This window comes from Martinezella sp. CNPSo 3795, assembly GCF_057784475.1.
Map to the genome: position 1 here is coordinate 57,672 of NZ_JBXSOQ010000002.1, position 115,343 is coordinate 173,014.

Annotated in this window: 87 protein-coding genes and 6 pseudogenes (2 of these 93 cut by a window edge); 47 read left to right on the top strand and 46 right to left on the bottom strand. The window is 59.4% G+C overall.

Annotated features, from left to right (window positions below):
- Window positions 1-496 carry the 5' portion of a sensor histidine kinase gene (locus AC13QY_RS05200; RefSeq protein ID WP_488492786.1) on the bottom strand. The gene continues 539 nt to the left of window position 1, outside the view, so only the first 496 of its 1,035 coding nucleotides appear in the window; it begins with the start codon at window positions 494-496; the stop codon falls past the left edge of the window.
- Between the two features lie 6 nt (window positions 497-502).
- Window positions 503-1,942 (bottom strand): DUF7125 family protein, encoded by a 1,440-nt coding sequence (locus AC13QY_RS05205; protein WP_488492787.1) that lies wholly within the window; start codon window positions 1,940-1,942, stop codon window positions 503-505.
- Between the two features lie 393 nt (window positions 1,943-2,335).
- On the opposite strand from AC13QY_RS05205, the gene AC13QY_RS05210 reads away from it, so the two are divergent.
- Entirely contained in the window at window positions 2,336-2,632 is a 297-nt protein-coding gene (locus AC13QY_RS05210; protein ID WP_113420254.1) for a PRC-barrel domain-containing protein, read from the top strand.
- Between the two features lie 177 nt (window positions 2,633-2,809).
- Here AC13QY_RS05210 and AC13QY_RS05215 read toward each other — a convergent pair whose 3' ends face one another.
- The 9 genes from AC13QY_RS05215 to AC13QY_RS05255 form a co-directional block, all read right to left on the bottom strand.
- Complete coding sequence (locus AC13QY_RS05215) at window positions 2,810-3,013, bottom strand: hypothetical protein (protein WP_152094378.1); 204 nt, start codon at window positions 3,011-3,013, stop codon at window positions 2,810-2,812.
- Between the two features lie 568 nt (window positions 3,014-3,581).
- Entirely contained in the window at window positions 3,582-4,523 is a 942-nt protein-coding gene (locus AC13QY_RS05220; RefSeq protein ID WP_488492788.1) for a LysR substrate-binding domain-containing protein, read from the bottom strand.
- Between the two features lie 72 nt (window positions 4,524-4,595).
- Entirely contained in the window at window positions 4,596-5,984 is a 1,389-nt protein-coding gene (gene argH, locus AC13QY_RS05225) for an argininosuccinate lyase (RefSeq protein WP_488492789.1), read from the bottom strand.
- A 48-nt stretch (window positions 5,985-6,032) separates the two neighbouring features.
- Window positions 6,033-7,394: an MmgE/PrpD family protein gene (locus AC13QY_RS05230; protein WP_488492790.1), complete on the bottom strand. Its 1,362-nt coding sequence runs from the start codon at window positions 7,392-7,394 to the stop codon at window positions 6,033-6,035.
- A complete protein-coding gene (locus tag AC13QY_RS05235) occupies window positions 7,384-8,283 on the bottom strand; it encodes a polysaccharide deacetylase family protein (RefSeq protein WP_488492791.1) in 900 nt (299 codons plus the stop codon). The genes AC13QY_RS05230 and AC13QY_RS05235 overlap by 11 nt, the downstream gene beginning before the upstream one ends.
- A complete protein-coding gene (locus AC13QY_RS05240) occupies window positions 8,280-9,152 on the bottom strand; it encodes a polysaccharide deacetylase family protein (RefSeq protein WP_488492792.1) in 873 nt (290 codons plus the stop codon). Before AC13QY_RS05240 ends, AC13QY_RS05235 begins: the two co-directional genes overlap by 4 nt.
- A 129-nt stretch (window positions 9,153-9,281) precedes the next feature.
- Window positions 9,282-10,112 (bottom strand): ABC transporter substrate-binding protein, encoded by an 831-nt coding sequence (locus tag AC13QY_RS05245; RefSeq protein WP_488492793.1) that lies wholly within the window; start codon window positions 10,110-10,112, stop codon window positions 9,282-9,284.
- Between the two features lie 39 nt (window positions 10,113-10,151).
- Entirely contained in the window at window positions 10,152-10,913 is a 762-nt protein-coding gene (locus AC13QY_RS05250; protein ID WP_488492794.1) for an amino acid ABC transporter ATP-binding protein, read from the bottom strand.
- Window positions 10,913-11,797: an amino acid ABC transporter permease gene (locus tag AC13QY_RS05255; RefSeq protein WP_488492795.1), complete on the bottom strand. Its 885-nt coding sequence runs from the start codon at window positions 11,795-11,797 to the stop codon at window positions 10,913-10,915. Before AC13QY_RS05255 ends, AC13QY_RS05250 begins: the two co-directional genes overlap by 1 nt.
- A 482-nt stretch (window positions 11,798-12,279) precedes the next feature.
- Here AC13QY_RS05255 and AC13QY_RS05260 point away from each other — a divergent pair, with 482 nt between their 5' ends.
- Window positions 12,280-13,071: an SDR family NAD(P)-dependent oxidoreductase gene (locus AC13QY_RS05260; RefSeq protein ID WP_488492796.1), complete on the top strand. Its 792-nt coding sequence runs from the start codon at window positions 12,280-12,282 to the stop codon at window positions 13,069-13,071.
- A gap of 952 nt (window positions 13,072-14,023) precedes the next feature.
- On the opposite strand, the gene AC13QY_RS05265 is transcribed toward AC13QY_RS05260, so the two are convergent.
- Entirely contained in the window at window positions 14,024-14,317 is a 294-nt protein-coding gene (locus AC13QY_RS05265; RefSeq protein WP_488492797.1) for a hypothetical protein, read from the bottom strand.
- A gap of 486 nt (window positions 14,318-14,803) precedes the next feature.
- Here AC13QY_RS05265 and AC13QY_RS05270 point away from each other — a divergent pair, with 486 nt between their 5' ends.
- Window positions 14,804-23,296, top strand: coding sequence for a glycoside hydrolase family 94 protein (locus AC13QY_RS05270; protein ID WP_488492798.1), 8,493 nt, complete (start codon window positions 14,804-14,806; stop codon window positions 23,294-23,296).
- Between the two features lie 778 nt (window positions 23,297-24,074).
- On the opposite strand, the gene AC13QY_RS05275 is transcribed toward AC13QY_RS05270, so the two are convergent.
- From AC13QY_RS05275 to tssH, 10 genes are all read right to left on the bottom strand, one after another.
- Entirely contained in the window at window positions 24,075-24,530 is a 456-nt protein-coding gene (locus AC13QY_RS05275) for an Imm30 family immunity protein (RefSeq protein ID WP_488492799.1), read from the bottom strand.
- Window positions 24,531-24,936: 406 nt separating this feature from the next.
- Window positions 24,937-25,377, bottom strand: a complete 441-nt coding sequence (locus AC13QY_RS05280) for a tetratricopeptide repeat protein (protein WP_488492800.1) — start codon at window positions 25,375-25,377, stop codon at window positions 24,937-24,939.
- Window positions 25,370-25,822 (bottom strand): hypothetical protein, encoded by a 453-nt coding sequence (locus tag AC13QY_RS05285; protein ID WP_488492801.1) that lies wholly within the window; start codon window positions 25,820-25,822, stop codon window positions 25,370-25,372. Before AC13QY_RS05285 ends, AC13QY_RS05280 begins: the two co-directional genes overlap by 8 nt.
- Window positions 25,823-26,003: 181 nt before the next feature.
- Window positions 26,004-26,648, bottom strand: coding sequence for a hypothetical protein (locus AC13QY_RS05290; RefSeq protein ID WP_488492802.1), 645 nt, complete (start codon window positions 26,646-26,648; stop codon window positions 26,004-26,006).
- Between the two features lies 1 nt (window position 26,649).
- Window positions 26,650-28,317 (bottom strand): DUF4150 domain-containing protein, encoded by a 1,668-nt coding sequence (locus tag AC13QY_RS05295; protein ID WP_488492803.1) that lies wholly within the window; start codon window positions 28,315-28,317, stop codon window positions 26,650-26,652.
- Window positions 28,317-29,384 carry a DUF2169 family type VI secretion system accessory protein gene (locus AC13QY_RS05300; RefSeq protein ID WP_488492804.1) on the bottom strand — a complete coding sequence of 356 codons (1,068 nt, stop codon included), beginning with the start codon at window positions 29,382-29,384 and terminating at the stop codon, window positions 28,317-28,319. Before AC13QY_RS05300 ends, AC13QY_RS05295 begins: the two co-directional genes overlap by 1 nt.
- A 6-nt stretch (window positions 29,385-29,390) precedes the next feature.
- The gene (tssI, locus tag AC13QY_RS05305; RefSeq protein WP_488492805.1) at window positions 29,391-31,715 is read right to left on the bottom strand and encodes a type VI secretion system tip protein TssI/VgrG; all 2,325 of its coding nucleotides are present in this window, start codon (window positions 31,713-31,715) and stop codon (window positions 29,391-29,393) included.
- A 6-nt stretch (window positions 31,716-31,721) separates the two neighbouring features.
- Complete coding sequence (locus tag AC13QY_RS05310) at window positions 31,722-32,270, bottom strand: hypothetical protein (RefSeq protein WP_113352219.1); 549 nt, start codon at window positions 32,268-32,270, stop codon at window positions 31,722-31,724.
- 115 nt (window positions 32,271-32,385) lie between these two features.
- Window positions 32,386-32,862 carry an Hcp family type VI secretion system effector gene (locus AC13QY_RS05315; RefSeq protein WP_069613675.1) on the bottom strand — a complete coding sequence of 159 codons (477 nt, stop codon included), beginning with the start codon at window positions 32,860-32,862 and terminating at the stop codon, window positions 32,386-32,388.
- A gap of 65 nt (window positions 32,863-32,927) precedes the next feature.
- Window positions 32,928-35,675, bottom strand: a complete 2,748-nt coding sequence (gene tssH, locus AC13QY_RS05320; protein WP_488492806.1) for a type VI secretion system ATPase TssH — start codon at window positions 35,673-35,675, stop codon at window positions 32,928-32,930.
- A 230-nt stretch (window positions 35,676-35,905) separates the two neighbouring features.
- Here tssH and tssA point away from each other — a divergent pair, with 230 nt between their 5' ends.
- From tssA to AC13QY_RS05390, 14 genes are all read left to right on the top strand, one after another.
- A complete protein-coding gene (tssA, locus tag AC13QY_RS05325; RefSeq protein WP_113331839.1) occupies window positions 35,906-36,946 on the top strand; it encodes a type VI secretion system protein TssA in 1,041 nt (346 codons plus the stop codon).
- Between the two features lie 104 nt (window positions 36,947-37,050).
- On the top strand, window positions 37,051-37,563 hold the full coding sequence (gene tssB / locus AC13QY_RS05330) for a type VI secretion system contractile sheath small subunit (protein WP_069613678.1): 513 nt from the start codon (window positions 37,051-37,053) through the stop codon (window positions 37,561-37,563).
- A 109-nt stretch (window positions 37,564-37,672) separates the two neighbouring features.
- Entirely contained in the window at window positions 37,673-39,151 is a 1,479-nt protein-coding gene (gene tssC, locus AC13QY_RS05335) for a type VI secretion system contractile sheath large subunit (protein WP_095437909.1), read from the top strand.
- A 47-nt stretch (window positions 39,152-39,198) separates the two neighbouring features.
- Window positions 39,199-40,599 (top strand): type VI secretion system contractile sheath large subunit, encoded by a 1,401-nt coding sequence (gene tssC, locus AC13QY_RS05340; protein WP_488492807.1) that lies wholly within the window; start codon window positions 39,199-39,201, stop codon window positions 40,597-40,599.
- Complete coding sequence (locus AC13QY_RS05345) at window positions 40,596-41,420, top strand: type VI secretion system accessory protein TagJ (RefSeq protein ID WP_488492808.1); 825 nt, start codon at window positions 40,596-40,598, stop codon at window positions 41,418-41,420. The genes tssC (AC13QY_RS05340) and AC13QY_RS05345 overlap by 4 nt, the downstream gene beginning before the upstream one ends.
- Window positions 41,413-41,922, top strand: a complete 510-nt coding sequence (gene tssE, locus AC13QY_RS05350) for a type VI secretion system baseplate subunit TssE (protein ID WP_113331836.1) — start codon at window positions 41,413-41,415, stop codon at window positions 41,920-41,922. Before AC13QY_RS05345 ends, tssE begins: the two co-directional genes overlap by 8 nt.
- Window positions 41,915-43,696, top strand: a complete 1,782-nt coding sequence (tssF, locus tag AC13QY_RS05355; RefSeq protein WP_488492809.1) for a type VI secretion system baseplate subunit TssF — start codon at window positions 41,915-41,917, stop codon at window positions 43,694-43,696. The genes tssE and tssF overlap by 8 nt, the downstream gene beginning before the upstream one ends.
- Before the next feature lie 21 nt (window positions 43,697-43,717).
- Window positions 43,718-44,743 (top strand): type VI secretion system baseplate subunit TssG, encoded by a 1,026-nt coding sequence (gene tssG / locus AC13QY_RS05360; RefSeq protein ID WP_488492810.1) that lies wholly within the window; start codon window positions 43,718-43,720, stop codon window positions 44,741-44,743.
- Entirely contained in the window at window positions 44,733-45,926 is a 1,194-nt protein-coding gene (locus AC13QY_RS05365; protein ID WP_488492811.1) for an FHA domain-containing protein, read from the top strand. The genes tssG and AC13QY_RS05365 overlap by 11 nt, the downstream gene beginning before the upstream one ends.
- Window positions 45,923-47,263, top strand: coding sequence for a type VI secretion system baseplate subunit TssK (gene tssK / locus AC13QY_RS05370; protein WP_488492812.1), 1,341 nt, complete (start codon window positions 45,923-45,925; stop codon window positions 47,261-47,263). Before AC13QY_RS05365 ends, tssK begins: the two co-directional genes overlap by 4 nt.
- A complete protein-coding gene (tssL, locus tag AC13QY_RS05375) occupies window positions 47,260-48,783 on the top strand; it encodes a type VI secretion system protein TssL, long form (protein ID WP_488492813.1) in 1,524 nt (507 codons plus the stop codon). Before tssK ends, tssL begins: the two co-directional genes overlap by 4 nt.
- Window positions 48,780-52,262 (top strand): type VI secretion system membrane subunit TssM, encoded by a 3,483-nt coding sequence (tssM, locus tag AC13QY_RS05380; protein ID WP_488492814.1) that lies wholly within the window; start codon window positions 48,780-48,782, stop codon window positions 52,260-52,262. The genes tssL and tssM overlap by 4 nt, the downstream gene beginning before the upstream one ends.
- Window positions 52,263-52,272: 10 nt before the next feature.
- Window positions 52,273-53,655 carry a type VI secretion system-associated protein TagF gene (gene tagF, locus AC13QY_RS05385; protein ID WP_488492815.1) on the top strand — a complete coding sequence of 461 codons (1,383 nt, stop codon included), beginning with the start codon at window positions 52,273-52,275 and terminating at the stop codon, window positions 53,653-53,655.
- Window positions 53,652-54,563, top strand: coding sequence for a protein kinase domain-containing protein (locus AC13QY_RS05390; RefSeq protein WP_488492816.1), 912 nt, complete (start codon window positions 53,652-53,654; stop codon window positions 54,561-54,563). The genes tagF and AC13QY_RS05390 overlap by 4 nt, the downstream gene beginning before the upstream one ends.
- Before the next feature lie 11 nt (window positions 54,564-54,574).
- Here AC13QY_RS05390 and AC13QY_RS05395 read toward each other — a convergent pair whose 3' ends face one another.
- On the bottom strand, window positions 54,575-55,717 hold the full coding sequence (locus tag AC13QY_RS05395; protein ID WP_113331827.1) for a polysaccharide biosynthesis/export family protein: 1,143 nt from the start codon (window positions 55,715-55,717) through the stop codon (window positions 54,575-54,577).
- A 700-nt stretch (window positions 55,718-56,417) separates the two neighbouring features.
- Between AC13QY_RS05395 and AC13QY_RS05400 the strand changes: the two genes are divergently transcribed.
- Window positions 56,418-56,603: a type II toxin-antitoxin system ParD family antitoxin gene (locus AC13QY_RS05400; RefSeq protein WP_488492817.1), complete on the top strand. Its 186-nt coding sequence runs from the start codon at window positions 56,418-56,420 to the stop codon at window positions 56,601-56,603.
- 365 nt (window positions 56,604-56,968) lie between these two features.
- Here the strand turns inward: AC13QY_RS05400 and AC13QY_RS05405 are convergent.
- The 3 pseudogenes from AC13QY_RS05405 to AC13QY_RS05415 all read right to left on the bottom strand — a co-directional run.
- Window positions 56,969-57,260, bottom strand: a pseudogene (locus AC13QY_RS05405) (type II toxin-antitoxin system RelE/ParE family toxin).
- Window positions 57,260-57,403 (bottom strand): annotated as a pseudogene (locus AC13QY_RS05410) (type II toxin-antitoxin system ParD family antitoxin); the annotation flags it as partial. The pseudogenes AC13QY_RS05405 and AC13QY_RS05410, both read right to left, overlap by 1 nt.
- A gap of 35 nt (window positions 57,404-57,438) precedes the next feature.
- Window positions 57,439-58,064, bottom strand: a pseudogene (locus tag AC13QY_RS05415) (Fic family protein); the annotation flags it as partial.
- A gap of 360 nt (window positions 58,065-58,424) precedes the next feature.
- On the opposite strand from AC13QY_RS05415, the gene AC13QY_RS05420 reads away from it, so the two are divergent.
- The gene (locus AC13QY_RS05420) at window positions 58,425-58,697 is read left to right on the top strand and encodes a CopG family ribbon-helix-helix protein (protein ID WP_488492818.1); all 273 of its coding nucleotides are present in this window, start codon (window positions 58,425-58,427) and stop codon (window positions 58,695-58,697) included.
- Complete coding sequence (locus AC13QY_RS05425; RefSeq protein ID WP_488492819.1) at window positions 58,685-58,978, top strand: type II toxin-antitoxin system RelE/ParE family toxin; 294 nt, start codon at window positions 58,685-58,687, stop codon at window positions 58,976-58,978. The genes AC13QY_RS05420 and AC13QY_RS05425 overlap by 13 nt, the downstream gene beginning before the upstream one ends.
- 51 nt (window positions 58,979-59,029) lie before the next feature.
- On the opposite strand, the gene AC13QY_RS05430 is transcribed toward AC13QY_RS05425, so the two are convergent.
- Window positions 59,030-59,191 (bottom strand): hypothetical protein, encoded by a 162-nt coding sequence (locus AC13QY_RS05430; protein WP_488492820.1) that lies wholly within the window; start codon window positions 59,189-59,191, stop codon window positions 59,030-59,032.
- Window positions 59,192-59,289: 98 nt separating this feature from the next.
- Window positions 59,290-59,469 (bottom strand): annotated as a pseudogene (locus tag AC13QY_RS05435) (ISKra4 family transposase); the annotation flags it as partial.
- A gap of 355 nt (window positions 59,470-59,824) precedes the next feature.
- Between AC13QY_RS05435 and AC13QY_RS05440 the strand changes: the two are divergent.
- Window positions 59,825-62,617: a S10 family serine carboxypeptidase-like protein gene (locus tag AC13QY_RS05440; RefSeq protein ID WP_488492821.1), complete on the top strand. Its 2,793-nt coding sequence runs from the start codon at window positions 59,825-59,827 to the stop codon at window positions 62,615-62,617.
- 189 nt (window positions 62,618-62,806) lie between these two features.
- On the opposite strand, the gene AC13QY_RS05445 is transcribed toward AC13QY_RS05440, so the two are convergent.
- The 8 genes from AC13QY_RS05445 to AC13QY_RS05480 all read right to left on the bottom strand — a co-directional run bounded on the left by AC13QY_RS05445 (window position 62,807) and on the right by AC13QY_RS05480 (window position 73,558).
- The gene (locus AC13QY_RS05445; RefSeq protein WP_488492822.1) at window positions 62,807-63,589 is read right to left on the bottom strand and encodes an ABC transporter permease; all 783 of its coding nucleotides are present in this window, start codon (window positions 63,587-63,589) and stop codon (window positions 62,807-62,809) included.
- Window positions 63,589-64,446 (bottom strand): ABC transporter permease, encoded by an 858-nt coding sequence (locus tag AC13QY_RS05450; protein WP_488492823.1) that lies wholly within the window; start codon window positions 64,444-64,446, stop codon window positions 63,589-63,591. Before AC13QY_RS05450 ends, AC13QY_RS05445 begins: the two co-directional genes overlap by 1 nt.
- A complete protein-coding gene (locus tag AC13QY_RS05455) occupies window positions 64,443-65,507 on the bottom strand; it encodes an ABC transporter ATP-binding protein (protein WP_488492824.1) in 1,065 nt (354 codons plus the stop codon). Before AC13QY_RS05455 ends, AC13QY_RS05450 begins: the two co-directional genes overlap by 4 nt.
- Before the next feature lie 113 nt (window positions 65,508-65,620).
- Window positions 65,621-66,658 carry an ABC transporter substrate-binding protein gene (locus tag AC13QY_RS05460; protein WP_488492825.1) on the bottom strand — a complete coding sequence of 346 codons (1,038 nt, stop codon included), beginning with the start codon at window positions 66,656-66,658 and terminating at the stop codon, window positions 65,621-65,623.
- A 69-nt stretch (window positions 66,659-66,727) separates the two neighbouring features.
- Window positions 66,728-67,693: a 2OG-Fe(II) oxygenase family protein gene (locus tag AC13QY_RS05465; RefSeq protein WP_113353638.1), complete on the bottom strand. Its 966-nt coding sequence runs from the start codon at window positions 67,691-67,693 to the stop codon at window positions 66,728-66,730.
- 76 nt (window positions 67,694-67,769) lie between these two features.
- Entirely contained in the window at window positions 67,770-68,591 is an 822-nt protein-coding gene (locus AC13QY_RS05470; protein WP_488492826.1) for an enoyl-CoA hydratase/isomerase family protein, read from the bottom strand.
- Complete coding sequence (locus AC13QY_RS05475; protein WP_488492827.1) at window positions 68,588-72,100, bottom strand: indolepyruvate ferredoxin oxidoreductase family protein; 3,513 nt, start codon at window positions 72,098-72,100, stop codon at window positions 68,588-68,590. The genes AC13QY_RS05470 and AC13QY_RS05475 overlap by 4 nt, the downstream gene beginning before the upstream one ends.
- On the bottom strand, window positions 72,101-73,558 hold the full coding sequence (locus AC13QY_RS05480) for an FAD-binding oxidoreductase (protein ID WP_488492828.1): 1,458 nt from the start codon (window positions 73,556-73,558) through the stop codon (window positions 72,101-72,103).
- A 134-nt stretch (window positions 73,559-73,692) separates the two neighbouring features.
- Between AC13QY_RS05480 and AC13QY_RS05485 the strand changes: the two genes are divergently transcribed.
- Together AC13QY_RS05485 and AC13QY_RS05490 are read left to right on the top strand one after the other, a co-directional pair.
- On the top strand, window positions 73,693-74,445 hold the full coding sequence (locus AC13QY_RS05485) for a FadR/GntR family transcriptional regulator (RefSeq protein ID WP_488492829.1): 753 nt from the start codon (window positions 73,693-73,695) through the stop codon (window positions 74,443-74,445).
- Between the two features lie 40 nt (window positions 74,446-74,485).
- A complete protein-coding gene (locus tag AC13QY_RS05490; protein ID WP_488492830.1) occupies window positions 74,486-75,481 on the top strand; it encodes an MDR family oxidoreductase in 996 nt (331 codons plus the stop codon).
- Window positions 75,482-75,846: 365 nt separating this feature from the next.
- Here the strand turns inward: AC13QY_RS05490 and AC13QY_RS05495 are convergent, their stop codons facing one another.
- Window positions 75,847-76,785 carry a LysR family transcriptional regulator gene (locus tag AC13QY_RS05495; RefSeq protein ID WP_488492831.1) on the bottom strand — a complete coding sequence of 313 codons (939 nt, stop codon included), beginning with the start codon at window positions 76,783-76,785 and terminating at the stop codon, window positions 75,847-75,849.
- Window positions 76,786-76,962: 177 nt separating this feature from the next.
- On the opposite strand from AC13QY_RS05495, the gene AC13QY_RS05500 reads away from it, so the two are divergent.
- The 9 genes and pseudogenes from AC13QY_RS05500 to AC13QY_RS05540 form a co-directional block, all read left to right on the top strand.
- Window positions 76,963-77,796 carry an ABC transporter ATP-binding protein gene (locus tag AC13QY_RS05500; protein ID WP_488492832.1) on the top strand — a complete coding sequence of 278 codons (834 nt, stop codon included), beginning with the start codon at window positions 76,963-76,965 and terminating at the stop codon, window positions 77,794-77,796.
- A complete protein-coding gene (locus AC13QY_RS05505) occupies window positions 77,786-78,598 on the top strand; it encodes an ABC transporter permease (RefSeq protein WP_113331649.1) in 813 nt (270 codons plus the stop codon). The genes AC13QY_RS05500 and AC13QY_RS05505 overlap by 11 nt, the downstream gene beginning before the upstream one ends.
- 30 nt (window positions 78,599-78,628) lie before the next feature.
- A complete protein-coding gene (locus AC13QY_RS05510) occupies window positions 78,629-79,600 on the top strand; it encodes an ABC transporter substrate-binding protein (protein ID WP_113331648.1) in 972 nt (323 codons plus the stop codon).
- Window positions 79,601-79,622: 22 nt separating this feature from the next.
- Window positions 79,623-80,456, top strand: coding sequence for a nucleoside phosphorylase (locus tag AC13QY_RS05515; RefSeq protein WP_488492833.1), 834 nt, complete (start codon window positions 79,623-79,625; stop codon window positions 80,454-80,456).
- A 5-nt stretch (window positions 80,457-80,461) separates the two neighbouring features.
- Complete coding sequence (locus tag AC13QY_RS05520) at window positions 80,462-81,460, top strand: nucleoside hydrolase (RefSeq protein WP_113331646.1); 999 nt, start codon at window positions 80,462-80,464, stop codon at window positions 81,458-81,460.
- Window positions 81,461-81,472: 12 nt separating this feature from the next.
- Window positions 81,473-82,078, top strand: a complete 606-nt coding sequence (locus AC13QY_RS05525; protein ID WP_488492834.1) for a deaminase — start codon at window positions 81,473-81,475, stop codon at window positions 82,076-82,078.
- Between the two features lie 173 nt (window positions 82,079-82,251).
- Window positions 82,252-86,775: a molybdopterin cofactor-binding domain-containing protein gene (locus AC13QY_RS05530; RefSeq protein WP_488492835.1), complete on the top strand. Its 4,524-nt coding sequence runs from the start codon at window positions 82,252-82,254 to the stop codon at window positions 86,773-86,775.
- Between the two features lie 100 nt (window positions 86,776-86,875).
- Window positions 86,876-87,747, top strand: a pseudogene (locus AC13QY_RS05535) (IS5 family transposase).
- Window positions 87,748-87,786: 39 nt separating this feature from the next.
- Window positions 87,787-88,104: pseudogene (locus AC13QY_RS05540) on the top strand (transposase); the annotation flags it as partial.
- 277 nt (window positions 88,105-88,381) lie between these two features.
- On the opposite strand, the gene AC13QY_RS05545 reads toward AC13QY_RS05540, so the two are convergent.
- Entirely contained in the window at window positions 88,382-89,407 is a 1,026-nt protein-coding gene (locus tag AC13QY_RS05545) for a questin oxidase family protein (RefSeq protein WP_488492836.1), read from the bottom strand.
- Window positions 89,404-90,882 (bottom strand): SidA/IucD/PvdA family monooxygenase, encoded by a 1,479-nt coding sequence (locus AC13QY_RS05550; protein WP_488492837.1) that lies wholly within the window; start codon window positions 90,880-90,882, stop codon window positions 89,404-89,406. Before AC13QY_RS05550 ends, AC13QY_RS05545 begins: the two co-directional genes overlap by 4 nt.
- A gap of 270 nt (window positions 90,883-91,152) precedes the next feature.
- On the opposite strand from AC13QY_RS05550, the gene AC13QY_RS05555 reads away from it, so the two are divergent.
- From AC13QY_RS05555 to AC13QY_RS05565, 3 genes are all read left to right on the top strand, one after another.
- Complete coding sequence (locus tag AC13QY_RS05555) at window positions 91,153-92,391, top strand: ABC transporter substrate-binding protein (protein WP_488493384.1); 1,239 nt, start codon at window positions 91,153-91,155, stop codon at window positions 92,389-92,391.
- A 171-nt stretch (window positions 92,392-92,562) separates the two neighbouring features.
- A complete protein-coding gene (locus tag AC13QY_RS05560; RefSeq protein WP_488492838.1) occupies window positions 92,563-93,507 on the top strand; it encodes a carbohydrate ABC transporter permease in 945 nt (314 codons plus the stop codon).
- Window positions 93,504-94,325 (top strand): carbohydrate ABC transporter permease, encoded by an 822-nt coding sequence (locus tag AC13QY_RS05565; RefSeq protein ID WP_488492839.1) that lies wholly within the window; start codon window positions 93,504-93,506, stop codon window positions 94,323-94,325. Before AC13QY_RS05560 ends, AC13QY_RS05565 begins: the two co-directional genes overlap by 4 nt.
- Window positions 94,326-94,460: 135 nt before the next feature.
- On the opposite strand, the gene atzF is transcribed toward AC13QY_RS05565, so the two are convergent.
- From atzF to AC13QY_RS05600, 7 genes are read right to left on the bottom strand one after another with little or no spacing between them, the layout of a single operon-like run.
- Window positions 94,461-96,299 carry an allophanate hydrolase gene (atzF, locus tag AC13QY_RS05570; RefSeq protein ID WP_488492840.1) on the bottom strand — a complete coding sequence of 613 codons (1,839 nt, stop codon included), beginning with the start codon at window positions 96,297-96,299 and terminating at the stop codon, window positions 94,461-94,463.
- Between the two features lie 11 nt (window positions 96,300-96,310).
- Window positions 96,311-96,943 carry a cysteine hydrolase family protein gene (locus tag AC13QY_RS05575; RefSeq protein ID WP_488492841.1) on the bottom strand — a complete coding sequence of 211 codons (633 nt, stop codon included), beginning with the start codon at window positions 96,941-96,943 and terminating at the stop codon, window positions 96,311-96,313.
- Window positions 96,936-97,607, bottom strand: coding sequence for a cysteine hydrolase family protein (locus AC13QY_RS05580; RefSeq protein ID WP_488492842.1), 672 nt, complete (start codon window positions 97,605-97,607; stop codon window positions 96,936-96,938). The genes AC13QY_RS05575 and AC13QY_RS05580 overlap by 8 nt, the downstream gene beginning before the upstream one ends.
- Window positions 97,604-98,215 (bottom strand): HAD family hydrolase, encoded by a 612-nt coding sequence (locus AC13QY_RS05585; RefSeq protein WP_488492843.1) that lies wholly within the window; start codon window positions 98,213-98,215, stop codon window positions 97,604-97,606. Before AC13QY_RS05585 ends, AC13QY_RS05580 begins: the two co-directional genes overlap by 4 nt.
- Window positions 98,216-98,217: 2 nt before the next feature.
- Entirely contained in the window at window positions 98,218-99,699 is a 1,482-nt protein-coding gene (locus AC13QY_RS05590) for an FGGY-family carbohydrate kinase (RefSeq protein WP_488492844.1), read from the bottom strand.
- 14 nt (window positions 99,700-99,713) lie between these two features.
- Window positions 99,714-100,877 carry an ABC transporter ATP-binding protein gene (locus tag AC13QY_RS05595; protein WP_488492845.1) on the bottom strand — a complete coding sequence of 388 codons (1,164 nt, stop codon included), beginning with the start codon at window positions 100,875-100,877 and terminating at the stop codon, window positions 99,714-99,716.
- A gap of 42 nt (window positions 100,878-100,919) precedes the next feature.
- Window positions 100,920-101,699 carry an SDR family NAD(P)-dependent oxidoreductase gene (locus AC13QY_RS05600; RefSeq protein ID WP_488492846.1) on the bottom strand — a complete coding sequence of 260 codons (780 nt, stop codon included), beginning with the start codon at window positions 101,697-101,699 and terminating at the stop codon, window positions 100,920-100,922.
- A gap of 185 nt (window positions 101,700-101,884) precedes the next feature.
- Here AC13QY_RS05600 and AC13QY_RS05605 point away from each other — a divergent pair, with 185 nt between their 5' ends.
- The 12 genes from AC13QY_RS05605 to AC13QY_RS05660 form a co-directional block, all read left to right on the top strand.
- Entirely contained in the window at window positions 101,885-102,739 is an 855-nt protein-coding gene (locus AC13QY_RS05605; RefSeq protein WP_488492847.1) for a DeoR/GlpR family DNA-binding transcription regulator, read from the top strand.
- A gap of 54 nt (window positions 102,740-102,793) precedes the next feature.
- Complete coding sequence (locus AC13QY_RS05610; RefSeq protein WP_113352280.1) at window positions 102,794-103,594, top strand: BtpA/SgcQ family protein; 801 nt, start codon at window positions 102,794-102,796, stop codon at window positions 103,592-103,594.
- A gap of 189 nt (window positions 103,595-103,783) precedes the next feature.
- Window positions 103,784-104,650, top strand: coding sequence for an IS5 family transposase (locus AC13QY_RS05615; protein WP_246661867.1), 867 nt, complete (start codon window positions 103,784-103,786; stop codon window positions 104,648-104,650).
- Between the two features lie 194 nt (window positions 104,651-104,844).
- Window positions 104,845-105,441: a TetR/AcrR family transcriptional regulator gene (locus AC13QY_RS05620; RefSeq protein ID WP_113390730.1), complete on the top strand. Its 597-nt coding sequence runs from the start codon at window positions 104,845-104,847 to the stop codon at window positions 105,439-105,441.
- The gene (locus AC13QY_RS05625; protein WP_113390731.1) at window positions 105,425-106,027 is read left to right on the top strand and encodes a 2-hydroxychromene-2-carboxylate isomerase; all 603 of its coding nucleotides are present in this window, start codon (window positions 105,425-105,427) and stop codon (window positions 106,025-106,027) included. The genes AC13QY_RS05620 and AC13QY_RS05625 overlap by 17 nt, the downstream gene beginning before the upstream one ends.
- 309 nt (window positions 106,028-106,336) lie before the next feature.
- Window positions 106,337-108,637 (top strand): molybdopterin guanine dinucleotide-containing S/N-oxide reductase, encoded by a 2,301-nt coding sequence (locus AC13QY_RS05630; protein ID WP_488492848.1) that lies wholly within the window; start codon window positions 106,337-106,339, stop codon window positions 108,635-108,637.
- Window positions 108,638-108,824: 187 nt separating this feature from the next.
- Entirely contained in the window at window positions 108,825-110,477 is a 1,653-nt protein-coding gene (locus AC13QY_RS05635; RefSeq protein ID WP_488492849.1) for an ABC transporter substrate-binding protein, read from the top strand.
- 33 nt (window positions 110,478-110,510) lie between these two features.
- Window positions 110,511-111,521, top strand: coding sequence for an ABC transporter permease (locus tag AC13QY_RS05640; RefSeq protein WP_488492850.1), 1,011 nt, complete (start codon window positions 110,511-110,513; stop codon window positions 111,519-111,521).
- Window positions 111,518-112,366: an ABC transporter permease gene (locus AC13QY_RS05645; protein ID WP_488492851.1), complete on the top strand. Its 849-nt coding sequence runs from the start codon at window positions 111,518-111,520 to the stop codon at window positions 112,364-112,366. The genes AC13QY_RS05640 and AC13QY_RS05645 overlap by 4 nt, the downstream gene beginning before the upstream one ends.
- Window positions 112,345-114,048 carry a dipeptide ABC transporter ATP-binding protein gene (locus AC13QY_RS05650; protein WP_488492852.1) on the top strand — a complete coding sequence of 568 codons (1,704 nt, stop codon included), beginning with the start codon at window positions 112,345-112,347 and terminating at the stop codon, window positions 114,046-114,048. Before AC13QY_RS05645 ends, AC13QY_RS05650 begins: the two co-directional genes overlap by 22 nt.
- Entirely contained in the window at window positions 114,045-115,136 is a 1,092-nt protein-coding gene (locus AC13QY_RS05655; RefSeq protein WP_488492853.1) for an LLM class flavin-dependent oxidoreductase, read from the top strand. The genes AC13QY_RS05650 and AC13QY_RS05655 overlap by 4 nt, the downstream gene beginning before the upstream one ends.
- Before the next feature lie 141 nt (window positions 115,137-115,277).
- Window positions 115,278-115,343 carry the 5' end (the start) of an LLM class flavin-dependent oxidoreductase gene (locus AC13QY_RS05660; RefSeq protein ID WP_113390737.1) on the top strand. 1,038 nt of this gene lie beyond the right edge of the window, so the window shows 66 of its 1,104 coding nt (coding positions 1-66); it begins with the start codon at window positions 115,278-115,280; its stop codon lies beyond the right edge, outside the window.

Below are 115,343 nucleotides of genomic sequence, written 5' to 3' on the forward strand. Positions count from 1 at the left end.
AAATGCTGGAAAGAATGTTCTTTACCCGATGGTTGAGCTCACGCCGAAGCTCGCGCTCGCGCTCGATGTGATCCCGAACGTCTCGCTGACGCAGGCGGGCCAAGAGGCTCGATTGAACGCCACTCAGCAATTCGAGCGCCGTTACGGGACGCTGATAGTAGAGCTGCCGCGAGCGGGGCCAAACGGTTGACAGCTCAGCCTGAACGCGGGTGGGAGGAACCATCCGATCCAATAGGATAAGGATAGGCATCTCGGACCATTCTGGCTGCTCGACAAGGTGGCGACCGATCGCCTTCTGCACCTCCGGATCGAGTGCTTCTTGGGTCGCAACCACGACACCGGGCGTTTGTGCCAACAGCGCCCTCAATTGTTCCAAGCCCTCGGCTCGCCGCGCAACGACGTCCTCCTGAGCTAAGAGTATCTCCAAATGTTCGGCGTCGCGCCGATAAGGCGCGATTACCAATACCCAGTCGAGATGGCTGTCATTCGCGGCCACGGGCGATTAGGTCTCCGGAATGGGGTTATATGGGATCACCGCGACACCGGAGCTTTGAATGAACAATTCCCGTACGTCGAGATCGTGTGGACCGTGCCGTTTCTTCACGACAGTAATGCTCCGTCGCAGCCTACCCTCATGCTCGGTAATTCGCAGCAAAAGCACCGTGTCACCCAGAAAGCTCACATCGACATCAATAGCGACCCCTTGTCCAAGCAGACCATGCTGCGCCACTATAAGGATGGTAAGCACGCCAGCTCGCGCGAGAAATTTCAGAAGCGATTGGATGTCTCGGACCGCCTTTTCGCGATGCGGCAATGAATTCAGATATCCCGTGAAGCTATCGATGACGACGACTTTTACCTTTTCACTGCTCACCGCTTGCTGCACGATCTGACCGAACTCACCTGGCGATATCTCATTCGGGTTGAAATCCCGGATGATCAACTGACCATCTTCGTGGAATTGGCGCAGATCCATTCCCAATCCCTCCGAACGCCGGAAGAAAGTCTCTATTCGTTCCTCAAACAGGAACAGGCCTACGCTCTCGCCTCGTTTGAGGGCCGCAGTCGCATAAAGCGAGGCCATGGTTGATTTACCAGTACCCGCCTGACCGATGACGAGCGTGGTTGTTCCCGCTTCCTGCCCACCGCCGAACATGTCATCGAGGGTATCCACACCTGACTTGATCAACTGAGGCTCGATCGCTCTCGCCACCGCGCCCGGTATGATCCGCGGGAACACGACCACGCCCTCGCCTTCTCGGATCGCCATGTCGTGATAGCCGTCCGCGACAGGCACACCGCGCATCTTACTGACCTCGATGCGGCGGCGAACCGCGCCATATTCCTCAAGCGATTTGTCGAGACAAATGACGCCGTGAGCGATGCCATCGACCTCCTCGCCTGTTCGATCGGTCTCTGGTGTTTGGGTGTCAAGCAGCAGAGCCACGATGTCGCGTTTGGCAAGAAACGCCTTGAAGGCGATCAACTCACGACGAAAGCGGGGTGAATCGCCGGTGATCAACCGTATTTCCAGCAGTGAGTCATAGACCAATCGGCTCGGTTTGTGTTCCTCAATCGCGGTTTCGATCATCTTCCTTGTCTCGTCCAGACGGAGTTCGGCCGTCTGAAAAATGGACTGGTCGGTTGCTCCCTTGATCGAATCGGAGGCCGCGAGCTCTTCCACCCGGATGCCCTCAAGCGTCCAGCCGTGCGACAGGGCGATCGCTTCCAGCTCCGCCCTCGTCTGAGACAGGCTGACATAAATGCAGCGCTCTCCGTTCGCGGCACCGGCGCGGAGGAATTGTAACGCTGCGGTCGTCTTGCCCGACCCCGGCGCACCTTGAACGATATAGAGATTTGATGCGGGCAAACCGCCACGGAGAATTTCGTCCAGCCCGGGAATGCCGGAACTGACCACTGCCGGCTTCTTGCTCTCAACCACGTTCACCTCTCGCGTACACCAAATTGACGACGTACAACGCCCGATCACGAGATCGAGTTCCTGGATCGCGGAACAACTATGGGCAAACCGCCTGCGTTTCGAAGTGTGGTTAAACGCAAATCAGTGTTTTTGAAGGGGCCAGCCGCTCTGCTTTCTTTTTGAGGTGCGTGTAGGCCGCCACCTAAACGGTTTTGGCGCGCATGAAGGGCAGCCATTGCTTGCCCGAAGTCTCAATCCGGGAACAAAGCGATTACACGGTCGTTGGTCTTCATGTTGATCGAGGAGACGATGTCGTGGTTTGTGACGTCAGCTCCAAGTACACGGCTAAACACGAACGCAACACCATCACGTCGCTGGTCAATGGGCGTTCGGAAGCAAAAGGAGGAAACGCTCATGGATCATAGCAACCACATACGACTGACCGAAGAAGAACTCACACAAGCTAACCTGGAAGGCGCATCCATCTATGGCGCCGATGATCATAAGATCGGTACGGTTGACCACGTGCATGGAGCCGGCAGCAGCAGCAGCGTCGTAATCGATGTCGGCGGCTTCCTTGGCATCGGTGCGAAGCCGGTGTCCGTTCGAGTGACCGATCTCGATTTCATGCGTGACGAAAGCGGCGATGTCCATGGCGTGACGTCTTGGACAAAGGACCAGCTGAAGGCAATGCCGGAGCATCGCGATTAAACGCTGGAGGGAGCTTCCGCATGCGGAGCCTCCCTTTCGAACCTACATCTGGGACGCAGTCGCCGTCGCCGCACCCAGCGGAATTCAGATGGCGCCCGATTATATCAGGTCTCTTTTTTCATCACACGGCCACGTGATTTAAACGCCAACCGCGAGGGCCGCGCCCGAGCGTGCGCCTCAATCTCCGTTTTCCTCCGCCCGGAGCTGATCGATGGCATCCAACGCCTCGTCCGCCGACCATCCCGCACGTAGAGCCGCGGCGACGAGGCGGACCTCCACTTCTTGCTCCAGCTTGAGAAAAGAAACCTCAAGCGCTTCCTTTGCCGTGAGGACGTGATCGTCGGGTGAGATAACGTCAGGAATTCTTGCAGTCTTTGGCACGGCGCTCTCCGTCAAATCGAGGGACAGTTTTCAACTGTTTCAATTCCGCGCTGGGCGGAATTGTTCCGTTTCCGCGTTTGTCCGTGGGTAAAAGAAGTCTGGCTTGAACAAACTACTCCGAAGCTCCCAAAATGTTCCACTCGATAGACAACTCGCCGGGGAATATGAGGTCGGCGATTGACGAAGCCTCTGGGCGGGCGGCGAAATGGCCAACGGCGACCATGCGCTAAGCTGGCGAGGAAATAGAGGAACACACCTCTTTCAATGGTCATCAGGAACTTTCCGCATGGTGCCTCGTTCTGGCACTGGAAGGGCTCCCCGCCTTCCTTTCGGTTCTCCTGACCGACGCCGATAGCTGCTCGCTCGCGGCTATCGGCATTCCCTCAATACAAGGATGCGGCATCACGGATACCCTGAAGACCAATGATCCCCAGTTCGCTTGCGCTCCTTGGCCCTCCCCCTGCCCTTGTCTTCGGCGAACCAGCGGTCGATGCGTTTTTTTGGGTGGCACGGCCGGGCATGAACTAGGCATTGCGCCTGTCGCTGCATCGCGCGCGGGAAACGGAACTTACGATGACGTCTCGGCTCGATCTCCGCCAAAGCCGTCCGAGCTCGCGCTGCAGGCGTGCCTCAGCCAATCCGAAAAGGCGCGCACTTTCTGGCGCGCTTCGGCGCGGGCCGGCCAGAGTGCGTAGTAGCCGTAGCCGCTGTCGATGATCCGCTCGAATGGAGCAACCAGCTCGCCGCTTTGGAGATCCTGGCGCGAAAAGGCAAGATCGCCCATTGTCACGCCATAGCCGCTCGCAGCAGCGGTCATCGCGAAATCCTGCGTGTCGAAGACTTGATGACGGGCCGCCTGGAACGAATAGACGCCTTCGGCCTGCAGCCAAAGGGTCCAGTCGCTATGGCGCGGATTGGAATGCAGCAGAACGCAGTTCTGCAGGTTTTTGACCGCGGGCGGATCGCCCAGTTTCGATAGAAACTGTGGCGAGCACATCGGCGTCAACTGCTCCCGCAATAGCGGCAGCACGTCCATTCCGGGCCAGTTACCATTACCGTAGGTGATCAGCATGTCGATATCGCCGACCGAAAATGTCGGCCTCAGGAACCAGGCGGTATCGATATTGATGTTCAGGTCCTCGTGATGCCTGTGGAGATCCGGCAGGCGCGGCAGGAACCATTTGCGCGCGAAGGTCGGCGGCATGCGGATGGTCAGCGAGCGCACTGTCGTTCGCGTCGCCTCGAACGAGGTCTTCAGCGACGCCAGCAATCCGTCGACGATCGGAATCAGCGCCATGCCGCGCTCCGTCAGCGCCACCTTGCGGGTGTGGCGTTCGAACAGGCTGCAGCCGAAATAATGCTCGAGCTGCTGCACCTGCCGGCTGATCGCGCTCTGACTGAGGTTGAGCTCCGCCGCCGCCGCTGTGAAACTGCCCGTTTCCGCGACAACGGAAAAGGTCTGCAGGGTCTGCAGCGGCGGCAACCTGTTGTGATCGAACCTTGGCTCCATTCCCTACCCGGCTTCTTTGCTGTCTCGAACGGCAAGCATTAAAGCATGTGTATGGAATGGCAACCGATCCGCTCAGGCGATCGCCCGACGCACGGTCTCGATGGCTTGCCGGACCCTTCGCGGCGCCGTGCCGCCCTTGTGGTCGCGGCTAGCAACCGATCCCTCGACCGTCAGCACCTCGAAGACATCCTCGCGAATACCAGGCGCAAAGGCCTGCATCTCGGCAAGGGAAAGCTCCGAGAGCGTCGGAAGGGCCTTGTCGCGGGCCGTACCGACGATCGCGGCGACCGCATGGTGCGCATCGCGGAACGGAACGCCGGCGCGGACGAGATAATCGGCAAGGTCGGTTGCGGTCGAATAGCCTTGAGTAGCGGCCGCGAGCATTCTTGCGTGCTTGACCGTGATGGTCGGGATCATTTGCGCCGTGACGCTGACGGCGGCGCGGACGGTCTCAAGCGTATCGGTCAGCGGCGGCTTCGATTCCTGCTGGTCCTTGTTGAAGGCAAGCGGCTGGCTTTTCATGAGCGCGGCCGAAAAGGCGAGATTGCCCATGACGCGGGCGGCCTTGCCGCGCACCAGCTCGGCCAGATCCGGATTGCGCTTCTGGGGCATGATCGAGGAACCGGTGCAGAACTGATCGCCGACCTCGATGAAACCGAACATCGGCGTGCACCAGAGAATGACTTCCTCGCTGAAACGCGACAGGTGCCCCATGATGATCGAGCCGGCGCTGCAGACATCGACCACATAATCGCGATCGGAAACGGCGTCGAGCGAGTTGGCGAAGGAGGTAGAAAAGCCAAGCTTGGAGGCGCTGTATTCAGGATCAATCGGATAACCGGTGCCCGCAAGCGCCGCCGCGCCAAGCGGCGAAATGTTGAGCCGTTCGCGTGCCGCGCCAACCCGGTCGAGATCGCGCAGGAACATTTCGACATAGGCCATCAGATGATGGCCGAAGGTGACGGGCTGCGCCACCTGCAAATGCGTGAAGCCGGGCATGATCGCATCGGCATGTTTCTCAGCGAGATCGACAAAGGCGCCGATCAGCGTCTTGAGATCGCCGGCGAGAAGATCCAGTTGCTCGCGGGCATAGAGACGAATGTCGGTCGCCACCTGGTCGTTGCGCGATCTTGCCGTGTGCAGCTTCTTGCCCGCATCGCCGACAAGCGCGATCAGCCGATCCTCGACATTGGTGTGGACGTCTTCGAGTTCGGTCTTCCATTCGAAGGCACCTGAACGCATCTCTTCGGCCACCTTGTCGAGACCGGCCTGAATCTGCGCGTTGTCCTCCGCGGTCAGAATGCCCGCGCGCGCAAGCATCTCGGCGTGGACCTTCGATCCGGCGACGTCGTGCAAGGCGATACGCTTGTCTTGATCAAGGCACTCATGAAAACTCTCGAAATCCCTGGCGACGGCCTCCTTGAACAGCGGCGACCATGTGACTTCTTTCTGATTCCTCATCGCGGTCTTCCCTTTTGAACGAATGCCGCCCTCCTCCGGGCGCACTCCCTATTGAAGCAGCGCCAGCAGGCTGCTGGCGTCGGTCTGATTTTCGAGATCGAGAACGAAGTCGCTGAGGGCGTCGACCCTTGATGCCGGCAGCACCATGGCGGCAAGCGCGGCATATTTGCCGATCAGTCGCTCATCACTCAGCGGGTTCTGTGGGCCTCCAAGAGGAAATTCGACGACGAGCTGATGCCGTTCGCCGGATGTCGTGACGATGGTGATCGCCGGCTCGTCCTCGTCCTTCATGGAGGGATCAATTCGCACCGTGATGCGATCCATCAACGGGCCGATCTCCACGGCCGACCACGCGGGCTCCTCAAGCTCGGCCAGAAAGACCTTGCCGTAGCGCAGCCGGGCCGCCAGGGCATAGGGCAAGCTCATCTGGGCCAGCGCGCGCGACTCGATGATCTTGCCGCCGCACATGCCATACTGGAAGCCGCTGATATCGACCTCGATGGCGGCGATATCGTCGGGCTTGAGACCATGACGTTGTAGCATGATATCAAGCGCATCGATGCCCGCATGCGTGCCACGGCAGGTGGCATGCGGCTTGATCGAGCATCGGTTCAGGCGCCAGTTGCGTCCGAAGTCGCGGATCAGCGCCTGCGGATCGCCCTTGCCGGCGCCGAAAGTCGCAAAAAAGCTGCCCCAGCGCTCCACCTCGAAGACGCTATCAGGCCCCTCGAATCCCTGCCGTGCGAGATAGGCGGCCATAAGCCCGCCTTCGGCGGCGCGGCCGGCATGAAGCTTCTTGGTCGAGCTGCCATTGTGGATGAAGGCCCAGGTTCCACCAGCAAAGGAGCAAGCGGAGCCGAGAGCGGAGGCCATTGCATTGACATCGAGGTTCACGATGCTGCCGACGGCAGCGGCAGCGCCGAATGAACCGCAAGTGCCCGTCGAATGCCAGCCGAGACCGTTGTGCTCTTCATATCCGCCGACCGCCTCCAGCACACGACGGCCGACTTCATAGCCGAGCAGGACGCTGCGCAGCAGCTCGCTGCCGCTCACTGGCTGACTTCGATCGCCAAGCGCGGCGAGCACAGCTGGAAGGACGACGGCGCCGGAATGATCGCAACCGCCGCTGTCATCAAGCTCGTAGGCATGGGCGGATACGCCGTTGACGAAGGCGGCTGTCCTTGCGTCCGACGCAATCGGTCGCCCCCATATTGCGGCATGACCGGTCTGGGCCTTGATATCAAGCATCGCCACGACCGCATCGGTTTCGCGAGAGGCCGAGCCGGCGATGGCAGCTCCCAGCGTATCGAGAATATGGAGCTTCGCCTTGTGAATGGTCTCGGGCGGAAAAGCTTCATAGCTCGTCGAGCAGACAAGCTCCGCCAGTGCCTGTGTCAGATTATCGCTCACGGGGCCGTTCCTCATCGACATAGGCTTCGTAGACATTGATCGGGTGATCGCCCGGTGCGGCAAGGCCCTTATTGGCATGCCAGCGCGCGACATCCGCCGCCGTCGCCAGCCACACGTCACCGAAGCTTGTGATATGGGCGAGCAAGGCCTCGACGAGCGCGATCCGGCCTGGCGTGCCGGTCCATTCCGGGCGAAGCTGGATGACATAGCAAAGGCCGTATTTGCGGTAGGCATCGAACTCGGCGATCCAGTTGCCAAGAACCGCCTCATAAGACGGAATGCGGCTTTGCCCTTTTGGAAAGGCCGGGGTAAAATTGAACTGGAAATAGGGCCGATCTTCCAGCTCGATGTGAACCGGGATCTCCACCAGCGACGAGGAATGGCTGTAGGGCACATCGTCTCCGTTCAGCGATGCCGACCAGGTATATCCCGCCTCAACCAGTAGCCGGTCGAAGTGATGCGGCCAGTTGCCGGCAGGCAACCGGAAGCCGGAAACCTCATTCGATGCGATCCCGCTCAACCTGTCACGGCTGCGCTTGAGTAGGTCCACGGCGGCAGGCGCATCCATCGCATCATAGCGCTCGAAATCCCAGCCGTGGCTCTCGATCTGATGGTGTGGCGCCACGATATCGCGCAGCAACCGTTCGTGTTTCTCCGCAACGATGCCGGGCACGAACCAGCTGGTGGATATGCCAGCATCGGCAAAGGCGTTGCAGAGACGCTCGACGCCGCGCGCGGCGCCATATTGCCAGACCGAAAAGCTCTTGCTGCGCCCTTTGAGATCAGGCGCCTGCACGACGGCATCGAGCCCATCGTCGAAGATCACCGAGACGACCGCCGCGCATGTCTTGCCCTGTGGCCAGAAACCTTCAAATGCCGTGCTGCTCATGCGGCCTTCTCCGGATGTTGTGCGATCCACCACTTTGCGATTTCGGCGCAGTGTGTCGCCCAGACGCTGTCGCCATGGCTGGTGATCGCCTTGAACAGACCCTCGAGGATCGCAAGCCGACCAGGTTTGGCGCAGACTTTCGGATGCAGGATCGTCGTCCAGCAGAGCCCTTCGCGGTGGTAGCCTTCGAATTCGGCGCACCAGTTCCTTTGAACATCGGCGTAACTGGAGATGCGGTCGAGGCCGATGGGAAAATCAGGCTCTTCGCTGTAGGCGAGCGCGGTATAATCATCGATATCCCAGCGGCCCGGAATCTCGACCAGCCCACGACCGAGCGATGCCGTGTGAAAGTAAGGCCTGTCGTCGCCGCGCATAGAGCTCGAATAGATGACGCCGAACTCGTGCAGCAATTGCGCGGTCTCGTCACTCCAGTCGCCGGAGGGCGTGCGGAAGCCGACCGGCGTCACACCCATGCGGCTTTGAAAGATGTCGCGGGAGCGCCCCATGATGTCGAGCTGCTGCTGCCGACTGCAGTCGATGAAAACCTCGTGATGGTGGCCGTGATAAGCGATCTCATGCGCATCCCGAAGGATGCGTTCGCATTGCGACGGCCAATGTTCGACCACCCAGGTCGGCACGAAGAAGGTCGCTTTGAGCCCATGAGCCGCGAGCAGATCGAGAAGCCGCGGCAATGCCCGCCACGGACCATAGGCGCCTTGCGTGAAATAGCGGGGATTGGAGAGCAGCGAGCCGTCAAGCATCGCATCGCCCGTTGGGCCATCGACATCGAAGGCAAGCGCCACAGCCGATTGCCGGCCTGCCGGCCACAGGCTTGGTCTTGCCGATTTGATTGCACTCTTCGCAGTCATGGGACTCTGCATGCGCTTCAAGGTGTTTTGGGACGCAACCATCCATCCGCGGGCGCTGAGACGCCCCGGCCGATGACTGCCTACGATGGAAAGGGAAGCGCCGCTCTTATCGCGGCGCTTCTTCAAGCTTTACTTGACGCCGTTGATCACGGCTTTCGGAACGGCATTGTGGATGAGGCCCCACTTCTTGAGGATCTCGTCATAGGTGCCGTCCTTGATCAGCCCGTCGAGAGCACCGGCAACCGCATCGCGAAGCGCGGTGTGGTCCTTCTTGAAACCAATGCCAAATGTATCGTTGCTGAGCAGCGGCTCGCCGACGAGCGTGTAGGTGTTCGGCTCGATGTGCATCTGATAGGCGATCGTTTCGATGCCCTGCACGACCGCGTCATAGCGGCCCTGCTTCATGCCGAGCCGGGCGGCGTTCGAGTCCGCCGTTCCCTCGAACTTGATGGCGGGCTTGCCCTTGCCTTCGCAATTCTCCGCGCTCCACGCCTTGACGTTATCACCGAAGGAGGTGCTGCGGCTTCCGGCAACTGTCTTGCCGCAAAGGTCGGTCGCCTGCTTGTAGGTCGCGGCATTGGCGTTGACGGTGAAGAGGATCGGGCCGCTGGTGATGTAATCGACGAAGTCCATGCTGGCCTGGCGCTTCACGTTGTCGCTCATGCCGGAGATGATCATGTCGGCGCGGCCGGTCTGAAGGCCGCTCTGCAGCTCCTGGAAGGCGGAGGTCACGAACACGGTCGTCAGGTTGAGCTTCTTGGCGATCGCATTTGCCAGGTCGACGTCGAAGCCATCGATCGTGCCGGTATCCGGATTGACGAACTCCATGGGCGGATAGATCGGGTTGGTCATGATGCGTAGCTCGCCGTCCTTGATGAGGTTCAGGCTCGAGTCCGCGGAGGCGGCGGTGGCCGCGAGCGAAAGCAGGGCCGCCGAAACGGCGAGACGAATGAGTTTCATGCGATTGTCCTCTGATGATCTTGCTTCGGGTTTTTCTTGTTAAAGCACCGCAGAGATGAAGTTCTTCACTCTGGGATTCCTGGGGTTTTCCAATATGTCGTTGGGCGTCCCGGTTTCGACGATCATGCCGGCATCCATGAAGACGACACGGTCGGCGACCTCTCGGCAAAAGCCGATTTCATGGGTGACGACGATCATCGTCGTCCCGGAGGCGGCAAGCTCCTTCATGACGCCGAGGACTTCGCCGACAAGTTCGGGATCGAGTGCCGAGGTCGGCTCGTCGAAGAGCATGGCCTTCGGTTTCATGGCGAGTGCACGGGCAATGGCGATGCGCTGCTGCTGACCACCGGACAATTCGCCTGGATAGGCGCCCGCCTTGTCGGCAAGGCCGACACGCCGCAGAAGAACGCGCGCCTCGGCGAGGCACTCCTGCTTCGGCCGCTTCTGCACGCCGACCGGACCTTCGATGATGTTCTGCAGGACCGTGCGATGCGGGAAGAGATGAAACTTCTGGAAGACCATGCCGACGGCTTGCCGCTGGCGGGCGATCTCCCGATCCGGCAGCGGAAAGAGCCGATTGCCCTCGCGGCGATAGCCGGCGATTTCATCTTCGACCGTGACATAACCGGCATCGATCTGTTCGAGCTGGTTTATGCAGCGCAGGAAGGTGCTTTTTCCCGAACCGGAAGGTCCGATAATGCAGACGACTTCGCCTTTCTTGATCTCGAAATCGATATCCTTCAGGACATGAAACGTGCCGAAGTACTTCTGCAGGCCGTGCGCCTTGATGGTCGCGTCCATCAGCTTGCCTCCCCGGTGAGAGCCTGGTTGGCCGCCTGCTGGGCGCCCGCATCCCGCCTGCCCCAGCCCTTGGAGAAATGCCGCTCGATATAGATCTGTGCGATGCTGAGGATGGTGACGACGACCATGTACCAAATGGCGGCGACGATCAGCAGTTCGATGACCCGCGAGTTGACATAGTAGATGTCCTCGACGTTTTTGAGCACTTCCGAATATTGAATGACGCTGGCAAGCGAGGTGAGCTTCACCATGCCGATGGTTTCGTTGCCGATCGGCGGGACGATGACACGCATGGCCTGCGGCAGAACGATCTTCAGCGTTGCCCGCAGTTTCGTCATGCCGATCGACTGCGCTGCTTCCATCTGCCCCTTGTCGATCGACAGAAGGCCGGCGCGCACGACTTCGGCGGTATAAGCCCCCTGCTGAATGCCAAGACCAAGGAGGGCGGCAACGAAGGGTGTCATTACATCGACGGTGCGGAGCGACCACAATCCGGGAATGCCGATCGTCGGGAAGATCAAGGCAAGATTGAACCACAGGAGAAGCTGCAGCAGCGCCGGCGTGCCACGGAACAGCCAGATATAGCCGACCGAGATGCCGCGCAGAACCGGATTGTCCGACATGCGCATGATCGCGGCAACGACACCGAGCACGATGCCGACGATCATGGCGCAGAAGGTCATGATGATCGTGTTGCCGACGCCCGCCATGACGGCCCTGGTGAACAGGTTCTGTCCGACATATTCCCAGGCGATATCGCCCTTCCAGAAGGCTCTCGCCAGAAGAAGAAGCAGGATGACGCAAATCGCCGCCATGATCTTCGTGCCGATTTTTCGCTGCGGCACGATCACAAGCGCATTCACGTCCAGTGGCGCTGAATTCATCAAATTTCGATCCCCTGAGCTCGTTGGTGAGCTTCCGTTTTCTAATGGGAAAAGCTTACGTTGCTTTTGAATTCGGCCACAAACGAGATTTGAACATGCAATTTATGCGCCTTCCGCATAAATCCCGGCATTCACCAGGACGCGACGCCGTCTCGCTGCCTTTAACAGAGACGCGAGGAACGACCGATGCGAACAATCTGATCAACCCATTGACGGCAATGCCATACCGGTGCTGTTGCTGACCGGAAGAAGAAGCCGAGGCTGAATGGCGGCACCATGGAATGAGGCAGAGGATCTCGCACGATCGCTTACGGATAATGCGTTGATCGTCATATCCCATCGGCGATCGCTACCAAGGAAGTGCGCTGGTCAATCAACCGGATCCGTCGTAGGGTGGCGGTTCTCAAAGCAAATAGCCTTCCCTTGCGAAACATGCTTATTCCGCGTGCTCTTCCTGTTATATCTCTCATTGGAGAACCCTCATGAACCTCGAGCTTGACGGTAAACTGGCTCTGGTCACCGGCAGCACCGCCGGCATCGGTCATGCCATCGCGGCAACTCTCCTTCGCGAAGGCGCCCATGTCATCGTCAACGGACGAACCCAAGATGCGGTTGATCGCACGGTCGCCGAACTTGCCGCGATCGGAAGTGGCCACGTTGACGGATTTGCCGGCGATCTTGGAACCGAGGCGGCGGCCGATGCGGTCACGAAGCGCTTCCCAAACGTCGAGATCCTGATCAACAACCTTGGCATATTCGAACCCAAGCCATTCGAAGAAATTCCCGATGCTGACTGGCGACGTTTCTTCGATGTCAACGTGCTTTCGGGCGTTCGTCTCGCTCGTCTTTATCTGTCGTCGATGCGCCGGCATAACTGGGGGCGCATCATCTTCATATCTAGCGAAAGCGGCGTGCATATTCCTGCCGAGATGGTGCATTATGGTGTGACCAAGGCGGCCCAGATCGCGGCAGCGCGCGGTATCGCCGAATCCGTTGCCGGCACCGCGATCACGGTCAACAGTGTGCTGCCTGGTCCAACGAAGTCGCGCGGGGTCGAGGATTTCGTCGCAGCGTTGCCCGGATCCGAAGGAAAGAGCTTCGCGCAATTCGAGACCGAATTCTTCGAGAAAATCCGGCCAACTTCACTGATTAAGCGCTTCACAACGCCCGAAGAAATAGCAACCATGGTCGCCTATATCGCGAGCCCGCTTTCCTCGGCCACCAATGGCGCGGCGCTCAGGGTTGATGGCGGCGTGGTGAAGAGCGCGTTCTGACCGTCACGGCGAGAATGCATTGCGCTCGTGAGCAGCTCATCGGCACTCCACCGACCTGAGCTTCAGCACTTGAATGGACTGCAATCATTGCTTTTCATGGTGCATGCCACCAAAAATGGCTTTCGTCATGAAAGCTGACACATCGAAGCTCGGCGCCAGCGGACGTGGTGCCCTGTTGTCGAGGCTCCACGTGTCGGCTCACGAGCCAATGAGGCCGTTGGATCAAGGCGTGCGGTCGAATGCCGGAGCTGATTGATCTATCGTTATCTCATACGCGTAGCGGTAGAATCATGGATAGGAGGACAGACATATTCGTCGGCCATTTGCAAAGAATGATTTCGCGGCATTGCAATAGTTGATAACGCACTGCAATATAGCTGTCACAAATCTGTGCAGTTAGGGTTCCGCGCGATGAGGATTTGTATTTATAAGTCGGAAAGAGCACCTGAGCTCACCCTCCTGCTGCGAGAGGGATTGCCTCTCCCGCACGACACGAAGATAGACAAATGGACCAAAATCAAGGTGGTCACCGATCGGGAAATGAGATCAGACCTTTTGATTGAGATTGGCGGTGCCGGATATGCGTTGGTGCGCCTTGGCGCGACTAAAGCCAACAGGGGCCACCTTTCGGTCGTATTATCACCAAACGACCGTGGCGCGAATTAAGATAGCCAGCGCGTTCACGTTGGAACTTACATGCGTCCGATCCGGAATTTGTAGCCGTCCGTTTCGGAGCTTCATTGCGAACGCGTGCCGACTATCGGGAAGGCACGCAGGTGTCCGGTTGGAGTCGCCTTCATCTTATTCATGCTTTTGATGGGAGTGGTGCCCTCTTTCCTCTAACACATTGTAATATCGCCACATTCTAGGTGCCTCGACGGCGTCTGCGTGGTAAGCCCGCGCAGTGGCATGAAGTTCGGCTGAAAACCGCAGGATATGCGAGGATTCCCGCCTAGAGGGCGGCTCTCAGTCCGAGGCGCTCCTCAGGTGACAGGCGACTTGCCACGGCAATCAAGAGATTGGTCAAAACATGATCATCCGCCGATCGGTTGTTTTGGCTCTGGTAGAAATCGCTGGTTACGCTGATCCGACAGGCTGTGCTCGGCGATTTGCCGTAGCTGGCAAGAAAGGTCGTGAGCGCTTCCGTCAACTCCTGATGAAGATGATCGGCTTGGGGCACGGAGGTCAACCAGGATTGCAGCTGTTTCTCCGCTCGACGCCCATCGCGTCCGGCGCGAAGAGCCACTTGCCATCTTCGGTTTGAAGAGCATACCAAGCGCGAGCATATGCCAGGCGACGCCGAAGGTCGGCGCTGCTGTCTAGCTCTGCCTTGAACCGCTCGATATTTTGAAGCACATGGGAAAGTGTCGGTGCGATTACGGACATTTAAGCTCCCCTTCTGGTAATTCATTCCTTTGTGAATTACGGGATCAAATACGCCGTCAGATTGTGTGCCAGTAGTTCAGGAATAAGATGATTTTGTTTTGCCTCTAAGGAGCTTTGCAGGAAAGCTCAGCGAGAATGGCCGATTGCTTCGAGACGGCAATTCCGACGGCCGCCAACGTCGCCGGCCCAGACAATTAATCCTGCGTTCAGGGTGGTGCGGCTAGTTAAGCGGCAATCATCGCCCCAGTTACCGTCAACTGGGGCGCTGCAATGAAGATCTCAGGCTCCGGGTTGTCGTTTCTGGAACTCTGCATTCGGGAAACGACGAGACAAAAGCGAAAGACACATGTCATCTAAAGATACTGTCAACGATTCTGCTCCAACTCCTCAGATGGCTCATCTGGATCGCGAATTCGGAATTCGCGCCACTCTCTTGTCCAACGATCAGCTGAGAGCGATGGCAGCAAAGTTTGCAGAAACTCGCACGCTTGATCTCCTAAAATTCAGTGGCTTCGATTTCTATCTCCGACACAAGGAGAACGAAAACGAGATCCTGCGGGTCTATCGCGCCGCCGCCGCGGATGTCGATGCTGGCGAAAGCATCACGCCAGCTGCCGAATGGCTGCTCGACAACCACTACATTGTCGAAGAGGCAATCCAGGAAGTTCGCCGCGACTTTCCGAAAAAATTCTATCGCGAACTGCGCAAGATCAATCTCGACGGCACGGAGGTGCCGCGCACCCTCGCGCTCGCCTGGCTCTACATGGCGCATGCGCACAGCAATATCAGCAATGCTGGCATGACCGCGGTCACCGAAGGGTTCCAGGACCGCGAAACCTTACGGATCGGCGAACTCTGGGCGCTGCCCTCGCTGGTGCGCTATGTCTTGATCGACAATCTTCGCCGGGTGGCATCGCAGATCGATAAGAGCCGCGAAATGCGCGCGGCGGCCAATGCAGCGGCCACCGAGGCAATTTCGCTCGGTGACGCCGGCGCGGCGCAATATCTGGAAACGCTCGCTGCCAATCTCGACGACACGACCTTCGTCACGCAGCTCCACTATCGTCTTCGCAATGCACTCGAACCAACAGAAGCTGCGTTGAATTGGTTGGAGGCCAAACTTTCCGCCAAGGAAACGGATGCCGAAGCCGTCATGTCGGCTGAGCAGACCCGTCTCGGCGCGGCTAATGCGCTGATGGGCAGCATCATCAAGAGCCTGCGCGAGATCAACGACACCGACTGGTCGGAGTGGGTCGAAGAGGTCAGCACCATCGACAAGCTGCTCTGGCAGCAGACGGATTATGCAGAGCTCGATGCCGGATCTCGCAACAGCTACCGCCGCCAGATCGAAAAGCTCGCGAAGCGGTCCGACAAGACGGAGATGGATATCGCCGAGGCCGCCGTGCGGCTGACCGACCGTGCAAAGAATGAGAGCAGGGACGGATCTGCAAGCAACGTTGGCTACTATTTCGTCGGCGACGGGCGCCCGGCACTGGAGGCGGAAATCGGCTTCCGACCGACGCTCGGCCTGCGGTTCATGCGGATGGTCCGCAAGCTGAACTGGCTATCGATCGCCGTTCCCGTGCTTCTCCTGACTTTGCTGGCGCTCGTCTTGGTCGAATGGGCATTCGTCGACGCGGGAATGCCGCTGTTTGCGACGATCGTCCTGCTGCTGATGTTCGCGCTCCCAGCATCCGAGGGCGCGACCGGCCTCTTCAATTTCTTCGCCACGTTCTTCATCACACCGGATCGTCTCGTCGGCTATGAATTCAAGAAGGGCTTGCCGGCGGACGCCCGCACGCTTGTCACCATTCCTTCCCTGATCGGCAGGCGTGAGCACGTCGATGAACTCGTCCGCAATCTTGAGGTACATTACCTTGCCAATGCTCGCGGTGAGATCTATTACGCGCTCCTGACCGACTGGCCGGATGCCGAGGAAGAACAGACCGCCCGCGATCTCGACGTTCTCGATTATGCGCGCGGCAAGATCGCCGAATTGGAATCACGTTATTCGGAAGAAGGCAGGCAGCGCTTCTATCTCCTGCATCGCCGCAGGCAATATAACCCGGCCGAAGGCGTGTGGATGGGCTGGGAGCGCAAGCGGGGCAAGCTGCACGAGCTCAACATGCTGCTGCGCGGCAGCCAAGACACGAGCTTTATCGCGGGCTTCGATGTCGTGCCGGCCGACGTCAAGTACGTCATGACGCTGGACAGCGACACGCGCATTGTTCGTGATACCGTCACGAAGCTCGTCGGCAAGATGCACCATCCGATCAATCGCCCGGTTTTCGACGACAAGAAGCAGCGCGTCGTCGATGGCTATGGCGTGCTGCAGCCGCGCGTGACGCCGTCGCTGACGACGGGCAAGGACGCATCGACCTTCCAGCGTGTCTTTTCGGTCAATCGCGGTCTAGACCCTTATGTCTTCGCGGTTTCCGACGTTTATCAGGACATCACCGGTGAGGGTACCTTCACCGGCAAGGGCCTTTATCACGTCGACGCCTTCGAAGCCTCGCTGAAGGGTCGGATCAGTGAGAACTCGATATTGAGCCACGACCTGCTCGAAGGCTCGATGGCGCGATGCGGTCTGGTGACGGACTGCGAGCTCGTTGAAGATTTCCCCATTCGCTACGAGGTCGAAGTCTCGCGTCAGCATCGCTGGGCTCGCGGCGACTGGCAGCTTATTCCGTACATTTTCGACGAGCGCCGTGGCATTACCGCGCTCGGCTGCTGGAAGATGCTCGACAATTTGCGTCGCTCGCTGACGCCGATCGCCTGGTTCTTCGCTTCCGTGCTCGGTTGGTACTGGATGGATCCTTTCGGCGCGCTCATCTGGCAGATCCTGCTGATCTTCAGCCTGTTCGTTGCTCCGACATTGTCACTGATCAATGGTATCATCCCGCGAACCAGCGACATCATCCTGCGGGCGCATCTCCATACCGTCTGGAAAGATATTGAGAATGCCAATGCCCAGGTGGCGCTGCGCATCATCTTCATCGCCGACATCGCCTGCGTCATGGCGGATGCGATTGTCCGCTCGCTCTACCGCATGTTCGTCAGCCGCAAGCTGATGTTGCAGTGGCGCACCGCCGCAAGTGCGCAGGCCATGGCGCAGACGACGATCCTCGGCCATTACAAGGTCATGTGGCGCGCGCCCCTCCTGGCCATTGTGGCGCTGGTCTTCGCCGCCTCTTCCGGCGACATCGCGTGGCTGGTCGGACTTCCCTTCGCGTTTCTCTGGGTGCTGTCGCCAGCCATCGCCTGGCTGGTCAGCCAGACGGCGGAAACCGAAGATCGGCTTGTTGTGCCCGACCACGTCCGCAACGAATTGCGCAAGATCGCGAGACGTACCTGGCGCTACTTCGACCACTTCGTCGTTCCCGATCAGCACTTCCTGCCGCCCGACAACGTTCAGCAGACGCCGCATGCGGTCGTCGCCATGCGTACATCGCCGACCAATATCGGCGTCTATCTGCTGTCGGTCATTTCGGCGCGTCGTTTCGGCTGGATTTCGTTCGAGGACGCGGTCAAGCGCATCGAACAGACGATCGAGACGGTCGAAAAGCTGGAAAAATATCGCGGCCACCTGTTCAACTGGTATCATACGGACACCTTGAAGCCGCTGGGCCGCAAATATGTATCCTCAGTCGATAGCGGAAATTTCGCCGGCCATCTGATCGCCGTTTCATCCGCATGCCGCATCTGGGCCCAGTCTCCTCTTGCCCATATCCACACCGATCTCGACGGCATCGGCGATGTCGCGGCAATTCTGCGCGAGGTGCTTTCGGAGCTTGATGACGATACGCGGTCGAACCGATCCCTTCATGACCGGCTGGACGGCCGTATCGCCGAGCTTGAAGCGGCGGTCGCGACCGGTAAACGCGAGAAGGAATTTTCCTCGGGCCTCATCGAACGATTTGCCGGGCAGGCTCGGGAAATCCGCGAACTTGCCGGAAGCCTTGACAGGGAAGTCAAGACCACGCGGAGCGAGGAAGTCGTCCATTGGGCGGAGAAGCTGGTCGAAACCTGCGAACTCCATCAGGTCGACAAGGCTTTCGATCCCGCCCAGGCACCTGATATCAGCGAAAGGCTGATCCGGATCGGCGATCGCGCCCGTGAAATCGCCTTCGATATGGATTTCAGCTTCCTCTATCGCCCGGAGCGCCGGTTGCTGTCGATCGGCTTCCGCGTCGAGACGGAAGAAGTGGATGCCGCCTGCTACGATCTACTTGCTTCGGAAGCGCGTCTGACGAGCCTCTTCTCCGTAGCAAAAGGTGATTTGCCGACGGAGCATTGGTACAAGCTCGGCCGCCACGTCGTGCCCGTCGGCACGCGCGGTGCGCTGGTCTCGTGGTCCGGCTCGATGTTCGAATATCTGATGCCGCCTCTCGTCATGCAGGAGCGCAGCGGCGGGATTCTCAACCAGACCAACAATCTGATCGTTCTCGAGCAGATGAACTATGCGCGCAAGCTTGGCACGCCGTGGGGCATCTCGGAAGCGGCCTTCAACGCCCGCGATCATCAGATGAACTATCAGTACAGCAACTTCGGGGTGCCGACGCTCGGCCTGAAACGCGGTCTCGGACAGAACGCCGTCATCGCGCCTTACGCCTCGTTGCTCGCCAGCCAATATAATCCGGTCGCGGCCCTCGAAAACCTCGAGCGGTTGCGGGCGGTCGGCGCGCTCGGCATGTATGGTTTTCATGATGCCGTCGATTTCACGGCAAGCCGCGTGCCCGAGGGCAAGCAATGCGCGGTGGTTTACAACTACTATGCGCACCATCACGGCATGTCGATCGCCGCTGTCGCCAACGTGGCTTTCGACGGCTTGCTGCGCGAACTGTTCCATGCCGATCCTGTGATCGAGGCTGCCGAATTGCTGCTGCAGGAAAAGGCGCCGCGCGATATTCCCGTCATGGCCTCGAAGCACGAAACCGACGCGCCGGCGACCATCCAAGGCGACCTGATGCGTCCGGAAGTGCGGCGCCTTGAAGATCCAGCCTCACGCGAGCGCGAATTGCTGCTGTTGTCGAACGGCCGTTACTCCACGATGCTGACGGCGACCGGCTCCGGCTACAGCCGCTGGAAAAATCTCTCCGTCAATCGCTGGCGCGCCGACCCGACCGAGGATCGCTGGGGATCGTTCATCTTTCTGCGCGACACCGCATCGAACGAATGGTGGTCCGCGACGGCGGAGCCGCGCTCGATCGCCAACGAGCATGTTCGGGTGAGCTTTAGCGACGACAAGGCGGAGTTCATCAAGACCGTCGGTGAGCTGACAAGCGAAATGGAAGTCTTCGTCGCAAGCAATTACGATGCGGAAGGCCGTCGCCTGACGATCAGCAACACCGGCACGGAAGATCGGGTGATCGAAGTGACCTCGTACATGGAGCCTGTCGCCACGCTCGATGCCGTCGATACGGGTCACCCCGTCTTTGCGCGTATGTTCCTCAAGACCGAAATCGCCGAGAATGGTGACGCGATCTTCGTCGAGCGGCAGAAGCGTGGCGTGACGGATCCCGAGGTCGCCATTGCCCATCTCATCGTCGATACGTCAGGCGAGAGCCTGCAGACACAGTATGAGACGGACCGCATGCGCTTCCTTGGGCGGGGGCGCACGCTGACGGAAGCTGCCGCGTTCGACGCAGGTGCGGAACTTTCCAATTCGAGCGGCTTCACGATGGATACCTGCCTGTCGCTGCGCCGGACGCTTCGTGTGCCGGCAGGAGAAAAGGTCAGCGTAACCTTCTGGACCATTGCCGCGGCCGAACGCACCGAGCTCGAGGCGGCGGTCGATCACTATCGCCAGCCGGAAAGCTTTGCCCAGGGTCTTGTTCAGGCCTGGACGAGAACGCAGAGCCAGCTGCGCCAGATCGGCGTCAATTCGAAGGAGGCGGCCGCCTACCAGCGCTTTGCCCGCTACATCATTTATCCCGACATGGCGCTGCGTGCCGACAATAAGACGGTCCGCGAAGGCCTCAAGTCGCAGTCCGTGCTCTGGGGCGCGACATTGTCCGGCGATGCACCACTGATGACCTTGCGCATCACCGACGAGCTCGGCACCGATCTCGTCAAGGAACTCCTGCGTGCGCAAGGCCTCTTGCAATCGCGCGGCGTCGAGGTCGATCTTGTCATCTTCAACGAGCGCACCGGCGAGGCGGCTGCCGAAATGCAGCGCACCATCGACCAGCTCTGTGACGCGGCGCGTCACGCCAGCGAGGTTGCCGGCATCCAGCGCAATATCTATGTCCTGCGCAAGGATCTGACGACTCCGGAAGCCTATGACGCCATCATCGCCGCCTCGCGCGTCGTGCTGCGCGGTCGCGATGGCAGCCTCATCGATCAGGTGCAGAAGGCCCGTTCCGTTTCCGGTTCGCCCGCGTTGCTTGGTCAGTGGGGCGATTCCACCCTGGTGCCGCGTATGGTTCGCGACACTGTCGGGACGCCCCCAGTCGATGGCAGCGATCTTGTCTTCTGGAACGGCTATGGCGGCTTTGCGGCCGATGGCAGCGAATATGTCGTGCGCCTGTCCGGCGGCGAACAGACGCCGCATCCGTGGGTTAACATCATAGCCAACGAGAGCTTCGGCTTCCATGTCTCGGCGGAAGGCGCTGCCTTCACCTGGAGCCAGAATTCCCGCGATCATCAGCTGACGCCCTGGACCAACGACATGGTCACAAACCGTCCGGGTGAGGCCTTCTATCTGAAGGATCTCGACCGCGGCTCCGTCATCGTGCCCTACGCGTCGCTCGCGCAGCGCTCGGACACGCGCTTCGAAGCCCGGCATGGCCTTGGCTACTCGATCTTTTCGACGGTTCAGGACGAGATTTCCCTGGAGGTCACCCAGACCCTCAACATGGAAAAGCCCGTCAAGCTGACGCAACTGCGTATCCGCAACGATGCAGGCGAAGCACGCAAGCTGCGTCTTTACGGCTATGCCGAATGGATTCTCGGCAACAACCCGACGAAGAGCAAGCCCTTCATCATCTCGAGCTTCGACAGCGTGAGCGGAGCGGTCTTTGCGAAAAATCCGTTCAGCGTAAGCTTCGGGACGCGTGTTGCGGCTTTTGCTGCAAGCGAAGCACCGTCGAGCGTCTCCACCAGCCGCCGCGAGTTCATCGGCCGGCACGGGACGATCCAGCAGCCGCGCACGGTTTCGGCCGGCTCGCGGCTCTCCAATGCCGTCGATCTCGATGGTGATCCCGCAGCCGCCATGGCATTCGACCTGACGATCGAGCCAGGTGAAGTGCGCGACATCTGCTTTTATATGGGTGATGCCGCCTCGCAGGAGGAAGCCGCCGCTCTCATCGCCGACATCCGCTCCGTCGGTTTTGCGGAGGTTCTAGAGAAGACGCGTGAGTTCTGGAAGAGCTTCACCGGCAAGACGCACGTCTCGACACCGGACAAGCGGCTTGACTTCATGGTCAACAATTGGCTGCCCTATCAGACCTATGGCTGCCGCATCATGGCCCGCACCGCCTTCTACCAATCGAGCGGTGCGTGGAACCTGCGCGACCAGCTGCAGGATTCGCTGGCCTTCCTGCTGCATTCGCCTGAGATCGCCCGCAAGCAGATCCTCAATACCGGCCGCCGTCAGTTCCCGGAAGGCGATTTCCAGCACTGGTGGCTGCAAGATAGCGGTGCCGGCGTTCGCACGAACATCTCCGACGATCCGGTCTGGCTTGCCTATGCCCTCGACCAATATTGCACGGTGACCGGCGACGCCTCGATCATGGACGAGATGCTGCCCTTCGTCGAAGGCGCGCAGCTCAGCCCCGGCCAGTACGACGCCTTCCTGCAGCCACGTGTCTCCGACGAGACCGCATCGCTCTACGAACATGCCGCTCTAGGCCTCGATCTCGCGATCAAGCGCACGGGCGTCAACGGGTTGCCGCTGATGATGAGCGGTGACTGGTGCGACAAGATGGATCGTGTCGGCATCGCCGGCCGTGGTGAAAGCGTTTGGCTGGGCTGGTTCCTCGCGGGCGCCTTGCGTCGCTTCATCGCCTATGCGGAAAAGCGCGGCGACACGCAACGCGTCAGCCGTTGGGCGGATCATCTTGAAAAGCTCAAGGCCGCGATCGAAACGGCCGGATGGGATGGCGAATATTATCGCCGTGGTTACTACGACAACGGCGCGCCTCTCGGCTCCAGCCAATCGGCGGAAGACAAGATCGACTCGATCGCCCAATCCTGGAGCGTGCTCTCCGGCGAGGGAGATGCCGATCGCAGCAACATGGCCATGAACGCGGTCCTCGATAAGCTGGTTGATGAGGAGGGCAAGCTCATCCGCCTGCTGACGCCACCTTTCGTCAAGCCGGTCAATGATCCCGGTGTGATCAAGGCCTACCCGCCAGGTGTCCGCGAAAACGGCGGCCAATACACGCATGCCGCCACGTGGACGGCTCTTGCCCTTGCCCGGATGGGCCGCGGCGAGGACGCCTGGCGCGCGGTCGAAATGCTGAACCCCATCAACCACGCGCTCGACAAATCGTCCGCGGAGACCTATCGCGTCGAGCCTTATGTTATCGCCGGCGACGTTTATGGAGAAGGCGACCTCAGGGGGCGCGGAGGCTGGAGCTGGTACACCGGTTCGGCCGGGTGGTTCTATCGCGTTGCAATCGAAGGCATCCTCGGTATTCGCACCGAAAGCGGACGGTTGCACATCAAGCCTGCGCTGCCGGCCGGATGGGACGGCTACTCGGCTGCGCTGGAACTGCCCAGCGGTCGATACGAAATTTCGGTTTCGAGAGTTGACGCGACTAGCGGATATTCGGTCACGATCAATGGGACCGCAATCGATGATCCGCGGGAGGGATATTTGCTCGCGGCATCGTAGGCGAAATCTTGCTGTAATCCAACCAGCCGCCGAATTGTCGAGTATGTATGGATTGGAAATTGGAGGCAGAGGCATTCAGGCCACCTCCAATTCACCAACCCCGCGCTCTTATTTCCTTCGGTGGGAGTTTATCGAATTGAGTCCGCGAGTGAGGCCAGCGGCTGTTTGACAATAGAATACCTCCGCTATCGTGCCGGGACCGCGGCCTGCCAGCAGAAAGAAGCGCCAGATGTACCGATGCGAAAACCTTGCTGATCGACGAGCGCCACCATCCGGCAGGAGGCCGGTCTCGGTAGTTGGATATTCGACTAATTCGCGCGAGCCGGTTGTCGCCGCGGATTGAAGGGCTTTCGCGGGATGCGACCTCCGCTCGGCGCGGCGTCAGCCACTGCGCGCCAATTGAACCGCAAAGCAGGTGCCGAGACCGGGAGCGTAGCCACAGGGGCAAGGCGCCGCGCCTCGCCATTCGCAAAGCCGGGGTGCGCCTCCTCTTCCCATCCATGTACTCGTCGCGCGATCGCAGCCCGATCATATAAGCTCTTCGCCAAGCCCAAGCACTGGCGCAGAAAAGCTGCGGGTCGCACGGTCACTGGCGGCGCTTTTTCCGGTTCATAAGCAACTCACTTTGCAGGTGGTAGATATCGAGAAGTGGTTTGACCACGCCCGACTCTTCCGTCCGTGTCGTGAATCAGCGTTTTTCGTTACGAACCACGATTTCCCAAAAGTGTTGCCTGGCATCGAAACTCTCAATCAACGATAAAGCGTTGAAGTATCGCTGCTATTTCGAAGCCAAGCTTACAGGTATAGTTTTGCTGAGAAACTCAGGGCTAACCGCATTGATACGTTCGCACATTTCCCTAACGGATGCCTTGGTCGAAGCCGGAGCGTTTCGTAGCAGTCTTATCATCTCCAACTGTGCTGAGCGACTATTCAGCACTCGCATTAGGACAATCGATGTCCAACGAGGAGCAGATCTCATAATATCAGTAAATGCGCCGAGAACCGCGCGAATGTATTCCTCGTCATTAGAAGTCTCCGCAGTATGAATGATGGAAAACATGCTTTCATCGTATTCAGCGTTATCAGACAGAAGCAACAACAAGTCCCTTGGTAAGCTCTCCTGAGGGCTTTCAAAAAGCTCAGCTATGGCTGCATCGACTACAGCAGGTCGAGCCCCTTCAACTTGAATCTCCTGCTGGAGCCTGTTCAAATTTGCTTCGTAGCTTCCAGTCATCGTTGCTTAAAAATTGCTGCCATCATTCGTCTCTTCCAATAGCAGTATCATAAGCCTGACGAGAATAACGCAGAGAACCTGACTGATAAGAGCTCTGCAAACCGCAATTTAGTCAGCGCCTACCCTGACCTTGCGAAAATCCACGCCAGATAATTTGGCGGACACAAAGCGGCGCTTAACGCTGCCTCGCACGAATACTACCTCGCCAGCATATGTACGAGCATGGGGTTCAGGCACAACGCTCTCCAATTCGTCAGCTATCTATTATATGTAGCGTATATTGGATATGCATCTAGCTGTCGTTCATCTGAGAACTTATGAGTAGTCCAACCGTTCAGCAACTCTAGATAACTTCAGCCGTATCCTGGACGCCTCAGGCCCCGCAGGGGGCTGATTTGTAGACAACTCAGCCAATGAGCTTCCGCTTACGCAGAAAATCCAGATAACTGGGATTCGATTCCTCAAAAATTTCCTCGCCCTCGCTCATATAGGCCCGCAATAGAGGATCAGTACTTTCCTCGTGGCGACCAAGATCATAAAGGCAGGAGCCTATACCGAGTTGGACAAAGCTGTTGGCATAGCCGTCACCGCTCGCCGCAGCTTGCCGAAACGAATCGAGTGCCGCATCAAGATCGCCGTCCTGTCTTTGCGCGTCACCGATGGAAGCATGAAGCCAGACCGCCGCGTTCCACTGGCGCCGCGGCTCTGGCAACAATTGCAGAGCTGAACGCCATATCGAGATTGCCGCTTTCGCATTGCCGTGATCGAGCAAGTCGTTTCCCTGTTCGGAAAGTTCCGTGACGCGATCATATATATCGTCCGGTAGTTCCTCTTGTGGACTATTCACCACGGGCTGCCTTTTCTTTCCGGTAGAAATCGAGATAAGTCGATTGAGCGCCTGCGAAGCCCTTTTGACCGTAGATCTCATAGATCCGTCCGAAGATATAATAGGCACGATCCCTTTCGCCGAGTTTGTACATAGCCTCGCCTTCAGTCATAAGTACCAGATGGTCCTCGTGATTGGGGTCGCCATACATATCCGCCATGATCTGCAACCACTTGGAAACGTTTTCCTTGTCACCTAAATCAGCGAAATCCTGGACGAAGCCGGCCGAAAGACTTTGAGGATAATAGTCCCAGTCAGATTTGGGTTCCGGAATCAGGTTCCAAGCTTGTAAAGCTATGTCAAGCGACCCTCTTAGATCGCCGGATGAAAACTTCTTGCCAGATGTCTCCAGCAGTTCATCGATGCGCTCCCTGATGGCGGGCTCGATTTGCTTTTTCCGGTTCATAAGCAACTCACTTTGCAGGCGGTAGATATCGGGAAGTGATTTAACCACCTCGCCCCAACACGCGACCTTCGCAGGAATGGAGAGCAAAACCGGTTAACAGCGTCTCCCATATTCATCAGCCAAATCTGAAACTGATCGTCTTCCTGCATAAGTTTCTCTGGCTCAGCCATACGTCAATATATCACGAAATTTTTTGGCCAGGCAGGATCGAAATTTCCATTTTTTCATTTGTGAAACAATAAACGCAGCCCTTTGACCAAAAGCTATAAGCATTATTAAAGTAATCTGGCATGGAAGTTAATGGAGATAATAAATATCGTGTCGCATCAAAACTTGTTGAAAGTTGATAAAGAGCCTCCTTAAGCTCCACGATAATATCTATGTCCACTAAATAACTATTCTGAAATATGTCAGAAATAAAATCGGAATAGTCTGCGTGGATAATATCAGACCGTCTCCTATTGTCTTGGATGCTCCTAAAGTTATCTGAAAGATTTATCGGAAGTGCGCGGATCTCATCGCTGAGATCATTAAAATTATTTTCTGCTAAAAGACCGACGACATCAGCTTTAAACAGCTCCGCAATCTCCAATGCCTCACGCTGTGAAGCCCTCCTATCTTCGTTCGGCATCCAATAGCCATGGTTAACATTCTCTTTAAAAAAGACCTCTAGCCTGCTGGCGGCAATTTCTCCTCCATTAAACGGCGCGTATATTGCTTGAATCTCATCGGAGCTTTGGCATTCTCTGAAGAGATTCGCGAAGTGATCCGCGGAGAACAAGCTTGGATTCTTGCAAAAAGCGATCCAGTCATCGAGCAAACTCATCTTAATTTCCTAATCGAAGTCCTGGAGGAAGATCGTTGACGCCATTGGTCAATCGATAGTTTGCCCAATTATTCAACTGACGTGTAAAATCTTCTCGGTTGAGAGAGTTGTCAATAATATTAAATAGTTCGTTATGTGCCGTTGTCGATCCTATTCCGCCATGAACCCAATCGGGATTTATTCCCTTTGTCTCGCTGGTTAGGGTCCTGAGCTCTTTTATATCATCCATGGGGACACCCCACCTTTTGAAAGTTGGAGCGCGTGAAGCCACAAACCATTCATGAAGCTCACCAGGATCACGAATTCTCTGCTTGATAGCATCCTGAATTTTCTTGTCTTTCCAAAGCATATCCAATTCATCAGGAGACAGATCATCAAACCAACGTGAGAACGCGTCATTACGATTGCCTGGTACTGTGCCATTGGGAAGCAATTCTTCTTTCGTACGCAATCTTCGCGTAATTCGAGCGCCTTTCGCGCCACTTTCGGTTGCAGATTCTAAAGTTTCACCAGCCTTTTTCTTTGCTGCTGTCTCCGCAGCCTCTTTCGCCGCACGTTCCTCCGCCAGTTTCTTTGCAGCCTGTTCTTCCAGCTTTTTTGCGGCAGCCCGTTCAAGCTGCTTCTCGACGATGTTTTCGGCGCCCTTCTCCAAACCTTTTTCGGCCAATCGTCCCGGGCCGAAGCCAATGACAACACCGACTGACTGAATACTTCCCAGCAGATAGTTGTGCGAAGCGAAGGATCGGCGGGCATCATCATACGAAAGGGCGTTTCCCACGAACGGCACAAAGCCGGCCAAGCCGCCTACCTTCCGGCCATATTCGCCAGCCTGGTATGTGCCCATGCCCATGGACATAAGCCCATCTTGAACAGAGCCCTCGATCTTTTCCGTCCATGAGGGTGTGTAGGCCTTTATCTCCGATGGGCCTGAACCGAGTGAAAGCGGTTGGATATTGCCTCGCCCGCTGTTCACATAGTCCATTTCCTCCCCAAGTTTGTCATTGGAAACCCAGCCATTCGTGCTGCTCGGATCGGTATACCAGCCGCCATCCGGAGCACGGCGATAATGCCTGGAATCCGCATAATCCGCGATTTTTTCGTCCCGCGTCTTATCTTGCTTGTCCTTTCCATCAGGTGCCTTGTCGGTCTCTGTCGACTTGACATAAACATATTCGCCGGGAGCGTTGCCCTTGTTAAGCGTACAACGGTCCGTGTGACGCTGAACCCATTGACCATTCGCCTTCACGATCGTCGATGACGTTACGGGCTCGACGACATCGCCCACAGTGTTGGATTTTACGCCGCGTCCAATGCCCGGCTCATCCCCGTAACAACAAGAAAACTTTGAGTTCTGGAGCTTGATCACCTGGCCATTGGCGCGCACATCAGGCGAATAGTTTTGATTATCGGAGCCTTTTCCCCATGTCATGTAGGGGACTGGATGCTCTGGCGATCGGCATACGTCCGGTGAAGTGACGATCGCCAATGCGGTATCTTCTTTTGGTATGATCTCCGGTGGCGCCGGATTAGGCGCTGTCGGCTTTACCTTTGGCCCCTTTGCGGCTTTCTTGCCGGTGTGCGGTAACGGGTTCTCATTGCTCGGAACGATCCGAACATACTCTAAAGGTTCCGGTTCCGGTGGTCTTTCCGCGGATTGATTGTCGGCCATCAGCTAACACCTTCGGAAAGATCGACCATACTCATCCTGGGGAGTCCTTCTCGCTCCGGCCAAGGAAAATTGCAGCGCCACGTGAGAAAAACGCGGCCAATACCGGGACGCATATCGAAATGAACGCCATCGAGCACCATCCACCCTTGGGCGGCGTTTGGCTTCTGATCGATTTCGACATAAAGACCGAGGCGCGGGAGGCGGCCTTTTAGCGTTTCTCGCCCCGGAAGGAGGTTTTCCAATTCGAAATCTTCATCGCCCTGAAGCCACGGCTCAGCTACCAAGTCGGGATGCGCAGCCTGCCAGAAATGATAGTCGAAATCCCTGGGAAGCAGCGGATGCCGTTCTTTCAACCATACATCATCATAGGTTCCGGCGCGTTCTGCCCGATCCTTCCAAAATGGAGATAGAAACCCCAATCCCGCCGGTGCTGGTCGATCATCGACCGACAAAATAGGCCTCGCCGCGTCTTCAATCTGTGGCGCCGGCCATTCCGGCCCATTGAGGTAGTCTTGGTGAGCGACAACACCCGTTCCTATCGGGTTGTTCGCCAGCAGTGTCTCTTTGTCGTTCGAGCCGGAGCCGCCAAAAGCAAGCCTCCAGTCCAAGGGCAGATACTCAATCGGTTCTCCCTCGGTCAGCTCCCAATGATCAAGAGCATCCTCCTTGGCGCTATCGAGAAGGCCACGCCAGGATTTGCGAATATGGGCACGCCACACACGAGGGCCGTGCACACGCAATCGCTTGCTAACGGGGCCGACCTTCAAACCGCAATTCCAGGATGACGAAGCCTTTCCGCCCGGTGGAAAGGCGGCACCAAGAAAAGTAACATCGGTTCCCGGCTTGAAAGGCGCCAAGTCGGTACAAGCCAACTGCTGTGTTTTGTGCGGATCCCCCTCGTAAGTGTCTGACATAACTAGAGGATATTGCTCTTCGGCAATTACAAGCGGACCGCCATCTGTCAACTTGAACGTGCCTCTGGCCACGACGATGCCTGCAAGTTCTCCTTCCAAATTATACTGCCGGAAAGCGAGCGCCGGGAAAGGTGTGCGATTGTCGACCGACATAGCGCCTCAGCCCTGTGCTGTCGTATCCGACGATGACGGGGAGGCTTCGGCAAAGCCGCCGCCCGGCTTATTGAGATCGACAACCTTGCCATTGATCTGCGTCGGCCCCGATGCGGTGAAATTGAAATGTGTTCCCAGAATGATGACCGTGCCGTCCTGGCGCATGATGAATTTGGAGGCGCCGCATTCGATGACGAACTCGTCGCCAACGATCACCTTCTTGAATTTTCCGACCTTTTCGAGCGAGGTCTGACCGACGTGCGTGACCTTGCTCATGCCGATCTGCTCGGCGCGTGCGATACCGATTGTGTCGGACTTGAACGACCCCACGACAGTGTTCATGATGCCTGGGAGCGGAAAGAGGCCGCTTGCCGCTTCGCCCAACCCACTGCCGGAACCGGACAGATTCGTTCCTGCGTCCGCCCTCGGATTTGGCCCCGAGACCACACCTTCGCGGCTACCAAGCCCTCCTAATCCGAGGAAGCCCAAGGCGGAGGAGGCAATGGTGCCAGCGAATGCGGCAAGTCCTTCACCACCCCCGCCTGCGATCTGACCCGCCTGAGAAAGCAATCCGGCCGTCTGCCCCGAAAGTCCCTGCACCGCCCCCATCAACGCCATCGCCATCGGTCCCGTGCCGCCGACCACCGTATTCACCGATCCACCGATCTCATGCTTCTGGTTGCCGCTCACCTCAACCGCGCGGTTGCCGCCGATGGAGGCGACCTCGTGGCGGTCGACGCGTTTGGTGCGGTCGTTGCGCACGCGCGTCGTCTGGTCCTTCTGAGCGTGGAAGAACATGTTTTCCCGGCCGGCATCGTCCTCGAAGGTCATCTCGTTGAAGCCGGTGCCCTTATGTGTATTGGAGCGCAGGACCATGCGGGTCTTGTTGGCGGGAAGGTCGTAGGGTACGCCGTTGTTCGGGTTTGGCACTACGCCCGTCACCAGTGGGCGATCCGGATCGCCGTCGATGAAGGCGACCATGACTTCCATGCCGATGCGCGGGATGATCTGGCCGCCCCAGGTGCCGCCGGCCCAGCTCTGAGCGACGCGCACCCAGCAAGTGTCCGATCCATCCTTCTTGGCGCGGCGATCCCAAGGATACCAGAGCTTGATACGGCCATATTGATCGGGATGGATTTCCTCACTCGAAGGACCGGCAACGATCGCGACCTGCGTGCCGCGGATGCGCGGCCGTTCGGTTGTGCGATGCGGCGTCATCGGCACGCGCGACGGCACGGCTTCGAATTCGTTGGTATATTCCGGCTGATCCATGTTGGTTTCGTAGGACGGATCGACCGCGAAATGCGTCGCGCGCACGATGACATGTTCTTCGTAGACATGCTCGGGATGGGCCACTTCATAGGGCGTGAAGCGGCGGCCCGCCTCCAATATGCGGGAGGTCGAACGCCCGACGACGCGATTATGGTCTGCCTCGCTCGCCTGCATGCGCAGCTTCTGCGCCCTCTCGGCTTCCGCAACGGATGAAATGCGGGCCGGATATTCGTAAAGCTCGCTTTTCATCGCGCCCGGCATCTGCACCAATGACGGCGTGGTGGTGCCTGGCACCATTTGCGGTGTCTCGAAGTTCCAATCGGCGCCGGCACGCTGGCCTGGAACATAGGCGTAATGCTTCGTCCAATCGCTGATGTGATTGCGGTCTGTCGAGCCTTGGGCAAGGCGCACGCGCCCCTCTCCCTGCGCCGACGGAGACGGGCCGGCCCATGAGTTGGCGCCATCGGCGACATGCAGCCGGTGGCTACCCTCTTCATGCGAAAACCAGTAGAAGAGACCGTCTTCCTCGAAGCGGCGCGTCAGATAATCCAGATCCGTTTCGTTCCACTGTACGGAATAATGTTGTGGCGGCGGCGGTGTGACGACACCGGACACATCCGGGGCGGGAATCCCGTGTTCGGAAAACAGCGTTTCGACGATATCGATGCTGGTCTTGTCCATCCAGATGCGGCAATCCGATCGCTGCGATAGCAGCCACATCTGCGGCTTCAGCACCATCGAGTAGGAACGCAGGCCGCGCGTAATTGGCGGCCCTTCCTGAAGCGCGGTGACCAAGCCGTTGAACGGGCGGCGAACGCCATCCCCACCGCCGTCATCCTGCTGGACTTCCAGGGATATATCGATCAGTCGACCGATCAGCTCCTCCGGCTTGATGACTTCACGCTTGGCGCGTACGGAGAGGCGGATGTCGAAAAGCGACGAAACGCCTTCCGTGATCATCACTCGCTCCGGCAGGAGTTGGTCCGTTCCAAGCGGTGAGGAAACCCTGAGGTTTCGGGTCGCCTGGATGAAATCATTGGCCGAGGGCTGATCGTTCATCTGCGCTTATCCTACCAATGAGCTTGCCGACCCTACGGTGCCGGTACTGCCGATCTGCTGTTTGCGGCCGCCAACCAGATAGACGATTTGGAACAGGGTGCCGTTCGGCAGCGTCTCGTGCATGCCCGGGCCATAGAGTACTTGCGGGGTCAGGATCTTGCCGATATCGGCGCGGTTCGGCACTGTGCCAAGCAGATAGGCACCGCGCGCCATCAGGACCCGTGTTTCGCCGTCGGTGACGGAATAATTGAATTGCGCAACGAACACCGAATGATGGTTGGTATCCATCTCGCGAATGATATGCGCCTCGTTGTTGCGCAGCCATCGCTGGAGCCAATGCGTCAGCGACATCTCGTTGGCTTTTTCGGAGAACATCCGGAAAAGCGATGCGGCGGCTCCCATCGCCTGACCACGCGCCGCGAATTCGCGCGGGCCGCTTTGATAGGAAAAGTAGTCGTAGGACGGCCCGCGGCCTGCACGCTTCACGGGCGGAAGATCGGCCTGCTTCACGGGCTCCATTTGCAGTGCCGCTGACGAAACGGAAAAATCTACCATGGCGACCTCTTTTGAGGGACGTTTGCCAAAACATGCCGATCGCACCAAAGCACGATCTGGCAGCGGACGCGCTTCCGGCGCGCTGATGTCAGCGCGCCGGAAAACGATACTGATGTTAGGCAGCTTTGGTCGTTGCCAGGTCGTAGGATGCGATCATCGGCGACTGCGGCGTCTGCGAGTCGTCGTAAGGCGTGTACTTCACTTCCATCTTGGTGAAGTTGAGCTTGATCGTCTCGACCGGGCGGTCACCGTTGGAATCGACCGAGTAGCTGGCGATCAGCGTGTTGGTAAGCGTGTACTCGATGTAGGTATCGCCCGGGTTGCCGGTCGTTACCAGATGGATGACGGCCTGCTTGCCGGTGCGGCCCGAGCATGCTTCCTGGAACAGCTTCGTCGACGAGGAATCGCTGACCTTGGTCAGGATAACTTCCGAAACGGTCGGCTCGGAAGCTTCGCGGTTCGCAGCCGAGCCGGCTGACGTCTTCATGTTGCGCGAGACATTCCAGTGGATGACTTCGATGTCCATCCACTTCTTGTGCTGCTCGTGGGTTGCATCACCCTGAATTCCGTCGATCTGCAGATAAATCGGCATGCTCTGAACTCTCCTGTTGAGATTTGAATTCGCCCTGTCGCTGCAGGGCGGGGTTACCCTTCCGTCTAATGCCGCATCCGGGCGCTGTGTTCGTCCGGGGCTGCTTTATTCGCCGTGCCGCCTTCCTCGGGGCCAGCGAATTCGTGGTCGCCCACCGGATCCTCCTCGATGAGAAAGCGGTGATCGTGAAAGCTGATGGTGATGCCGCCAACCTTGCGCCCCTGCGCAACCGCATCGAGGAAGAAGGTCGAAAGCTCAGGCAGAAGATCGCGGCCAATCATGGTTTCGATGGCACGCGCGCCCATCTCGCTCGCCTTGGCGCGGCCAACCAGCGCCTCGCGGGCTTCGGGGGCGAGCGAAACGCTTGTGCCGTACGAGGCGGCGACGCGATCACGGATGCGGCCGATCTGAATGTCGACGATCCCGCTCAGCGTCTCGCCGTTCAGCGGCATGAAGGGCAGAACGGTCGTGCGGCCGATAAAGGCCGGCTTGAAGTGTTTCTGCAATTCGGGAAGCAGTAGCGCTTCCAGCGCCTCGCCCTCAGGCATAGTTTCCGGGTCTGCCGCCAGAGCCGCCAGCAATTCCGAGCCGGTATTGGCGGTCATCACGATGGTGGTGTTCTTGAAATCGATGTCGCAGCCTTCGCCGTCGCGCAGCGTTCCCTTGTCGAAAACCTGGTAAAATACTTCCTGGACGCCCGGATGCGCCTTGTCGATCTCATCCAGTAGCAGCACGCCATAGGGACGACGGCGAACGGCCTCGGTCAGGACGCCGCCCTCGCCATAGCCGACATAGCCGGGCGGCGATCCGAGCAGCAGCGAAACCTTGTGCTCCTCCTTGAACTCGGACATGTTGATGGTCGTCAGATACTGGCTGCCGCCATAAAGAAGATCAGCCAGCGAGAGAGCCGTCTCGGTCTTGCCGGTTCCCGACATGCCGACGAGCAGGAAGACGGCGGGCGGACGACGTGGGTCGGAAAGGCCGGCGCGGGCGGACCGCATAGCGGCCGAAATCCGTGCGATCGCGTTATCCTGTCCGAGCACCCGCTCCTTCAGCCTTGCATCGAGCGTCTTGACGGTCTCGACTTGATCAGACAGCAGTTTGCCAACGGGAATGCCGGTCCAGCGCGCGACAATCCCGGCGATCACTTCCTTGTCGACCACGCGGGGAACCAACGGCGTTTCGCCAGCAACGTCGGCAAGACTGCGCTCGGCCTGTACGAGGGCCGCGCGAGCGACCTCGACGGATGAGCCATTGGGCGGGAAAAGAGCGACATTGTCACCGCGCTGGCGAATGCCCTCTTCTACCTGCTGATCATCAGGACCGCCGAGCGCGGCTTCGATGCGATCCGCCTCGGTCGATAGCCTGATTTCAGCGTCGAGCTTGGCCTGCAACCGCTCGATCTCACCTACCACCTCGCCCTTTTCGCGCTCGATGATCGCAAGACGCTCGACGATATCCGGGGTCGGCGGCTCGGCGGAAAGCGCGGCGGCTTCAACCTCGAGCATCTGCTGCTCGTTGCGCAATTCCTTGAGCGCCTCGGGAACGGTCTGCCGGGCCAGCGAGACGGCTGCCGCGGCGGTATCGATGAGGCTGATTGCCTTGTCAGGCAATTGCCGCGCCGGGATATAGCGCGCCGAGAGGCGGACGGCTGCCGCGAGCGCCTCGTCGCGAATGCGTACCTTGTGGTGAGCCCTGAAGCTGCCGACGACGCCACGCAACATGCGGATTGCCGTTTCTTCGTCGGGCTCAAGCACCTGAACGACCTGGAAGCGCCGGGTCAGCGCCGCATCCTTCTCGATATAGCGCTTGTATTCGCTCCAAGTCGTGGCCGCGATCGTCCTGAGCTCACCGCGCGCCAGCGCCGGTTTCAGAATATTGGCGGCATCCCCCTGCCCGGCCTGTCCGCCGGCGCCGATCAGGCCATGCGCCTCATCGATGAAAAGGATGATCGGTTCCACGGAGGCCCGCACGGCCGCGACAACGCCGTGCAAGCGGCGCTCGAACTCGCCTTTGACGCCGGCGCCGGCCTGCAGCAGGCTGAGGTCGAGAAGAAGAATCCGTACCGGCTTCAGCATATCAGGCACATTGCCGGACGCAATTTCCAGTGCCAGCGCCTCGGCAACGGCCGTCTTGCCGACACCCGCTTCGCCGACCAGCATTGGGTTGTTCTGACGGCGACGCATCAGGATATCGATCACCTGGCGCAGCTCGCGATCACGCCCGATGACCGGATCAATACGGCCGAGCCTTGCATCCGCCGTCATATCGCGCGTGTACAGGCGCAGGAATTCATTCTCGCCGGAGACGGCAACAGTTTCGGAATTCTCTGACAATGCCGATGCGCCATCGGAAGCGGAAGTCGCGTTCAACTTTTTTTCAAGCGCGTTGCGATCAAGGCCACGCAGCGAAGGCGCCATGCCCCGCGCCATGATTCGCAGCGACTGGTCGTCGCTCAACGCGGTCAGAAGATCGGCGAGCGTGATGTGGCCCCGCCCACATTGGAGCGACGCGACAAGCCATGCCTCACGCATCAGAGCGAGCAAATTTTGAGAGAGCACCAGTGCGGCACCATCGCCTCTCGGCAGGTCGGCGATGGCGCTATCAAGCTCGGCGCGGAGCGCCGCGGAAGAAACCCTAAGCTCTTCAAACAAAGAGCTAACTTCGGATATATCCAGCAACGATAATATCCAATGTGCGACATCGACATTCGCATGGCGATCACGTGCCGCGAGCGATGCCGCAGCCTCGAGACCGACGCGTAATGCTGGCTCAAGCGTTCTGATCAGACGATTGAGATCGATGTTCGACACCTAGAAGTTTCCTCCCTCTGGTTTCATTTCAACCACACGCTCCAAATCGCGGCAACAACTAGGGCGGTTATTTCCATACGTCCAGATGGACTACAAAAAATTTTTCACGTGGTCAAAAAATGGAATCGTCATAAATCTGTTGCAGAATAGACATGGTTGACAAAGGAATATATCGACCTAACTATCACGCCCTCTAACGATGTAGTTCATGATATGGAGTTAATTCCCTGCTGAACGTTCGCGACATAGAAAATCCATTTGAAGAAAACGCACCGTGCGGAGAAAATCTGCGCAATAATACTTCTATGCGTGAAATATACTATAGAATAAAGGATGCAAGAAACCAGGCTCGCGCGGCGGAACGAGGTATATCGCCGGGTGAAAATATTAGCGTTTCGCCTCTTTGGACAGATGTCAGCAATCTCGGATTGCAGATTATTTCTTCAAAAAGTAAGGACCTCGAAGTATTAGCATGGTTGGCTGAAGCGGAATTACGTCTGCGCGGTTTCGAAGGGTTGCGGGACGTCTATCATGCAATCGCGTCGCTTTTGGACAAGCATTGGGAGAAATTTCATTCCGTCGGCGTCGACGATATCGAGGAACGACTTGCCCCGCTTTCGGGCCTCAATGGCATCGGCGGCGAAGGAACCATCATCCAAGCGATCAGGTTGTCGCCGCTCATTCCTGGCGCGAAATTCGGCCAGTTTTCCCTCTGGGACTTTCAGCTGTCGCAACGGCCCAACGAAGTGAAGCGGCGTGACGAGTTAAGTCAGGCAGTTCTCGATGCAGGCACGACGGCGATGAGTTCGCATCTTGAAACGGTCAATGGCTGCATTGCCGCCTTCGACCGGCTCGTATCCATCCTGAACGAGCGCTGCGGGCAGATGGCGCCGCCGAGTTCCAATACGCATAATGTTTTGCAGGAGGCCGCCTTGGCGCTTCGCTCTCTCGCCGGCATCGAATCGTCTGAGGCCGTGGCTGCGATGGAACCGCAGCCGGAGGACGGCGAGCAGGTGCAAGTGCGTCCACGCGCGTTGAGCGCTGAACAGATCGGCTCGCGCGAGGAAGCCTTCGAGCTGCTGCTTGCCGTCGCGCGCTACTTCCGCCGCACCGAACCCCACTCTCCGATCTCGATGTCGATCGAGACGATGGTCAGGCGCGGCCGCATGGATTTTTCGGAACTACTGGCCGAATTGCTGCCGGAGCAGCAGGCTCGCAACGCCGTGCTGACAGCGGCGGGCATTCAGCTGAAATCGAATAAGAATGGGTGAGAAATACAACCATCCTCTGAACTTTTTGCAACCGGCCCTTTCCAAAGTCGAGTTGCGCCACATCTGTAGAGCGAATTTGCCGCTGGCATGGAAGGAGAAACTTTATGGCGAGTGTTCACGAAAAGCTCGAGCGAGTGCGCAAGCCCAGGGTCCACATCAAGTATGAGGTGGAGACCGAAGGTGCGATGGTCGTCAAGGAATTGCCTTTCGTCGTCGGCGTTCTCGGCGACTTCTCGGGCAACCCGACCCAACCGCTGAAACCGTTCGGCGAGCGCAAATTCGTTCAGATCGATCGCGATAATTTTGATGACGTCATGCGGCGCATGACGCCCGGCCTGAACATTTCTGTCGAAAATACGCTGGAGGGCGACGGTTCGCAGCTTCCCGTCTCGCTGAAATTCGAGAGCATGCGGGATTTCGAACCGGGTTCCATCGTCAGTCAGGTCCCGGCGCTCAAGGCCCTCCTCGATGCGCGCAACCAGCTCCGCGACCTCATGAGCAAGGCCGACCGTTCGGAAGAGCTGGAACGGCTGCTTGAAGACGTGCTCCAGAACAAGGCTGATCTTTCCAAGCTGATGTCCGAGCTCGGATTGGCCGAAAAGCCCGCCGCAAGCTGATCGTCGTCGGCGATCAGCCAACGCCGATCGCCCAGTTTCGTTTCAAGCGGCCGATAACGACATATTTGAAGCTGCATCGATATCGCCGCATTTCCGCAAGGATCGAAAAATGAGCGCTGAAAGCCAATTGAAGACCAAAGAGGCCGAGTTCGCGCCCGAGGAAAATCTGCTGTCGCAGATCGTGGCGGCCACCAGGCAGACCGAGCCCGATCGTGCCCAGGATCTCCTGAGGACGCTGACCGATCAGGCACTCAAGGGCACCGTCACCTATGACCGCAACCTGACGGTAACGCTCAACAAGGCGATCGCCGAGCTTGACCGGAAAATTTCCCGTCAGCTTGCCGCGATCATGCAATCGCCTGAATTCACCAAGCTGGAAGGCAGCTGGCGCGGCCTGCAATATCTCGTCAAGAACAGCGAGACCAGCGTCAACCTGAAAATCCGTGTGCTGAACGCTTCCAAGCGCGACGTTTCCAAGGATCTCGCAAAGGCGGTAGAGTTCGATCAGTCGCGGCTCTTCAAGTCGATCTACGAAGACGAATTCGGCACGCCGGGCGGTGAGCCCATGGGCGCCCTTATCGGCGATTACGAATTCGACAATTCCTTCGATGACGTGCAGACGCTGCAGGCGATTTCGTCGATCGCGGCCGCTGCTTTCGCTCCGTTCATTTCGGCCGCAAGCCCGCGCATGTTCGGCTTCGACGACTATCGCGAACTCGCCCGTCCGCGCGACCTGGAAAAGATCTTCGAAACGGTCGAATACGCCAAGTGGCGCAGCCTACGCGAGAGCGAGGATTCGCGCTTCGTGACACTCGCCCTCCCCCGCGTGCTTGCCCGCATGCCCTATGGCCCGAAGACCAATCCGATCGACGACTTCGCTTTCGATGAAACCGATCATTCGAAGACCGGCGAGCTCGAGCACAATTCCTACTGCTGGATGAATGCAGCCTACGTGATGGGAACGCGGCTGACGGACGCCTTTGCCCAGAGCGGCTGGTGCACCGCGATCCGCGGCGCGGAAAACGGCGGCAAGGTTGAAAACCTGCCGATGCACATCTTCTCGAGCGACGATGGCGACCTCGACCTCAAGTGCCCGACCGAAGTCGGCATCACCGACCGTCGCGACGCCGAGCTCGGCAAACTGGGCTTCCTGCCGCTCTGCCACTACAAGAACACCGATTACGCCGTGTTCTTCGGCGCGCAGACGACTCACAAGCCGAAGGTTTACGACAAGCCTGAAGCAACGGCCAATGCCGCGGTTTCCGCGCGCCTGCCCTACATGATGGCCACCTCGCGCTTCGCCCATTATCTGAAGGTCATGGGCCGCGACAAGATCGGCTCCTTCATGGAAGCGCAGGACTGCGAGAACTGGCTGAACCGCTGGATCGCCAACTACGTCAACGCGAACGACGATGCAGGCGAGGAATCTCGCGCCAAATATCCGCTGCGCGATGCGAAGGTGACCGTCCAGGAAGTTCCGGGCAAGCCGGGCTCCTACAACGCCGTCGCCTGGATGCGCCCCTGGCTGCAGATGGAAGAGCTGACCACGTCGCTTCGCATGGTCGCGCGCATTCCGAGCAAGAACTAGGAGGGGCAGCGCGGCGATCTCCTCGCCGCGCGCCTTCAGTCAGCGCCATGACCGTGACAACGACGGAACCGAGAGCAGCCTGGCCGCGTCAGGTGCATCGCGTGATCGCCATGATCGACGATGCGCTCAACAAGCAGGTCAATGCCATCTTGCACCATCCGGACTTCCAGGCAATGGAAGCGCGGTGGCGCGGACTTGCCATGCTGATGCGCCACACCGGCCGATCGGAAGAGGTGAAGGTCAAGATCCTCAGCGTCAGCTGGGCTCAGCTGACGCGGCATCTGGAGCGAACGACGGAATTCGACCAGAGCCATCTCTTCGAGCTGATCTACAGTCGCGAATTCGGCATGCCCGGTGGAGAGCCGTTCGGTCTGTTGATCGGCGACTACGAGCTTTCTCCACAAGATCGGGTCGGCGGCGATACGGTCGGCGCGCTCACGCAGATCGGCATGGCCGCCGCCGCTGCCTTCTGCCCGTTCGTAGCCGCCGCCGCACCACAGGCCATCGGCCTGCAGGATTTTGACGAGCTCAATCGCGTTCAGGACTTTTCCTGGCTGGCCTATGATCCCACCCGCATCCGCTGGAATGGGCTTCGCGCGCGCGAGGATTCCCGTTTCCTCGGGCTGGTCGCCCCACGGATCCTGATGCGCGCGCCCTATGAGGCGTTTTCGCGCGAGCGCGACGATCGGTTCCCTTTCCGCGAAAGCATCGCAGCCGATGGCAGCACCTTGCTTTGGGGCAATGGTGCCTTCGCTTTCGCGATGATCGTCATCCGCAATTTCATCGAAACCGGCTGGTTCGCCGATATTCGCGGGGTGACGCAGGACGCCATCGATGGCGGCATGCTGAGCGCGGAGGAGCTCGCTCCCTATGATCTCGGCATCGAAAGCAGCGGGTTGTCGCAACAGGCTCCCGTCGAAATACGTCTGACCAGTGGACAGGAGCAGCAGTTGTGCGAGCTCGGCATCGTCCCTGTAGCTACGACATATCTCTCCTCGTCGGCGATCTTCAATTCCAATCAGTCCCTGCATGCGCCGCCGCATTATTCGAGCGAGCACGCCCGGCAAAATGCCCGCATAGCTGCGATGTTGCAGTATGTGCTGTGCGCCTCGCGCTTCTCGCACTATCTCAAGGTCATCATGCGCGATGACATCGGCAAGCTCGCCGATAGCGCCTCTATCGAACGCAAGTTGAACGATTGGCTGTCAACCTACACGCTTGGCAACGACGACGCCGACCTGTCACTGCGCACGCGTTTCCCGTTGCGCTCGGCCGGCATCAGCGTCGATGAAATTCCCGGCAAGCCGGGCATGTTCGCCTGCACGGTACGGCTGCAGCCGCATTTTCAGCTCGACGACGTCTCCACAAGTTTTCACCTCATCGCGGAGACGACGAATGCGACCTATGCATTCTCCCGCCCCGCGAACACGCAAAGGATGTCCGCATGACGCTCTCCGCCAGGATTGCCGAAGCTCTTAGCGAAAACGCGCTCGACGACGCATTTGAGCAGGCGAAGGCACATGTAAAGGCAGCGCCGACGGACAAGGATGGTAGGCATATTCTGATCGATCTTCTGATCCTTGCCGGTGATTACGCGCGAGCCGATGCGCAGTGCAATGTCGCGACAACATTCGCGCCAGAAGACATGATGGGCTTCGCCATGCTGCGCAACCAGCTTCGTGCGATGGCTGCGCGTTCGGCCTGGTTCGAGGAAGCGGCGGTGCCGGAATTCCCGAACGGCCCGACGGCGCTCGATCAGGCGGCCATGAAGTTGGCGATCGCCCATCGCGACCATTCTTCGGATACGGCCGCGGCACTGCAGTCCCTTGAGGCGATCAGGGGTGAACGGCCGATGCGGTGGAATGGCCAGCTCGTTTCGGACCTTCGCGATCTCGACGATCGGATCCCGCACGCTCTTGAGGTCATCATGACCGGCGGCTCCTATCTGTGGATCGACTTTTCCAGGATTGCCGCCCTCCGCATTGAGCCGATCGCCCGCCCCCGTGATCTCGCTTTCCGCAGGGCCGAGCTTGAGCTCGTGGACGGCGCGAGTGCGCCCGTACTGCTGCCGGCGATCTATCACGGCACGACAGGCGCCAAGCTGCTGCTGGGCCGCGAAACCGAATGGGTCGACGAGGCGACGGGTATTACGACCGGCCGCGGCCAAAAGTGCTTCCTGGCGGGCGACGATCTGGTATCCTTCCATGATCTGAAGTCGCTGGAAGTCGCTGCGAGCTCTGTCGAGACGAGGCGCGCTGCCCATGGCTGATCCGTTGGAGCGCTACAGGCCACGGGAAAGGATCGTCGCGAGGTCGATCATCGATCGACTGATCGACGGGCACCCCGATCGCCTGCAGGATCCACCGCTGACGGCGGCCGAACAACTGCGCGAACTGCGCGAATGCATTCGCCGCGATCTCGAAGCCCTACTCAACACGCGCCGCCGACCGACTGCTCCTCCATCGATCTATGAAGAACTCGGTGATGCGCTGGTGTCTTTCGGCGTCGATGGCATGGTCTCGGCAAATCTCGTCACCGATGAAGCCAAGAGCCGTCTCGCACGCCTGATCGAGCGGCGCATCACGCTGTTCGAAACGCGGCTTTCCGATGTGCAGGTGAGTATCCTCAAGAGCCGCGGAAATGGCGAACGAGCCTTGCGGCTGCGCATCCACGCGACCTTTCGCGTGCATGAGGGTATGCCGCCGATCAGCTTTGAATCGACGATCGACCCCTCCACTCAGCGCTTCCTGGTGGAGGCCAATAATGGCTGACGGCTTCCTGCAGCGTTACAACGACGAGCTGGCTGCGATCCGTCGGCGTGCGGCGCGTTTTGCCGACACTTTCCCTAAAATCGCCGGCCGGCTGCGCCTGACCGGCGAGGTTGCGGACGATCCGCATGTCGAACGGCTGATCCAGAGCTTCGCCTATTCGGCCGCCCGCGTGCGCCAGAAGCTCGACGACGAGTTTCCGGAACTGACGGATGGGTTGCTGGAAACCCTTTATCCGCACTATCTCGCGCCATTGCCCTCGATGAGCATCGTGCGCTTCATGCCAAGCAACACGCTGACATCGGTGCAAACCGTACCGCGTCACACCGAAATCTTCGCGGAGCCGATTGGCGGCGAGAGCTGCCGCTTCCGCACGACACAGGATACGCTGGTCGCGCCGATCGAGATCGTCTCGGCTTCGCTGACTGGCCACCCGATCAGTGCGCCGCCCTCCCCTCATGCAGGTGCGGCCGGTTGTCTTCGCCTGTCGATCCGGGCACGGGATGTAAACAAGCCGCTCAGTGAGATCGGCGTGGACAGGCTGCGGCTTCATATCGGTTCGTCCTGGCAGCAGGCCGTCGCCATTTACGAGCTTCTCGTCAATCACACGCTCGGCATCGCGCTTGCCCACCACGCCGATGATCGCGCGCCAGTGATGCTGCCGGCGGCTGCGCTCCGCCCGGTCGGCTTCGAGCCGGACGAGGCGATCCTACCCTATCCCAACTCAAGCTTCACCGGTTATCGTCTGCTGACGGAATTCTTCGCCTTGCCGCAGAAATTCCTCTTCATCGATATCGTCGACCTGAAGGCCTGGCGTGGCGAAACGCTGGAAATCTTCATTTATCTCGATGAAAGCAGCGTAAAGCTGGAGCGCGCCATCTCCGCCCGAGATTTCGTCCTGAATGCCACTCCGATCGTAAACTTGTTTCGCCAGAGTTGCGAACCGATCGCGCTCGACGGTGCGCGCACCGAATATCGCGTGCTTCCCGATGCTAGACGGCAGAAGACGCGGGAGATCTATGCGATCGAGAAGGTGGTCGTGTCGGCGCGCACTGGGGACGAGGAAGAGTGCCAACCCTTCTTCGGTCGCAGCCTGAAGGGCGGAGCCTCTACGCTCTTTTGGCAATGCACGCGCCGCTTTGACGCCGATGACCATACCTCGGACATGGAAATCGCGTTCGTAGACCGCGCTCGCCGGGCAAGCGGTCCGCTTGACAAGATCGCCAGCATCGACGCGCTGTGCCTTAACCGCGAACTGCCGGAGCAATTGCCCTTTGGCGGCGGTCATCCCTATCTGCAGCTGGCTTCCGGCAGCGAGGCAGTCGGTTCGGTCGAAGCCTTGATGGCACCTACGCCTTCTGTGCGAATGAACGAGCAGCAAGGGCGCAACTGGCGGCTCATGTCGCATCTCCAGCTCAATCATCTTTCCATATTCGACAATGATGGCGCCGCGCTGAAGGATATTCTTGCGCTCTATGCTTTCAGGGACAGCCGCGAAACCAGACTGCTCGTGGATGCTCTTGTGCGGGTCGACGCCAAAAGCTCGATGACGCGGCTTGGCGGCGGCGGGATGGTGACGGGCACCGATATCATCCTGGAGTTTGATCCGGCCGCCATCGAAAGGCCTTCGGCCTATCTCTTCGGCAGTGTCCTCGACCGGTTTTTCGGGCTTTACACCTCGATCAACAGCTTCACTCGCCTTTCCATCTCGATGAAGGGGCAATCGAAACCAATCGCCGTCTGGCCGGCGCGCGCCGCCGAGCGGCCGCTATTGTGACGAGGGAGATGAACGCAAGCGATGGACCAGTTCCGGCCAAGTGATAGCGAAATGCTTGCCGCGCTGCTCGAACGCGACCCCGGTCGTTTCGAGCCATCGACGGCGTTTCGTATCGCCCAGCACGCGGCCGGCGATCATTTGACGGTGTCCTCACCCGTTGGCGTTTCGCCGGTGCCGCTTGCCATGAGCGACTTCAAGCGAAAGGGCGGAGCGGGATCGATCAAGGCAAGCATGGCCGGTCTGCTCGGGCCACTCGGTGCCATGCCGCCGAGTTACAATGAGCTAGTCATGCGCGAAGAGCGCAATCGAGCTCATGGCCTTTCAAGCTTTTTTGATCTCTTTACGAGCCGCCTTGCGGAGCTTTTCGCCGATGCCTGCGAGAAATATCGTCTTGCGCGCGGATTGCGATGGAGCCGGGACAGAAACGGAAACGCCTTTATCAAGACCCTGTTCGCACTGACGGGTTTCGGTACCGCCCGGCTGAGGGAGCAGGTCCGCCCCGATGACGAACTGATCCTCCGATTTTCCGGATTTTTTTCGACCAGAAACCGCAATGCGGTCAATCTGCAGGCCATGCTGCAGGAGTTCAGCGGCCTGCAGATTGCGATCGAATTATTCAAAGGCAGATGGCTTTCCATTCCCGAGGGCGAGCGCAGCCGCATGGGGCAGCCGCAGGGTGTGCAGCTTGGCGTGAACTCGACCGCGGGCGCGGCAGTCCACGATTTCGGCGGCAGTTTCCGCGTCGTGATCGGCCCGGTCGATTATGAGGATTACCGGTCTCTTTCTCCTGGCAGCGCCAATATAAATGCGCTGTTTGCCCTGACGCGCCTTTATGTGGATCCGTCGCTCGATTTTGACATTCAGGTGGTTTTGAAAAAGGAGCACATCCCGTTTTGCCGGCTTGGCGAAAGCAGTGATCCGCCGAGGCTTGGATGGAACAGCTGGGCACGCGTAGCAGCGGCAGACCGCGACAGTGGCGATGCCATCGTTGCGGAGCCACGTAGGGCGCAAGGACAATCCGATCACGGAGGCCTCCATGCGGCTTGAACTGCGGCAGACAGCCGGAGAAGGTTCCAGCAGGGGATGGTTCTTCGAGCGGGGCAAACGCACGCTCGGCCGATCGCCCGATTGCGATTGGCAGGTTTCCGATCCAAAGCGGCTGATTTCGAAAATTCATTGCGCGATCGAACGCGATCGCGCCGGCTTTTTCGTGCGGGACCAGAGCGCCAATGGCACTCGTGTGGACGGCGCGACCATTTTCGAAGGCGAGACGGCGAGACTTACGGATAAATCCAAAATCGCATTCGGCGACGTCGCGTTCACCGTCGTCATTACTGGGGAAGCTGATCGCGAGATCGACGATCCAGCAGCGGATCTGCGCCTCAGCGACGAAAGGTTGACGATCTCGTCGATCCTTGCCGACATCGCGCCCGGCGGCGGCACGGCAACCGGCGTGCTCGGGCAGCGCAATGGCGACGACTGGATCGCCGCGCTGGCGCAATCGTCGAAAAATGGCAAGTCGCCAAGTAGGAATGTCGACATCGGCTGGAACGGCCCGCCCGATGTCAACGGTATCAAACCGATACTTCCGGATGATTGGAATTCGGACTTCGAGCTGGGCAGCCAGCTGGAACATGGCGCGGCAACCCATGTCTCCGTTGCCGTTGCCCGCGGTTCCGGTTCTGAGACGGTCGAAACTGCAAAGACGATCATTCCGGCCAATGATATGCGCGCCGCCGACAATACGGATCAAGGCCCGGACGATGCGAGTTTTGCATTGCAATTCGATCCGCTGCGGCAGCTCGAAGCGCTCGTTTCGACGCTGGAGCAGACACTCGACGACGAAGCGTCCATTTTCGGAATTGAAGACAGCCGGGCTCATTCACCCCTTTCACTGTTCAGCCGCGAACGGACGGAGCAATTGGCCGACCGCCTTCGATCGCTCATTTCGAGGCAATCCACGCTTAACGCCGGTCTTGAAAACCTTGTTCGCGAAGCCAATCGGATGTTCGAGCCCCGCATGATCGAGGCGCATGTCGATGCCTCCCAGCGCAAGGCTCTTTGGCGCGGCAACGGCGATTACTGGAAGGCTTACCGCGCGCAGTTCGAAAGAGGCGGCGGAAGCATTTCGGTCCGCGACCTGCTGGCCGAGGCGTTCAGCGTCTCCGCCCATGGTCGCGACGAAGACGATACCGCCAGTTTGGCAGAGAGGACGGGCAACACCCGATGAAGAACGAAAATCGCGTGGCTTGGAGCGAGGGTATGTTCCTTCGCGTGCAGCATTTCCAGCAGGCCGACCGCTGGACGGAGAGGTTGGTCCGAACGACCGCGCGGGGGCTCGCACCTTACCCCTGGGGCATCGCCGAGATCGGCATCGATCGCAGCGCGCTCGCGATCGGCCAGTTTGCTTTGTCGAACCTGCGCGGCATCCTGCCCGACGGCACGCCCTTCGAAGCGCCCGTTGATGCGGATCTGCCGTCCCCCTTGGAACTCGACGATTCAACGAAGAACGCTATCGTCTATCTAGCCCTGCCCAGCCGTCAGCCTGGAAGAGCCGACGTCGCCATGAACGGCAGCGCCATGCGCAACAGCGTGCGCATAACAGCCTCGCAATATGAGGCGCCGGATGCGAATGTGGAAACCGACTTCATGGCGCCGATCGATGTCGGCCGCCTGAACCTGCGCTACCTGAAGACCGGCGACGAACTCGCTGGATACGACCTGATCGGCCTTGCACGCATCATCGAGGTTCGCTCCGACCGTTCGGTCATTCTCGATCCGGATTACATCGCCCCATCGCTGAATTGCGCGGCCGAAGCGCGTTTGAATGAGCTCGTTACCGAATTGCTCGGAATCGTACGGCATCGGGCCGAAGCGATCGCCGAGCGCATTGGTGACCCGACGGTGCGTGGAACCGCCGAGGTCGGCGATTATTTTCTGCTGCATATTCTCAATCGTGCCGATCCGATGCTGCGGCATATCGCGGCGAATGCTTCGCGGATGCATCCGATCATCTTCTACGAGGAATGCATCCAGCTAGCCGGCGAACTCGCCACCTTCACAACCGATCGCAAGCGGGCGTCCGATTTTCCGCCCTATCGCCATGACGATCTGAAGGCGACGTTTGCCGCTGTGTTCAACGATCTGCGCGCCTCGCTTTCCGCGGTGCTCGAGCAGGCCGCCGTTGCGATCGAACTTATCGAACGGCGTCACGACGTGCGCGTCGGCACCATCAACGACCGCTCGCTGCTCAAGGATGCGGGCTTTGTGCTTGCGGTCCGTGCCGAGATGTCGGCCGAGGATGTCAGACGCAAGCTGCCCGCGCAGATCAAGATCGGCCCCGTGGAGCGGATCGCCGAGCTTGTCAATGTCGCGCTGCCCGGCATTCCTGTCAGGCCCCTTCCCGTGCTGCCGCGGCAGCTGCCATACCGGTCAGGCACGATCTACTTCGAACTCGATACGAAGAATCCGCTTTGGAAACAGCTTGATACCTCCGGCGCGATCGCGCTGCATCTCGCGGGCGACTTCCCTGGCCTGGAGATGGAACTGTGGGCTCTCAGAGAATGAATACACCACGCTCAACACCCTGGCACGAGCTGCCGACGATCATCGAGCTGACCGAGGATGGCGCACGCAAGAACGAAGCCGCCCGCAAGGTGGCCGATATTCTCGACGAGGAGCTGGATAAGCAGCCGAACGACAAATCGGCCAATGCAGCCGGCGGCTGGTCCGTCGATGCGCTGATCCGCGGCTTTCGCTTTGGCGGTGATGATGTTCCAACCATCGTGCGCTCGGCCGCACCATTGCTCAATCTCGCTCACAGCCTGCGCAACACCGAGGAACAGCCCGACATTGCCGAGCTCAGGCAGGTGACGATCGATGCGGTTGGGCGCTATGAGCGCGATCTCGCGGGTGCGCGCATCAGCCCGGAACGGGCACGCGCGGCGCATTATGTCATCTGCGCGACCATTGACGACGTGGTTCTGAGCAAGCCTTGGGGCGTGCGGGCCGGCTGGGCGCGATCTGGCCTCGTCTCGACCTTCCACATGGACGTGACCGGCGGCGACCGGGTTTTCGATCTCCTGGACCATTTCCAGCAGAGCCCGGGCACCAACAAGGACCTGCTGCTTCTCATCTATCTCTGCCTGTCGCTCGCCTTCGAAGGCCGCACGCGCGTTTCGCCGCGCGGATCGCTGGAACTCGGGCGTATCCGCGACAGTCTCTACAAGACGCTGCTCGGTCAGTATGGTGTTTTCGAACGCGAGCTGTCGCCGCACTGGCGCGGCGTTTCGGCGCGCCACAAGCCGCTGCGCACGGCTGTCGCGCTTTGGACGATCCTTTCCGTCCTGGCGCTTCTGTTCGCGCTCGGCTACATGTTCTTCACGCTTTCGCTCAACAACGCCTCCGACGCCACCTTCGAGCGCCTGGCCAACCTGCCGCCACGCGATACGCCGAGCGTTCTGATCGACGCGCCGAAGCCGAAAGAAGTCGCACAGACGCCCCCTCCCGCGAAGAAGCAGCCGGAAATACCGCCGCAGGTCAAGCCGCAGCCGACGCCGCTCGACAATCTGCTCGCTTTCCTGCAGCCGGAAGTCGACCGCAAACTGGTCACGCTGTCGAATTCCAATGGCAGGCTACTGGTGCGCATCAACAATTCCGGCCTATTCGACACGGGCAGCGCCGAAGTCAGCGCTAAATTCCGCGATCTCCTCCAGCGCATCGGCGGAGCGTTGGCTTCGGAAAAATTCCGTGCCGTCGTCGTCGGCTATACCGACAATGTGCCGATCCGCACGGCGCAGTTCCCGTCGAACTGGCATCTTTCCGAGGCTCGCGCTCGCGCCGTCGGCGATATTCTTGCCGCCTATACCGGCAAAGAGGCCATTCTCACGGAAGGGCGCGCCGACAGCGATCCGCTCGCAAGCAACGACACGGCGGAAGGCCGCGAAGCCAACCGCCGGACGGAGATCCTGGTGCTGACCGACCCAACACAACGTCTTGGCGATGCAGCCCTCAATCCGCAGGCAACACCACAAACGCCGAGCGCTAATGCACCGGCTACATCCGCGACGACGGGAGGAACTCGATGAATCCGCTTGGCGCGTTTTACACGCTTCGCTCCTATGTCTCGGCCTATGCCGGTCTTCTCGGTCAGCGCTTCATCTCGCTGATCTGGGTCGTGGCGATCTGCGTCGTCATCTGGTTCTACGGTTCCATGGCCGGCTATGGTGGTTTCAAGCCGCTGTCGAGCAGCACCGCCCGGATGATCGCGATCGGCGTGATCATAGCGGGTTGGCTGATCTACATGCTGGTCACGACCCTGCGCGCGCGCAAAAGGGACAAGGCGCTCGTGGAAGGTATTGCCGACGATGCCGCCAGCCAGCAGGCGGAAGTCGGCGAAATCCATAGCCGCCTGAAGGAAGCCCTGCTGCTTCTGCGCCGCATCAGCAAGAAGCGTTTCGGCTATATCTACGAACTGCCCTGGTATGTCATCTTCGGCGCGCCGGGATCGGGAAAGACGACGGCGCTGACCAATTCGGGGTTGAAGTTCCCGCTCGGCGATGCCATGGGCAGCAATTCCGTGCAGGGCGCCGGCGGCACCCGCAACTGCAATTGGTGGTTCGCCGACGAGGCGATCCTGATCGACACCGCTGGCCGCTACACCACGCAGGATGATCTGAACGGCGCGTCCAAGGCCGGATGGGAAGGCTTTCTCGGGCTGTTACGCAAGTACCGTCGCTCGCAGCCGATCAACGGCACGCTCGTCACGCTCTCGATCGGCGACCTTCTCAGCCGCGATCATGAGGCACAGCTCGAAGAGGTGCGTTCCATTCGCAAACGCCTGTCGGAGCTCGACGAGTTCCTACATGCGCGCGTACCCGTCTATGTCGTGCTAACGAAGGCCGATCTCTTGACCGGCTTTGTCGAGTTCTTCGACGGCCTGGCAAAGACCGATCGTGAGCAGGTTTGGGGCACGACCTTCAATCTCGACGAAAGCTATAAGGGCGAGAACCTGCCCGAGCGTTTCATGGAAGAGTTCGCGCTGCTGCAGCAGCGCGTGGATGCCATGCTGATCGAACGCCTGCAGCAGGAGCCGAATATCGAGGTTCGCGGTCGAATCTTCCGCTTTCCCGCGGAGCTTGCCTCATTGGGAGAGCGCCTGCAGGAGCTGTTGACCGAGCTCTGCGCATCTTCCAGCCTCATCGAATCCCCTCTCGTTCGCGGCGTCTATTTTGCTTCGGGCACACAGAGCCGCGAGACGGATACTCCGCGCACGCGACGCAGCTATTTCCTGTCGCGTCTGTTCAAGGAGGTCATCTTCGGCGAGGCGTCGCTGGTCGCCCGCGACAGACGCCTCTCGGGCCGGCAAACCATGATCAGACGGATTGCTTATGGCGCGGCGGCCATCGCTCTTGCGATCGTCTTCACCGGCTGGACGGCAACCTATTTTCAGAACTCGCGCGCGATCGCGGCAGCAGAGCGGCGGATTGGCAATTACGAGAAGCTCGCAAGCGGCATTCAGGTGCGCGATGTCACCGATGCCGATTTTCTGCGGGTCCTGCCGGCGCTCGACAATCTGCGTGCGGTCAACAGCGGCTTCGATGAGGCGCGCATCTGGCCGACCAGTTTCGGCCTCGATCAGGGTGACAAGATCGCCAGCCGGCAGCGCGGAGCCTATCAGCGCGCCTTGAACGCGCTGCTTCTGCCTCGCATGCTGGTAGCGCTTCAAACGGAGCTCAAGCAGACCTTGGATGTTCAGAAGACCTTCGATGCTTTGAAGTTGTATGGCATGCTCGGCGGGCTGGGGCCGGTCGACAGAGATTTCGTCTCGCAGCAATCGGAAGACATGTTTGCAGCACTTTACCCTGGTGAAGGACGCTCGGCCACGCGCAAGGCGCTGGCTGCTCACGCAGAGGCCATGGCAGCGGGCAGCCTGCCCGCGATCGAGCTGGACAATGCCCTGATTGCCAAGGCACGGGAAACGATCCACTCGCAAAGTCTTGCGGCCCGAGCCTATGATATCCTCATCCATTCCCGGCAGGCTCGCCAGCTTGATGCCTGGCTTCCCGCCGACGCATTGGGGCCGCTCGGAGCCCAGATTTTCCAGCGCAAATCCAAGACAGCGCTGCGGGAGGGCATTCCGGGAATTTTCACGGGCAAAGGTTATCGTGACGTGGTGCTGCCGATGGTCGCGACCGCAGCCTCCGAAGCGCTCAAGGAACAATGGGTCCGCGGTGACGGCGGCGCGGCTCCTTCGACAATGACCACGGACGCGATTTCCCAGGCGACGCTGCAGCTTTATTTCGACGCATTCCAGCAGCAATGGTCTTCGTTGCTGGCCGATCTTCAGGTGCGCCCATCGAGCAATCTTGCCGATGCGACCGAGACGGCGCGCATCCTGGCGGCCAATCCAAGCCCAGTGGAGATGGCGCTGAAATCCATAGCAGCCGCCACCGACCTGCGCCCTCACGTCGGTGCCGAAATTGCCTCGCTTGACGATGTTCCGGACGCGGCGCTGACGGCCGCCACCACAGGCGCGGTCAGCGCGCCCGATCCTTACGGCCCGTTGCGGGCCGCGCTTAAGGCGAATGCCGCCAATGCGCAACCCGCACCCCAGGACGGCAACGCCAACGGCAGCGATAAGCCGCGCTCCCAGATCCAGGGTCTCCAGCCGATCCTCCAGAATATCTACGGCCAATTGTCGCGCGCAGCGAACTCGACGGCAGAAGTGGCACGCGTCTTCGACGCCGGCGGCCAACTCGCCAATGCCAATCAGGACTTGCTGCAGCAGGCCCGCGGGCTGCCGGCGCCGGCCGATGCATGGATGGTGGCGGTTGCCGCCGATATCGGCTCGCTGGCGGTCAAGACGGCCCGCGCCCGCATCAACGATCTATGGGCTGCGGAAGGCGCCGATCTCTGCGCCCGCATCGTTACCGGTCGCTATCCGTTCGACCGGAAATCCAGCCAGGACATCGCCATGGCGGACTTCATCCGATTGTTCGGACCGCAAGGCCTGTTCCAGTCTTTCTTCAAGAACCGGCTGGATGCATTTGTCGACACGAGCGCTCAGCCTTGGGGCTGGCGTGGTACTTTCGGCGGCGACAGCATTCCGAGCCAGGCAATCGCGCAGTTCGAAAATGCCAGCAAGATCGAGCATGCCTTCTTTCCGGCCGGCAGTGAGAAACCCTCGATATCGATCAATATCAAGCCCGTTTCGTTGTCGGACAATGCCAATTCAGTGATGGTTGATATCGTCGGCGAGCATGTCCTTTATAATCACGGACAAATAGTGCCAAAATCCATAACCTGGCCACCCGCTGGCGCAGTGAACCAGTCCAATGTCAGATTTTTCCCGGGAGATCTGCAACCGGCCATCACACAGACCGGCGACTGGTCGCCCTTCCGCCTGTTCGATGCCGCCAAGGTGACGGTCCAGGCTCCCGATCTTTTCCGGGCTCGATTTGAGGACAAGGGCCAGATGGCGGAATTCGACGTCCAATTCGGCTCGGTGCTTAATCCCTTCCGGCTGCAGGCATTGTCCGATTTCAGCTGCCCGGCGCAATTCTGACGGTCCGCCGATGAACGAGCCGCTCGCCCGCACCCAATCGCCGATGCAAGCAGATGCGGTCGGCTTTTTCGGAAAATTGCCGACGCATGGAGATTTCGTTTCCGCCGCGCTCGGCTCGCGTCTCCAGAGCGAACTCGACCAATGGGTTCACAATGGCCTGATCGCACTGGAAGCGACATTGGGATCGGATTGGCGCCGGCTGTTTCATGCGACGACCGCCTGGCGCTTCGTCGTCGGCAAGGGCGTCTGGGGGCCGTCTGCTGTCGCAGGCGTCCTTCTGCCCAGCCGTGACCGCGTCGGCCGAAGTTTTCCTCTGATTATCGCCGCTCAATTGCAGCGCTTCTCCGGACAGCTGCGTGATATGTGCGAAGACGATAGCTGGTTTACCGCTGCCGAAGCCCTGGCGGAGACCTCCGACAAGGCCGATTTCGCGATGAGCCGTTTCGTCGAGGGCATCAAGCGGCTTCGCCCGCCATTCATCGACAAGCACTCAAGCGTGATGCAGTCCGCCGCAATGAGCAATGCTCCCGCACCGGGCTCGCTTTGGTGGCGTATCAATCCCGGCACGCGCCAAGGCAAAGGGTTCCGCACCGCGGCCGCTCCCACCGCACAGGATTTCGTCAAGCTCGTCACGGTAGAAGCCCCGAAAATCCCTGTCAGCGTCGAGCCGGATATATACTCTGCCGCCGCCGCGATCGAAGCGCCGCAAACGGTGAAGACTGGATCGTCGGATTTTGCGATAGCGTACAGCCATGCCAGCCATGCCGGAACGCGTCTCTCATTGAATGCCGATGCGCTTCTTATAAGCGCCGCACCGCATATCTTCGCGATAGCGGATGGTGTCGGCGATGGCATCGGCGCCATCGAGGCGGCAAGAATAACGACGGGAATCCTTGCCGGTATGCCGCAGCGTGAAGCGCTGCAGCCGCTGGTACAGGATATCAAGAGCAAGCTCAGCCATGCCCATGCGATCCTACGCGCCAAGGCCGCCACCGCCGAACGCGAGCCTCCCGTCGCCAGCGTCGTGACCGCAACCTTGCTAGATGGCGAGTTTGTGGCGATATGGGCGGGAGATGCACGCTGCTATCTGCTTCGCGACGGGATGATGCGGCTGTTGACCCATGACCATATCGACATAGGATTGCGGCGCACACTTGGCCGAGCTCTGGGGCTGAAGGATCAATTCGTCTCGGAAACCGTTGGCGACCAGCTTCAACGCGGCGATAGGCTCCTGCTTGCAAGCGGTCCGCTTTCGCGCACGCTGACCGATCGCGTCATCGCGGAAATCCTGATCGAGACGCCGCTGGAACAAGCGGCCGAGGTGCTGATCCAGGAAGCACTGATCGCCAATTGCCGCGAGAATGTCAGCGCAATCGTCATCGGCGCGACATGAGTGGCGATACCAACGACGAGGGTATCAAAAGGATTGCGGCCAGCTTTGCTGAGCTGCTGCATCTCCTCACCCATCATGGCAATGTCGAGCGACCAAAGGAGGTGCGCGATCTTCTGGTCGATCGATTGCGCGACGCATTGGACCGACGCCTGCCTTCCCTTCCCGAGGGTGAAACGGCTTTCATCGGAAATACCTTTCTTCTCGAAGCGATTGTCCACCGCAACGATCGGACGGAAATCAGACGGTTGCGCCATCGCGATCTCGGCACCTTTCATGCCATGAAAACGATCCAGCCGGATCGGGCGAATGAGCCGACCACCAGAGCCTTGCTGCTGCGTGAAGCAAGCATCGGCATGACGCTGCGCTGCAACGACCTTGCCACTACTCAGTGTGCCATCCGCCTGCCCGATGGGCGCCCGGCGCTTATTATGGAATGGATTGGACCATCCTTGTCTCAACGATTGGCGGAAGTTTCCCTGTCGGAGACGGATGTCAGGGCGGCGGTGAAATCCATGCTCGCCGGATTGAGCGCGATCCATCACGCCGGTTATGTCCACGGAGATATTTCGCCGGCCAATCTTCTGCTTCGAAATGGTGATCTCAATCAGCTGAAAATCGCCGATTTCGGGACAATGGTAGAATGTGGAAGCCGATACAGCGATCTCGATATCGCCAAGGCGATGACGCCGGGCTTCACAGCGCCGGAGGTTTCAGGCGATACCGCCATGCAGATCAGCGCCGATCTCTACTCGGCCGGATGCGTCATCAACCTGCTTCTGGACCATTGCGACGAGGCCCAGGAATCAATCGCTCAAATCAAGGCCGCTGCCCGACATCTGGCGGACCCGGCGCCTTCCAAAAGGCCGCCGAATGCTATGGCGGCCCTTGCCTTGATAGGGGCGGTCTAGTGCCAACCGTGTCAGTTCGAGGAGGCAGTGCCTGGAAGAGGAGCCGCGGCTGTCGGCGCGCTCTTCTGATAGACGGTCAACAGCTTGGCGAAATCGACCGTGTCCGCATTGCTGGCGAAGATCGTGTCGCCATCCTGCATCTTGAACTGCTGCATCAGCACGAAATTCGAGACTTGCTTGAGATTGACGCTGTAGATGACCGGCTTGACCGAAACAACGGCCGGAGCGCTGGAACTCTTGGCTGCGCCCGACGCAACCTGCGAATAGCTCTTCTGGTTTCGGAAAAGATAGAAATTGCGGGAGTCCGCGCGGTCATCGAGCAGGCCGCCGGCACGGGCGAGCGCCTGCGCCAAGGTGGTCTGGCCAGGCTCAAGTGGGAACTCGCCGACGCTCTTAAAGGCGCCAAGCGCCGTAAACGTCTGCAAAGAGCCACTGACGAACAGCTGATCGCCAGGCAGGAGGCGCACGTTCTGCTTGCTATCCTGAAGGATGCGATCCAGAGGCGCGCTTGCTCTTTGCGAACCGCGCGTCAGCGTCACCGTCGTGTTGGCCGGCGCGGACGATGCGCCGCCGGCGAGCGCAAGAACGTCAAGCACGCGCTCCCCACGGGCTGTCAACGGGAAGCGGCCGGCGGAGCGAACCTTGCCATCGACCGTTACGGCGCTGGACGGCTTGTCGACGACCGTCACGACAGCCTGAGGGTTGACCGAGGAGCCTTTGAGGGCGGTGACGATCTTCGACTGCAGGCCTTCCGGCGTGGAATCGATGACGCGCTGTTTGCCGACGTAGGGCATGGTGACGAAGCCGCGAGAATCGACGGTGAAGCGGCCAAGATTGAGGGACTTGCTTTGGGTGGCGGACAGCAATCCATCCTCGCCGGTATCCAGCACCGTTACGTCGAACACGTCGCCCGGACGCAGGCGTGCATCCGAAACTCCGCCCGAGCGTAGGCTTGCCAAGCCCTGATCCGTGTACGCATAAGACGGTGCCGCAATCTGCGCACCCATCGGAGCCTCCGAGAGCGGCACGACCGGAATCTTCCGCTGGGTATCGGGCATCCTTGCATTGCGAATGTTGAGGGCGCTTGGCCCGTCAGACGGCCCTGCGCAGGCGCTGAGTGCAACCAAGGGTAAAATCGCCGCCCATTTCCGCATTCCGGAATCTCCTTCGGATGTTAGAAGCAAGGCAGAAATATCAACCAGAAGGCGGGAGGCAATATCTGGACCTAACAAATAGTGAATTGTGACAGTTCGGTTGTTTACCATTGTGTCCAAATGGCAACCGAGGAGCCGTTCACCACCTCTCTAACGGCTCTCGTGACAGCCAAATTCAGGGTTCCTGCGCGCCTGAAATATGAATCGCCAGGGCGAATCGAATTTCGAAAATCATGCGATGTGTCGATCAAGGAGACGGGCAGCCCAACCGTTTACGCGATTGGATTTTCCAATCGGGCAATTATCGCGCCGTGTGTATTCATAGCCTCTGAAGTACTGATCATTCCCGCGTTCCCCGCGTTATGGTCTTGAGAGGGCCTGCTACCAAGGGATGTCGTTGGCCCGATCGCTTTTTGCGGCTTGAAGGAGATGATGAGATTCGAACGCACGACCATTTTTTGGCCGTTCACCAGCTCCCTGAAATGCATGATAATGTGCTTTATCATCGATATGGGAGAACACGATGATGCGCGTATCGATCTCGAATGAAGATGCTCCGGAAAGAGGCAATGTTACCGTGCAGCGTCATCTCTTTCTTGCCACTTTCCGATAGCAACTCGCACATTCGGAATGAAGGTGAACACGAAGGATTGATAATAGTTGATAAACCCCGACCTTCTTCCATTCGATGGTGTACAGCATGATTAGTGCCGATCTGGGAAAGCAGCTCGAAAGTTATATCCAGCAACTCGTCAACGCAGGTCCCTATGACTCGAAAAGTCAACTCCTGCGGGAAGGTGGGCGACTCATCCGAGACCGCGAGACGCGACTTGTAGCAAAATACCGCGCGATGGCTGACCAGGCGAATAATCCGTATGATCCTTGAGTTTTCCAACGAGCCGGCGCCGGCGGTCGTCCAATTCCTGGCGATAGCGTTCCCGCTCCACCTCGAACCCTTCCATCCATGCTCGAACTGCCGCGGTGAACTGCCCTCTGTTTGGCTCGAGAACATACACGATTTCGCCAGGTCGTGAGCTGTCTCAACATGCAATTGCACCCACCAGTTGGTCCAGCGCTTGAAGATTAACGTACGGTTGGCGCAATCACACTATTGAAGGGAGTAGAGCCGCGCTCCCCGCAATGAAATCAATAGGATATGCCCATTTGGAAAACGTCGGATACTCTGATACACGTCACAGCGAGCTTTAATGCCTCTGACACAACGATGCTTATTCGTCCGCTCAGCGGCGCCTAGACGAAATCGCCGGCCCAGTCTTCATATCCATGGCGTATTCGGATCACGAAAATTGCTCCATCCTCCTCAATCCGATAGACAATAAGATGGGCCTTGAAAGGATGAATTCCGACCGGCGGCGAAATCTCTTCTCGCTCACGAGCCATTCGCGGGTTGGCTGCGATCAGATCAATCATAGCGAACAAGTCATTATGGTAACGCCTAGCGGGCGGTTCCGAACACGCGTACGCCTTGTTCGGCGATCGCAATGATGTCCTCTTCCGCTTCAACCGAAAGGCTAAGGCGCATTACCTGTTGCCGTGCGTTGTTTCTCCGCGCGCGACGGCCGCGGCAAAGAGCTCATTCCTCGATCGGCTACCAACGCCGCTTTTGAGACCGTCATCAACAAAACGCTGCATGGCGGCAATCTTATCGGTGCGCACTTGGTCCCTGCAGCCCTGTGTGTCTTTAAATAAAGATTGAGCTAGAGCAGCGGATTGCGTAGAACTCCGATCATGCAAAACGGATGAATCGTTTCGAATTCGACATGCAAAAGACCGGCCTTGATTGGGGCGGGCAGTCGCGACCGATCTTCGTGCATGAAATGCTCGAGTGCATTTAAGCAACCGTCCATCTCCGTGACCTGCGGTGGCACGAAGAGTGCATTGCCAGGCCGTGTTCCCCCAATCCAGTTTTGCGAACGGCTAAATTCTCGAGGAATCTTGGTGCCGCCACGCCCGCTTTGCAGCAATCGCGCATGCATTTTGCGGATTAGGCGCAGCGACATGGAAAAGGCTTCGAGCCGCTCCAGACCGTACATCATGGCATCGACGTAGTTGGAAACTTCACGTGTGTCGTCGACCGGCTGTCCTACCTGTACTCCTGTCTCAAAACGCAGCAGGTCAGAGAGTGTCGATTACGTCCCCTCGATTTGCGAGGATAGAGCGGCTTCTTTCCTGACATACATATAAAGAAACAGCTCCTGACGCGGGAGCAACACTGTGATGCCATCCAGGCGTCTGAGTGCTCGCTCCGCCAAGCTGACGCGCTCCAACAGTGAAAGCATGTCAATGGCGGCCGTGGCGACAATGGCGGCGGTACGAGCGCTCGCACCTTTTCGCCGGCCGCGGATGTTTCTACAACGCGTCCTAGCCGCTAAGAGCGGTTCAGAATCAGACATGGCCAGAGTGTGATTTTTGATCGCTATTTAAGCAAGCGCCACCTCACTTAAATAAGTGCGAGACTAAGGTAAGCGGCCTTAAATAAGCGAGTTTCGGATCGTGGTTTTCAGGCGGAACTGAGCCGGAGGGTCAAATTGTGATGGAACGCATCACTCCACAGTCCGCCGGCCACGATGCCGCCAGACGGAAACACGATCAAATTGGGACGGCGTTCGCCATAAAGTAAGATCATGGACAAAAAGCAAAACAACCTATCTTATCGCTAGGTAATACCTGGTAATACGAGGCTGCCATGGCTACTTCTCTCAAGATTGATGACGAGCTAAAGAACCGAGTTCAGAACCTCGCCAGCCAAAGACGGCGCTCGGCACACTGGATCATGCTCGAAGCCATTCAGCAGTATGTCGAACGTGAGGAAGCGCGCGAAAACTTCAAACAGGAGGCTTTGGCATCCTGGGCGGCCTATCAGGAGACCGGCCGACATCTTACCGGACAGGAGGTGCGCACTTGGCTGGGCACCTGGGGCACCGATGCGGAAGAAACGGTACCTGAGTGCCACGAGTAATCGTTACCGAAGGTGCGGCACAGGGGTTGGAGCGCTGCAGGCGATTTCTGGCGGCTAAGGCGCCAACTGCCGCAAGTCGGGCGGGCCGGGCTATCGAACGCCAGTTCCTGTTAGTGGAATCAACGCCTCTTATTGGCCGCCCGCTTCCGGACGACGCGCAAGTGCGTGAACTGGTGATTCCCTTTGGGGACTCCGGCTGCGTCGCGCTTTACCGACATGAGCCTGATGGCGATATCGTGTTTGTCCTCGCTTTCCGACATCAGAAAGACGCTGGCTACTGACACCACTACCCGTATAGTTCTGCGTGTCGAGATAGATTTCAGAACACGGCACTACCAGGCGTCTTCTCCTGGCGCGGCCAGCATGTCACCGAGGATCCGCATTTTGCCGGTAACCCGCTTGTACTCGTCGAACGACAAGAGGACGTGCGCGGCCCGCTTCGCGCGCCCAAGATCCTGATTGAGTTCACGGCCTGAAAGCATGGTGACGGTCATGATAAGCTCCAAAGTTCGTGACCCCGGAATTTGTGGTTGCGCAACTACATTTGATTCGCGGAAGCCGGAATTGCAAGGAGAGTGGAAAAAGGATGGGGTTACGCTGCAAGACTGAGCTCTACCTGCTCGAGGCGACCGTCCACGACGATGGCTCGGACCCGCAAGACCCGATGAGCGCCAATCGGTGACCAGCGCTTCTGGCGCTTCTTGTTCATGCGGGCATTGAGGAGGCTGTTGACGGCACTTTCGGTCGGCGAGCTAAATATCGGCACACCGGACCGTGCGCTCAGCATGCATGGACGTCCAGCTAGGCGAAGGTTGGCGTCTGCCGAGCGGCAGAGGTGCCGCGCAAGGCGGCGACCCCGCCTCCTTGCCACCTGTCTCTTCGGCAATCAATGTGGTCGACGACGACATGACGAGCGAACGGCGACGTCGGCAGAACCCCTTGTCGGTTTAGCGGAATTAGCTCAAAACTTGTCGGCTACGCGAAACAGCGGTACAATATAGCGGCGACTTTTTGCAACTTTCAGAAGTATAATATCGGACTTTACCAGATTCAGCAGGAAAGACATTCGTAACTGGGGTCAGCCGGACGATATCGGTTGACGTGAACTCAAGGTTTGAAGGTCGGCCATGGCGAAGACGGTCAACAACGGCTCGGGGATTGGTCAGCATCAACAAGATCAGCCATTCCTTGACAGCACGGCTTACGGATCCGGACCGGACGACGCGATTTCAGACGCGACCGAGAACGCAGCCATTACTCATCATGTGGCTATGGTGAACGGGATTTCTATTCCCTATACCGCGACTGTAGGCCATCTCGTCACCGTTGATCCGTCGAGCTCGAAACCCGCCGCAAAGTTCTTCTATGTGGCTTTTACGGCGGACGGCCTGGATGTCACAACCCGTCCGGTGACCTTCTTTTACAATGGCGGCCCAGGTTCCTCGTCGGTCTTCCTTCTGCTCGGTTCCTTTGCACCCAGGCGCATCAGAACCAGCATGCCGGAGTTCACGCCGCCCCCGCCCTACGCCATGGAGGATAATCCCGATAGCCTGATCGACCGCAGCGATTTGGTCTATATCAATCCGGTTGGCACCGGTTATTCCGCGGCAATCGCACCTTTCAAGAACAGGGATTTTTGGGGCGTCGATCAAGACGCCGTCTCGATCAAGCAATTCATCAAGCGTTATCTCAGCGCCTTCAATCGCTGGAACTCGCCGCGCTTCCTGTTGGGCGAATCCTACGGCACGGCTCGCAGCTGCGTGCTCGCCTGGCTGCTGCACGAGGATGGCCTCGACCTCAACGGCATCACGCTGCAGTCCAGCGTGCTCGACTACCCGGCGAATTTCTCCAACGCCGTCGGCTTGATGCCGACCTTTGCCGCCGACGCTTGGTTTCACAAAAAGACCGGCATCGAGCCGCCGCCGGCGGACCTCGCTTCATTCATGGAGACCGTGACGCAGTTCGCCGAGGGTCCCTACGCCGAAGCACTCAAGGCTTTTCCGAAGGCGGATCCAATCGCCAAGGAGACGCTGAGCCGCTATCTAGGCCTTCCCGCCAATATGCTCGAGGCCTGGCGGCTGAACGTAGAGACTGCCGACCGGCTCGGCCATTCCGCCTTCCTAGTCGCGCTTCTGCAGGATCGGGGTCTGGCACTTGGCGCCTACGACGGGCGAGTGACGGGGATCGACACGGGGATCGCGGCTATCGTTTCGCCTGACGGTGGTATGAACGACCCCACCATGGCGGCCGTGGGCGGCGTCTACACCACTATGTGGAACAGCTATCTCAACAACGACCTTAAGTTCACCGCCACCTCGAACTTCGTTGACCTCAACGACCAGGCGTTCCAGTTTTGGGATTTCAGCCACACCGATCCGACGGGCGCGGTCCAGAAGCCGGACCGCCAGGGTAACCCGACGCTCTATACGGCCGGCGATCTTGCCGCCACCATGGCCGCCAACCCCGACCTACTGGTGCTCTCGGCCAACGGCTACTACGATTCGGTGACGCCCTTTTTCCAGACCAGGCTCACCTTGGATGCGATGCCGCTCGAGGACGCCCAGGTGCGCCGTAATCTGACGATCCAGAACTATCCCTCCGGACATATGATCTATCTCGACAGTGCTTCACGAACGGCCATGAAAGCCGATCTCGCTGCCATGTATGACCGTGCCGTTGGCACGCGCCGTGCGCGTCTGCGCGCCAGGGCAAAGCTGTCGCATTTAGTGCCCAATATCATCCGGCCCTATTTCAAGCTACCTGGCATGGGCACCGGCGCCTTCCGCCCGGCCGCGGCAGGCGCGGAGCCCTGGGAAGTGTCGGATCTGTGCCGGGCCTATTCCTGGCCGAGCGACCTCGCCGGCGGCGGCGTGATTGCGATCATCGAGTTCAGCGGCGGTTGGGTCCAGAAGGATATCGACACTTATTTCCGCTCGACGGGCCTGCCGGTGCCGAACATCGTCGACGTGCCGATCGGACCCGGCCACAATGATCCGAACAAGCACTCGGGTGACCCTGCCGCCGATCCCGACCGCGAGGTTGCACTCGACATCGAAGTCGCAGCCGCCGCATATTCCGTCGCCACCGGCGAAGCCGCAAGCATCCGGATCTACTGGGCGGACGCCAACGACTGGGGCTCGATGGCGTCCGCCATCACCGCGGCTGCGGCCGACGGCTGTGACGTCTGCTCGATCTCCTGGGGTTCGGACGAGGCCAACTGGAAGGCGGCGGCCGCGGCAGTGGGCATCGACTATCCCGACAGACTTAGCACGTCGGCGGAGGCAGCCGCGAAGACCGGCATGATCATCTTCGCGGCTTCGGGCGACAATGATTCGTCTGACGGCGGGGCGGACTCCGCCAATGTCGATCTCCCATCCTCCTGTCCGTTCGTGGTTGGCTGCGGCGGTACCATGAAGCCTCACGCCAATGCGGAAGAGACCGTCTGGAACGACGACCCCGGTAATCCAAATGGCTCGGGGACAGGCGGCGGCTTTTCCAAGCTGTTCCAGCCAATGCCGACATGGCAGGCGGGGGCGCCGCACGGACCGGGGCGCATGATACCTGACGTCTCGGCTAATGCCGCGCCATCTACGGGATACAATATCTTCGTCCACGGCCGACAAGAAGTAATCGGCGGCACCAGCGCCGTGGCACCGCTTTATGCCGGGCTGTTTGCCGCCTTCGGCCGCAAGCTCGGCTTCGTGACGCCGCAGCTTTGGCTCAACCACACATGCTTCAACGACATCACTCAAGGCGACAACGGTTATTTTCGCGCTCGCATCGGCCCTGACCCGTGCAGCGGCATCGGAACCCCCATTGCGGGCAAACTAGCCACGCTGTTCAAAGCGCCGAACAAACTGCCAGCGCGCGCACCGCGCGGCCAACGCCGAGATCCTGCGAGGAGTGAATTGCGCTCTTGATGGGATCTGAACCGACGACACCTTGTTCAAAATTCTAATGACTGACAATTCTGACCTCGGCACATAACTTCGGATTATGGTGCTTCGTCACTGCCGGCGCAATCACTAATGCCGGACGACCATCGCGGGCACTCTCATTCCACATAACCTAGGTTCTGCGACAGTGATGTTCATAGGATCGAAAGCTATTTAAAAACGGTGTATCCGCAAACCAAAAAGCTTTTCAGAGACGACGACCACGACCACCGTCATAGCGATAGACAACGTCGATACTGCCGCCGCCTCCGGGGTAAAGTTTGTTCTGAGATAATCGTAGATCTGGATCGGAAGCGTGGCCGTTCCGACATTCTTCAACATGAACGATATAGTGAAGAGGTCAAACGAGATGATGAACGCGAACAGGCAGCCGCCGATGACGCCGGGCTTGATCAACGGCAGCATGATGCGTCTGAAGCGGGTGAATGGTCCGGCACCGAGGCTGCGGGCGGCAAGGCTCCACGACGGTTCATAGGCTTCCATCGCCGCGGACACGTTGATGAAGACGAAGGGTAGCGTCATGAGCACATGCCCGATCAGCATGCCGGCCATTGTCGTCGTGCCGATGCCGATCGTGTAGACAAAGAACAGAAGCGAGATCGCCGTCAGAACCTCCGGCAAGAGCAGTGGCAACAGCATCGCAAGCCGGACACTCTCCTTCCATCGCCCCGCATGCTGCACGTAGAACATTGCAGCCATCGTGCCGATGACACCTGAAATTGCGGTCGACACGGCCGCGACCCAAAGCGAGGTTCGGATGGCACGCCAGAAGACATCGTTGTGGAAGAAGACGACATACCACCGAAATGAGAGACCCTGCGGCGGAAAGGTCAGAAATGCCCCCGCGTTGAAGGAGGCACCGACGACCACGAGAATGGGCAGCAGTAGAAAGCCGTAGATGATGAGGCAATAGCCATTCAACATATGTTTGGACATCAACTCATCTTCCATTTCATGCGGGTAAGCCGCGCGAAGATCACGACGATCACCGCTCCGGCAAGCGAAAGCGTGAGCGCCATGGCGGAGCCGAACGGCCACTGGAATGTGTCGATCAGCGCGTCGACGACGCTGACTGCCATCGTCTTCACCCTCAGGCCACCGATCAGGGCGGGAGTCACATAGGCGCTCAATGAAAGCACGAACACCAGAATGCAGCCCGCCTGGATACCCGGCATGGCCAGCGGCAGGATTACGCGCCTGAAGACCGTCAGCTTTCCCGCGCCAAGCGACCGTGCGGCCGACTTCAACGACGGGTCGATCCCTTGCAGCGCGCTCATCAACGGCAGGATCATGAAGGGCAGGAAGACGTGGACGAGCGCAATGACGATGCCGAGTGCGTTGTACATCAGCCCGACCGGACGCTCGATCAGGCCCAAATTCATCAGCGTCTTATTGATGATGCCGTTATTCCCAAGAAGGATCGTCCACCCGTAACTGCGGATGACAATGCCGACGAGAAGCGGCGACAGCACGAGCCCATAGGCAAGGCCGCGAAATCGCATCTTCTCGCGCGACAGCTGCCAGGCAACCGGAAAACCGAGAATGAGGCAAGCAAGGGTCGTGACCAGACCGATCATGAGCGTGTTCGCCACCTGCTGCATGTAGAACGTATCGGTCGCCAGCCTCAGGTAATTGCCGATCGTGAATCCGGGCGCATAGGGCGAGCCGTTGGCCGGGTTGCGCAGGCTCATCACCACAATATTGAGATAAGGCAGAACAAGAAACAGCCCGAGGAGCAATGCCGAGGGCGCAATCAGGAGAAGCGGATAGGCGGATCTGGTACGGCGCATCATGCGATCGTTCCCGGCACCCAGAAACGCTCGCTGTCAACCTTCACCGTCACGCGATCACCCGGCTGGAAGCGGCTTCGCGGGAAGGTCTGGACGCTCAGCGTTTCGCCGCCTTCGAGCACCAGCCGATAGTCGATCAGACTGCCAGAATAATAGCTCTGCGAAACCGTTGCGATGATGCCCGAGCCATCGCCGCCCGCAGCCGCAAGTTCGATGGCCTCCGGCCGCAGCAATACGGGGATAGAGCCGTCGTTCGACGGCAGGGTACCCTTGACATTCGCCGTTCCAAGTGCGGTTTCGACGACCGACGTACCGTCATCGGTCCTGCCCTTCAGGCGGCCGGGCAATGTATTCACCTGCCCGACGAACTGCGCGACTTCCAGGCTTGCCGGTCGATCATAAACATCAGACGGGGCGCCATACTGCGCAATCTGCCCGCCGAACATCACGACGATCCTGTCCGACATCGTCATTGCTTCGGCCTGATCGTGGGTCACATAAACCGTGGTAATGCCCACGCGCTTCTGCAGGTCGCGTATGAAGACCCGCATTTCGTCACGAAGCTTGGCATCGAGATTGGCAAGCGGCTCATCGAGCAACAGGATACGCGGTTCGATGACCAGCGCACGGGCAAGCGCCACGCGCTGCTGCTGCCCGCCGGACAATTGGCGCGGATAGCGGTCGGCATATCCGGATAGCTGCACCATATCCAGAACCTTGGCCGTGCGGATCGCGATTTCCGGCCGCGAAATCCTGCGCATTTCCAGCCCGAAGGCGAGGTTCTGCGCCACGGTCATGTGCGGGAAGAGCGCATAGTTCTGGAACACCATGCCGATATCGCGCTTTTCAGCCGGCACATGGGAGACATCCTGTCCATCGAAGCGAATGGCGCCGGATGTGACATCCTCGAAACCGGCAATCATCTTCAGCGTCGTCGTCTTGCCGCATCCCGAAGGCCCGAGCAGCGAGATGAATTCCCCCTGCCCTATCTTGACGGAAATGCCGTTGACGGCGCGCGAGGCTCCGTAATGCTTGGTCAGCCCTTCGATGCTCACCTCGGTCATGATCGATCTTCCAGATTGTCTGTGCGGCGTACCGCAAATCTCGCTGCGTCAGGGAAGAATGCTGGACCGCCCCAACAAGGCGATCCTTTGTGGCCTGATGAAGAAGACAAAGATCATTTCATGATCTTGGCCCAGGTCTCGGCAAAGCCTGCCTGCTTCTCGTTCATGAAGTCCCAGTCCCAGGTGAGAATCTTGTCCATCACTTCACCGGAAATCGGCACGTCCTTTTTCAGATCGTCAGGGACGACAACCTTCGCATTGGTTGGCGAGACGAAGAACTGCTTCATCAGCGGCAGCTGGCCGTCAGGTGACAGAAGGAAGTTGGCGTACTGGTAGGCCAGATCCTTCTCGGGACCGTTTGCGAGAATGTTGAGGGTCTGATCGAACATCAAAAGCCCCTCTTCCGGCACGATGACGTCAATTGGAAGACCCTGGCCGCGCAGACGCGCCACTTCGCCGAAATCGAAGGGAGCGACGACGAATTCTCCGGACGCGATGCCGGTGGAAAGGTTGAAATCGGCCTGGATGACCGGGCCAAGCTTTTCCAGCGCCTTGAAGCCGGCATCTGCATCATATTGATCCTTGCCGAAGATCTTGGAAGCCAGCATCAGTTCCATCTTGCCGGCCGTATTGGCAAAATTGTAGAGTCCGATGCGCCCCTTGAACTCCGGGTTGTCCCAGAGGTCCTTCCAGGCTTTCGGTGGCGTCTGGACCATGTCCGTGCGATAGGCGAGGCCGATCGGCGATACCATGGCCACGGCACCCCAGCCGTCGGTCTTCTTGGCAAGCGGATAGAGGTCGGCATAGTTTAGCAACTTCGCCAGATCGAGCTTTTCGAAGAAGCCTTCCTTGCGCAGGCTCGATGCGAATGCCTCATTGGTCATCAGGATCGAATATGGCGGCTTCTGCGGCCCTGCCGCCCGCAGGTTGGCGCTCCAGACACGCCCGTTGCCCGCATCCAGCGTCACCTGCGCGCCGCTTTTTTGAGTGAAGGCCGGTGCCAGCGTCTGGCGCCAAAACTGCTCCCATGCGCCGCCGAGCGTCGGCACGACAAGTGTCTTGGATTGCGCCCATGCCGGCAGGCCAACCATGGCCGCCGCTGTCACTCCACCCATTCCGGCAAGAACCTGCCGCCTGTTCATGTTCATCATCGACGTTCCCTCAAACTGGTTCTGACTTGGTCATGCATTGCGGGGCAGGCGGCATTCCGCTTCTTGCCATCAGATCTTGCTGAAGGCCTGGCTGGTCTTCAGTGAAATGTAGTCGCCGTAGGTGATCGGCTCGTATTTGGCGGCGCCCTTTGCTGCAAAAGGCGGGAGGCATTCAATCACGGTGTCCCTGGACGGATTGAGGAAGAACGGGATGGACTGGCGACGCGTCGTTCCCTTGAAAGCACTGGGCGGATTGGCGACCCTATGCGGCGTGGACAGCCATTCATCGTTGGACCAGCGCATGAAGGCATCGCCGATATTGATGACATAGGCGCCTTCGACATTCGGTGCATCCAGCCAGTCACCCTCCCGGTTTTTCACCTGCAGTCCGCCCGGAGAGGCTTCCGAACGCAGGATGGTCATGAAGCCGTAATCGGTGTGAACGCCGGCACGGAGCTGCCCCGGAAGCGGACTCTCCTTCTGCTCAGGATAATTGATCACCCGTAGCGCCGAGAGGTGGTTTTCAAACGCCGGCTCGAAATAATCCGGGGCGAGGCCTATCGCCTCGCAGAATGCCCGGCGCAAATGGCCCGCAAGCTTTTCCATCTCTGTGAAATAGTCGGCGAAGGCCTGTTCCAGCCCTTCCGGCCTTGTTGGCCATAGATCGCCAGGCAGGCGCGGGCCAAAGTTCAGACTTTCCTTGTAATCGCCCGGCGTCTTGATGCCGAGCGTCGCCGCAAGCGCCTCGTCGGCGATCGGCGAGAAGGCAACTCCACCCTCTATCGATGTTCCCCTTCCCTGCCCGATCTTCCACTCCGGCGGCTCATCGAAGAAATCGCGAGCGAGGTTATAAAGACGGGTTGTCACGTCAGCCCTGACGCCGTGCCCCGTAACGAGAAAGAAGCCGGTTCGACGGCAGGCATCCTCGATGGCAGCGACGACCTTCCGGCCGGCTTCCGCGCCTGCGATGAATGGTGCAATATCGATGACGGGGATTGCGTCCTGCACCTCATCCGGCGCTATGATCGTCTGCATCCTGGATGCCTCCTTCCTTGATCGGCGGTGGCGGTAGCACTGGATGGGTGCCGCCGGGCGATATCGTAAAACAGGGTCAGTCGAGCCCCTTGAACGGGGCATCGCGGAACTCGAGATATTCCTTCAGCGACATCTTCTGCAGATTGCGCATCCACTCCTGCCCATCGCGACTAACATGCAGGGCGGCGATAGCGTGGACGTTGAAATCGAAGGATGTCATCAGGCCAGCGGCCATCTGCTGGTTGTTGATGGAGGACTTGGCGAACTTGATGGCCGGCACGGGCATGCGGGCCAGCTTGCGGGCCAGGTTCTCGGTCTTTTCCCTCAATTGATCGGCGGGCACGATCTTGTTGATGAGGTGCATGCGCAAGGCCTCCTCGGCATCGACCAAATCGCCTGTATACATCAGCCAACGCACGTCACGGGTAGCCAGCAGCCAGGGCATGAACAGTGCCGGCGGGCCGGAATTGTGTCGCACCTCCGGCTCGCCGAACTTCGCATTATCGCTGGCGATGGCCAGATCGCAGGCCATCATCAGCTCAAGCGCACCCGCAAGCGCATAACCGTTCACGGACGCGATGACCGGGATCGGTGCCTTCCAGATGTTGAGGAGCGCCTGGGCGTTCTCCGACATGTCCGCATGCCAGTCCTCGATATCGACATCGTAATCGGCGCCTTGAAGATCATAGCCGGAGGAGAATGCGCGACCCGCCCCCGTGATGATGAGCGCGTTGACCTCCTTGTCGGCGACAGCCATGGCGACGGCGCGGTCGATTTCGTGCACCGTCGTCTTGTTCATCGCATTGAGCTTTTCAGGACGATTGATAGTGATCGTCGCGAATTTATCGTGGCCGTCCTTCTCGTAAAGGATCGTCTCGAAGGTATCGGAAGTGCTCATATGCTTTTCCTCTTAGCCGTGTCCTGATCCGGCATCCCTGTTCGTTTCTCGTCATTGGCCGGCGTTGCAAGCAAGGCCGCCATCTTCTTTTCAAAACGCCCGATCGACGCCATCTTGACGGGGCCGAATCCCTTGATCTCTTCCGGCAGCCGGGCAAGTGCGACGGCATGGCCATGCGTTTCGACGGAAAGCTGTCTCGTGAGATCCTCGATGATCGCCTGATAGTCAGTGATCAGTCGCCGCTCCATCCGGCGCTCTTCGGTATAGCCGAAGGGATCCAGCGCCGTACCGCGGAGGAAACGCAGCTTTTCCAGAAGCGCAAAGGCCGGGCCGATCATTTTCCGCGGGATGGCGATCTTCGCCGGATTTCCGGTGCGTTTGTCGATCCGCCGTGACAGGATTGGTGGCGCCAGATGATGCTTGATGCTGAAGTCGCCTTCGAACTGCGCTTCGATCGCAGCCTTGAAGCTCCGGTCGCGGTGCAGGCGCGCCACCTCGTATTCGTCCTTGTAGGCCATCAGCCTGAAAGCGTTTTGGGCAACGGCCGTTGCAAACTCCTCGCCGGCCATGAGCCTGTTTTCAACCTGCCGCGCAGCATCGACCAGTGCCCGGTACCGGCGTGCGTAGGCGGCGCTCTGATACGCGGCAAGAAAAGCCTCACGGCGCTCGATGATCGAGTCGAGTGTCTCGGCGGGCCTGACCTCGGCTAGATCAGCTCCCGCAGCGCCGGCGACGATATCGGGGGAGACCACCGAGCGACGACCCCAGCCGAAGGCGGCACGGTTCATCGCAACGCCGGTCCCATTGAGTACAATCGCTTGATCGATGGAGGCAAGGCTGATCGGCACCAGACCGCGCTGCCATGCATGACCAAGCAGGAACATATTGGCTGCAATCGCATCGCCCATCAGCGCCGCGCCAAGCTCGGTCGCCGAGACGAGGTGAACGGCATCTTCGCCGGCTGCGCGACGCAACGTTTTGAGCGTCGCTTCCTGCTGGAAATCGATCGCCGTATTCTGGACGAAAGACGCCGTCGGCGCGAAGTGATTGTCGAGAACGGCGCGCGTGCGGCCAGCGCCAAAGGTCGATAGCGCATTGCGACCGGCCGACACCACGATGTCGAAGCCGAGCACCAGATCGCTTTCGCCAACGCCGATGCGGACCGACGACAAAGCACCAGCCCTCCGCGCCACGCGAAGATGCGAAATGACGGCCCCGTTCTTCTGCGCAAGCCCCGTCTGATCCAGTGTTTGCACAAAAAGGCCATCGAGATGCGCCGCCATTGAGAGGACAGCGCTGACGGTAATCACCCCCGTCCCGCCGATACCGGCCAACAGCATGTTATAGGGCTGCGCTCCGATCTCCGTCAGAGCAGGTAACGGCATGTCATCGAACGTCGCTTGCTGAGCTTTCGCAGCCGGCTTTCTGATCTTTCCGCCCTCCACCGTGACGAAGCTCGGACAGAAGCCCTTGATGCAGGAAAGGTCGGTATTGCAACTCGACTGGTTGATCTTGCGCTTACGGCCAAACTCCGTTTCCTGCGGCTCGATCGAGATACAGTTGGAAACGGCCGAGCAATCGCCGCATCCTTCGCAGACCAGTTCGTTGATGAAGGCTCGCTTGTCCGAGACCGCCAGTGCCCCGCGCTTGCGACGCCGGCGCTTCTCTGCTGCACAGACCTGATCGTAGACCAGCACCGTCACCCCCTCGATCTCGCGCAGTTCACGCTGCACCTGATCGAGTTCGTCGCGATGGTTGACCGTGACATTGCGTGGCAAGCGGCCGCGCCAGACCTCAGGCCGCTCGGCGACGACGGCCACTCTAGCAGCCCCTTCGGCCAGCATCTGGCCGACGATACCGGGAACAGAGACCTCACCATCGTGCTTTTGACCGCCGGTCATGGCGACGGCATCGTTATAGAGGATCTTGTAAGTGGCGTTGACCTTCGCGGCGATGGCGGCCCGGATCGCAAGCAGGCCCGAATGAAAATAGGTGCCGTCGCCCATGTTGACGAAGATATGCTTTTCATCGGTGAACTGAGAAAGCCCGATCCATGCACCGCCCTCACCCCCCATTTGGGTAAAGGTCGAGGTGTTCCGGTCCTCAAGCCCGATGACCATCATGTGGCATCCGATACCGGTCGATGCACGGCTTCCCTCAGGCAGTCTGGTCGATACACTGTGCGGACAACCGGAGCAGAAATATGGATCGCGCCTAAGTGCCGGACTTTCCGTCACGCTGGCTGCAACAATTGCCTCCATCTCCCGCGACCGGCTATCGAGATCATCGACCTGCGGCCCGAGCACGGCAAGGATGACCCTAGCGACGGTCACCGCATCGATCTCACCGACGGCGGACAGAAGCGGCGTGCCCGCAGGCCCGAGTTTGCCAAACACTCTCGGCCTCTCATCGGACGGCATGTTGAAGAGCAAAGCTTTGATCTGGTCTTCAATGATCGGACGCTTTTCTTCGATGACCAGCAGCGTCTCGACGTCGGCGGCAAACCGTGCGATCCCCTCCGGCTCGATTGGCCAGACAAGGCCAACCTTGTAGAGCCGGATGCCGAGCTCGCCTGCGCGCCGCTCGTCTATGCCGAGGCGCGAAAGCGCGCCCATCAGATCGAGCCAGGACTTTCCGGTCGAGACGATGCCGAGACGCGCCTTGATGCGCTGCCCCTGCCAGATGGTGCGATCGAGCCCGTTTTGACGGGCAAATCTATGGACGGCAGAAAGCTTGTCCTCCAGCCGGCTCTCCATCGCATGCGGCCCGTCAGGCCAGCGAAGCGACAGATTGCCTTGCGCATCCGGATAGACGATCGCCGGATGAGCCGGATCGAGATCGACGGTTGCCGTGCATTCGACAATCTCCGTCTGGCACTTGAAGCCGATCCATGCACCCGAATAGCGGCTAAGCGCAAATCCCAGCAAACCGTAGTCGATATATTCGGCGACGCCGGCGGGCGACAGCAAGGGCACCATGGCCGATATCAAGTTGTGCTCACTCTGATGTGGCAAGGTCGATGAGACGGCCCCATGATCGTCGCCAACGAGCAGCAGCACGCCACCATTCGGATTGGTGCCGACGGCATTGGCGTGCCGGATCACATCCATGGTGCGATCGACGCCCGGCCCCTTGCCATACCACATCGAAAAGACACCGTCGTAGCGGACGCCGGAGAACATCGCCGTCTGCTGCGTTCCCCATACAGCCGTCGCCGCCATGTCCTCATTGAGGCCGGGCTGAAAGCGGATATGGTTCTGGTCGAGATAGGTCTTGGCGCGCGCCATCTCGCGGTCGAAGCTTGCGAGCGGCGAACCGCGATAACCGGAGACGTATCCGGCAGTGTTGAGGCCCTTTGCCAGATCGCGCTGTCGCTGGATCATCGGAAGACGCACCAGCGCCTGTGTGCCCGACACGAGGATTTTTCCATGATCGACCGTATACCGGTCATCAAGGCTCGGGCCTTTTTCACTGGGCAATGCGCGGGCCGTCTCGGACAGGTTCTGCATCTACGCGCGCTCCGGCACGCCCGGCAACGGCATATCGAAAACCCGGCCGGGATTGAGAATATTGTTGGGATCGAAGGCGGCCTTCAGGCGGCGCATGGCATTCATCTCGGCGGCACTTCGCCCGAGAGGCAGCCACTTCTTCTTCTCAAGGCCAATTCCGTGCTCGGCGGAAATCGCGCCATCGGCACGGATCACGGCGGAAAGAGTTATGTCGGCGATCCGCTCATGATGGTGAGTGCGGACAAGAAAATGCAAATTGCCATCGCCGAGATGGCCGAAAATATAGATCTCGGCATTCGGATCGGCCGCCGAGATCTCGCGGCTGGCAGCATCAAGGAAGGCCTGTATGTGGGACAAGGGCAGGCTGACATCGAAGCCGGAAACGTGGTCCATCGAGAAAATGAATTCACTGGCAGCCTCGCGAAGTTTCCAGATTGCGTGATACTCGCGTAGCGACCCCGAAACAGCCACGTCCGTCACGATTCCGCTTTCGTAGCACGCCATAAGCGCTTCGGAAAAACGCGCGTGATCACCGGCCTCGTCCTGCCCCTGCATCTCCACAAGAGCGTACATCCCCGCACCTGCTGCAACAGGTGGCTGAGCACCGGTCAGCGACAGAACCCCGTTATAAACATTCGGAAAAATCACTTCGAAGGCCGACAGCGACGGGCCGAGCGCAGAGCGTAAATGCTTTAGAAGGGCAATGGCGGCACTTAACGACGGCGATCCGCAAAAGGCGTTCGCTTGCGACCGCGGCTCAGGATGCAGCCGCAAACAGGCCCGCGTGACCACGCCAAGCACACCTTCGCTTCCAACGAAGAGCTGATTGAGATCGAAGCCCGAATTGTCCTTGGGCAATCCCTTCAAGCTGGTCAGCACGGAGCCATCCGCCAGCACAACCTCAAGCCCCAGAACCTGCGACCGATACATGCCATAGCGCAGGACACGAATACCACCCGCATTGGTGGCAACATTGCCGCCAACCGTGGACGTGCCGCGCGCGCCGATATCAACGCCGAAAAACAGACCGCGGCCTGCCGCAGCCTCCTGTACCGACTGAAGCGTAACGCCGGCCTGTGCGATGATGGTGGCGGCATTCTCATCCACCGGCGACAGGTTCACCATTCGCTCAAGCGAAAGCGACACTTCGTCGACTTGAGGCCTCGCCCCACCGGCAAGGCCCGTCCTGCCGCCTTGGACCACGACGGGCTGCCTCAGACGATTGCATTCTTCAAGGATAGCGGACACTTCCGCCGTATCCGCGGGCCGGAAAACGATTATGGGGCGCTCTCCGGGCTCGTCCGTTGCGTCACCACGATAGCCATCGCCGACGTCGTCGCCAGCGAGAACGGCCTTACTATCGATCCTTCCGTCGAGACGGCGCAGCAATTCTGCATGCCGGCCGACAGGCGCGCATGCACCTTGGGCGCTCTCCGCCCGACCAGTCGATCCGCCCAATTTCGTTCCCCTTGGTTATCTGGATCAAGCGCAGGTTATCGTCTATCCGATATTTGTCAAACCTATATTCAATTTTCAGTGGCGTTTTCGAAGCGGCCGTGGCATCTATGAAATCGAGGTAAGGGTGACAATCAATGACGCTGAAATTTGACGAGGTCGTGAGGGCTGGCATCGCCAAGCAGGTTGCGGAGAACATAAAGTCCGCGATCATGGATGGCCGCCTGAAGATCGACGAGCGGCTTCCCACGGAAGAGGATCTCGCGAGAAGCTTCGGCATATCGCGGCCAACCGTGCGCGAGGCGCTGAAACGTCTGGCAGCGCAAAATCTCATCCATTCAAGGCGCGGCCCGCTCGGCGGAAACTTCGTCAAACGGCCGGATCCGGAAGGGCTTTCCAAGGCGATCACCGCAGCAGCAACCCTGCTAGTCGGCATCGGCGCCTTCGATATCCACGAGATTATTACGGCCCGCCTTGAGACGGAGACGATCTGTTGCAGGCTCGCCTGCGAAAATCACGGCGCTGCCGATCTGGAACGAATGGCGGCAGAGATCGAGATGCAGCGCGATGAGACGATCAGTGACGAGGACTTCTGCGCATCCGACGTGCGCTTTCATCGCGCGCTGGTGGATTCCACCTGCAATGGCCCGCTGAAGCTGATGATGTACACGGTGATCGAGTCCTTCATCCCCATAACCAACATGATCGTATTCCGGGTTCGCGAGCGCCGCAAGGTCGCCGGCTTTCACCGACAGATCATGGAGGCCGTCGCCAAGCGCGACACCGAGACCGCGACAAGGGCATTGGCGGACCTGCTGGCCTACATTCGCAACAGCTACGCAACCGCGATGGACGCACGTGACAGGATGAAGGCGCAGCCTCAGGCCTGACAAGGCGAACGGCCGATTTCAAGTGTGAAAAGGGGGACGCATGTCCGATACATTCCAGGCAATGGTCATCGACATGGCCGATGGCAAGCCGCAGGCCGGGTTCCGCCAGCTTTCACTCTCCGATCTGCCGGATCATGATGTTCTCGTCGAGGTTCATTATTCGACCGTCAATTACAAGGACGGTCTGGCCCTGACCGGCAAAGGGCGGATCGCCCGGCGTACGCCCATGGTCGGAGGTATCGACCTTGCCGGAATCGTGGTTGAATCCCGATCTGACAAATGGGCGCCTGGCGACAAGGTCATCGTCAACGGATGGGGGCTGTCTGAAACAGAATGGGGCGGATATTCGCGATTTCAGCGCCTGAAAGCGGAATGGCTCATCGCGCTGCCCGAACCCTTCAGCCTTTCGCAGGCAATGGCAATTGGAACGGCCGGCTACACGGCGGCGCTTTGTGTCAATGCACTTGAGGATTGGGGCACGATCGCCAACGATGATCGCGAAATTCTCGTGACCGGTGCGGCGGGCGGTGTCGGCTCGGTGGCGATCAGCCTGCTTGCGGACAAGGGTTACAAAGTAACCGCATCGACCGGTCGCCCGGAAACGTGGGACTATCTCGGATCGCTCGGCGCGAGCGCTTTCGTGGACCGGGCATCGCTTTCAGAAAAGGGTGGCCCTCTACAAAAGGAGCGCTGGGTGGGGGTGGTTGATTCCGTCGGCTCGACGACGCTCGCAAACGCACTTTCGCAGACCGTCTACGGTGGGGCGGTTGCCGCCTGTGGCCTTGCGGCCGGCGCGGACCTGCCGGCAACGGTACTCCCGCATATCCTGCGCGGCGTGGCACTGCTTGGCATTGATTCCGTTATGGCGCCAATGCCCAAACGGATCCGCGCATGGCGGACCCTCGCCGAACACCTGAAAGCGGAAAGGATCGAGACATTGGCGAGGATCGAGCCCTTCTCCGAGCTTCCGAGCCTCGCTCGGGATATCGTCGAGGGCAAAATTAGGGGGCGTGTCGTGGTGGAAATCGCACAGTAAGGCTGTTCCAGCGCGCGCAAGCTATCTCTCACAGTCGCCATTTTCAGACGCCATGCCGAGAGAGCTGCGAGACAAGGCCGGCGCGAAATCGATGGGTTGGAGGACTCCCGCTTCACAGGTGCTAGGATGGAATCGGTTAAATAAGACAAACCGAAGCGTGCGGGTGGCATAGACTTCTACCGAAGCACTGACATAGCGAAGTCTGCGTTCCACATTCATGCAATTTCGCGCTCTTGAGGGATACGAACCGCTGACCCCGTAGTTCTAATCGGACGACAACCACAATTTATTAAGTTTGCGCTTAGGCATAGCCACGCCTTGCTTGAATAGGCCCTTCGATAATTCAACGCCGGCAAGCATAGATCTCACGTTTGCAAGGTCCCAACACCCTGACGGTTGACGCGCAAATACTCGCTCAGCTCGCCCTTCACGATCTCTATGAATTCCATCATATAGACGGGCTGCACACGGCCACGTGGTATCAGGAGCGAAATCTGCGCGGGCTCCATGATGCCGGGGCCAAGTGGTATCCACGCAAGCTTGCCTTCGGAGACCTCCTTTTCCACGCCGAGCAACGAGAGGAAAGCGATACCCAGGCCGGCTCGAACGAGAGCCTTGAGAATACCGGGCCGCTCAGCTCGAGCGACGATACGACCGGGGGCCTGCTCTCCTTCGAAAATATGTTTCAAACCGCTATGTCTGAGCCAGTCATCGCCAGGCGCAATGAGCGCCCATTCAGCAATGTCGGCCTGTGTCGCAACCTCCTTTCGTGATAACGGATGATCCGGAGCGGTAATGATCCCGATCGGATCGATGATCGAATATGCTCTTTCGGCACGGACATGATCGCTGACATCATAGGCGAGCACGAGATCCGCCTCTTTTGCCAGAAGCTCGTTGGTGATGCGCTGGTTGTCGCCTGATATCAGCGTATAACTCACATGCGGGAAAATGGCTTGCAACTTCATCATTGCATTGGGCAAGAGGTCCTCGGTAAAGGTCTCCGCGGCAGCGATGCGGATCGTGCCCCGTACACCGCCGCTGAGGCTGCCAATCTCTTGCTTGACCAGTCCCGCCTCCCTGTTCCAGCGCCGGATGTAGCTCAGAAGGACACCCCCAGCTGCCGTCGGGCGAATACCACGCGGCAGTCGCTCGAACAGTTCGACACCGATCTCTTGCTCGAGTTGGAGAAGCTGGCGGTTCATCGCTGAGGAGGCGACGTTCAGGCTTTCCGCCGCCTTGCGGATGGAGCCATGCCGGATCGCGGCGTCGAAATGAATAAGCGAAGTCTTGAGAAGCGCCATGCCAGCCTCCGAGCGAGCGAATTATTCGAGCAGAGAGCCTCAATAAATCTGCTGGTGCAAGGCCATCCGTCGGCCATATCATCGATATTACTGAAGAGAAGCCTATGAGGCATCTTCAGCGATGCCACAAAATGGGCAGCGGATCATTTCAGGACAATCGCAACACAGGGGATTGAAATGCTGATCAAACCCGTGGGGGAGGTTTTTTCCTCGATTGAACAGACGGTGTCGGACATATCCCCACTGCGTGCCGCGATCGAGATCAGAAATGTCTCCATGTCCTTTCCCGGAAAGCGGGCAACGGTCGACGCGCTGGTCGACATCAACTTGAACATCCCTGAAAATCGCTTCATATCGATCATCGGCCGCAGTGGCTGCGGCAAGTCGACCTTGCTCCGGATCATCAGCAATCTCCTTCCGCCAACCAAGGGCGAGGTGCGCGTTCACGGCCTTTCCTCGGTCGAGTACCAGCGCCGCAAGAAATTCGGCTTCGTGTTTCAGGATGCCAGCCTCTTTGCCTGGAAGACGGTCTTCCAGAATGTAGAACTTCCTCTGGCCATTCTTGGCGCCGGATCTGCGGCGGAGCGTCGAGACAAGGTTCTTGATCTCCTTAATCTTGTCCATCTGGATGCCTTTGCCGATCATTATCCGGCTCAACTCTCCGGTGGCATGCGACAACGCGTGTCGATTGCACGCGCTTTGTCCTACGAGCCAGACATTCTGCTGATGGACGAGCCGTTCGGCGCGCTCGATGATCTGACGCGCAAGGAAATGCATGACGAATTGATCCGCATCTGGAACGCACGGGGTTTGACGGTCGTGTTCGTCACGCATTCGCTCAGCGAGGCACTTTATCTTTCCGATCAGATCGTCGTCATGGCTCCTCGCCCCGGCCGGATAAAATCGATCGTTTCCGTTCTCAATCCACGTGTCAGCGATCCCGCGCTGCGCGCCAGTCCGGAATATGTGTCTCAAATGCGGGATCTGGAGGCATTGATCCATGAGCAATGATTCCGCCGCACCCTCCGTCCAAATTGCCATCGCCCGCATTGCTTCCCGCATCATCGATCTCACACCGGCCATCGGGCTGTTCGTTGCGATCGGGATCTTCTGGGAGGTCGCGGTCAGGGTCTTCTCCGTTCCTGCCTACCTGCTTCCGTCTCCTAGCGCCATCGGCGTGAAAATCTGGCAAGCACGCGACATGCTTTTGCAAAATCTCGCCTGGACCATGGCTGCCGCGGTTCTCGGCTTCGTCATCGGAACGGCGTTCGCGGTTTCGCTGGCCATGCTCTTCCTTTATTCCAGAGCCGCCGAACGGGCGCTTTTTCCGTGGGCGATCACGTTGAAGGCAATCCCGATCCTTGCCATCGCTCCACTTCTCACCATCTGGCTCGGTTTTGGTTTACAGCCCAAAGTAGCGATCGCCGCAATCGCCTGCTTTTTCCCGACACTGGTCAACGCGGTAAAGGGATTGCGCACCGTCGATCGGCAAAGCCTGGAATTTCTTTCGGTCATCGGCGCGACAAAGGCGCAAGTCTTCCGCCATGCGCGATTCTACGCCGCCCTTCCCTATATTTTTGCAGCCGCCAAGGTAAGCTCGAGTACCGCCGTTATCGGTGCCATCGTGGCGGAATTCACCGGCGCCAATTTCGGGATCGGCACGGTCATCGTCACCGCCGGTTACCAGCAGGATGCAGCCATGCTGTTTTCGGCGATCGTTGCGTCATCCGTCGCAACCATCCTCATGTTTTACCTGGTCGTCATCGTCGAAAAAATCAGTCTGTTCTGGCCCGAAGCCAGCATGGACGCCTGAACCATTCACAACCTGTTCGGAGACTTTGCAATGAGATCATGTGCATATGCCCTTTTTGCTGCCCTCATGCTGGCCCCCGTCGTTGTGTCGGCGCCAGCTCTTGCTGCCGACAAGGTCTCGCTTCGGTTGCCATGGCTTCTCAACGTGCAGTCCGCCGGTTACGTGATGGCCCGTGAAAAAGGCTTCTACGCCGATGCCGGCCTCGACGTTGATATCATGCCAGGCGGGCCTAACCTGAATTCGACGGCCCTCGTGGCGTCAGGTGCCAATACCTTTGGAACGAATGATGTCGGCCAGATCCTGCTGGGGGATGCCAATGGCATGGACCTCGTCATGGTGGCGGCATGCTTCCAGCGGCATCCGGCCGGCGTGGTTTCCCTGGAGAAGAGCGACATCAAAAAACCCGCAGATCTGGTCGGCAAGACGCTCGCTTATAATGAAGGCGGTCCATGGTCATTGACCAAGGCGATGCTCGCCAAGGCTGGAGTACCGCTGGAGAAGATCAAACTCGTGGTGTCGCCGAGTGACCAGCTCCTGGTCAACGGTTCCGTCGACGCCAAAACCGGTTTCGTCATAAACGAGGCAGTTGCGCTCGACCTGCAGGGACACAAGACGTCGACGCTGCTGCCCTCCGATTTCGGTGTCAGCACCTATGCCGAGGTGATCTTTGCAGCCCGCAGGACGGTCGACGGCAATCCGGATTTGGTCAAGCGTTTCGTGGCGGCCACGCAGAAAGGCTATGACTATGCCTACGCCCACAAGGACGAGGCCGTAAAGACCGTCGTCGGCCTCAACAACCAGCTCGATCCGGTGCAGCAGGCCAAGCAGATGGAGCTGCAGGAAAGCTTCGTCTACACCGATTTCTCGCGCGCCAGGGGCGCCTGCGCCTTCGATGGCGCAGTGATCGGAGAGACCGAGAAAACGCTTCGGGAATTCGGCGATCTGAAGTCCGCGGTCGATGTCTCGAAGACCTATTCGACCGAATTCATCCCCCCGAAATAATCACGCAGCTGAGGAGATAACCATGACGATCCAACACACGCCCATTCATCCTGGCGGCTTGCAAATGCACCTGAAGATCAGGCCTGGCGATGTTTCCCGCTACGTCCTGACCCCGGGCGACCCCGGTCGCGTGCCGGTGGTTGGAAGCTCCTGGGATTCCTACGAGGAGGTCGCCTATTTCCGTGAATACCGAACGGCGCGCGGCACACTCGATGGTGTCGACATTACCGCCTGCTCGCACGGTGTTGGTGGTCCTTCGACGGACATTGCCGTTGTGGAACTCTCGAATTGCGGAGCCGATACCTTCATCCGCGTCGGCTCCTGTGCGGCCCTTCAGCCGGAGATCGAGCCTGGCGACCTGGTCATCTCGACTGGCGCGCTCCGCCTTTCGGGCACAGTCGATGCCTACGTTGACAGATCCTATCCAGCGGTCGCCGATCATGAGGTGCTGCTGGCGTTGATCCAGGCGGCCGAAGACATGGGCGAACGCTATCATGTGGGTCTCGCCGCCAGCGTCGACAGCTTCTATGCCGGTGAGGTCAATCCGATGCCAGGCGGTTTCCGTCAGTCGAAAATGGACCATGTCATCGATGATCTGCAGAAGGCCAAGGTCGCGAATTTCGAAATGGAAGCAGCGACCATATTCACACTCGCACAATTGTTCGGGTTTCGCGGCGGGATGATATGCTCAGTGGGTGCCAACCGCATCACACGCAAACGCGAGGATTCCGCTGATTCGATAAGAAGGTGCTGTGCCGTTGCCAGCCGCGCGGTGGTCATTCTCGCTGGCTGGGACGCGAAAAAGGCCGAAGCAGGCAAGAAACACTTCTTCCCGAAGCTCATGGCGAAAGCGTGACGACAATGTCGAACCTTGCAATCCCCGCACGAAACAGGTCGCTCAAAATCATCTTTGATACGGACCCTGGCGTCGATGATGCGGCAGCGCTTCTGTTTCTCAACGCTTATCCCCATGTCACGCTCCTTGGCATTACCACCGTCTTTGGCAATGCTGACATCGATACGGTCACACGCAACGCTCTCTATCTCAAGAAGCGTTTCGCCATTCCGGCGCCAGTCGCACGCGGCGCCGGCATCTCGCTTGCCGGTGAGACAAGTCTGCCACCTGCTCATATCCATGGCCAGAACGGCATTGGAGACATTGCACTGGATGAGTCCGCCCTCCCAGAGCCGGACCCGCGACCAGCGCACAGATTCATCATCGACACGGTGCGGGAAAATCCAGGTGAGATCACGCTCCTCGCCGTCGGCCGGCTGACAAATCTTGCACTTGCCCTAAGAGAGGCGCCTGACATCGCCACCCTCGTCAAGGAGGTCGTCATCATGGGTGGCGCGTTTTCGCTCTCCGGGCACAATGGCAACGTGACGCCGGTGGCCGAAGCAAACATGATCGGCGATCCTCTTGCGGCCGATGAGGTGTTCGGCGCGGCATGGCCTGTTACCGCGATTGGGCTCGATGTCACCCGACAGGTCGTGATGGGACCGGCGGAACTCAATCGACTGGCAGCGTATGGTGGCGAAGCAGGTCGCTTTATTGTCGAGATATCCAAAGGATACCGCGCATTCCATGCGCAGTTCGGAATAGACGGCTACTATGTTCACGATGCCACCGCCGCGGTCTACGTGATCGATCCATCCTTGTTCAAGGTGCGATCAGGGCCGATCCGCGTCGCAACGGAAGGAGTTGCGGTCGGGCAGACGATTCAACGCGACTGGGAAACCCTTTATCCACCCGGCGAATGGGATATGGCTCCCGATCAGAAAGTTGCGGTCGGCGTAGACGCCAATCGCGTGCTTGGCATGCTGCTTGGAACGCATATTCCCTGCCTTCTGGCATCGTGAGGGATGACAAGCATGGCTGTTTCGAGAGATGAAAACCTGCTTTTGAATGCACTTCTGGCCGCACTTGAGGACCATGTGCTGCCTCTGACACAGCAGGGCGTGTCGCGCGGCAACAAGATCTTCGGCGCCGCCTTGTTGCGAAAAGACGACTACTCCGTCGTACTGGCGGAAACGAACAATGAGACGGAAAGTCCGTTGTGGCATGGCGAGATCCATGCTCTCAAGCGCTTTTCCGAACAGCCGGCCGCAGAAAGACCGGCTCCGAAGGATCTGATCTTTCTCTCCACGCATGAACCTTGCCCCATGTGCCTTTCGGCAATCACCTGGGCGGGGTTCGACAACTTCTATTCGTTCTTCACCCATGAAGATTCGCGCGACGCCTTCAGCATTCCGCACGACTTGAAGATTCTGAAGGAGGTTTTTGGACTGGCCCCTGGACAATACCGGCGCCAAAACGCCTTTTGGCATAGCCGCTTCATTCGCGACATGATCGCCGTTTCAGACGAAACGATGCGTTCGCATTTCGAAGAGCGCGCATCCGCAATAGCAGAGAAATACGTTTCGTTGTCGGTGCTCTATCAGCAGAGCAAGCATCAAAACGCCATACCGCTGAACTGACGCACGGGCTGCGTCTTTCCGCGCACAAAAGCAAATTGACGGCAGATTCCAGGTTGGGACAGCCGGACCGACCCAAGCAGATTAATCAATCTCAGATAGGCAGCCGCCACATGACCAGCGGGGCCTCCGCTGTAGAGGCGAGCTCTTAATCGTAGTCAGCCAGGGAGCCACAAATGGCAGCCACGTCGACCTTGCAGTTCTATCTCAACGGTAAGTCAGTTACTATCGAGAACCCCTCTCCGTCCACTTTGCTCGTTGACTATTTGCGGTCGCCGGAGGTGCGGCTGACTGGCACAAAGAAGCCCTGCGGGCAAGGTGGGTGCGGTGGTTGCACGGTCATTCTCTCGGACTGGCCGGATGGAGGGTCTATCAGACACCGCGCCATCAATTCCTGCCTGCGCCGACTCTGCTCGCTGAATGGAATGGCGATTACAACGATCGAAGGAACAGGCAGCATGCCGGCCTCGTTGGCCGCTTATCCCGCACATCATCCGACCGCTTCACGCGGAGGTCCTGATTTCCGGGATACCCTGCCCACCAGCCTGGTTGAAGCGATCAAGCAGGTGAAGGCAAGCAACAAGGGGGATCACACACTTACCGCTCGTCCTGATATCTCTCAAATCAATCCTGTTGCCCATGCACTTTCAAGCAACAATGGCAGCCAATGCGGCTATTGCAGTGTTGGCTTCGTGATGAACATGTCGGAGTTCATCACAAACAATCCCCAGGCTACCAAGCAAGATATCGAAGGCATTTTCGATGGTAATCTCTGCCGGTGCACAGGATACCGTCCAATCCTCACTGGCATGAAGACTTTGGCAAGCGACTGGTCCTCGCACGACGAGGACAACCGGATGAAGTGTCTTGAGGATCCGCAAATCGATATTCCAAAAGGAACGCCGGTCAGAATCGACGCCCCGACCTCATCATTTCCAGTAGAGCCCCTAGACGTTCCGGGGTCCGTGCAGTGGTTCACGCCCTCGACCATGGATGAACTGGCAGCGGATGCGGCCCACCTGACGAATGGCGGCAAGACGTTCCGCTTCATACATGGCGGCACATCCTATGGGATCTACAAGACCGAATTCGAGACAGTCGATGCCTTTATCGACCTGCGATACGTTCAGGAGCTGCAAGGCAAGCCTAGCCCGGCATTTCACGATCAGCTTCATTACACCCTTCCCGCCTGCACCACCTACAGTGAACTCATTGAATTTATCGCCAGCCTCGATGATGACTCTCCCGATTTCGCCGCGATTCTGTATATGGCCGAAAGGACGGCCGGGCGCATCGTTCGAAATGCCGCTTCGATCGGCGGAAACTTCATGCTGTGGCTCCATCACGTTGCAAACGGCAGCGGCGAGCCGTTCCCGTCCGATCTGACGTTCGCCCTCATCGGCACAAACTTGACCGTGACCTATTATGAACTGGATCTCGCCAATGGAGTGCCAGGACAGCAATCGACCGAACAGGTCGATACGCTCCTTACCAGGATTGAAACTGATCCGACCTTCCCGGGCAAAATTGTGATCGTCAGCTTTCAGATCACTCCCACCGGTACGTCTTTCTCGGACCCCTACGAGCGCTATTTCTCCTTTGCCCAGAAGGTGGCGTTGCGGGAGGTAAACGCACACTCCATCGTTAACTCGTTCATTTCATTTGATATTGATGTTCCATCGGGCAACGCAAAGAGTCCCGGGAAGGTCATATTCGGAGGGATAAATGCCTCTTATTGGAGGGCCTCGACCATTGAGGGCTGGTTTTGGAATGGCAGGGTTTTTTCGTATGAAAACCTGTTGTTCGCCTGCGCACAACTCAAGGCAGATGTAACACAAGCTCTGGCGGATTCTGCGGCTCGAAGGGGCGAGGCTCCATGGGAAGGATTTACCGACGAATACAAGGCGAACCTTGCCGTTGCGATGTTTTACAAGGCGGGTGTTGCGGTCCTTGTCAGAATGGGCTTTGCAATACCGGTCAACGCCAATTCCGCCGGCGAAATGACCTGGGGGACCTGGCCCGTCAGCAACGGTCTTCAGGATTATACCGCACAGGATTTCAAAGCTCCGGTCGGACAGCCATATGTCAAGACGACCGCCCTGGAACAGTGTTCAGGCCGCACGCACTATACCCACGAGCTCGCCTATCCCCAAGGCACCCTGCATGCCGCCTTCGTCCAGAGTCGCAGCGCCCTAGCCCAGTTTTCATTCCAATGGCAAAGCAACCCGGTTCAACCCGATGATCTCAGCGACAAGCTGGCGGACATGTTCCCGCACTTCCGCCGACTGCTGACATGCGAGGACGTACCGGTCCGGCCGGCTAACTTCCAGGGCATGGGTGGCGATCAACCCATGTTTGCAGAAGGATCCGTTCTTTATTTCGGGCAGGCGATCGCAATGGTGCTTGCCGATACCGAGGAGGATGCGAATCTGATTGCCGACTATGTTTCCGAATATTGCCTCGGCTATCAGCCGATCAATTGGGACGTGAGTTGGCAAGAACCAATATTGCCGATTGAGGACGCCATCACAAAAGGAAGCATCTTCCCTGACACCCCGTCCACAGCGGCGTATCTCTGCCACATATGGAAGATCACGCGCCCGCGCAGCCGGCTTGATTGGATGGCCTCCCTGCCAGCCGTCCCCAGCGACTTCGACGCAGAGCCGGTAACGACTGACAACGTGCCTGTCGACGGCGCGAATTGCATCCGAGTGGTCAACAATCAGAAAACCGGCGGGCAAGCGCATTTCTACATGGAAACGCAAGCCTGCCTGGCAATTCCGGCGGACGAAGGAAGGATTATTGTCAATTCGTCGACGCAGAGCCCGATGGAGATGCATCAGACCGTCGCCTCGGCACTGGGACGACAGTACAACAAGGTCAAGATCCAGACGCGATTGCTGGGCGGCGCCTTCGGCGGAAAAACCGAGCAGGCGCGTTTCACCACAGGACCGACGGCCGTCGCCGCCGCAGTAATGGATGCGCCCGTGCGTCTGGCGATGGCCCGCGACAGCGATATGGCGATGATCGGCAAGCGGCATGCCCTTTATGGCGTGGGACAGATAGCCGTCGATGATGGTTCGGTTCGCGCGGAAGACAAGGGGAGGATTAAAGGCACCCATTTGACCCTTTGGGCAGACGGTGGTGCCTACTACGACTGTTCCTTCGTGGTCACGAACTGCATCCAGACCCGCATCGATAACGCCTATATGATCGATAACTTCGAGAGCCAGATCGATGTCTGCAGGACCAATACCCCGCCCAATACGGCGATGAGAGCGTTCGGGGACATTCAGGCGACCAATATTCTGGAGAACCTCATAGACGACGCGGCGACCGCGGTTGGACTTCGCCCGGAGGAACTGCGGGAGAGGAATTTTTACCAGCGTGGTGAAGTCACTCCTTACGGTCAGACCCTGACTGCCTGTTACATGCTGGAGGTCTGGAATTACCTGAAGGCAAAATGTCAATTCCAATATAAGCTTATGGATGTTCAAGCGTATAATGCGCAAAACAAATGGAGGAAGCGAGGCATTGCGCTCATTCCCGTCAAATACGGATCGGGATACAATTTCGAGCAATTGAAGCAGTCATCTGCGATCGTCGTGGTCAATCAATCGGACGGCTCGCTCGTGATCCATCAGGGTGGTGTCGACATGGGCCAGGGCCTGCTGACCCAGGTCAGGCAGGTGGCATCCTATGTGCTCAACATCCCGCAGTCACTTATCCATGTGGAAAGTCCGCAAACGGATACGACGCCCAACACCAGCAGCAGCGGCGCCTCAACGGGAACGCCCTATAGCGCCGAGGCCGTGAAGCGTACCTGCGAACAGTTGCGCCAAGAATTGACGGAGTTCGGCTATCAGCTGCTGAAAGATAATGGGAATGACTGGTGTCAAGCGAACGGGCTCGACTTCTGGAATTACGGAGAGGCCGGCTGGAACACCGAAGTCACCGTCAACGAAGTCACCGCCCTGATCTGGCAAAACCTGGTCAACTACGCCTATAAGCAGCGATTGCCACTGACGGCAACCTTCAACGCCAATATTGAACACGGCGACTTCGACATGCCGGTCCTGACCTTCAAGCAAGCCGAGGATCAGCCGAGTATTCCTGGCATCACGCGAGCGAACGTGGCAAGGGTCACAGACGTGCAGAACCAGTTCGTGGGATTCACCTACTCGGCCGCCTGCTCGGTTGTCGAGGTCGACATCCTCACGGGCGAGACGAAGATTCGCAGCTCCGACCTCGTCTACGACGTTGGCTGGAGTTTGAACCCCGCGCTCGACGTCGGGCAAGTCGAAGGCGCCTTCGTTCAGGGTGTTGGCTTCCTCATGACAGAGGATCTCGTATACCAGCCCGACACGAATGCTGGAAATGGGAAGGGGCAGCTCAATACGACCAATACTTGGCGTTATAAGATCCCAGCGCAGGTCACGATCCCACTCGAGTTCAATGTGTCGTTGTTTCCGCGAAACGATCCGTCGGTTGTTAACATCCCTCCGGACGATCAGGGGATCTTCTCTGCCAAAGAAGTCGGCGAGCCTCCCCTGGTGTTGGCAAATTCGGTGTTCTTTGCCATCAAGGATGCAATCCGGGCATCAAGAATAGAACGCGGCCTCTCCGGCCTATTCAACTTGAGAGCGCCAGCCACAGTTCAGGAGGTGCGCCGCGCATGCGCCCTCGACGTGCCCAATTAGGCGGCTTTCCAGGAACAACCGCGAGGAGGCGTTGGTGCGCGGATCATTAATGGCACTGGCGTAGGTGGTCGGCAATCGTAATAACCGGTCTTTCGCAACGATGCCTTTCAAACACAATGCCTCCCGCCGCCATCGCATCTGCAAGATGAAGTTTACGCCAGCCACGCTATTCCGATCTGGCGATCGAGACTGCTTTGACGTTGGGATTGGTTTTCGGCCTGCGTCTGCGGCAGACGGAGGGCTTTGCTTCGTCGGTGCTGAAGCTGATCAGCCTGGACCTTGCTGCTCACGATCACACGACGCTGAGCCGGAGGGCTAGCAAATCGAGAGCGCCAAAGAAGCAGCAGGCGTTTCGTCTCGCGGAAGCGGGGTCCGTCCACGTCCTCGTCGACAGTACAGGCTTGCAGATCTATGGTACGAGCCAATGGCTGGAAGAAAAGCATGCAACCAAATCCCGTCGGGCTGGCGCAAGCTGCACCTGGCGCTGGATGCTGACAGCGGCGACATCATCGCACATGTCATTACCGATCAGGATGCCGGCGACGCCTCTCAAGTTGAGCCGCTGCTCGACCAGATCGACATGCCATCCATCGGTTCACGGCCGATGGCGCCCATGACGGAAATTCGACCTACGATGCCGTCGCCCGTCACAGTCTTGACGCGGCAGTCGTCATTCCGCCGCGCGCCAATGCGTTGGAGCGGCCGGATAGCCATCCCCCGAGCCAACGGGACCGTCATATCGCCACGATCAATGCCGATGGAAGAATGAAGTAGCAGATCGCCACCGGCTACGGAAAACGCTCACTGGTCGAGACCGCGATCAGTCGGGACAAATCGATCATCGGCCGCCGGGTGCGGGCACGCTCTTTCAGCGCCCAGCACACGGAGGTCGCCCTCGGCTGCGCCGTTCTCAATCGAATGCAGGAATGTGCACGCCCGAATTCTGTCCGCTACGGACAAGCTACAGAGTAGCAAAGGCATTAAAGAGAGAGATCCGCTTAGACTGCGATCGCTGCACCAACGGCCCTCGCCACGCGACGCTATCAATCCGGCGAAGTCGATTACGACGTCCATATATCCAGGCGCGGCGACCGCCATCTGCGTGGGCTTCTCTACGAAGAGGCGTCGGTCATTCTCACGCGCAGCTCCATGCAGAGTTCCTTGCGAACATGGGGGCTTCAGCTCCGGGGGAGGATCGGCTTCAAAAGCGCTGCCTTCGCTGTCGCACGAAAGCTTGCTGTTATCATGCATACCATGCTCAAGACCCGGAGAGCTCTTCAATCGAAACGCAGGACTGACAGCATAGCATCGAATAAGGCTCAAAACTGAGCGCTTGAAGCGCCCCTGCCGGGATGTGAGCCGAGCCATTCCGTTGATGCGGTTACATCGCTGTCTCAACTAAATGCGTCGTCCACATTGAAGGCTCGTCCCGCGAAGACAACCATGCACCGGGCAGTACCGCCTCGATAACTTACCGCTTGACGCCCCAGCCGCGATTAGACAACCTCATCGGAGCCGGGGTTCGCGGTTCGCAAAGAGTCAAATCATCGAAATCAATCCGATCGATCGAAGGGTCACGCGCTAAAGGCTTCCAAGACGCCAACCCCTAAATCAGCCGGACGCGGCGTGCCGCCACAACCCGATAAAGCGGGTCACCCCAGACCAGTTGTTCCTGCAATGCCGAAAAGACCAGGCTAACGTCGTGTTCGTCGTTGGAGGCCACCGCGACGGCCCTTATCTCCGGCCAGTCCGGCACCTGCATCTCACGCATCGTCTGAAGGGCTTCGGCGGTCGGAAGCGCCGGGAAGCCGATTTTGGGAACGAGTGTGGCAATCACCTGCCAAAAGGCACGGTAGAGCGGCAGCGGATCATCCAGATGCGGCGCGACCAACCGAGCCCAATGCAAGCCGGTAACGGCGTGGAGCGCCGAGAAATCCATGGTCGCGGCGAATAGGGCCAGTGCCGTCTCCGCCATGCGTTTCGGTGTCGCTTCATCAATGCGCAAGCGATCGATCACCGGCGGAAAGTCCGGCAAGGCGGCGACTTCGCGTATATTGTGCCAGAGAAGATCGGTTTCAGGCGCATAGTCGTGTGCGCCGGCAACATCATTCATGGCAGCGAGAATCGCTGCCGGATCGTCCGTGTCCGGCTTTATCCCAGTCGGATCGGGCAAGGGCAGATAGCAGGTTGCCCAGTATCCGAGCGCCGTTCCCACTTCCGCTGGGTCGCTGTTGAGCACCGCGTAAGCCAGCCGCATCAGCGGGTGCAGCGCGCTGCCGGCTACACCCTGGATCAGCCGAGGCAAATAATGGCGGATCGCGGCATCGGTCCCGAGCCGTTCGACTTCCGCGATGAAATAGGCGCGATAATCTGATTCCCGCGTCCGGTCACCGAGCGCCACGTCCCAATGCGCACGCTCGATCGGGCTCACGGTTGGCGGCGCGGGAACGAGCTGGTTTGCCACGCGATAAATCTCGTACCATTCGTCGAGCCGCTCAGGGGCCGCGCCCATGCGATCGAGCGCCACGAGGACCATTGGAACGTGATTGGCGAGCAGATAGGGAAATTCCACGCTGTCACGCCGAGCCCTTTCCAGAACCCTGTCGAGCGGAAACGTAGGTATGATTGTCATGATGACACTTCCTTCATGCCTTCAAGGTCTCCATCATAGCCGCGCGGATCGAAATGATGCTCCCGATAGGCCGCAAGGTCACGGAGAAAATCGTCGGCCGCCTCGTGAAAGAGACCGCCCACGACCGCATCGACGATGCGCGGCAGACCGTATTTCATGCCAGTTACACCGTTGCTGATCGGGCCTAGGCTAGCAATGGCCGAGCAGTTGAACAAATGGATATGCGACAGCCAGCCATGGGTCGCCGCATTCTTCGGCGTGAGTTCGAAGCCGCGCCCGAGATAGGGATGGGCCGCGATCTCGGCCGATGCCTCGCCATCCGGCGGCGTGAAACGATCGGACCAGAAAGCAACATGCGGCGCAATGCTCTTCAATTCCGCGCGCTGGTTGAAATCGATCGTATAACCGGTTCCAAGCAGGAGATGATCGGCGCTGAACATGCCGCTGTCGCTTTCGACCACAACCCGCCCGGCATCCAATGTCACGGACCGCACTTTATGGCCCAGCGCCATCGTGAAACGCGGATCGGACACGACTCGGTCGAACTGATCCTGTGTCGGCGGGATCTTGAAGCCATTATAAAGCCGCATATAGCGCCATTTCTGCAGATCCGACAGATCGCCGAAATGACCGAGGAAGCCCGGAAAATTGGTCCAGGCCAACACCTCCGTCCGGCCGAAATTGCGCGAGCGGCCGATCATCGCCACGCTTTTCGCGCCCTTTTCCAAAGCCGTCACCGCCCAGTCGAAGCTGGAGGTCGCCGAACCCAGAATGGCGACATCTCGATCCTTGAGATGGCTGTCGTCTGCGATCTCGGCACTATGGGTCCAGTACGACTTGGGCAAGGTACGAACGAAATCGGGGATCACGGGCGCGCCACCGCCATCAATACCGGTCGCCAGTACAAGCCGACGGCATTCGATCTGTTGCGTTTCACCGTCCGCTTCAAGCGCAAGCCGCAACCAGCCGCCGACTTGCGAGATACCGGCAAGGCTCGTGCCGTTGGCAACATCCGGCTCCGTCACGGCACGATACCAGCCAAGATAAGCCATCCAGTCTTGCCGTGACATCTTGTCGAGGCGTTCATAGGCGTCTGTGCCATAGACGGCTTCGTACCAGGCGCGCGGCGTCAGCGACGGCAGGCCAAAATCCGGCCCCGCGAGATATTTCGGCGAGCGCAGCGTCTTCATGCGCGCGCAGCCGATCCAAGGCCCTTCCCGCCCCTTCTCGGCCTTGTCGATCACCTGAACGCCCGCAACCCCACGCCGTTTCAGGCCAAAGGCGATAGCGAGCCCCGACATGCCGGCCCCACAGATCACGACATTATAGCGCGCAACGCTGGCAGCCCCCGGCTCCGGGGCTGGAGCCCAGACTCGCGCGAGCGCTTCCGTGGCCTCCATCTCGGCGACGAGTCGTTTTTCAAGCGCTTCAAGTCGCGATAGGCTGAGGCCGCCATTCATGTTCGATCCTGACATTTTTTTCTTTGACACGGCCTCGCGCCAAGTCCGGCATGACCGCAGTCTCTTAAGCAAGCCGGCCGATGCGCAAAAACGAGGCATATTGCACAATCATCAAGCAAAAACTGAGCGATATTGTTCAATTTTGTTATATTCAGGCCGTTATTGCTTTTTTGTCAAGTGTACTTGAGTGCGTTTTTGTTTGATGTATAGTGGCAATCAATCATGAAAAGGAGAACACTAATGACATTCATGAAGGGGAATTTTCAGAAATTTGCTACCGTTTGCATGATTGCCCTGACAGCGGGCATGGCGCAGGCCGCCGACAAGCCGCTGGCCGGCATCACTCTCAATCTGGCATCCATGAACGACCAGTTTTCGGCCGTGCTGGCGCAGATCGCGCCCGAGTTCAAGGAAGCGACCGGCGCAGAGATCAAGGTCGACATCATGGATTACGGCTCTCTGCTGACGAAGACGACCGCCGATTTCGTGGGCCACACCGCCGGTTATGACCTGATCACCATGGACATCGTCTGGGCAGGGCAGTTCGCCGCCAATGGCTATACGATTGATCTCAACGACCTGATGAAGCGCGATGCCAAGGAGCTCGACACCGCCGACATCTATCCCAAGCTCACGGAAGCGCTCGGCAACTACAAGGGCAAGCAGGTCGCCTATCCTTTTGCCGGCTATGCCAACGTTCTCGCCTATCGCAAGGATCTCTTCGATGCCGCCGGCCTGAAGGCTCCGGAAACGATGGAAGATCTGGTTGCCGCCGCCTATAAGCTGACCGACCCGGCCAAGAAGCAGTACGGCTTTGTCGCCAACGGCCAGAAAGGCCCGGCGGTCGCTCAGGACTGGATGCAATATAACGCGGAAATGGGCGGCGCCATCCTCGACAAGGACGGCAAGCCGGCGCTCAATTCCGAAGCCAATATCAAGAGCCTGACTGTTTATCGCGATCTCTTCAAGAAGGCAGCCCCTCCCGGTGCCGCCGATTATGACTGGGGCGGCCGCGAGGAAAGCTTCCGCCAGGGGATTGCCGCCACGATGCAGACTTGGTCTGTCGGCGCGCCCGGCTATTACGATCCGAAGACGTCGAAGGTGGTCGGCAAGGTCGATGTCGCGCTTGCTCCGCGCGGCAAGGGTTTACCGAAGATCTACGGAATCGGCGGCTGGGGCATGGCCATCAACGCCGATGCGAAGGACAAGCAGAAAGAAGCCGCCTGGACCTTCATCAAATGGGTCACCAGTCCGAAGATCCAGAAGGAGATGAATATGCTCGGTGCGGGCAGCTACATCCGCAAGAGCACGGTTACCGACAAGGAGCTGAACGCCAAGTATCCATTCCTGCCTGTCCTCAACGAAGTCTTCGAGAACGGCGACGGCGACTATCGCCCGCGCATTCCGGAGTATCCGGAAATCCAGGACATCCTGGGCACAGCAGTCAACTCCGTCCTCGTTGGTACGGTCGAGCCCAAGGCCGCGCTTGACGCGGCGCAAGAAGCCGCCGCCAAGCTGTTCTAAGAACAGGCCCGCTTCACGAAAGACCGTGACGCGGGCCTTTCATTTTCGAGGGCGCTGGTCGCGCGAGCTTCAGCGGTACGCTGAAAGCAAGATTCCGTTTGCGCGCCAGCCCGTTTTCCTCTCAGATCGAAACGCGAAGCAAGCGGCCATTCGGTGATGACGAATTACGCGATGAACCTGACCAGCTCCGTTGAAAGCAAGGCGGCCAAGGGCTTCTCGCCTGTCCCTTTTGCCACGCGGCGAAAATTGTTCCTGCTTGCCATGGCGCTCCCCGCCGTCGCCTATGTGATCGCGCTCGGCGTCTTCCCGCTCGTAAAAGGCATGTGGTACAGCCTATACGAATACAATCTGCTGAAACCGGCGCGGACGCATTTCGTCGGCATCGACAATTACTTCAACCTGCTGGCAGACGCCGATTTTCGCGGCGCCATCGCCAATACGGTGATCTTCACCGTCTTTTCCGTCGCCATCGAACTCTTCTTCGGCTTTGTCATCGCGCTGGCGCTCTGGCGCGACGACCGGTTTAATCGCGTCTGCCTGACGTTGATCCTTGTTCCCGTCACCATTACGCCGCTGGTCGTCGGCCTCATCTTCAAGGGCCTGCTGCTCGCCGACTACGGCATGGTCGGCTATTATCTTGCCCAGTGGGGCATTACCGATCCGCGCGGCCTCTTCGCCACGCCGTCGACCGCGCTGGCCACGCTCATCTTCATCGACATTTGGGAATGGACGCCGCTCGTCGCGCTCATTCTTCTGGCCGGCCTGAAGGCGCTGCCCGGCGACCTCCTGGAGGCCGCCGCCGTCGACGGTGCAACCGCCTGGCGCACCTTCCGTTCCATCACCTTGCCGCTCATGCTCCCGGCCGTCATGCTGGCGCTGACGCTGCGCACCATCGACGCCTTCCGCGTCTTTGACAGCGTGTTCGTGACGACCGGTGGCGGACCGGGCAATTCGACCAACACGCTCATGGTCTATGCGGTGAAGGAGGGCCTGAGCTTCTTCAATATCGGCAAGGCGTCGGCGATTTCCAACATCGCGCTTCTCTGCGTAGCAATCATCGCCTCCTGCTTCATCCTCATGATCCGCCATTTCGACAAGAAGGCCAACGGCCGATGACGCGACGCTCCATAGTCTTTGATACGGCACGGCGCGGCTTCCTGCTGCTTACGCTCGCCTTCTTCCTGCTGCCCTTCCTGTGGCTCGCAATGACCGCCTATAAGCCGTCGAACGCGATCTTCTCCATTCCGCCACATCTCTTCTTCACGCCGACGCTGGACCAGTTCCGCAATGCGCTGCGCATCTTCGATGTCGGCAGCCTCATCGCTTCCAGCCTCTTGATTGCTGGCGGCTCGATGCTGCTTTCGCTGATACTCGGCGTTCCGGCCGGCTATGCGCTCGCCCGCTCGACACATCCGGCCGCCATGGGCGTTGCCTATTTCTTCATGACGATCCGCATGGTCCCCGCTGTCGCGGCGCTTATCCCGTTCTATCTGCTGATGCGCGATATCGGCCTTATCGGCAGCTGGTTCAGCGTCGTCCTGATCAACTGCGTGCTCAATTCCGCCTTCGTGAGCTGGATGATGTTTTCCTATTTCCGCGGCCTGCCGAAGGAGCTGGAAGAAGCGGCGCTGACGGATGGCTGCGGGCAGTTCGGCGCCTTCTGGAAAGTATCTTTGCCTGCGGTGCGTTCCGGCATCATCGCCTCCGCGCTTTTCTGCGTGCTCTTCTCGTGGAACGACTTCCTCTTCGCCATGTTCCTGACGCGGCTCGATTCCAAGCCGATCTCGGTGGCGTTGCTTTCGGCCTACGGCACAAAGGATATCACCTGGGGGACGCTGGGGGCGTTGGCGCATTTCTCGACCGTGCCAATCGTGCTCATCGTCCTCGTCCTTAACCGCTATTTTGTGCAGGGGCTAACCAAAGGCATCAACTGAGCGGACAAACCCCGACGATTAAAAAGGCAGGCACCTCGCCGGGAGCCTTTTGGCATTTCGAGCAAGACAAACAAAACGTGGGGAGCGCTTCATGTGATTTCGGTTTCACTGGAAACGCTCCTGCTAGAACCTTTCTCAAGCCGCTTTTGAAGCCAGATAGTTCTTCCAGCCGGCATGCGCGGTAATGTCGATCGCGCCGTTCAGCGCCACGGTCTCGCAAAGGAATCCGGATACCTGGCGACCGCTCTCGAGCGCGACCTTACCGATCCCCAGCGGTTGCGGAATGCGCTCGATGAAATCGGCAAAGTCTGCGAGCGGCAGTGACCAGATCTCGACCTCGATGCCCGGCCCCTTGGCGTTCGGATCGCGAACGAGACCGGGCTTGGCCGGTGTCGTGCCGGTGAGCGCATAAAGCCGATAGTCGCCTGTCGTGCGGGTATGGCCACGGAATACGCCGCCGCGCTCCGTCAGTTCATGATTGAGCGGCATGCCGGACAGATGTGCGCCGACAACGGCAATCTCGCGGTGACCGGCCGGAATTTCCGTTGGGGCGCCATAGGCCGGATAAGGATTGAGGTTCATGCCGAGCCCGATGCCGGCGCGATGATGGAATTCAGCCGCGATCGCCGCCGCTTTCGCTTCAGCCATGCCGGGAGCGAGGAAGGTGACACCCGAGGGCAACCCGTCGACGCGGAAACCGTTCGGCACGGCGATCCCGCAAAGCCCCATCAGATTGACGAAATTGGTATAGATACCGAGGCGCGCGTTGAGCGCGATCGGATCGGCGAGAATCTCGCTTTTGCGATAGATCGTCGGCGTCGTCGGCACCAGAAGCACTTCGATGTCGTCCCAGATCGGGCGTGTCGCGCATTTCAACTCGGCGATGCGGTGAATGGCGCGGAACGTATCAACGGATGAATATTGCCCGCTGTTTTCGAGAATCTTCTTTGTCACCGGATGGATCGCGTCGCCATGCTGGGCCAGCACCTTATCGAGGCTGAGCGCACGCTCCGAAATCCACGGGCCTTCGTAGAGAATACGCTGGGTTTCCTCGAATGCGGCGAAATCGACCTCGAACGCCACGCCACCCATGGCATCCAGCCGCTTGACGGCTTCCTGGAACAGCCGCTCCGCCTCGCTATCGCCGAAGAAGCGAAGCGCCGCGCCGGCAGGAATGCCGAAGCGGAACTTCGGCGGGGCCGGCCGCATGTCGAGCGCGACATGATCGGCCTCGGGCTTAGAAAAGGGATAGGTCGGATCGTAGCCGGTGATGACGCGCATGACCGTCATGCCATCCTCCACCGTCAGCGCGAAGACGGACACGGTCTCGATCGTCTTCACGCAGCCGCCGCCCGATACGCAGGCATTGCTGACAATGCCCGGCGTCGGCTTGATCCCGACGATATTGTTGAAGCCCGCCGGCACGCGGCCGGAGCCGGCGGCGTCATTGGCGATCGAGAAGCTGGAAAGCCCTGCCGCCACAGAAACACCAGAACCGGAACTGGAACCACCGGAAATATAATCATCGTTGAACACCGACGAACACGCACCATACGGCGTACGCATGCCGACAAGGCCGATGCCGAACTGGTCCATGTTGGTCTTGCCGATCAGGATCGCGCCATTGTCGAAAAGGCGCGTCACGGCCTGACCGGTGCTTTCGGCTATATAGGTCCCCTCTTTCAGCGCATTCGTCGTCGGTAGGCCGATAACGTCGTTGCAATCCTTGATCGAAAAAGGAATCCCCCAGAGAGGACGGCCGTCATAGCCGGCATTCTCCAATTCCTCTGCCGCTCTCAGTGCGTCGGCGCGGGAGACAAGATAGATCCATACATGGTCGTCACCCCGCGCTTTGATCCGGTCATAGATGGCGTTGACGACCGTGGAAGGCTTGAGTTGACCGGACGCATAGGCAGCTGTCAGCGTATGGAAGTCGAGGCTGCCGGTCTCGGCCGGCCAGTGAAAATCAGACATGTCGATCCTCTTCAGGTCGGGATGGGCGCCCTCAGCGCCGAGAGCAGTAGATCCGAGCGCGCCACCGTGCCAAAAAGCCCGTTGCCGAAGACGGTGATGCGCAATTGTCCGGCATGACGGGCATCCGTCGTTCCCTTGCACGCATCGGAAACGGCGATGCATTCGAAGCCCATGTCATTGGCAGCACGTTGGGTCGCGTGCAGCAGGCCCTCGGTTGGAACACCCGCCAGCACCAGATTGCGGATGCCGCGCCGCCGCAACCAGGCTTGGAGCCCGGTCGAATAGAAGGCATTGTCGCCCGGATGGTCGAAGATCGAATCCTTCTCCTGCAGGTCGAGCGTGTCTGAAAGCTGCCATTCCGACGTCCCGGGCGCAAAGACGGGATCGCCCATGGCGGCGCGGCGGGCAGCAATCGGAGAAAGCGTCTCGCTGCGGCCGCGCCGGCTCGCAATCACCGGCAGGCCGGCATCCCGGGCGCATGCGATCAGCTTTGCCGCGACAACGGACTCCGGCTCCGCACCGAGTGCCGCGATCGTACCGTTCTGGAACCCCAGAATGAGAAGCGCGCTGTCGGCAGCGCTCCATTGCCCGTCGAAGGGCCAGGAATACGGGGCGGCGGCAACGCCGGAGAAGTTGTCAGCCATGAAGCGCCTCCACGGCGGCGCGGAAGCTCGCGAGATCGGACACTGTCCCCCAGCGGCCGTCGAAAGCTTTCAAGATATCCATCGTCGCTTCGTGATTGGCCGTTTCGACCGCTGCCGTGCAGTCTTCGAGAATGACGCATTCATAACCGCGCTCGAAGCCGTCTCTGAAGGTCGATTGCACACAGCAATCGGAGGTGACGCCGATGACGATGAGATGGGTGATGCCTAGAGCCGTCAGCCGCGCATCGAAATCGGTCGCGTGGAAACTCGACTTACCCGGCTTGTCGATCACCGTTTCGCCAGCGAGCGGCGCAAGCTCGGGAACGATTTCGAAGCCGGGTTCGCCGTGCACGAGGATGCGCCCGGAAGCACCTTCATCGCCGATGCCGAGCCCATGGACGCGGGTGCGCCATTGCTTGTTGGCCGGTAGATCCGATAGGTCCGGCTTATGGCCCTCTCGGGTGTGGAAGACGGCTAGGCCCGCGGCCCGCGCGATTGTCAGGGCCTCGGCAACGGCCGGGATGACGGAGCGCGTATTGTTGACATCCTCGCCCAACTGATCGACCCACCCGCCCGGCGCGCAGAAATCGACCTGCATGTCAATCACGACGAGCGCCGCCTTTGCGGCGCGTTTAGGCGGATTACAGGGCCAGAAATTCATCATGCGCGAAGCCTCCGCTCCTCAACCAGGTCAAGGATCGCCGCGAAGTCGGTGAAATCCGCGCCATAACGCAGCACCGGCATGCCCGCCGCCCGCGCCGAGGCCGCGCCCACGACGCTATCCTCGACGGCCAGCACCTGCGCAGCATCAAGGCCAAGACGCCCGCTGGCAAGCCGATAGGGCTCGGGATCAGGCTTGCCGTGCATTACATCCTCGCGCCCGATCGCAAAGGCCATCGCGCGGTCGAGCCCCATAGCCCTAAGATTGGCCTCGACGATGCGGCGAGACGAGTTGGAAACCGCGCATTGAACAAGCCCGGCCTCGGCTAGCGCAAGCACCGTCTCCGGCGCGCCTGCAATCGGCTGCAATTCGGCGGTCCGCTCAATATAGGCCTCGACAATCTCGGAGATCCAAGTATTAGGGCCAAGTCCCAGCGGATAGAGCGGTGCGAGCACCGTCCAGACATCACTCATCGCCACCCCGATGAAACGTGTATCATCGGCAGCAATGTTGACGCCATAGCGCTCCGAAACGGCCATCAGCGCCTTGTGGTGAACCGGTTCGCTGTCGATCAGCGTCCCGTCGACATCCCAGGCGATTGCCTTGATCATGGCTAGTCTCCACACGCGAAGAATGGTTTCAGCGACCGGTAGAGATCGCGGTAGTCGGCATAGATCCGGTCGCCGGCGGCGACACCTTCGGGCGAAGGCTGCAGCACCGCGCCAAAACGCACGGAGGCCGCGACATCCTCCCATGCCGCCACGCCTGATCCGGCCGCCGCCACCCAGGCCGCACCAATCGACGAACCGAAGGCGTCGGACAAGACATGGATCGGATGGCCGCAGATATCGGCGACGATCTGCATCCAGATACGGCTTCGGCTTCCCCCGTCGGAGGCGATCAGCCGTGTTGCCGGGCGCCCCGTTTCCGAAAGCACATCGAGATGATGGCGGAAGCCGCAGGCAATCGCCTCCAACGCCGCGCGCCATATATGGCCGCGCGTATGACCGAGACTGAGGCCGGTGAACGTACCGCGCGCCAGCGGGTCATGAATCGGCGTCTTCTCGCCGAGAAAATAAGGCAGTGCACGCACGCCGTCCGCGCCGGCAGGCACGGCCGCCGCTTCCTGGTCGAGCTGCTTTAAAACATCGTCACCTTCCGAGCCACCGATGAGGGCGGCAAGCCATCTGAGAAGCGAGCCGGAGGAGGCCATGCAGCCGTTCGGCGCATAAAGGCCGGGGACGAGATGGTAATCGAGAAAAAGCCGACGATCTGGCTCCGGCCTGTCGGCAATGGCGATGATATCGCCTGCCCCACCAAATTTGAGGAGGACATCGCCGGCCTGCGTCAGGCCAGCCGCTAGCGCGGAGGCGATATGGTCGGCGGCTCCGCCGAAGACGGGCAGGCCTTCCGGCAGGCCGGTCAGTTCCGCCGCTTCTGCCGTCACCGCGCCGATGACCTCATGCGATGCGACGAGCTCCGGCAGGGCGCCGGGGCGAAGTCCCGACAGCGCCACGAGGTCGTCCGCAATCCCGTGATCGTCAAGATCGATGAAGCCCGCTTCGAGTGCCCAGTTGCGCTCGACCGTCAGGCGCCCGGTCAGGTGCATGTTGATGAAATCATAGGAGCCGAGGACATGGGCGATCCGGCCATAGACATCCGGCTCATGCGCCCTCAGCCATTGCAGTTTCGGGGCGACCAATTGTTGTGTCAGGCCCTGGCCGGTGCGGCTGAGGAAGCGCGCCTCGTCCAAAGCCGCTTTCATGGCTTCGACTTCCGCCCCGCAACGCGCATCGCTCTGCTGGATGCTCGCACGCAGCACGCGGCGCTCGCGATCGAGCAGTACCACAGCCGGCAACATTCCGGTGACGCAGACACCGGCGAGTTCGCAGCCCCCAGGCAGGCGCGTGATCATTTCGCGAACCACGACCTGCGTGTTCGCCCACCATTGCCCAGGGTCGGCCTCGGCGAAGCCGGGATGCGGCGAAAACAAGCGCGAGGGGCGCGAGGCCGAGGCCAGCGGTTTTCCAGTCTCCGACATCGCTACCGCGATCGTCGAGGTCGTGCCGATATCGATGCCGATGAACACGGGCATGGAGAAAGAACCTTTCAGTCGCGGATCGCGTTTTCAGTCGCTGCGTCGAAGAAATGCAGTTCTGCCGGGTTGACCGACAGGGCGAGCGTCTCGCCAACCCGAAGCGGAAGTGTCGCCGGCACGGAGGCACGCAGTCGAGGGCCGGAAAGCGAAACCTCGTCGGCTTCCGCCGTCACCTCCTCCAGCTTGCCGGCCCCGCCAATATCGAGATGGATAAGTTTCGTGGCGCCGAAATCCTCTATGAAGGCAACCGTTCCTTCCATGCGCCCGAAACTAGGATCAACAGCATCCGCGGTGCTCAACGCCTCGGCCCGCACGCCGACAATGATCTCCTTGCCGACATGACGCGCAAGCGCCGGACGCGCGGCAATGACAGGCTCTGGCACCGGCAGAGTGAACCCTCCGGCGGCAGCAGCCAGACCGCCCTCACTGCCCACCAGCGTCGCTTTCAGGAAGTTCATCGACGGCGTGCCGATGAAACCGGCAACGAAGAGATTGGCGGGCGTGTCGTAAAGCGCGCGCGGCGTGCCGAGCTGCTGCAAAACGCCGGCGCGCATCACGGCGACGCGGTCACCCATGGTCATCGCCTCGATCTGGTCATGCGTGACATAGACGGTGGTAATGCCGCTCAACTTCTGCAGCCGGGCGATTTCGGCCCGCATCTGGCCGCGCAGCCGTGCGTCGAGATTGCTCAAAGGTTCGTCCATCAGAAACGCCTTGGGCGCGCGCACCAGCGCCCGGCCCATCGCCACGCGTTGTCGCTGACCGCCGGAAAGCTGTCCCGGCTTGCGGCCGAGATAGGCATCGAGTTCGAGAAGCTTGGCCGTTTCCCTGACCTTGCGATCGATTTCCGTCTTGTCGACGCCGCGCACGGAAAGGCCGAAGCCGATATTCTCGGCAACGGTCATATGCGGATAAAGCGCGTAGGACTGGAAGACCATCGCGATGTCGCGGTCACGGGGCGCAAGGCCGTTGGCGAGCGTATCGCCAACCAACAGGCGACCCGAAGTGATATCCTCGAGACCCGCAATCATTCGCAGCGCGGTCGACTTACCACAGCCGCTTGGGCCGACTAGAACCAGAAACTCACCATCTTCGATGGTGAGATCGAGGTGCTGGATTGCCGCATATCCGTCCGGATAACGTTTTTCCACTCCCTCAAAGACGATGGATGCCATGCTCTCTCCGATATGATGCGGCTTGGGCGGTCGGCTGGCCTGTCAGGTCATATAGACGCCGCCGGTGACATTGACGCCCTGACCGGTCATGAAACGGGCGGAATTCGAGCAGAGGAAAACGACGACATCGGCGACATCTTCGGGTGTTTCCAGCCGCCCGAGCGGCGTCTGGGCTATATAGTCTTCAACGACGCGCTCGGGGCTGACGCCGCGCAATTTGGCTTCCCAATCGATCTCGCGCTCCTGCATGCCGGTCTTGACGAAGCCCGGGCAGACGGCATTGACGCGGATGCCTTTCGAGGCCAGTTCGCGGGCAAGCGCCTGTGTCCAGCCGAGAACGGCGAACTTGCTGGCCGAGTAATGCGCCAGAAGCGGCGCGCCGACCTTCGCGGCAAGCGAGGCCGTGTTGACAATCACACCCTGGCCCTGCGACACGAAGCGGCGCGCAGCGATCTGGTTCGTCAGGAAGATGCCGCGCGTGTTGACGTCGAAGTTGAAGTCCCACTCCTCGTCGGTGATCTCCAGCGCATGCTGCATCGTAGAGACCCCAGCGTTGGCAATCAGTATATCGTAGCCGCCCATGAGATCCGCGGCTCGTTCGAACGTCTTTTCCACGGAGGAACGCGAACGAACATCAATCTCCAGCGCATGACCGGCAATCGATTGTGCGACTGTGTTCGCCGCGTCCAGATTGATGTCGCAAATGGTGATCTTGACACCCTGTTTTGCCAGCGCCTGCGCGATTGCACGGCCTATTCCATTGCCGCCGCCGGTGACGATCGCCTTCAAACCGTCGAGTTCCGCAAATTTCGGATGTCCCACGAGCCATATCTCCGACCAAAACAACACGGCGATCATATAACAACAAAAACTTACAAATCAATCGAAATTTATGTTTGAATTTGTTCGCTTTCTGCGCTAAGCACTGATTATGTAATGGGAGGGCTGAGCTTCGGTAAATGCGAACGCAAACATCCGCCCAGCTTATCTAAATGAAAGACAGACCAATGATCACAGGCCACGACGCCGAAACGCTGACCGTCGAAAAAACGAAAGTTCTCGCGCGCACGCGCCGTTCCTTCATTCTGGATGCGCTGGCCGAAACGGGCGCTGTATCCGTAACGGAAATTGCCGCGCAGCTCGGCGTGTCTGAAATGACCGTGCGGCGCGACCTGACGGAACTGGAGAAGGAAGGACGGCTTGCCCGCACCCATGGCGGAGCAATCAGCACCGACCTTACCACGATTGTCGAACCCGGCCTTTCAGCAACCACCTCGCGCCTCAACGAGCCGACCTTTCAGGCGCGTCTTGCCAAGAACGCATTGCCGAAGCGGCTGATTGCGGAAGCGGCAGCACAGGTCGCAGCTGGACTTCGCACCATCGCGCTCGATGTCGGCACCACAACATTCCTGCTTGCCCGGTTGCTCGCCGGCCAGCAGCACGTGAAGTTCTTCACTAACAGCGTGCGCAATGCCACCCAGCTTGGGGAAGGCCTGGCGGAAGTCTACCTGCCTGGCGGACGCATGAGAAACGATGAATTGTCGATCTCCAATGCAACGGCGATTTCCCAGTTCGAAGCACTTTGGTTCGACATCGCCTTTGTCGGCGTTTCCGGACTGACGTCAGACGGTATTTATGATTATTCCTTCGATGATACGGAGATGAAGCGCGTCTATCTCCGCCGCTCGACGAAGAAGGTCGTTCTCTGCGACGCATCGAAATTCGATTGCATGTCGCTCGTTCATATCGCCCCGCTGTCACAATTCGACATGCTGATCACCAATGCATCGCCGCCGCCAGAACTGGCAAAAGCGCTTGAAGCCGCCAGGGTTGAAGTGATGGTCGCCGGCGCATCCTCCTGAAGCATCCGGTTTGTGAAAACCCGCTTTCCCTAACGCCCAATTTCGGAGCTTTCGATGGTTTTTGAATTTTTTGGTGACAAGAAGAAGGTCATCATTGCCATGGCGCATATCGGCGCATTGCCCGGTTCGCCGAATTATGATCCGAAAGGCGGCGTCTCGAAACTCATCGACGACGTGATGGAAGATATTCGCGCGCTGCAGGAAGGCGGCGTCGATGCCATCATGTTTGGCAACGAGAATGACAGGCCTTACGAGTTGAAGGCACCGCCGGAGGGTATCGCTGCAATGACGGCGATCGTCCAGGCTGCGAAGGCGGAACTCAAGATTCCCTTCGGCGTCAATTATCTCTGGGATCCGACGGCAAGCGTCGCCATCGGTGCCGCCACCGGCGCAAGCTTCGTGCGCGAGATCTTCACCGGCGTCTTCGCCTCCGACATGGGTATCTGGGCCCCGGATTGCGCGACGCCGGCGCGGCTGCGCGCCAAGCTCGGCCGCACCGACATGAAGATGCTGTTCAACATCAATGCCGAATTCGCCCATTCGCTCGACCAGCGCCCGATCGAACTGCGCGCAAAGAGCGCGGTCTTCTCATCGCTGGCCGACGCCATCCTTGTGTCCGGTCCGCTGACCGGGCAGCCGGTCGATCAGTCCGGCTTGCGCAAGGTCTGCGAAGCCGTGAGGGATGTTCCCGTTTTCGCCAATACAGGCGTCAACAAGGACAATGTCACCGACATCCTCTCCTGCGCCAGCGGCGTCGTCATCGGCACGCATTTCAAATATGAGGGCAATACTTGGAACAAGGTCGAGCCCGCCCGCGTCAAGCGCTTCATGGACATCGTCAGCGCTATTCGCTGACGATGAGCGTTGGTGCATGGATCAAATTCCAATGGTTTGCCGATAGGCGGGCGGGATCGCCAACGGACGCCATGATTTTCGTCCATGCCCTACAAACACCATTCCGCCCGCCGTCACCATATTGGCAAGATGAAATTCAAGTTGACCAATTGGTCGGAATAGGAGGCCGATCCGCGCCGGCGCGGCAGCCTGACGCTTTGGATGACGCCAGCGGCGCTGTCATCCCGGCCGGCGCCGAAGAGAACAATGCGTGGCGGCCAGCCACGCTACTCGTGCCTGCCGATTGAGACTGCCCTGACCTTGGCCCTCGTATTCAGCTTGCGGCTGCGCCAGATGGAAGGTTCGCTGACTTCGGTGCTGCAATTGACGGGGCTAGATCTCGCCGTTCCCCATCATGCCACGCTGAGCCGGAGGGCAAGTTTGTGGCGATCGTCTGATCGGCGGCAAAGCCGCCCGGTTTCGAGAAATGAGCCCGTTCACGTCCTCATTGACAGCACCGGGGCCGAGGTCTACGGCGCTGGCCAGTGGCTGGAGGAAAAGCACGACACCAACTCCCGACGGACCTGGCGCAAACTGCACCTTGCACTGGATGCCGACAGCGGCGAGATCATCGCCCACGTCATGACCGACCAAGACACCGGCAACGGCTCGCAAGTCGAACCGCTGCTCGGCCAAATCGACACTCCGATCCGCCAAATCACGCCCGATGGTGCCTATGGTGGGAAGCCGACCTACAACGACGTCATCAAGCACGGCGCCGATGCTGTCGTCGTCATTCCGCCGCGCAACAATGCGATCAACTGCTCCGATACAGAAACCGCCAGTCAACGAGACCGGCACATCGCGGCGATCAACACGGGCGGACGGATGAAATGGCAAGCTGCGACCTGCCACGGCAAGCGTTCGCTGGTTGAGACCGCGATTGTCGGGCATCGACTGCGGCCACGATCCTTCCGCACGCAGCAGACGGAAGTCGCCATTGGCTGCACCGTGCTTAACCGGATGCTGGCATCCGAACGCCCGAAATCTGTCCGGTGCAAGCCGCCTACGACATAGCCACGGGATCATGGACTGGAATCCGGCCACTCCTTGAGCCATGCACCAACGCCATGTGTCGGAGCAAAAATATTTCCAGCGACCCATCCAAGCGGAATGACCTGTCTTTCTCTTAATGGTCGGAGGGCATAGAAATCTCCCTCGCTGCACTCGCATGTCAGCGCGCTGTTTCGAGAAGGCCCCGTAGCAATTCCATGAAAGCCTCCATTTCAGATCACATTCTTGCGTCTGCCGGCGCGCTTTTCTATCGAGAGGGTATCCGCGCTGTGGGCATCGATCGCATCATCGATGAGACCAAGGTCGCCAAGGCAACGCTCTACCGGCATTTTCCATCCAAGGATCATCTCGTCGCGGCCTATCTTAAGGATCGCCATGAGCGGGTAATCCGCTCTTTGGACGCCGTCTTCGCCGAGGCAGCAAATCCGCGAGATCAGCTCAACCTGATCTTCGAGCGTCTGCATGAAAAAGCAGATAGCCCTGAATTTCGAGGGTGCGCATTTGCGCTTGCGGTCGCCGAGCATGGCGATTCAGAACGCGTCGTTGCCGTCGCGCGCAACCACAAAGCAACGGTGCGTCATTTGTTTGCCTCGCTCATGACGAGAGCAGGCGTAGAAGCAGTCCAGCCGGCCGCCCATCTTTGCCTTCTCTACGAGGGAGCACTCGCGACAGTCGCCGTCGGCCGCGATCCCCAGGCTGTTCTGACCGCCAGAGACTGCGCGCTTTTTGTATTTGACGTCGCGGTTTCTTCGATCAAAAAGGCTGAAAAGGCACAGCATGACAAAGGTAATTGACTATTTCTTCGGCATCGGCTCGCCCTGGTCCTTCATCGGCCTCGATGCGTTTACAGATCTTGCGCAAGCGCACGACATGTTGATCCGCCCGCACGTCATTTCCGTAATCGAAGAGAACGGCGGTATCTATTCCCGCAACAGGCCCGAGGTTCGGCGCGCCTACTGGATGAAAGACCTGAAACGCTGGGCGGCTTTGCGCGGCAAGACGCTCAATTTCGAAAATCGCGCCGCCCTTTCGGACCCGACTCCCGCGGGTTTCATGGTCATTGCGGCCATCGAGGATCGTTTGGATTGGCTAAAACTAACCCGCGCGCTACAGACGGCATTCTGGGCCGAAGCGGCGGATATCGGCCGGAGCGAGGTGCGTCAGGCGATCGCCAGTTCCGTCGGCTTCAACGGTGCGAAGCTGGAAGAACGCGCGAAGACCGAGGCCATCCAGTCGATCTGGCGATCCAACATCGAGATGGCCAAAGCCGCCGGCGTCTTCGGTCTTCCGACGTTTCGCTACGAAAATGAGCTCTACTGGGGGCAGGATAGCCTGCCCTTCCTTGAGCGCCACCTGAATGGCGAGAAGATCGCCGTCTGACGGCGCGTCTGTGAGACTTGGTACCGGCCAACCCGCATCGATGCCTGATCGTGACGGCATAGCGCGATTCCGGCTGTCACGGTCAGCACGGAAAAGGACGTGAAAGATGGGCATCCTATCCCCGAGCTATCGGTCCAATTACAGGCAAGATTCGATAACCGCTCATCGACCTCGCACGCGTTGCGTGACCAGCATGGCCGCGGCGAATCCATCCCACGCCGGCGATCCGAGGGCATCATGAACCCCGGCAAGATCCTGCCTGGGTGAGGATTGCCGATCTTTCCACCCTTGTTCACGGGAGACGCTGCGATGGACGGCTTCAAACCCCACAGCTCTCATTGGGGCGCATTCTACGGACGGTACCGGGGCGACGTCCTCGAAATCCGTCCCCATCCCGCCGACCCGCATCCATCGCCCCTGCTCGGCAACCTGTCCGCAATCGCTCATAGCCCCGCCCGCATCCGGCGCCCGGCCGTCAGGCGCGGCTGGCTTGAAGGCCGGCCTGATAATGCCGGAAAACGTGGGAGCGACGGATATGTCGAGGTCAGCTGGCCCGAAGCGCTCGATCTTGTCGCCAACGAGCTTCGCCGTGTTCACGCCGAAGCCGGACCGCAGGCCATTTTCGGCGGCTCGTACGGCTGGTCCAGCGCAGGGCGGTTTCATCATGCGCAAAGCCAGATCCACCGCTTCCTCAACGTGCTCGGCGGATATGTCAGATCGGTCAATACCTACAGTTCGGGCGCGGCGATGGTCATCATTCCGCATGTGCTCGGTCCTTACGATACCTTCGACCGAAAGAGCGTTACCTGGGAAGCGATAGAGCGCAGCAGCGAGCTGATCGTCGCCTTCGGCGGCATGGCGGTGAAGAATACCGATGTCCACGGCGGCGGCATCAGCCGGCACGTCGTACGCCCGACGCTGAGCAGCGCCCGTGCGCGCGGCGCGCGTTTCGTCCTCATCAGCCCGCTCAAGGATGACATTGCAGGTGATCTCGAGGCCGAATGGCTGCCGGTCATCCCGGGAACGGATGTCGCGCTCATGCTGGCGATCGCCTTCGTGCTCATCAGCGAGGGACGGCACGATCGGGAATTTCTCGACCGCTATACGACAGGCTATCCACGCCTTGAGGCCTATCTGCTGGGACGCGAGGATGGCATCGAGAAGAGCCCGCAATGGGCAGCCGGCATCTGCGGTATCGCCGCCGAGACGATCGTGGATTTGGCGCGCAGCATGGCGAATGCCCGAACGCTGATCACCGTCAGCCATTCGCTGCAGCGCGCCGATTACGGCGAGCAGCCGGTCTGGATGGGGATCGTACTGGCGGCCATGCTCGGCCAGATCGGCCTGGATGGCGGCGGCTTTTCCTATTCGCTTGGTGCGCTCGGCAATATCGGCAAAAGCCAGCTTGCCGTGCCCCTGCCGACGCTCAAGCAGTTTCACAATCCAGTGCCGGATTTCATTCCCGTCGCGCGGATCGCCGACATGCTGCTGAACCCGGGCGAACCGTTCCATTACAATGGTCAGGCCCTGCATTATCCTGACATCCGCCTCGTCTATTGGGCCGGCGGCAATCCGTTCCATCACCATCAGGATCTCAACAGGCTTCGCCAGGCGTTCAAGAAGCCGGAGACGATTATCGTGCACGAGACGGCCTGGACGTCGTCTGCACGCCACGCCGATATCGTCCTGCCCGCAACCACGACGCTCGAGCGCGACGATATCGGTGCGGCCGACCGCGATCCGATGATGATCGCGATGAAGAAGCTGATCGAACCGGTCGGCGAAGCACGCTCCGACTACGAGATATTCGCTGATATTGCAGAGCGCCTCGGCAAGCGCGCTGAATTCACCGAAAACCGGTCAAGCCGTGAGTGGCTCGCTTTCCTCTTCGAGACCACGCGAACAGCCCTCGTCGCCGCCGGTCATCCGGCGCCGGACTTCGAAACGTTCTGGGAAAAGGGAGAGCTGCTGCTACCGGTAAGGCCCGACGACGGCGGGCCTGCGCGCGCATTCCGGGCCGATCCGGACGTCAATCGGCTGCCGACGCCATCGGGCAAGATCGAAATCTTCTCCGACACGATAGAGAGCTTTGGTTATGACGATTGCCGCGGCCATCCACGTTGGTATGGACCGGACCCGAAGACGGAGGCGGCGGAAGGCCCCTATCCTCTTTATCTCGTCTGCAACCAGCCCCACTCGCGCCTTCACAGCCAGCTGGACTATGGTGACTTCAGCCGTTCCACCAAGATCGGCGGCCGGGAACCGCTGCGCATCCACCCTGCCGATGCGGCAGAGCGTGGCATTTCGGACGGGGATATCGTCAGGCTGTTCAACGCCCGCGGCAGTTGCCTCGCCGCCGCTGTCATCAGTAGGGATATAAGACCGGGTGTCATGCAGCTTGCCACCGGCGCATGGTTCGAGCCCGATAACGCTAAAGCTGCGATGGCCATGTGCGTTCATGGAAATCCGAACATCCTAACCCGTGACGCCGGCACATCGCAGCTTTCCCAAGGCTCGACGGGCCAGCTGACGAAGGTCGATGTCGAGCGCTTTACCGGTGAACCGCCGCGCGTACGCATTCTCGATGGAATGACGTTTATCGTCGGATAGACCGTCGTCACGCAATTTCGCTCGATGGGCACTCGACCGGCGGAAATCCTGATCCTCGTGCTTCAGATCGCGCTGACAAAATAATCTACAAATTTGATGGAAAAAGAACAACCAGTCTTTCTCGAAACCGATCCGCTCACATAGGCTCCTGTTCGTCATTAGCCCGGCAACCAAACAGGACTGCTTCATGAACGACCGTTCTCCTCGCCCTCTTCTTTCCCGGCGTCGTCTGCTGACCGCCACCTCTGCGCTGGCATTTGCCGCTCTGGTCGCAACAGCGAATGTAACCCCGGCATTGGCTGAGGACGGCGCGCATGACGGCGGAGATGTCGTCTTCCTGATCGATTCGCTGGGCGACACCTGGATTCCCAACAACAGCGCGATCTCCAGCTTTCAGGGCCATATCTGGGGCCATGTCACCGACAAGCTTCTTTATGTCGATGCCGATGGCAAGGTCAGCCCGTGGATCGCCGAGCGCTGGGAGCAGAACGACAATGCGACTGAATTCACCCTGCATCTGAAGACCGGCGTGACCTTCTCCGACGGCAGCCCGCTCGATGCGGCAGCCGTCGTTGCCAATCTCGACATCTGGTATGCCGGACGCAAGAGCGAGGGCATCAATCCGATCGGCCTGTTCCCCAAGACCTATGATCATGCCGAAGCCGTCGATGCGACGACCGTGAAAGTTTTCTTCAAGAAGCCGACCCTCGGCTTCATCCCGACACTCGGCTATCACGGCTCTATCCTCATCTCCCCGAAGACCATCGCCTCGCCGGCAAGCGCCCAGGCGGACCTGAGCAAGACCTCCGGCAGCGGCCCTTATGTCGTCGAGTCCTGGAAGGAAGGCGACTACGTCAAGCTTGCCAAGCGCAAGGATTACAACTGGGGTCCTGCCGCCGTCGGCCAGACCGGTCCCGCCCATCTCGATACGATCACCTACAAGCTCGTCTCGGAACCGTCGCTGCGCGTCGCGGCCGTCCAGTCCGGGCAGGCCGACGTTGCCTACAACGCATCGCCGCAGGAGCTCGAGTCCCTCAAGTCGGAAGGCCTCACGGTAGCGACGCCTCGCTATCTCGGCTTCGTCAACGGCTGGGCGATCAACACCAAGCTTGCGCCCTATGACGACGTGAGGGTTCGCCAAGCACTTCAGGCCGGCATAAATCGCCAGGAGATCATCGACACGGTCTATACGCCCGACTGGAAGCTTGCGACGTCGTTCATCCAGAGCAACGTTCCGGGTGCGACCGACCAGAGCCCGCTGCTTGCCTACAATCCTGAAAAGGCAGAGAAGCTTCTCGACGAGGCAGGCTGGAAGAAGGGAACGGGCGGCATTCGCGTCAAGGATGGCAAGCCGCTGTCGCTGACGCTGAATTCCAACCCCTACCTCGCGACATCGAAATCGATCGACGAACTGATTGCCCAGCAGCTCAGCAAGATCGGCTGGAAGGTCGATATCCGCGCCTACGACGTCGTCACCTTCGGGCAGAAGGTAAAATACGGCGGCGCGGGCGTACCGGCATATGAGGTGACGCGCTCCTTCATCGACGCCGGCACCGTCGCCAGCATCCTGACGAATGCCAACAATGGCGAGAACTGGTTCGCGCTCGACGAGAGCGACAAGACCCTCAACGACTTGCGCGACAAGATCGCCGGCGCCGGCTCCATCGAAGCCCGCAAACCGCTGCTCGACGAGTTGCAGAGATACGTCCTCGACCAGGGCTATTTCATTCCGCGGACACAGATCGTCCAGCGCATCTATGTGCAGTCGCCTAAGCTCAAGGGAGTGGTCTACAACGGCGTCGCCTATGCCAGCTACTACACCGCCACGAAAAGCGAATAGTCCGGCCGTTCAACAGACACAGAGGTGATGGGCATGAGAAAAGCCTATTTCGTGTATGCCGGAAAGCGGCTCCTGCAAGCGATCGTCGTGATCCTGTTGTCTTATGTCTTCACCTTTGTCGTCGTCAGTATCCTGCCCGGCGATCCGATTACCAACGTCCTGAACAACCCGCAGAACGGCTTCACCCCGGATGAGATCAAGGAGATCATCGCCGCGCAGGGATTGGACAAGCCGGTCCCCGTGCAGCTCTGGAACGCCTTTTCCGGCTTCGTGACTGGCGATCTTGGTCTGTCGATGCGAACCAACCGGCCGGTGGCAACGCTGATTGCGGAGGTTCTGCCGTCGACACTCGTGCTTGCCTCGGCGGGGCTCACGGTTGCGCTGTTCCTGGCGGCAATCATCGCCTACGGCACGCAATTTCTGCCCCGGCGGCTTGGCCAGGGACTGCTCCGCGGCTTCCCGTCGCTGTTCCTGTCGGTTCCGAACTTCGTGATCGGCCTGGTGCTGATCCATCTCTTCGGCTTTCAGCTCGGCGTCTTTCGCGTCATCCAGCCCGACAGTTTCTGGGCAACGCTTTTCGCGGCGATCGCCCTCGGCATTCCGATCTCGGCACAGATCGCCGAAGTCCTGATTGCCAATCTCGACCATGAATCCAGCCAGGATTATGCCGCCGTCGCACGTGGACGCGGGCTCGGCCAGATGCGTCTCTTCGTCATGCACCTACTCAAGCCCTCATCGCTTCCGGTCATCACGGTCGTCGCTTTGACGATCGGCGAATTGCTCGGGGGCTCGCTGATAACCGAGACGGTGTTTGGCCGAAACGGGCTCGGCAGCCTGGTGCAGCGGTCGGTCAGCACGCAGGACCTGCCGGTCCTGCAAGCCGTCGTCTCGCTCGCCGCAGTGGTCTTTGTGGTCGTCAACCTGATCGCCGACCTTACCTATCCGCTGCTCGATCCGCGCGTCAAACTTCTCGGCGGGCAAGACCGCCGTCCGACGACCGCCGACGACAGCTCTCTCCCCATCTCCAAGGGGCTGACCCCATGACACTTGCCTCTGTTTCCTCCACCCCCCGCACGACCGCGCTCAGCCGTCTGACGGGCCTGCGCGTGCCGCCCGTCGTCATCCTTTCGTTTCTGGTCGTTGCTCTGGCGATCGGCTGGTCTTTGGCGCCCGGCCTGTTTACCCATTACGATCCGGTGAACGGCACTCCCACTCAAAAGCTGCTCGGCCCAAGCGCGGCACACTGGTTCGGTACTGACCATCTCGGCCGCGACCTCTACGCACGCGTCGTCCATGGCACGGCTTCTTCGGTGGCGAGCGCACTGATCGCGGTCGTCATCGGCGTCGTCGCCGGCGGAATTATGGGACTGCTGGCCGGCTTCTTCGGCGGCTGGGTGGACACGGTCTTTGCCCGGCTCGTCGATGTGTTGCTGGCCATCCCCAAATTCCTGCTGGCGGTCATCGTCGTCACCGCAATCGGTTTCGACACGACCAATGCGGCAATCGCGACGGGCGTCTCAGCCGTTGCGCTGTTTGCCCGGGTGATGCGCTCCGAAGTCATCAAGACCCGACAGGCTACATTCGTCGAATCGTCCTTCCTCCTCGGTGGCTCGCGCTGGCACATTCTGTGGCGTCACGTGCTTCCGAACGCATCGCGATCGGTGCTGCCGCTTGCCGTCCTGCAGTTTGGCGATTCCATCCTGGTGATCGCCAGCCTCGCCTTCCTTGGCTACGGCGATCCGCCGCCGGCTTCCGACTGGGGTCTGCTGATCTCGATCGGCAAGGATTACCTCAAATGGCCCTGGCTGGTTTATGCCCCGGCCCTCGTCACGATCGCAACCGTCCTCTCTGTAAACAGGATCAGCCGATGGCTCCGCAAGACAGACTGACCATGCTTTCAAACCGCCCATCGACCCCGCTGCTGCGGGCCGAAGGATTGTCGGTCGCCTACGGTACCCATAGGGTCGTCAGCAATGTCGGCTTCGAGCTTGGACGCGGCAAAGGTCTCGCGCTGATCGGCGAATCCGGATCGGGAAAATCGACCATCGCCCGCGCCGTCCTGCGACTGCTTCCCGCAGCGGGACACGCCACGGGCCGCGTCGAATTCGAGGGCCAGGAGCTTCTGGGGCTTCCGGAGCGCCGCTTCCGTCCATTCAGGGGACGCAGGATCGGTTTCGTGCCGCAGGACCCCGGCAACTCCTTGAACCCGGTCCGCACCATCGGCGCGCAGGCGATGGAAGCGGCCGCACTGCTGGACGAAGCGGACAAGGCGCTTCGCAAGGCACTCGTTCTCGAGACATTCGCACAGGTCGGGCTCGACAATCCGCAGCGCGTCTACGACTCCTATCCGCATCAACTTTCCGGCGGCATGCTCCAGCGCGTGCTGATCGGGCTCGCCGTTCTGCCGCGGCCGTCGCTGCTGATCGCAGACGAGCCGACCTCCGCGCTCGATGTGACGATCCAGAAGCGTATTCTCGACCTGTTGTCGAAGTTGCAGGAGGAACTGCAGATCAGCCTTCTCCTGATCACCCACGACCTGGCGATCGCAGCCGAGCGCGCGGATTCCATCGTGGTCCTCAAGGACGGCATCGTCCAGGAGGCTGGCAGTACCGCTACGATATTCTCCGCGCCTTCCTCCTCTTACGCCAGAAAACTTCACGGCGACGTGCCGGCACTCAACCCGAACCGGTACCGGCCGTTGCGAGAGCCCGGTTTCCGGCATCTTGGCGCCCCGCGTGAAAAGACACCGAAGATCGAAGTCAGCGGCGTAACGAAGACCTTCACCGTCGACGGCAAGGTGCTGACCGCCGTCGACGACGTCTCGTTCGACGTTCAGGCGGGAACGACGCATGCGCTGGTCGGTGAATCCGGATCCGGAAAGACAACGGCGATCCGGCTTCTGCTCGGGCTTGAGCAGCTCGACGCCGGGAAGATCACTGTTGGCGGCGAACAGGTCAACGGTCGATCACCCGAACAGCTGCGCTCTGTCTGGCGGCACCTGCAGCTCGTCTACCAGAACCCCTTCACATCGCTTGATCCGACCTGGAACGTCGAGAGGCTCGTGCGCGAGCCGCTGGACCGCTTCAAGATCGGGACCCATCAGGAGCGGGCGCTTGCGGTGCGCAAGGCGTTCGCAGACGTCGGGCTGGGAGAGCATCTCCTGTCCCGCAAGCCCGCCGCCTTGTCTGGCGGCCAGCGCCAGCGCGTCGCCATTGCCCGCTCGCTTGTCCTGAAACCTGACGTGATCGTGCTTGACGAGCCTACCTCCGCGCTCGACGTCAGCGTTCAGGCCGATATTGTCGAGGTACTGCTGTCGCTGCAGGTCAAGCTCGGCCTTACCTATATTTTCGTGTCGCATGATCTGGCGCTCGTGCGCCAGCTTGCCCACACGGTCTCGGTCATGCAGCGCGGACGCATCGTCGAGCATGGCACCGTCGGAGAGATCTTCGACACCCCCCGCCAGGCCTATACGCGCTCGCTGCTGGAATCGATCCCTTCGGGTGCCGCACGTTTCACACGCACCCACCCCCCGCAGCACCGGCAGATCTTCGACAAGGAAAAGATTGCATGACCGTCATCGCCCCCGCCGCGGCGCCGTCCGCGTCATTCCGTCCGAAGAAGCGGCTTGGCTTCAACACGCGTGTCTCGTTCAACGACGAGACCGGGCCTGCTCACGGCTTGCGGGAGGGCATCGAACTTTTCAAGGCGGCCGAACGTCTGGGCTACCAGTCGGGCTGGGCCTATCAGCGCCATTTCGACCATTATCTGTCCTCACCGCTCCCCTTCTTTGCCGCAGCCGGCCAACACACCAGCCATATCGTCCTCGGTTCGGCCGTCATTCCGATGCGCTATCAGGACCCCATCCTGCTGGCGGAAGCCGCAGGCACGACAGATCTCCTGATCGGCGGCCGGCTGGAACTGGCGATCTCGACCGGCTCCAACGCCGCCTTCGATGCCGTCTTCGGCACGGTCGATACCGATGCCCGGACGGAAGCCAAGCGCCGTCAGGCCCGTTTTCTTTCCGCGATCGCAGGCGAAGTTCTGCACACCATCGCAGGACTCGGCCAGGGTGCCGCGGAGGGCAGCCAACTCAGAGTGACGCCGCATAGTCCGACCCTTCGCTCGCGCATCAGACAGGGCTCCGCCAGCCTTGGATCGGCGATACAAGCCGCCGAACTCGGCATCGGGCTGATAGCGGGAACCGTACAGCATGATCACGCCGAAGGTGAGAGCTTCGCAGATTATCAGGCGCGCTGCATCGAGGCTTTCCGAGCCACCTGGCGGAGGGAACAGACAAGCGAGCCGCCGCCTGTTGCCGTGGCAGCGTCGATCCTGGTCGGCACCACGCCGGACCTTCGCGAAAAATACGCCGCCTATGATCTCGAGCGTCGCACCCAAGGCATTGCGGCATCGCGGCCGAAGGGCGCGCTTGAGCCGAGCTCGCGGACCAATCAGCCGCCAGGAAGCCAGATCTCACCGGTCTTCCACGGCACGCCGGACCAGGTCATGGAAGCGGTGCTCAGTGATCCCGGCCTTGCCGCGGCCGACGAAGTCGTCCTCTTTCTGCCGCCTGCCTTCGACCTTGCCGAGAACATCCGGCTGCTCACCGATCTTACTGAAACCGTCGCTCCAAGCCTCGGTTGGTCGCCCGACTGGTAAGGCCGCCGCCCGGCCAGATCTTCCGCGGGAGCGATTAGGGAATATTTTCTATAGTTTCAATGGAAATAGAAAGACCTGTCTTCCTTACTTCTTAGCTGCCGCCTAACTTTTGTCCAACATTCGACAATCAGAGGAGCTCCCATGTCCGCGGAATTCATCAGCGTTAGCTTTCCCAACGCCTCGAACGATCTCAATCCCATCCCGGAT

Excerpts from the sequence above, each read along its gene's own strand:
- AC13QY_RS05210 (WP_113420254.1), top strand. The coding sequence starts at position 2,336 with ATGGATCATAGCAACCACATACGACTGACCGAAGAAGAACTCACACAA.
- AC13QY_RS05220 (WP_488492788.1), bottom strand. The coding sequence starts at position 4,523 with ATGGAGCCAAGGTTCGATCACAACAGGTTGCCGCCGCTGCAGACCCTG.
- argH (WP_488492789.1), bottom strand. The coding sequence starts at position 5,984 with ATGAGGAATCAGAAAGAAGTCACATGGTCGCCGCTGTTCAAGGAGGCC.
- AC13QY_RS05235 (WP_488492791.1), bottom strand. The coding sequence starts at position 8,283 with ATGAGCAGCACGGCATTTGAAGGTTTCTGGCCACAGGGCAAGACATGC.
- AC13QY_RS05240 (WP_488492792.1), bottom strand. The coding sequence starts at position 9,152 with ATGACTGCGAAGAGTGCAATCAAATCGGCAAGACCAAGCCTGTGGCCG.
- AC13QY_RS05245 (WP_488492793.1), bottom strand. The coding sequence starts at position 10,112 with ATGAAACTCATTCGTCTCGCCGTTTCGGCGGCCCTGCTTTCGCTCGCG.
- AC13QY_RS05250 (WP_488492794.1), bottom strand. The coding sequence starts at position 10,913 with ATGGACGCGACCATCAAGGCGCACGGCCTGCAGAAGTACTTCGGCACG.
- AC13QY_RS05255 (WP_488492795.1), bottom strand. The coding sequence starts at position 11,797 with ATGAATTCAGCGCCACTGGACGTGAATGCGCTTGTGATCGTGCCGCAG.
- AC13QY_RS05260 (WP_488492796.1), top strand. The coding sequence starts at position 12,280 with ATGAACCTCGAGCTTGACGGTAAACTGGCTCTGGTCACCGGCAGCACC.
- AC13QY_RS05270 (WP_488492798.1), top strand. The coding sequence starts at position 14,804 with ATGTCATCTAAAGATACTGTCAACGATTCTGCTCCAACTCCTCAGATG.
- AC13QY_RS05275 (WP_488492799.1), bottom strand. The coding sequence starts at position 24,530 with ATGACTGGAAGCTACGAAGCAAATTTGAACAGGCTCCAGCAGGAGATT.
- AC13QY_RS05285 (WP_488492801.1), bottom strand. The coding sequence starts at position 25,822 with ATGAACCGGAAAAAGCAAATCGAGCCCGCCATCAGGGAGCGCATCGAT.
- AC13QY_RS05290 (WP_488492802.1), bottom strand. The coding sequence starts at position 26,648 with ATGAGTTTGCTCGATGACTGGATCGCTTTTTGCAAGAATCCAAGCTTG.
- AC13QY_RS05295 (WP_488492803.1), bottom strand. The coding sequence starts at position 28,317 with ATGGCCGACAATCAATCCGCGGAAAGACCACCGGAACCGGAACCTTTA.
- AC13QY_RS05300 (WP_488492804.1), bottom strand. The coding sequence starts at position 29,384 with ATGTCGGTCGACAATCGCACACCTTTCCCGGCGCTCGCTTTCCGGCAG.
- tssI (WP_488492805.1), bottom strand. The coding sequence starts at position 31,715 with ATGAACGATCAGCCCTCGGCCAATGATTTCATCCAGGCGACCCGAAAC.
- AC13QY_RS05310 (WP_113352219.1), bottom strand. The coding sequence starts at position 32,270 with ATGGTAGATTTTTCCGTTTCGTCAGCGGCACTGCAAATGGAGCCCGTG.
- AC13QY_RS05315 (WP_069613675.1), bottom strand. The coding sequence starts at position 32,862 with ATGCCGATTTATCTGCAGATCGACGGAATTCAGGGTGATGCAACCCAC.
- tssB (WP_069613678.1), top strand. The coding sequence starts at position 37,051 with ATGGCGAGTGTTCACGAAAAGCTCGAGCGAGTGCGCAAGCCCAGGGTC.
- tssC (WP_095437909.1), top strand. The coding sequence starts at position 37,673 with ATGAGCGCTGAAAGCCAATTGAAGACCAAAGAGGCCGAGTTCGCGCCC.
- tssC (WP_488492807.1), top strand. The coding sequence starts at position 39,199 with ATGACCGTGACAACGACGGAACCGAGAGCAGCCTGGCCGCGTCAGGTG.
- AC13QY_RS05345 (WP_488492808.1), top strand. The coding sequence starts at position 40,596 with ATGACGCTCTCCGCCAGGATTGCCGAAGCTCTTAGCGAAAACGCGCTC.
- tssE (WP_113331836.1), top strand. The coding sequence starts at position 41,413 with ATGGCTGATCCGTTGGAGCGCTACAGGCCACGGGAAAGGATCGTCGCG.
- tssF (WP_488492809.1), top strand. The coding sequence starts at position 41,915 with ATGGCTGACGGCTTCCTGCAGCGTTACAACGACGAGCTGGCTGCGATC.
- tssG (WP_488492810.1), top strand. The coding sequence starts at position 43,718 with ATGGACCAGTTCCGGCCAAGTGATAGCGAAATGCTTGCCGCGCTGCTC.
- AC13QY_RS05365 (WP_488492811.1), top strand. The coding sequence starts at position 44,733 with ATGCGGCTTGAACTGCGGCAGACAGCCGGAGAAGGTTCCAGCAGGGGA.
- tssK (WP_488492812.1), top strand. The coding sequence starts at position 45,923 with ATGAAGAACGAAAATCGCGTGGCTTGGAGCGAGGGTATGTTCCTTCGC.
- tssL (WP_488492813.1), top strand. The coding sequence starts at position 47,260 with ATGAATACACCACGCTCAACACCCTGGCACGAGCTGCCGACGATCATC.
- tssM (WP_488492814.1), top strand. The coding sequence starts at position 48,780 with ATGAATCCGCTTGGCGCGTTTTACACGCTTCGCTCCTATGTCTCGGCC.
- tagF (WP_488492815.1), top strand. The coding sequence starts at position 52,273 with ATGAACGAGCCGCTCGCCCGCACCCAATCGCCGATGCAAGCAGATGCG.
- AC13QY_RS05390 (WP_488492816.1), top strand. The coding sequence starts at position 53,652 with ATGAGTGGCGATACCAACGACGAGGGTATCAAAAGGATTGCGGCCAGC.
- AC13QY_RS05395 (WP_113331827.1), bottom strand. The coding sequence starts at position 55,717 with ATGCGGAAATGGGCGGCGATTTTACCCTTGGTTGCACTCAGCGCCTGC.
- AC13QY_RS05400 (WP_488492817.1), top strand. The coding sequence starts at position 56,418 with ATGATTAGTGCCGATCTGGGAAAGCAGCTCGAAAGTTATATCCAGCAA.
- AC13QY_RS05420 (WP_488492818.1), top strand. The coding sequence starts at position 58,425 with ATGGCTACTTCTCTCAAGATTGATGACGAGCTAAAGAACCGAGTTCAG.
- AC13QY_RS05430 (WP_488492820.1), bottom strand. The coding sequence starts at position 59,191 with ATGACCGTCACCATGCTTTCAGGCCGTGAACTCAATCAGGATCTTGGG.
- AC13QY_RS05440 (WP_488492821.1), top strand. The coding sequence starts at position 59,825 with ATGGCGAAGACGGTCAACAACGGCTCGGGGATTGGTCAGCATCAACAA.
- AC13QY_RS05445 (WP_488492822.1), bottom strand. The coding sequence starts at position 63,589 with ATGTCCAAACATATGTTGAATGGCTATTGCCTCATCATCTACGGCTTT.
- AC13QY_RS05450 (WP_488492823.1), bottom strand. The coding sequence starts at position 64,446 with ATGATGCGCCGTACCAGATCCGCCTATCCGCTTCTCCTGATTGCGCCC.
- AC13QY_RS05455 (WP_488492824.1), bottom strand. The coding sequence starts at position 65,507 with ATGACCGAGGTGAGCATCGAAGGGCTGACCAAGCATTACGGAGCCTCG.
- AC13QY_RS05460 (WP_488492825.1), bottom strand. The coding sequence starts at position 66,658 with ATGATGAACATGAACAGGCGGCAGGTTCTTGCCGGAATGGGTGGAGTG.
- AC13QY_RS05465 (WP_113353638.1), bottom strand. The coding sequence starts at position 67,693 with ATGCAGACGATCATAGCGCCGGATGAGGTGCAGGACGCAATCCCCGTC.
- AC13QY_RS05470 (WP_488492826.1), bottom strand. The coding sequence starts at position 68,591 with ATGAGCACTTCCGATACCTTCGAGACGATCCTTTACGAGAAGGACGGC.
- AC13QY_RS05475 (WP_488492827.1), bottom strand. The coding sequence starts at position 72,100 with ATGCAGAACCTGTCCGAGACGGCCCGCGCATTGCCCAGTGAAAAAGGC.
- AC13QY_RS05485 (WP_488492829.1), top strand. The coding sequence starts at position 73,693 with ATGACGCTGAAATTTGACGAGGTCGTGAGGGCTGGCATCGCCAAGCAG.
- AC13QY_RS05490 (WP_488492830.1), top strand. The coding sequence starts at position 74,486 with ATGTCCGATACATTCCAGGCAATGGTCATCGACATGGCCGATGGCAAG.
- AC13QY_RS05495 (WP_488492831.1), bottom strand. The coding sequence starts at position 76,785 with ATGGCGCTTCTCAAGACTTCGCTTATTCATTTCGACGCCGCGATCCGG.
- AC13QY_RS05500 (WP_488492832.1), top strand. The coding sequence starts at position 76,963 with ATGCTGATCAAACCCGTGGGGGAGGTTTTTTCCTCGATTGAACAGACG.
- AC13QY_RS05505 (WP_113331649.1), top strand. The coding sequence starts at position 77,786 with ATGAGCAATGATTCCGCCGCACCCTCCGTCCAAATTGCCATCGCCCGC.
- AC13QY_RS05510 (WP_113331648.1), top strand. The coding sequence starts at position 78,629 with ATGAGATCATGTGCATATGCCCTTTTTGCTGCCCTCATGCTGGCCCCC.
- AC13QY_RS05515 (WP_488492833.1), top strand. The coding sequence starts at position 79,623 with ATGACGATCCAACACACGCCCATTCATCCTGGCGGCTTGCAAATGCAC.
- AC13QY_RS05520 (WP_113331646.1), top strand. The coding sequence starts at position 80,462 with ATGTCGAACCTTGCAATCCCCGCACGAAACAGGTCGCTCAAAATCATC.
- AC13QY_RS05525 (WP_488492834.1), top strand. The coding sequence starts at position 81,473 with ATGGCTGTTTCGAGAGATGAAAACCTGCTTTTGAATGCACTTCTGGCC.
- AC13QY_RS05530 (WP_488492835.1), top strand. The coding sequence starts at position 82,252 with ATGGCAGCCACGTCGACCTTGCAGTTCTATCTCAACGGTAAGTCAGTT.
- AC13QY_RS05545 (WP_488492836.1), bottom strand. The coding sequence starts at position 89,407 with ATGACAATCATACCTACGTTTCCGCTCGACAGGGTTCTGGAAAGGGCT.
- AC13QY_RS05550 (WP_488492837.1), bottom strand. The coding sequence starts at position 90,882 with ATGTCAGGATCGAACATGAATGGCGGCCTCAGCCTATCGCGACTTGAA.
- AC13QY_RS05555 (WP_488493384.1), top strand. The coding sequence starts at position 91,153 with ATGATTGCCCTGACAGCGGGCATGGCGCAGGCCGCCGACAAGCCGCTG.
- AC13QY_RS05560 (WP_488492838.1), top strand. The coding sequence starts at position 92,563 with ATGAACCTGACCAGCTCCGTTGAAAGCAAGGCGGCCAAGGGCTTCTCG.
- AC13QY_RS05565 (WP_488492839.1), top strand. The coding sequence starts at position 93,504 with ATGACGCGACGCTCCATAGTCTTTGATACGGCACGGCGCGGCTTCCTG.
- atzF (WP_488492840.1), bottom strand. The coding sequence starts at position 96,299 with ATGTCTGATTTTCACTGGCCGGCCGAGACCGGCAGCCTCGACTTCCAT.
- AC13QY_RS05575 (WP_488492841.1), bottom strand. The coding sequence starts at position 96,943 with ATGGCTGACAACTTCTCCGGCGTTGCCGCCGCCCCGTATTCCTGGCCC.
- AC13QY_RS05580 (WP_488492842.1), bottom strand. The coding sequence starts at position 97,607 with ATGATGAATTTCTGGCCCTGTAATCCGCCTAAACGCGCCGCAAAGGCG.
- AC13QY_RS05585 (WP_488492843.1), bottom strand. The coding sequence starts at position 98,215 with ATGATCAAGGCAATCGCCTGGGATGTCGACGGGACGCTGATCGACAGC.
- AC13QY_RS05590 (WP_488492844.1), bottom strand. The coding sequence starts at position 99,699 with ATGCCCGTGTTCATCGGCATCGATATCGGCACGACCTCGACGATCGCG.
- AC13QY_RS05595 (WP_488492845.1), bottom strand. The coding sequence starts at position 100,877 with ATGGCATCCATCGTCTTTGAGGGAGTGGAAAAACGTTATCCGGACGGA.
- AC13QY_RS05605 (WP_488492847.1), top strand. The coding sequence starts at position 101,885 with ATGATCACAGGCCACGACGCCGAAACGCTGACCGTCGAAAAAACGAAA.
- AC13QY_RS05610 (WP_113352280.1), top strand. The coding sequence starts at position 102,794 with ATGGTTTTTGAATTTTTTGGTGACAAGAAGAAGGTCATCATTGCCATG.
- AC13QY_RS05620 (WP_113390730.1), top strand. The coding sequence starts at position 104,845 with ATGAAAGCCTCCATTTCAGATCACATTCTTGCGTCTGCCGGCGCGCTT.
- AC13QY_RS05625 (WP_113390731.1), top strand. The coding sequence starts at position 105,425 with ATGACAAAGGTAATTGACTATTTCTTCGGCATCGGCTCGCCCTGGTCC.
- AC13QY_RS05630 (WP_488492848.1), top strand. The coding sequence starts at position 106,337 with ATGGACGGCTTCAAACCCCACAGCTCTCATTGGGGCGCATTCTACGGA.
- AC13QY_RS05635 (WP_488492849.1), top strand. The coding sequence starts at position 108,825 with ATGAACGACCGTTCTCCTCGCCCTCTTCTTTCCCGGCGTCGTCTGCTG.
- AC13QY_RS05640 (WP_488492850.1), top strand. The coding sequence starts at position 110,511 with ATGAGAAAAGCCTATTTCGTGTATGCCGGAAAGCGGCTCCTGCAAGCG.
- AC13QY_RS05645 (WP_488492851.1), top strand. The coding sequence starts at position 111,518 with ATGACACTTGCCTCTGTTTCCTCCACCCCCCGCACGACCGCGCTCAGC.
- AC13QY_RS05650 (WP_488492852.1), top strand. The coding sequence starts at position 112,345 with ATGGCTCCGCAAGACAGACTGACCATGCTTTCAAACCGCCCATCGACC.
- AC13QY_RS05655 (WP_488492853.1), top strand. The coding sequence starts at position 114,045 with ATGACCGTCATCGCCCCCGCCGCGGCGCCGTCCGCGTCATTCCGTCCG.